The organism is Antiquaquibacter metalliresistens (assembly GCF_029211225.1).
Taxonomy (GTDB): Bacteria; Actinomycetota; Actinomycetes; order Actinomycetales; family Microbacteriaceae; genus Rhodoglobus; species Rhodoglobus metalliresistens.
This window is the reverse complement of record NZ_JARGEM010000008.1, coordinates 1-106,191: the sequence shown is the minus strand read 5'-3', so window position 1 is coordinate 106,191 and position 106,191 is coordinate 1. Positions and strand designations below refer to the sequence as shown.

The 106,191-nt window shown below is 68.7% G+C and carries 105 protein-coding genes; 45 read left to right on the top strand and 60 right to left on the bottom strand.

Annotated features, from left to right (window positions below; all coding sequences use genetic code 11):
• The 3 genes from PYV02_RS14055 to PYV02_RS14045 form a co-directional block, all read left to right on the top strand.
• Nucleotides 1-271 (top strand): hypothetical protein (locus PYV02_RS14055; protein WP_275759694.1); only part of this gene is annotated, 271 nt, incomplete at its 5' end.
• A 21-nt stretch (nucleotides 272-292) separates the two neighbouring features.
• Nucleotides 293-850 (top strand): putative immunity protein, encoded by a 558-nt coding sequence (locus tag PYV02_RS14050; protein ID WP_275759693.1) that lies wholly within the window; start codon nucleotides 293-295, stop codon nucleotides 848-850.
• 242 nt (nucleotides 851-1,092) lie between these two features.
• Nucleotides 1,093-1,338 (top strand): hypothetical protein, encoded by a 246-nt coding sequence (locus tag PYV02_RS14045; protein WP_275759692.1) that lies wholly within the window; start codon nucleotides 1,093-1,095, stop codon nucleotides 1,336-1,338.
• Between the two features lie 34 nt (nucleotides 1,339-1,372).
• Here PYV02_RS14045 and PYV02_RS14040 read toward each other — a convergent pair whose 3' ends face one another.
• From PYV02_RS14040 to PYV02_RS14030, 3 genes are read right to left on the bottom strand one after another with little or no spacing between them, the layout of a single operon-like run.
• Entirely contained in the window at nucleotides 1,373-2,014 is a 642-nt protein-coding gene (locus PYV02_RS14040; RefSeq protein ID WP_275759691.1) for a dihydrofolate reductase family protein, read from the bottom strand.
• A 58-nt stretch (nucleotides 2,015-2,072) separates the two neighbouring features.
• The gene (locus PYV02_RS14035) at nucleotides 2,073-3,038 is read right to left on the bottom strand and encodes a hypothetical protein (RefSeq protein ID WP_275759690.1); all 966 of its coding nucleotides are present in this window, start codon (nucleotides 3,036-3,038) and stop codon (nucleotides 2,073-2,075) included.
• On the bottom strand, nucleotides 3,038-3,376 hold the full coding sequence (locus PYV02_RS14030; RefSeq protein WP_275759689.1) for a PadR family transcriptional regulator: 339 nt from the start codon (nucleotides 3,374-3,376) through the stop codon (nucleotides 3,038-3,040). The genes PYV02_RS14035 and PYV02_RS14030 overlap by 1 nt, the downstream gene beginning before the upstream one ends.
• An 84-nt stretch (nucleotides 3,377-3,460) precedes the next feature.
• On the opposite strand from PYV02_RS14030, the gene PYV02_RS14025 reads away from it, so the two are divergent.
• The gene (locus PYV02_RS14025) at nucleotides 3,461-4,741 is read left to right on the top strand and encodes a lactate 2-monooxygenase (RefSeq protein WP_275759688.1); all 1,281 of its coding nucleotides are present in this window, start codon (nucleotides 3,461-3,463) and stop codon (nucleotides 4,739-4,741) included.
• Here the strand turns inward: PYV02_RS14025 and PYV02_RS14020 are convergent.
• Both PYV02_RS14020 and PYV02_RS14015 read right to left on the bottom strand, forming a co-directional pair.
• Entirely contained in the window at nucleotides 4,710-4,982 is a 273-nt protein-coding gene (locus PYV02_RS14020; protein WP_275759687.1) for a hypothetical protein, read from the bottom strand. The genes PYV02_RS14025 and PYV02_RS14020 overlap by 32 nt on opposite strands.
• Nucleotides 4,979-6,412, bottom strand: a complete 1,434-nt coding sequence (locus PYV02_RS14015; RefSeq protein ID WP_275759686.1) for a glycosyltransferase family 2 protein — start codon at nucleotides 6,410-6,412, stop codon at nucleotides 4,979-4,981. The genes PYV02_RS14020 and PYV02_RS14015 overlap by 4 nt, the downstream gene beginning before the upstream one ends.
• Before the next feature lie 118 nt (nucleotides 6,413-6,530).
• Here PYV02_RS14015 and PYV02_RS14010 point away from each other — a divergent pair, with 118 nt between their 5' ends.
• Nucleotides 6,531-7,769, top strand: a complete 1,239-nt coding sequence (locus tag PYV02_RS14010) for a sensor domain-containing diguanylate cyclase (protein ID WP_275759685.1) — start codon at nucleotides 6,531-6,533, stop codon at nucleotides 7,767-7,769.
• Between the two features lie 62 nt (nucleotides 7,770-7,831).
• Here PYV02_RS14010 and trpD read toward each other — a convergent pair whose 3' ends face one another.
• Nucleotides 7,832-8,887: an anthranilate phosphoribosyltransferase gene (gene trpD / locus PYV02_RS14005; RefSeq protein WP_275759684.1), complete on the bottom strand. Its 1,056-nt coding sequence runs from the start codon at nucleotides 8,885-8,887 to the stop codon at nucleotides 7,832-7,834.
• Nucleotides 8,888-8,968: 81 nt separating this feature from the next.
• Here trpD and ctaE point away from each other — a divergent pair, with 81 nt between their 5' ends.
• The 5 genes from ctaE to PYV02_RS13980 are packed head-to-tail and all read left to right on the top strand — an operon-like array spanning nucleotide 8,969 to nucleotide 14,450.
• Nucleotides 8,969-9,604 (top strand): aa3-type cytochrome oxidase subunit III, encoded by a 636-nt coding sequence (gene ctaE / locus PYV02_RS14000; RefSeq protein ID WP_420833640.1) that lies wholly within the window; start codon nucleotides 8,969-8,971, stop codon nucleotides 9,602-9,604.
• A gap of 19 nt (nucleotides 9,605-9,623) precedes the next feature.
• The gene (qcrC, locus tag PYV02_RS13995; RefSeq protein WP_275759683.1) at nucleotides 9,624-10,427 is read left to right on the top strand and encodes a cytochrome bc1 complex diheme cytochrome c subunit; all 804 of its coding nucleotides are present in this window, start codon (nucleotides 9,624-9,626) and stop codon (nucleotides 10,425-10,427) included.
• A gap of 13 nt (nucleotides 10,428-10,440) precedes the next feature.
• Entirely contained in the window at nucleotides 10,441-11,490 is a 1,050-nt protein-coding gene (gene qcrA / locus PYV02_RS13990) for a cytochrome bc1 complex Rieske iron-sulfur subunit (RefSeq protein WP_275759682.1), read from the top strand.
• Between the two features lie 50 nt (nucleotides 11,491-11,540).
• Nucleotides 11,541-13,112, top strand: a complete 1,572-nt coding sequence (gene qcrB, locus PYV02_RS13985) for a cytochrome bc1 complex cytochrome b subunit (RefSeq protein WP_275759696.1) — start codon at nucleotides 11,541-11,543, stop codon at nucleotides 13,110-13,112.
• 3 nt (nucleotides 13,113-13,115) lie between these two features.
• Nucleotides 13,116-14,450, top strand: coding sequence for an MFS transporter (locus PYV02_RS13980; RefSeq protein WP_275759681.1), 1,335 nt, complete (start codon nucleotides 13,116-13,118; stop codon nucleotides 14,448-14,450).
• A 22-nt stretch (nucleotides 14,451-14,472) separates the two neighbouring features.
• On the opposite strand, the gene PYV02_RS13975 is transcribed toward PYV02_RS13980, so the two are convergent.
• From PYV02_RS13975 to PYV02_RS13955, 5 genes are all read right to left on the bottom strand, one after another.
• Nucleotides 14,473-14,913, bottom strand: coding sequence for a cytochrome c oxidase subunit 4 (locus PYV02_RS13975; RefSeq protein WP_275759680.1), 441 nt, complete (start codon nucleotides 14,911-14,913; stop codon nucleotides 14,473-14,475).
• Between the two features lie 4 nt (nucleotides 14,914-14,917).
• On the bottom strand, nucleotides 14,918-16,663 hold the full coding sequence (ctaD, locus tag PYV02_RS13970; protein WP_275759679.1) for an aa3-type cytochrome oxidase subunit I: 1,746 nt from the start codon (nucleotides 16,661-16,663) through the stop codon (nucleotides 14,918-14,920).
• A gap of 3 nt (nucleotides 16,664-16,666) precedes the next feature.
• Entirely contained in the window at nucleotides 16,667-17,539 is an 873-nt protein-coding gene (ctaC, locus tag PYV02_RS13965; protein WP_275759678.1) for an aa3-type cytochrome oxidase subunit II, read from the bottom strand.
• A gap of 118 nt (nucleotides 17,540-17,657) precedes the next feature.
• Entirely contained in the window at nucleotides 17,658-18,041 is a 384-nt protein-coding gene (locus tag PYV02_RS13960) for a HesB/IscA family protein (protein WP_275759677.1), read from the bottom strand.
• 9 nt (nucleotides 18,042-18,050) lie between these two features.
• Nucleotides 18,051-19,445, bottom strand: a complete 1,395-nt coding sequence (locus PYV02_RS13955; protein ID WP_275759676.1) for a dipeptidase — start codon at nucleotides 19,443-19,445, stop codon at nucleotides 18,051-18,053.
• Between the two features lie 36 nt (nucleotides 19,446-19,481).
• Here PYV02_RS13955 and PYV02_RS13950 point away from each other — a divergent pair, with 36 nt between their 5' ends.
• From PYV02_RS13950 to PYV02_RS13940, 3 genes are all read left to right on the top strand, one after another.
• Nucleotides 19,482-20,048 (top strand): DUF3043 domain-containing protein, encoded by a 567-nt coding sequence (locus tag PYV02_RS13950; protein ID WP_275759675.1) that lies wholly within the window; start codon nucleotides 19,482-19,484, stop codon nucleotides 20,046-20,048.
• A 76-nt stretch (nucleotides 20,049-20,124) separates the two neighbouring features.
• A complete protein-coding gene (locus PYV02_RS13945; protein WP_275759674.1) occupies nucleotides 20,125-20,829 on the top strand; it encodes an ABC transporter ATP-binding protein in 705 nt (234 codons plus the stop codon).
• Nucleotides 20,826-22,121: an ABC transporter permease gene (locus PYV02_RS13940; RefSeq protein ID WP_275759673.1), complete on the top strand. Its 1,296-nt coding sequence runs from the start codon at nucleotides 20,826-20,828 to the stop codon at nucleotides 22,119-22,121. The genes PYV02_RS13945 and PYV02_RS13940 overlap by 4 nt, the downstream gene beginning before the upstream one ends.
• Here PYV02_RS13940 and PYV02_RS13935 read toward each other — a convergent pair.
• Genes PYV02_RS13935 through hisD form a run of 3 tightly spaced genes read right to left on the bottom strand, consistent with a single transcriptional unit; the run spans nucleotide 22,096 to nucleotide 24,927 of the window.
• A complete protein-coding gene (locus PYV02_RS13935) occupies nucleotides 22,096-23,112 on the bottom strand; it encodes a quinone-dependent dihydroorotate dehydrogenase (RefSeq protein WP_275759672.1) in 1,017 nt (338 codons plus the stop codon). The two genes, PYV02_RS13940 and PYV02_RS13935, sit on opposite strands and share 26 nt — an antisense overlap.
• A gap of 13 nt (nucleotides 23,113-23,125) precedes the next feature.
• Nucleotides 23,126-23,599, bottom strand: coding sequence for a transcriptional regulator NrdR (gene nrdR, locus PYV02_RS13930; protein ID WP_275759671.1), 474 nt, complete (start codon nucleotides 23,597-23,599; stop codon nucleotides 23,126-23,128).
• Between the two features lie 20 nt (nucleotides 23,600-23,619).
• Entirely contained in the window at nucleotides 23,620-24,927 is a 1,308-nt protein-coding gene (hisD, locus tag PYV02_RS13925; protein WP_275759670.1) for a histidinol dehydrogenase, read from the bottom strand.
• Nucleotides 24,928-24,986: 59 nt separating this feature from the next.
• On the opposite strand from hisD, the gene PYV02_RS13920 reads away from it, so the two are divergent.
• On the top strand, nucleotides 24,987-25,499 hold the full coding sequence (locus PYV02_RS13920; protein ID WP_275759669.1) for a flavin reductase family protein: 513 nt from the start codon (nucleotides 24,987-24,989) through the stop codon (nucleotides 25,497-25,499).
• Here PYV02_RS13920 and PYV02_RS13915 read toward each other — a convergent pair.
• Nucleotides 25,489-26,244 (bottom strand): FadR/GntR family transcriptional regulator, encoded by a 756-nt coding sequence (locus PYV02_RS13915; protein WP_275759668.1) that lies wholly within the window; start codon nucleotides 26,242-26,244, stop codon nucleotides 25,489-25,491. The genes PYV02_RS13920 and PYV02_RS13915 overlap by 11 nt on opposite strands.
• A gap of 165 nt (nucleotides 26,245-26,409) precedes the next feature.
• Between PYV02_RS13915 and PYV02_RS13910 the strand changes: the two genes are divergently transcribed.
• From PYV02_RS13910 to PYV02_RS13865, 10 genes are all read left to right on the top strand, one after another.
• The gene (locus PYV02_RS13910) at nucleotides 26,410-27,354 is read left to right on the top strand and encodes an isoaspartyl peptidase/L-asparaginase (RefSeq protein WP_275759667.1); all 945 of its coding nucleotides are present in this window, start codon (nucleotides 26,410-26,412) and stop codon (nucleotides 27,352-27,354) included.
• Nucleotides 27,355-27,359: 5 nt separating this feature from the next.
• The gene (locus tag PYV02_RS13905) at nucleotides 27,360-28,316 is read left to right on the top strand and encodes an ABC transporter permease (RefSeq protein WP_275759666.1); all 957 of its coding nucleotides are present in this window, start codon (nucleotides 27,360-27,362) and stop codon (nucleotides 28,314-28,316) included.
• A gap of 106 nt (nucleotides 28,317-28,422) precedes the next feature.
• Entirely contained in the window at nucleotides 28,423-29,589 is a 1,167-nt protein-coding gene (locus PYV02_RS13900) for a substrate-binding domain-containing protein (protein WP_275759665.1), read from the top strand.
• A 58-nt stretch (nucleotides 29,590-29,647) separates the two neighbouring features.
• Nucleotides 29,648-31,174, top strand: a complete 1,527-nt coding sequence (locus PYV02_RS13895; protein ID WP_275759664.1) for a sugar ABC transporter ATP-binding protein — start codon at nucleotides 29,648-29,650, stop codon at nucleotides 31,172-31,174.
• Nucleotides 31,171-32,208 carry an ABC transporter permease gene (locus tag PYV02_RS13890; protein WP_275759663.1) on the top strand — a complete coding sequence of 346 codons (1,038 nt, stop codon included), beginning with the start codon at nucleotides 31,171-31,173 and terminating at the stop codon, nucleotides 32,206-32,208. Before PYV02_RS13895 ends, PYV02_RS13890 begins: the two co-directional genes overlap by 4 nt.
• A gap of 32 nt (nucleotides 32,209-32,240) precedes the next feature.
• Nucleotides 32,241-32,693: a pyridoxamine 5'-phosphate oxidase family protein gene (locus PYV02_RS13885; protein ID WP_275759662.1), complete on the top strand. Its 453-nt coding sequence runs from the start codon at nucleotides 32,241-32,243 to the stop codon at nucleotides 32,691-32,693.
• 2 nt (nucleotides 32,694-32,695) lie between these two features.
• Nucleotides 32,696-33,448 carry an SDR family NAD(P)-dependent oxidoreductase gene (locus PYV02_RS13880; RefSeq protein WP_275759661.1) on the top strand — a complete coding sequence of 251 codons (753 nt, stop codon included), beginning with the start codon at nucleotides 32,696-32,698 and terminating at the stop codon, nucleotides 33,446-33,448.
• On the top strand, nucleotides 33,445-34,611 hold the full coding sequence (locus PYV02_RS13875; protein WP_275759659.1) for a M20 family metallopeptidase: 1,167 nt from the start codon (nucleotides 33,445-33,447) through the stop codon (nucleotides 34,609-34,611). Before PYV02_RS13880 ends, PYV02_RS13875 begins: the two co-directional genes overlap by 4 nt.
• Nucleotides 34,608-35,348 carry an amidohydrolase family protein gene (locus PYV02_RS13870; RefSeq protein ID WP_275759658.1) on the top strand — a complete coding sequence of 247 codons (741 nt, stop codon included), beginning with the start codon at nucleotides 34,608-34,610 and terminating at the stop codon, nucleotides 35,346-35,348. Before PYV02_RS13875 ends, PYV02_RS13870 begins: the two co-directional genes overlap by 4 nt.
• Complete coding sequence (locus PYV02_RS13865) at nucleotides 35,345-36,076, top strand: amidohydrolase family protein (protein ID WP_275759656.1); 732 nt, start codon at nucleotides 35,345-35,347, stop codon at nucleotides 36,074-36,076. The genes PYV02_RS13870 and PYV02_RS13865 overlap by 4 nt, the downstream gene beginning before the upstream one ends.
• Before the next feature lie 9 nt (nucleotides 36,077-36,085).
• Here the strand turns inward: PYV02_RS13865 and dnaE are convergent, their stop codons facing one another.
• From dnaE to PYV02_RS13770, 19 genes are all read right to left on the bottom strand, one after another.
• Complete coding sequence (gene dnaE / locus PYV02_RS13860) at nucleotides 36,086-39,604, bottom strand: DNA polymerase III subunit alpha (RefSeq protein ID WP_275759655.1); 3,519 nt, start codon at nucleotides 39,602-39,604, stop codon at nucleotides 36,086-36,088.
• Between the two features lie 72 nt (nucleotides 39,605-39,676).
• Nucleotides 39,677-40,597, bottom strand: a complete 921-nt coding sequence (locus tag PYV02_RS13855; RefSeq protein ID WP_275759654.1) for an RluA family pseudouridine synthase — start codon at nucleotides 40,595-40,597, stop codon at nucleotides 39,677-39,679.
• A gap of 80 nt (nucleotides 40,598-40,677) precedes the next feature.
• Nucleotides 40,678-41,415: a DivIVA domain-containing protein gene (locus PYV02_RS13850; protein WP_275759653.1), complete on the bottom strand. Its 738-nt coding sequence runs from the start codon at nucleotides 41,413-41,415 to the stop codon at nucleotides 40,678-40,680.
• Between the two features lie 111 nt (nucleotides 41,416-41,526).
• Nucleotides 41,527-41,829, bottom strand: coding sequence for a YggT family protein (locus tag PYV02_RS13845; RefSeq protein ID WP_275759652.1), 303 nt, complete (start codon nucleotides 41,827-41,829; stop codon nucleotides 41,527-41,529).
• A gap of 28 nt (nucleotides 41,830-41,857) precedes the next feature.
• The gene (locus PYV02_RS13840; RefSeq protein ID WP_275759651.1) at nucleotides 41,858-42,313 is read right to left on the bottom strand and encodes a cell division protein SepF; all 456 of its coding nucleotides are present in this window, start codon (nucleotides 42,311-42,313) and stop codon (nucleotides 41,858-41,860) included.
• A 37-nt stretch (nucleotides 42,314-42,350) separates the two neighbouring features.
• The gene (locus PYV02_RS13835; protein ID WP_275759650.1) at nucleotides 42,351-43,016 is read right to left on the bottom strand and encodes a YggS family pyridoxal phosphate-dependent enzyme; all 666 of its coding nucleotides are present in this window, start codon (nucleotides 43,014-43,016) and stop codon (nucleotides 42,351-42,353) included.
• A complete protein-coding gene (ftsZ, locus tag PYV02_RS13830; protein WP_275759649.1) occupies nucleotides 43,016-44,149 on the bottom strand; it encodes a cell division protein FtsZ in 1,134 nt (377 codons plus the stop codon). The genes PYV02_RS13835 and ftsZ overlap by 1 nt, the downstream gene beginning before the upstream one ends.
• 157 nt (nucleotides 44,150-44,306) lie before the next feature.
• Nucleotides 44,307-45,311, bottom strand: a complete 1,005-nt coding sequence (locus PYV02_RS13825; protein WP_275759648.1) for a cell division protein FtsQ/DivIB — start codon at nucleotides 45,309-45,311, stop codon at nucleotides 44,307-44,309.
• Nucleotides 45,312-45,321: 10 nt separating this feature from the next.
• Nucleotides 45,322-46,725, bottom strand: coding sequence for a UDP-N-acetylmuramate--L-alanine ligase (murC, locus tag PYV02_RS13820; protein ID WP_275759647.1), 1,404 nt, complete (start codon nucleotides 46,723-46,725; stop codon nucleotides 45,322-45,324).
• Nucleotides 46,722-47,819, bottom strand: coding sequence for a UDP-N-acetylglucosamine--N-acetylmuramyl-(pentapeptide) pyrophosphoryl-undecaprenol N-acetylglucosamine transferase (locus PYV02_RS13815; RefSeq protein ID WP_275759646.1), 1,098 nt, complete (start codon nucleotides 47,817-47,819; stop codon nucleotides 46,722-46,724). The genes murC and PYV02_RS13815 overlap by 4 nt, the downstream gene beginning before the upstream one ends.
• On the bottom strand, nucleotides 47,816-49,078 hold the full coding sequence (gene ftsW / locus PYV02_RS13810; protein WP_275759645.1) for a putative lipid II flippase FtsW: 1,263 nt from the start codon (nucleotides 49,076-49,078) through the stop codon (nucleotides 47,816-47,818). The genes PYV02_RS13815 and ftsW overlap by 4 nt, the downstream gene beginning before the upstream one ends.
• Nucleotides 49,020-50,576 (bottom strand): UDP-N-acetylmuramoyl-L-alanine--D-glutamate ligase, encoded by a 1,557-nt coding sequence (gene murD / locus PYV02_RS13805; protein ID WP_275759644.1) that lies wholly within the window; start codon nucleotides 50,574-50,576, stop codon nucleotides 49,020-49,022. The genes ftsW and murD overlap by 59 nt, the downstream gene beginning before the upstream one ends.
• Nucleotides 50,561-51,676: a phospho-N-acetylmuramoyl-pentapeptide-transferase gene (gene mraY, locus PYV02_RS13800; RefSeq protein ID WP_275759643.1), complete on the bottom strand. Its 1,116-nt coding sequence runs from the start codon at nucleotides 51,674-51,676 to the stop codon at nucleotides 50,561-50,563. Before mraY ends, murD begins: the two co-directional genes overlap by 16 nt.
• On the bottom strand, nucleotides 51,673-53,070 hold the full coding sequence (locus tag PYV02_RS13795; RefSeq protein WP_275759642.1) for a UDP-N-acetylmuramoyl-tripeptide--D-alanyl-D-alanine ligase: 1,398 nt from the start codon (nucleotides 53,068-53,070) through the stop codon (nucleotides 51,673-51,675). Before PYV02_RS13795 ends, mraY begins: the two co-directional genes overlap by 4 nt.
• Nucleotides 53,071-53,116: 46 nt before the next feature.
• Nucleotides 53,117-54,874: a peptidoglycan D,D-transpeptidase FtsI family protein gene (locus PYV02_RS13790; RefSeq protein ID WP_275759641.1), complete on the bottom strand. Its 1,758-nt coding sequence runs from the start codon at nucleotides 54,872-54,874 to the stop codon at nucleotides 53,117-53,119.
• 7 nt (nucleotides 54,875-54,881) lie between these two features.
• A complete protein-coding gene (gene ftsL, locus PYV02_RS13785; RefSeq protein ID WP_275759640.1) occupies nucleotides 54,882-55,442 on the bottom strand; it encodes a cell division protein FtsL in 561 nt (186 codons plus the stop codon).
• Nucleotides 55,439-56,389: a 16S rRNA (cytosine(1402)-N(4))-methyltransferase RsmH gene (gene rsmH / locus PYV02_RS13780; RefSeq protein WP_275759639.1), complete on the bottom strand. Its 951-nt coding sequence runs from the start codon at nucleotides 56,387-56,389 to the stop codon at nucleotides 55,439-55,441. Before rsmH ends, ftsL begins: the two co-directional genes overlap by 4 nt.
• A gap of 102 nt (nucleotides 56,390-56,491) precedes the next feature.
• Entirely contained in the window at nucleotides 56,492-56,923 is a 432-nt protein-coding gene (mraZ, locus tag PYV02_RS13775) for a division/cell wall cluster transcriptional repressor MraZ (RefSeq protein ID WP_275759638.1), read from the bottom strand.
• Between the two features lie 390 nt (nucleotides 56,924-57,313).
• Nucleotides 57,314-57,688, bottom strand: a complete 375-nt coding sequence (locus tag PYV02_RS13770; RefSeq protein ID WP_275759637.1) for a DUF3040 domain-containing protein — start codon at nucleotides 57,686-57,688, stop codon at nucleotides 57,314-57,316.
• Nucleotides 57,689-57,762: 74 nt separating this feature from the next.
• On the opposite strand from PYV02_RS13770, the gene PYV02_RS13765 reads away from it, so the two are divergent.
• Nucleotides 57,763-58,884: a polyprenyl synthetase family protein gene (locus PYV02_RS13765; protein WP_275759636.1), complete on the top strand. Its 1,122-nt coding sequence runs from the start codon at nucleotides 57,763-57,765 to the stop codon at nucleotides 58,882-58,884.
• Between the two features lie 23 nt (nucleotides 58,885-58,907).
• On the opposite strand, the gene PYV02_RS13760 is transcribed toward PYV02_RS13765, so the two are convergent.
• Nucleotides 58,908-59,249 (bottom strand): Rv2175c family DNA-binding protein, encoded by a 342-nt coding sequence (locus PYV02_RS13760; protein ID WP_275759635.1) that lies wholly within the window; start codon nucleotides 59,247-59,249, stop codon nucleotides 58,908-58,910.
• 508 nt (nucleotides 59,250-59,757) lie between these two features.
• Here PYV02_RS13760 and PYV02_RS13755 point away from each other — a divergent pair.
• A complete protein-coding gene (locus PYV02_RS13755) occupies nucleotides 59,758-60,885 on the top strand; it encodes a LysM peptidoglycan-binding domain-containing protein (protein WP_476693114.1) in 1,128 nt (375 codons plus the stop codon).
• Nucleotides 60,886-60,961: 76 nt separating this feature from the next.
• Entirely contained in the window at nucleotides 60,962-62,890 is a 1,929-nt protein-coding gene (pknB, locus tag PYV02_RS13750) for a Stk1 family PASTA domain-containing Ser/Thr kinase (protein ID WP_275759633.1), read from the top strand.
• A gap of 24 nt (nucleotides 62,891-62,914) precedes the next feature.
• Here pknB and PYV02_RS13745 read toward each other — a convergent pair whose 3' ends face one another.
• The 4 genes from PYV02_RS13745 to PYV02_RS13730 form a co-directional block, all read right to left on the bottom strand.
• Nucleotides 62,915-63,367 (bottom strand): hypothetical protein, encoded by a 453-nt coding sequence (locus tag PYV02_RS13745; protein WP_275759632.1) that lies wholly within the window; start codon nucleotides 63,365-63,367, stop codon nucleotides 62,915-62,917.
• Between the two features lie 28 nt (nucleotides 63,368-63,395).
• A complete protein-coding gene (locus tag PYV02_RS13740; protein ID WP_420833639.1) occupies nucleotides 63,396-64,766 on the bottom strand; it encodes a class II 3-deoxy-7-phosphoheptulonate synthase in 1,371 nt (456 codons plus the stop codon).
• A 67-nt stretch (nucleotides 64,767-64,833) separates the two neighbouring features.
• Nucleotides 64,834-65,520: a lysophospholipid acyltransferase family protein gene (locus PYV02_RS13735; RefSeq protein WP_275759631.1), complete on the bottom strand. Its 687-nt coding sequence runs from the start codon at nucleotides 65,518-65,520 to the stop codon at nucleotides 64,834-64,836.
• A 30-nt stretch (nucleotides 65,521-65,550) separates the two neighbouring features.
• Nucleotides 65,551-66,498, bottom strand: a complete 948-nt coding sequence (locus tag PYV02_RS13730; protein WP_275759630.1) for an ROK family glucokinase — start codon at nucleotides 66,496-66,498, stop codon at nucleotides 65,551-65,553.
• A gap of 107 nt (nucleotides 66,499-66,605) precedes the next feature.
• On the opposite strand from PYV02_RS13730, the gene PYV02_RS13725 reads away from it, so the two are divergent.
• Nucleotides 66,606-68,432, top strand: a complete 1,827-nt coding sequence (locus tag PYV02_RS13725) for an AMP-dependent synthetase/ligase (protein WP_275759629.1) — start codon at nucleotides 66,606-66,608, stop codon at nucleotides 68,430-68,432.
• Between the two features lie 15 nt (nucleotides 68,433-68,447).
• On the opposite strand, the gene PYV02_RS13720 is transcribed toward PYV02_RS13725, so the two are convergent.
• Genes PYV02_RS13720 through PYV02_RS13710 form a run of 3 tightly spaced genes read right to left on the bottom strand, consistent with a single transcriptional unit; the run spans nucleotide 68,448 to nucleotide 73,706 of the window.
• The gene (locus PYV02_RS13720; RefSeq protein ID WP_275759628.1) at nucleotides 68,448-68,939 is read right to left on the bottom strand and encodes a peptide deformylase; all 492 of its coding nucleotides are present in this window, start codon (nucleotides 68,937-68,939) and stop codon (nucleotides 68,448-68,450) included.
• A gap of 5 nt (nucleotides 68,940-68,944) precedes the next feature.
• Nucleotides 68,945-70,249, bottom strand: a complete 1,305-nt coding sequence (locus tag PYV02_RS13715) for a MinD/ParA family ATP-binding protein (protein ID WP_275759627.1) — start codon at nucleotides 70,247-70,249, stop codon at nucleotides 68,945-68,947.
• A 52-nt stretch (nucleotides 70,250-70,301) separates the two neighbouring features.
• On the bottom strand, nucleotides 70,302-73,706 hold the full coding sequence (locus tag PYV02_RS13710) for a pyruvate carboxylase (RefSeq protein ID WP_275759626.1): 3,405 nt from the start codon (nucleotides 73,704-73,706) through the stop codon (nucleotides 70,302-70,304).
• A 119-nt stretch (nucleotides 73,707-73,825) separates the two neighbouring features.
• Here PYV02_RS13710 and PYV02_RS13705 point away from each other — a divergent pair, with 119 nt between their 5' ends.
• Nucleotides 73,826-74,635 carry a ParA family protein gene (locus PYV02_RS13705; RefSeq protein WP_275759625.1) on the top strand — a complete coding sequence of 270 codons (810 nt, stop codon included), beginning with the start codon at nucleotides 73,826-73,828 and terminating at the stop codon, nucleotides 74,633-74,635.
• A gap of 93 nt (nucleotides 74,636-74,728) precedes the next feature.
• Here PYV02_RS13705 and PYV02_RS13700 read toward each other — a convergent pair whose 3' ends face one another.
• The 4 genes from PYV02_RS13700 to PYV02_RS13685 all read right to left on the bottom strand — a co-directional run bounded on the left by PYV02_RS13700 (nucleotide 74,729) and on the right by PYV02_RS13685 (nucleotide 77,254).
• A complete protein-coding gene (locus PYV02_RS13700; protein WP_275759624.1) occupies nucleotides 74,729-75,277 on the bottom strand; it encodes a MerR family transcriptional regulator in 549 nt (182 codons plus the stop codon).
• Nucleotides 75,278-75,428: 151 nt separating this feature from the next.
• Nucleotides 75,429-76,091 (bottom strand): transcriptional regulator FtsR, encoded by a 663-nt coding sequence (gene ftsR, locus PYV02_RS13695; RefSeq protein ID WP_275759623.1) that lies wholly within the window; start codon nucleotides 76,089-76,091, stop codon nucleotides 75,429-75,431.
• Nucleotides 76,092-76,129: 38 nt separating this feature from the next.
• On the bottom strand, nucleotides 76,130-76,627 hold the full coding sequence (locus PYV02_RS13690) for an FHA domain-containing protein (RefSeq protein WP_275759622.1): 498 nt from the start codon (nucleotides 76,625-76,627) through the stop codon (nucleotides 76,130-76,132).
• Nucleotides 76,628-76,639: 12 nt separating this feature from the next.
• Nucleotides 76,640-77,254 (bottom strand): CDP-alcohol phosphatidyltransferase family protein, encoded by a 615-nt coding sequence (locus tag PYV02_RS13685; RefSeq protein WP_275759621.1) that lies wholly within the window; start codon nucleotides 77,252-77,254, stop codon nucleotides 76,640-76,642.
• Nucleotides 77,255-77,297: 43 nt separating this feature from the next.
• On the opposite strand from PYV02_RS13685, the gene PYV02_RS13680 reads away from it, so the two are divergent.
• From PYV02_RS13680 to PYV02_RS13665, 4 genes are all read left to right on the top strand, one after another.
• Nucleotides 77,298-78,110, top strand: a complete 813-nt coding sequence (locus tag PYV02_RS13680) for a DUF1295 domain-containing protein (RefSeq protein ID WP_275759620.1) — start codon at nucleotides 77,298-77,300, stop codon at nucleotides 78,108-78,110.
• 18 nt (nucleotides 78,111-78,128) lie between these two features.
• Nucleotides 78,129-78,572: a hypothetical protein gene (locus tag PYV02_RS13675; protein WP_275759619.1), complete on the top strand. Its 444-nt coding sequence runs from the start codon at nucleotides 78,129-78,131 to the stop codon at nucleotides 78,570-78,572.
• A 2-nt stretch (nucleotides 78,573-78,574) separates the two neighbouring features.
• Nucleotides 78,575-78,952 carry an RNA-binding S4 domain-containing protein gene (locus tag PYV02_RS13670; RefSeq protein ID WP_275759618.1) on the top strand — a complete coding sequence of 126 codons (378 nt, stop codon included), beginning with the start codon at nucleotides 78,575-78,577 and terminating at the stop codon, nucleotides 78,950-78,952.
• Nucleotides 78,953-79,124: 172 nt separating this feature from the next.
• Nucleotides 79,125-80,549 (top strand): NAD-dependent epimerase/dehydratase family protein, encoded by a 1,425-nt coding sequence (locus tag PYV02_RS13665; protein WP_275759616.1) that lies wholly within the window; start codon nucleotides 79,125-79,127, stop codon nucleotides 80,547-80,549.
• A gap of 7 nt (nucleotides 80,550-80,556) precedes the next feature.
• On the opposite strand, the gene PYV02_RS13660 is transcribed toward PYV02_RS13665, so the two are convergent.
• From PYV02_RS13660 to PYV02_RS13640, 5 genes are read right to left on the bottom strand one after another with little or no spacing between them, the layout of a single operon-like run.
• Entirely contained in the window at nucleotides 80,557-82,083 is a 1,527-nt protein-coding gene (locus PYV02_RS13660) for an SPFH domain-containing protein (protein WP_275759615.1), read from the bottom strand.
• A 22-nt stretch (nucleotides 82,084-82,105) separates the two neighbouring features.
• Nucleotides 82,106-82,783 (bottom strand): Pr6Pr family membrane protein, encoded by a 678-nt coding sequence (locus tag PYV02_RS13655; RefSeq protein ID WP_275759614.1) that lies wholly within the window; start codon nucleotides 82,781-82,783, stop codon nucleotides 82,106-82,108.
• 24 nt (nucleotides 82,784-82,807) lie between these two features.
• Nucleotides 82,808-83,302 carry a cupin domain-containing protein gene (locus tag PYV02_RS13650; RefSeq protein WP_275759613.1) on the bottom strand — a complete coding sequence of 165 codons (495 nt, stop codon included), beginning with the start codon at nucleotides 83,300-83,302 and terminating at the stop codon, nucleotides 82,808-82,810.
• Nucleotides 83,299-83,868: an HhH-GPD-type base excision DNA repair protein gene (locus tag PYV02_RS13645; protein ID WP_275759612.1), complete on the bottom strand. Its 570-nt coding sequence runs from the start codon at nucleotides 83,866-83,868 to the stop codon at nucleotides 83,299-83,301. Before PYV02_RS13645 ends, PYV02_RS13650 begins: the two co-directional genes overlap by 4 nt.
• On the bottom strand, nucleotides 83,865-86,669 hold the full coding sequence (locus PYV02_RS13640) for a cation-translocating P-type ATPase (RefSeq protein ID WP_275759611.1): 2,805 nt from the start codon (nucleotides 86,667-86,669) through the stop codon (nucleotides 83,865-83,867). The genes PYV02_RS13645 and PYV02_RS13640 overlap by 4 nt, the downstream gene beginning before the upstream one ends.
• A gap of 46 nt (nucleotides 86,670-86,715) precedes the next feature.
• Between PYV02_RS13640 and PYV02_RS13635 the strand changes: the two genes are divergently transcribed.
• On the top strand, nucleotides 86,716-87,258 hold the full coding sequence (locus PYV02_RS13635; protein ID WP_275759610.1) for a GIY-YIG nuclease family protein: 543 nt from the start codon (nucleotides 86,716-86,718) through the stop codon (nucleotides 87,256-87,258).
• Nucleotides 87,259-87,297: 39 nt separating this feature from the next.
• Nucleotides 87,298-88,275, top strand: a complete 978-nt coding sequence (locus PYV02_RS13630) for an LLM class flavin-dependent oxidoreductase (protein ID WP_275759609.1) — start codon at nucleotides 87,298-87,300, stop codon at nucleotides 88,273-88,275.
• A gap of 3 nt (nucleotides 88,276-88,278) precedes the next feature.
• On the opposite strand, the gene PYV02_RS13625 is transcribed toward PYV02_RS13630, so the two are convergent.
• The 3 genes from PYV02_RS13625 to PYV02_RS13615 are packed head-to-tail and all read right to left on the bottom strand — an operon-like array spanning nucleotide 88,279 to nucleotide 90,637.
• A complete protein-coding gene (locus PYV02_RS13625) occupies nucleotides 88,279-89,046 on the bottom strand; it encodes a lysophospholipid acyltransferase family protein (RefSeq protein WP_275759608.1) in 768 nt (255 codons plus the stop codon).
• 41 nt (nucleotides 89,047-89,087) lie between these two features.
• Nucleotides 89,088-89,951 carry a 3-hydroxyacyl-CoA dehydrogenase gene (locus tag PYV02_RS13620; protein ID WP_275759607.1) on the bottom strand — a complete coding sequence of 288 codons (864 nt, stop codon included), beginning with the start codon at nucleotides 89,949-89,951 and terminating at the stop codon, nucleotides 89,088-89,090.
• Entirely contained in the window at nucleotides 89,948-90,637 is a 690-nt protein-coding gene (locus tag PYV02_RS13615; protein WP_275759606.1) for a TetR/AcrR family transcriptional regulator, read from the bottom strand. The genes PYV02_RS13620 and PYV02_RS13615 overlap by 4 nt, the downstream gene beginning before the upstream one ends.
• A gap of 135 nt (nucleotides 90,638-90,772) precedes the next feature.
• Here PYV02_RS13615 and PYV02_RS13610 point away from each other — a divergent pair, with 135 nt between their 5' ends.
• Together PYV02_RS13610 and PYV02_RS13605 are read left to right on the top strand one after the other, a co-directional pair.
• The gene (locus PYV02_RS13610) at nucleotides 90,773-91,216 is read left to right on the top strand and encodes a hypothetical protein (RefSeq protein WP_275759605.1); all 444 of its coding nucleotides are present in this window, start codon (nucleotides 90,773-90,775) and stop codon (nucleotides 91,214-91,216) included.
• Between the two features lie 84 nt (nucleotides 91,217-91,300).
• Complete coding sequence (locus PYV02_RS13605; RefSeq protein ID WP_275759604.1) at nucleotides 91,301-91,726, top strand: Hsp20/alpha crystallin family protein; 426 nt, start codon at nucleotides 91,301-91,303, stop codon at nucleotides 91,724-91,726.
• Between the two features lie 224 nt (nucleotides 91,727-91,950).
• On the opposite strand, the gene PYV02_RS13600 is transcribed toward PYV02_RS13605, so the two are convergent.
• Both PYV02_RS13600 and PYV02_RS13595 read right to left on the bottom strand, forming a co-directional pair.
• A complete protein-coding gene (locus tag PYV02_RS13600; RefSeq protein ID WP_275759603.1) occupies nucleotides 91,951-93,327 on the bottom strand; it encodes an MFS transporter in 1,377 nt (458 codons plus the stop codon).
• A gap of 42 nt (nucleotides 93,328-93,369) precedes the next feature.
• Nucleotides 93,370-94,389, bottom strand: a complete 1,020-nt coding sequence (locus PYV02_RS13595) for a GTP-binding protein (protein ID WP_275759602.1) — start codon at nucleotides 94,387-94,389, stop codon at nucleotides 93,370-93,372.
• A 70-nt stretch (nucleotides 94,390-94,459) separates the two neighbouring features.
• Here PYV02_RS13595 and ykgO point away from each other — a divergent pair, with 70 nt between their 5' ends.
• Nucleotides 94,460-94,582, top strand: a complete 123-nt coding sequence (gene ykgO, locus PYV02_RS13590) for a type B 50S ribosomal protein L36 (RefSeq protein ID WP_275759601.1) — start codon at nucleotides 94,460-94,462, stop codon at nucleotides 94,580-94,582.
• An 18-nt stretch (nucleotides 94,583-94,600) separates the two neighbouring features.
• Here ykgO and nhaA read toward each other — a convergent pair whose 3' ends face one another.
• Nucleotides 94,601-96,520, bottom strand: a complete 1,920-nt coding sequence (gene nhaA, locus PYV02_RS13585; protein ID WP_275759600.1) for a Na+/H+ antiporter NhaA — start codon at nucleotides 96,518-96,520, stop codon at nucleotides 94,601-94,603.
• 57 nt (nucleotides 96,521-96,577) lie between these two features.
• Between nhaA and PYV02_RS13580 the strand changes: the two genes are divergently transcribed.
• Nucleotides 96,578-97,513, top strand: a complete 936-nt coding sequence (locus tag PYV02_RS13580; RefSeq protein WP_275759599.1) for a DMT family transporter — start codon at nucleotides 96,578-96,580, stop codon at nucleotides 97,511-97,513.
• 9 nt (nucleotides 97,514-97,522) lie between these two features.
• On the opposite strand, the gene PYV02_RS13575 is transcribed toward PYV02_RS13580, so the two are convergent.
• Nucleotides 97,523-99,235: a lipocalin-like domain-containing protein gene (locus PYV02_RS13575; RefSeq protein WP_275759598.1), complete on the bottom strand. Its 1,713-nt coding sequence runs from the start codon at nucleotides 99,233-99,235 to the stop codon at nucleotides 97,523-97,525.
• A gap of 156 nt (nucleotides 99,236-99,391) precedes the next feature.
• On the opposite strand from PYV02_RS13575, the gene PYV02_RS13570 reads away from it, so the two are divergent.
• Genes PYV02_RS13570 through PYV02_RS13560 form a run of 3 tightly spaced genes read left to right on the top strand, consistent with a single transcriptional unit; the run spans nucleotide 99,392 to nucleotide 101,873 of the window.
• On the top strand, nucleotides 99,392-100,015 hold the full coding sequence (locus PYV02_RS13570; RefSeq protein ID WP_275759597.1) for a TetR/AcrR family transcriptional regulator: 624 nt from the start codon (nucleotides 99,392-99,394) through the stop codon (nucleotides 100,013-100,015).
• Between the two features lie 32 nt (nucleotides 100,016-100,047).
• Nucleotides 100,048-101,064, top strand: a complete 1,017-nt coding sequence (locus PYV02_RS13565; protein ID WP_275759596.1) for an LLM class flavin-dependent oxidoreductase — start codon at nucleotides 100,048-100,050, stop codon at nucleotides 101,062-101,064.
• Nucleotides 101,065-101,102: 38 nt separating this feature from the next.
• Nucleotides 101,103-101,873, top strand: coding sequence for an NADPH-dependent F420 reductase (locus PYV02_RS13560; RefSeq protein ID WP_275759595.1), 771 nt, complete (start codon nucleotides 101,103-101,105; stop codon nucleotides 101,871-101,873).
• A 3-nt stretch (nucleotides 101,874-101,876) separates the two neighbouring features.
• Here PYV02_RS13560 and PYV02_RS13555 read toward each other — a convergent pair whose 3' ends face one another.
• The gene (locus PYV02_RS13555; protein ID WP_275759594.1) at nucleotides 101,877-102,857 is read right to left on the bottom strand and encodes an SRPBCC family protein; all 981 of its coding nucleotides are present in this window, start codon (nucleotides 102,855-102,857) and stop codon (nucleotides 101,877-101,879) included.
• Nucleotides 102,858-102,894: 37 nt separating this feature from the next.
• Nucleotides 102,895-103,239, bottom strand: a complete 345-nt coding sequence (locus tag PYV02_RS13550) for an ArsR/SmtB family transcription factor (protein ID WP_275759593.1) — start codon at nucleotides 103,237-103,239, stop codon at nucleotides 102,895-102,897.
• Between the two features lie 164 nt (nucleotides 103,240-103,403).
• Between PYV02_RS13550 and PYV02_RS13545 the strand changes: the two genes are divergently transcribed.
• The 3 genes from PYV02_RS13545 (at nucleotide 103,404) to PYV02_RS13535 (ending at nucleotide 106,104) form a co-directional block, all read left to right on the top strand.
• On the top strand, nucleotides 103,404-104,828 hold the full coding sequence (locus PYV02_RS13545) for a carboxylesterase/lipase family protein (protein WP_275759592.1): 1,425 nt from the start codon (nucleotides 103,404-103,406) through the stop codon (nucleotides 104,826-104,828).
• A gap of 58 nt (nucleotides 104,829-104,886) precedes the next feature.
• Nucleotides 104,887-105,432 carry a GNAT family N-acetyltransferase gene (locus PYV02_RS13540; RefSeq protein WP_275759591.1) on the top strand — a complete coding sequence of 182 codons (546 nt, stop codon included), beginning with the start codon at nucleotides 104,887-104,889 and terminating at the stop codon, nucleotides 105,430-105,432.
• 123 nt (nucleotides 105,433-105,555) lie between these two features.
• Nucleotides 105,556-106,104, top strand: coding sequence for a M15 family metallopeptidase (locus PYV02_RS13535; protein WP_275759590.1), 549 nt, complete (start codon nucleotides 105,556-105,558; stop codon nucleotides 106,102-106,104).
• The last annotated feature ends 87 nt before the right edge of the window (nucleotides 106,105-106,191 follow it).

Sequence of the window (106,191 nt, the reverse complement as noted above, 5' to 3'; positions counted from 1 at the left end):
CTTTTGTCGGTTCTCACCTGACCATCGCACGATGGCTCACCACGTCCACGACGTGACACTCGAGCCCGAGAACTACACCACCCCATGGGACGTCACCAACAGCAGGAGCGCGCCGGTCAGCAGACCCAGCAGCGCCGTGACCCCCGGCACCATGCACCAGGCGGCTCGTCCATGCCTTCAGCCTATGAGCCGCTCATTGCACAGAATCAGCGAAGTCCGCAGTAATGCAGTGAACGACAAGAGCAAACGACGACTGCAGGCCGCCACCTGAGGCCCCTGAGATGATGTTGGCGTGTCTTCGTCGCAGACTCTCAGTGAAGCCGATCGGCGCCTTGTCGCGATGTGGGCGGCGGACTGTGCCGAGCGAGTACTGGGCCTGTTCGAGCAGGAAGCTCCTGACGACGATCGCCCTCGAGACGCCATCGCGCGGACCCGTGCCTTCGGTCGCGGCGAACTCACTGCCGCCGGCGAGATCCGTCGACGGTTCGTGGCCGGCCGCGCCGCGCGGGATGTGGCCTCCCCCATCGCAGTGGCAGCTGCGCGAGCAGCCGCACAGGCCTCCGGTGTCGCCCATATGGGAGCACATGCCCTGGGTGCGGCCGCCTATTCCGCGAAAGCCGCCGGCCTGGCGGCGCCAGAAGAGGCCGAGGCGGTCGATGACGAGATCCGCTGGCAGCTCGAGCACATGAGCCCCGAAGTCAGTACTGCGCTCGCCCGTCTCCCCGCACTCGGCACAGATCCTGCGGGACCGCTGGGCACGGGGCTTCTCGCAATAGGCGCCCTCGGATCAATCATCCGCAGGCTCCAGGCTGGTATCGGCGCCGCCACAACGGCTTCCGACCGACGATAGTGAAGAAGCGGGTAACGCTCTTAACCAGCAGACGACTCCCACGCCGGCGATCGAGATCTCGCAGTGCCGTGGTGCGGTGAGTGCGGCCACCGCGAAGCGCCCGCAGCCCCACCGGCGGCTGCCCTCCATTCGGTTGTCAACCCAGTATTGACATATACTGCTCGTAAGAGAGAGCGCCGGCAGGAATCCACGAACGGTTCGTCCACGCAGGGCCTCAGGTCTACGAGGAGGATGGAATCGTCATGAGTTCTTCGACTGCGGGCGGCCAGGCCGAGCGCGGCATCGCCATTGCGTCGGCGGTCCTGCTCGGTCTCGGTCTCGCTGCCGTCATCGTGGGAGACCGCGTGGTGGTCGGCGACCCGACCTCACCGCTGAGCAGCATTCTCATAGGCGTCGGCGCCGCCGCATTCTTCATCGGGGTTCTGCTCCTGATGCTCTCGCTCGTCATCCGAGCAGTCAGATGGATCGCGCGGAGCATGGGTTCCTGACACGGAGCCGCATCGAAGACACGGCCCGGCGCGCTCAGCGCGCGAAGGTGACGTGGATGACGCCACTCTCCGCCACCTCGGAGGTGACGGCGTAGTCGCGCTCGAGTCCGCGCAGATCGTCCCAAAGCCGCACGCCCCGCTCGAGGATGATCGGGGTGATCGCGACATGCACGCGATCGACGAGCCCGGCCCGCAGGAAGTCACGCGCCACGCTCACTCCCCCGCCGACCCTGATGTCGCCGTCGCCCGCGTACTCGCGGGCGCGGGCGAGCGCGTCCTCGGGCGTGGCCGACAGAAACTCGAAGCGCGTGCCGTTTGCGAAGTCGATGGGCGCTCGCTCGCGGTGCGTCAGCACCAGCACCGTGTACCCGAACGGCGACTCCTCACCCCACCACCCGCGCCAGTCCGGGTCGTCGGGAAAGGCGTGCAGCCCGAACATCCCCGCCCCCATGATCTCGGCGCCCACACCCTCGAAGTACTCCGCCGCGTAGCGGTCGTCGATGCCGGTCGTCCCCTCCCCTGACGGGTCATGCAGCACGCGCTCACGCATGGTCCGGGTGCCGAGGTAGGTCTCGACGAGCCGCGACCAGTCTTCGCCCATCGGGTGCTCGGGCGTCTGATCAGCGGGTGCCGCGACGCCATCGAGTGAGAGGTTGAGGTCGATGCGTACCGCCATGAGGTCCCTTTCCCGAGAGGTGATGTTCACAGCGTACACACTGGATGCAGCGGCCCCGCTATATCGCAGGCGCCGCGATCGCCGCCGTCACGCGACGCACCGTCAGCACGAGGTCGAGCACGGTGATCGCGATGAGCACGATCAGGCACAGCTTGGTCGTGCTGTCCGCACTCTCGGTCACGAAGATCGGCCCGGCAGCCACCCACCAGACGAGCAAGGCTATCCACGCGGCATCCAACGCGATCGTGATCTGCCACGTGAGCCTGGTCCACCGGCCGGCGGCGAGCAACGCGATTCCGAGCCAGAGGCTCGCGGCCCACAGCAGCAGCACCCAGGGTGCTCGCCAGGCGAGGAACTCAGGATCGAACGCGAACGCCGCGAGCACCGGCTCGGGCAGGTTCGGCGCCAAGATCGCGAGCATCGGCAGCGCGATGACCACGCTCGCGCCGACGACGCCGAGGGCGATGTAGAGCACCATGACCGGCCGATGCACTCGGTCGCGGTCGATGTCGCTCGCGCGCCGCGGCCGCCACTCCCCCGAACCACCGCGAGCTTCACGCCTCGCCGTGATCGCACCCCCGATCAGGTACATCGTGACGAGGAATCCCGGCCACCAGAACGAACCGAGCCCCCAGGAGAGCCACCAGGTGCCGAGACGGCTGAGCCAGTCGCCGCCCGGCAGGCTCAGATCGACCGGCGCGGTGTATGTCGCGATCAACGTCAGCACCCACTGGAGCGCGACGCCGGTGAATGCGACTACGGCGAAGCGTCGCGCGTCCGCGGGGCGGATGATCGTGAAGCCGGCCGGACGGTACCGGTCGGCGACGTCGATCGGGCGTCCGAACGCGGTGAGCAGTTCGACCGTCATCTCGGCATCCGGGGCGCGGCCCGCGTCGGCCGCCCTCCCATGCAGTTCCTCCGTGAGCAGCGAGCGCAGCTCATAGCCGACATCCTTGCGCTGCTTGCGAGGCAGGTGAGCGACGACGTCGCCGACATAGGTCTCGATGATGGCATCCGGGTTCATCAGTTGCTTCCTTCCAGGAGTCGATTCATGACCGAGGCGAGCGCGCCCCAGGAGGTCGAGAGGTCGCGGTACAGGTCGGCGCCGCGCTCGCTGAGCAGGTAGTAGCGCCGCGGAGGGCCACCATCGACCTGCCACTGCGACGCGAGCAGCCCCTGCGCCTCGAGTCGGCGCAAGAGTGGATAGAGAGTGCCCTCCTCGATCGGCATGCCCTGCTCGGCAAGCGCTTGGCGCAACGAGTAACCGTATTGGGGGGCGCGCAACTGCGAGAGCACCGCGAGCACGAGCACACCCTTGCGCAGGTCCTGTTCGTGTTTCGCGAGATCGCTCGTCTGTACCATGTCGCACACATTACATAGCGTCACACAGTATTGCAAGAGGCGACCCGCATTGACACGCAGCGGCACCGCTTCGAGACTTGGGGCATGGCTCGAAGCAGCGCCGCGAATCCCGGCCGCGAGGCGCAGTCCGCCATCTATCGCGATGGCGCCACCGGCCGCCGTCCGAAGGTCCCGACCTCCTGGGCCGGGCTCGAACGTGCAGCGCAGCGCGCCATGTCGCGCGACGCCTGGGCCTACATCGCCGGCTCCAGCGGCTCCGAGACGACCGCGGCGAACAACCGCCGCGCCCTCGACGCCTGGCAGATCGTGCCCCGGATGCTGCGGGACGTCAGCCAACGCGACCTGAGCATCGACCTCTTCGGCCACCGCTACCCCGCTCCCCTGCTCGCGGCTCCCGTCGGCGTGCTCGAACTCGCGCACCCGGACGCCGACCTCGGCATCGCGCGAGCCGCGGCCGCGCTGGGCGTGCCATCCGTGCTCTCGAGCCAGGCCTCGGTGCCCATGGAACGGGTCGCCGAGGCGGTCGGCGACGCCCCGCGCTGGTTCCAGCTCTACTGGTCGAGCAACGACGACCTCGTCGCGAGCTTCGTGCGTCGGGCCGAAGCATCCGGCGCGCAGGCGATCGTGGTGACCCTCGACACCCACATGCTCGGCTGGCGCCCTCGCGACCTCGACGCCGCATTCCTCCCGTTCATCCACGGCCAGGGCATCGCGCAGTACACGAGCGACCCCGTGTTCCGCGAGCTCGTCGCCGTGCGGGTGGCCTCGCCCGCTCCCCCTGGTCCGCGACCGCGCGTCACCCCGGCAGCGATCCGAACGCTGCTCGACATGACCCGCAACTACCCGGGCGGCAGCCTGCGCTCCCCCGAGCCGCGCGCGGCCGTCGAGACGTTCCTCGACGTGTTCTCCCGCTCATCCCTGACTTGGGAGAACCTCACGTTTCTTCGGGAGCACACGAGCCTGCCGATCCTGCTCAAGGGCATCCAGCATCCGGATGACGCGGCCCTCGCCCTCGAGCACGGCGTCGACGGCATCATCGTCTCCAACCACGCCGGCCGCCAGATCGACGGTGCCATCGGATCGCTCGACGCCCTGCCCGCGATCGTCGAACGCGTCGCGGGCCGCGTGCCCGTGCTCTTCGACAGTGGCGTGCGCTCGGGCTCCGACGCGCTGAAGGCCCTCGCGCTCGGCGCGACCGCCGTGCTGGTGGGTCGCGCCTACGTGTACGGTCTCGCGATCGACGGGGCGCGGGGGGCCGAGGCGGTGCTGCGCAACCTGATCGCCGAGCTCGATCTCGTCCTCGGGCTCTCCGGGCACCGCAGCGTGGCCGAACTCACCCCGGCGAGCCTGGTTCGTCGGCGCTAGGCGCCTTCGAGTCGGCGGAGGCGCTGCCGCCGGCATCCGGGTAGATGCTGCGCGACTCGGCGCGTCGATTGGGTCCTGTGAACCAGTCGCTGACGTAGACGCGCGGGAGGATCTTCACGATCGAGAGCACGACGTAGGCGATCGTGTTGATCGCGACGAAGGTCGCGAGCACGAGAAAGAACTGCGACTGCAGGAAGGACTCGGGCAGCAGGATCCCGGTCATCACGCGATCCCCGGTCACGACTCCGCCCTCCAGGCGTGCTTCGGCTCGTGCGCATGCCCCCAGGCAGCCCGTCTGCCGAAGGTGATGTCGAAGTTGCCTTTGACGTGCACGACGTTGAGGAACATGTCATAGACCAGTTCCGGGACAAGCAACACCGCGAGCAAGCGGGCCCGCCACCCGCCTTTCCACACGGTGACGACCTTCTCCAGCACGAAGATCGCGCCGATCCCGAGCCAGAACGGAAACCACACCCAGGTGTCCACCGACACCAGCATGAGCACCGTCAGGAGCACGAACGCGCCGAGGGCGATCACGCCGTAGCCGAGCCCGAGCTGCTGCGCCCAGTAGCGGAACGTCGCCGGGGTCATGCCATAGGCGCCGATATTCTCCAGCGCCCCACGCTGCCACCGCAGCCGCTGCCGCCAGAGATCTCCGATCGTCGGCATCACCTCGGTGACGACCGTGCACTGCGCTGGGGAGATCATCAGCGCACCAAGCGACTTCAGCGCGATGGTGATCTCGTTGTCCTCGGTGAGCGCCTCGGTGTCGTACACGGCACCGGGTTCGCCGGGGATGGTCGTGCCCCGATGCTCCGCGACCGCCCTGAGCGCTTGCGGTCGGAAGATCGAAGCGGTTCCGGTGAGCACGAACACCTTGCCGCGGCGGCGCTTCATGTAGCGGGCATAGCGGAAGTACTCGTTGCGCTGGAACTGACCGAGCAGGCCGGAACCCTCTTCGCCGTAGAACAGGCCGCCGACGGCCATGAGTGCCCGGTCGTCCGTGAATCGGGTCAGTGCGGTCTCGAGGAAGCCGTCGTCGAGTGCCGTGTCGGCATCCATCACCATGACGAGGTCGTTGTCGCCCTGCGCCGGCAGCATCGCGGCGAGCACTTGATTGAGCGCACCCGCCTTCTTCTTGGTGTTACCGACCGATTCGATCACCTCGACACCGCACTCGAGCGCGAGCGCGGCGGTGCGGTCGGTGCAGTTGTCTGCGACGACGATGACCCGATCGGGCTTTCGCGACTGAGCCAGGAGTGCGCGAAGCGTGCTCGTGATGAGCGACGCCTCGTTGTGCGCCGGGATGAGCACGGTGAGCGTGATCGGACCCGCGAAGACGCCGCGCGTGCGTTCCATGACGAGTTTCGCCGCGAGCGGGCGAGCCTGCTCGTCCGTCGAACGACGTGAACGCGAGTACACGCGATGTTCGAGCGCGGCGACGGTGGTCGCGAGCAGGAGCGCCACGGCGACCGACGCGAGGATGGTGCGAAGCGGCGGCGCCTCGGTGTTGTAGAACACCGTCCAGACCCCGATCAGGAGGCCTTCGGTCGGCCGGGCCAAGGATGCCGGATCGTTGACCGCGATCGCGAACCAGAGCAGCAGCGCACCGCCGATCGCGCCCCCAGCGATCACCAGGCCCACCGTGCGCCTGAAGCCCCCCCGCCTCATGCCGCCACGCTAGCATCCTGACCGTCGGACGGTCGCGCGCACGGTAGAGTCTCGCGAAATCGACGATCGGCAAGGGGGCAGCGTCGTGGGTTCCGACCACCATGGCTTTTTCAAGGCAGTGTTCCGTCAGACCGCGTTCCCGCTCCTCCTCACGCGCGCGGAAGACTCGTCCGGCGCACACGGCATCGTCGCATGCAACCGAGCCTTCACGGCGGCCACGGGCTACACCGCGGCCGAGCTGCTCGACCGGGATCCGAGCGTTCTGCTGAGCGAGCGGGAGCAGTTCAGGGTGATCGAGCGCATTCGCCAACAGAATGAGGACGGCGAGGTCATTGTCGAGGTAACGATTCGCCGCAAGGACAGCAGCGAGTACCCCGCCGAATGGCACTTCTCCCCCGTGTTCGATGACGAGGGCAAGATCACACACCATCTGCACGCGCATCGCGACATCAGCGCCGAGATCCAAGACCGGCGCTTCCGCGACATCCTGACCTCGGCGCTCGACAAGTCGGCGGATGCGATCATCATCACCGACGAGAACGACGTGCTGCTGTTCGCGAACCGCGGGTTCGAACAGATCAGCGGCTACTCGCCGGAAGAGGCCGTCGGAACCTCGGTGATCGCGCTGCTGCATCCGCAGCACATCCGCTGGGAGACCCTGGAACCTGACCGCCGCATGCCGGAGTTCGATCAGGGTTCCGGTCTTCGTGCGCTCTTCAGGTTCAAACGAAAGGACGGTTCCTTCGCCTACGTCGATGCTTCGATCGTCGAGGTACACGACGAGAACGACGATGTCGTGCGGCGGGTCAGCGGATGGAAGGAGATGAGCGAGGTGGCCCAGCGCGGGCGACAGATCCTCGAGCAAGCCGCGACCGATGAGCTCACGGGGCTCCTCAACCGCCACGCGGGCCAGGCGCGGGCGGAGGCCGCGGTGAGCATCGCCTCGGCGCGCCATCCGTTCTCCGTCGTGATCGCCGATGTCGACGGATTCAAGCAGGTGAACGACCGGCACGGGCACCAGGTCGGCGACCGCGTACTCGCCGCCGTCGCCCGGCAGCTCCAGGCCGCCACGCGGTCCAGCGACTCAGCGGTGCGCTGGGGCGGCGACGAGTTCGTGCTGCTCCTGCCCGGTGCGCGAGCCGACCCGGCAGCATGGCTCGCGGAACGCGCCCGCATGCTCGTCGCCGAAAGCCACGATCCGGACGCCGGCGCGATCAGCATGTCGTTCGGCGTCGCACAGTGGGCCCCGGGCGAGAGCTTCGACTCGCTGCTCGAACGAGCCGACGCCGCACTGTACACGGCGAAGGCGAATGGAGGCGATCGAGTGCAGCTCGCGGCGATACGGGTGCACCACTGAACCCCATCGGACTCGTCGGCCGAGTTCGACCTCGCCGCCATCCTGCCCACCAACGGACCGGATCACCGCCTGGTCGCGGCCACCCACTCCTGAAGCTTCGCCGTGGCCGCGCCGGAGTCGACGACTTCGGCGACGCGGGTCATGGCTACCGCGAGACGATCGACGATCGGCTGCTGCAGCAGATCCGGATCCTGGGCCAGTGAATACGCCGTCAGCCCCGCGGCGGCGTTGAGCAGGATGATGTCGCGCACCGGCCCCTGCTCCCCGGCGAGCATGCGCCGAGCGACGTCGGCGTTGTACTCCGGGCCCTTGCCCAGCAGGTCATGGATGTCGGCTCGCTCGATCCCGAGATCGCGCGGGTCGAGATCGTGCTCGGTGACGAACCCACGGGAGACCTCCCAGATGTGGGAGTGCCCGGTGGTGGTGAGCTTGTCGATACCGTCGTCGCCTCGATAGACCAGGGCCGTCGCCCCGCGCGTACGGAACACGCCGACCATGAGCGGCACGCGCTCGAGCGAGGCGACCCCGACCGCCGAGGCCTCCGGACGCGCCGGGTTGCACAGGGGTCCGAGAATGTTGAACAGCGTCGAGATGCCCAGTTCTTTGCGCGTGGGCCCGGCGTGGCGGAAACCCGGGTGGAAGAGCGCGGCATGAGCGAAGGTGATGCCCGCCTCGACGAGCACCTCGGCCACCCGCAGCGGCGGGATGTCGAGGTCCAGCCCCAGCGCCTGCAGCACATCCGAGGCGCCAGAGGCCGAGCTCGCGCCCCGATTGCCGTGCTTGACCACCGGCACACCGGCGGCGGCGCAGATCACGGAGGCGATCGAGGAGATGTTCAGCACCGCCCCGTAGGGGTCCCCACCGGTGCCGACGATGTCGAGCACCATGGGATCCACCGCGAGGGGCTGCGCATTCTCGAGCACCGCATCGCGGAAGCCGACGATCTCGTCGACGGTCTCGCCCTTGATCCGCATGGCCACGAGCATCCCCGCGATCTGGGCGGATGTCGCCTCCCCCGCCATCACCGATCGCATCGCCCAGGACGCCTCGTCGATCGACAGGTTCTGCCCCTCGACGAGGGAGCCGAGGATACCGGCCCAGTTGTGCTCAAGCGCCATGGTTCGAAATCCTAGCGATCAGACCACGACGGGCCGCGCGAATGCGAAAACCGGCACCGGGATATCGGCCATAATGGGTAGGTGACCACTGCCTCGCTCTCAAGTTCGCTCAGAACTCCGTCGGTCAGCCGTCCGAATGTCGTGGCCGTGGGCACGATCGTTTGGCTCGGCAGCGAAGTCATGTTCTTCGCGGGCCTGTTCGCCATCTACTTCACGCTCAAGGCGATGTCGCCAGAGCTGTGGTCGGAGCAGACCGCCAAGCTCAACGTGACGTTCGCGGCCATCAACACCACGGTGCTCGTGCTCTCCTCCTTCACGTGCCAGGCCGGCGTCTTCGCGGCCGAGCGCATGCAGCCGCGACGCACCGGCAACCTCGCCCAGTTCTGGAAATGGGGCATGGTCGAGTGGTTCTTCCTCACCTACGCGATGGGCGCGACGTTCGTCGCCGGCCAGATCTATGAGTACGCGATCCTGGTCAGCGAGCACGTGAGCCTCTCGAGCGACGCATACGGCTCCGCCTTCTACATCACGACCGGATTCCACGGCCTGCACGTCACCGGTGGTCTCATCGCCTTCCTGCTCGTGATCGGGCGCGCCTTCGCGGTCAAGAACTTCGGCCACAAGGAGGCAACGACCGCGATCGTCGTCTCCTACTACTGGCACTTCGTGGACGTCGTGTGGATCGGCCTGTTCGCGGTCATCTACCTGCTGAAATAAGAAACGGAATCCCGCGCACATGGCTCAGGCATCCCTGACCCGCAGGACGCGTCCTGCCGGTCGCCGTCATCCGCTCGCCACAGTCGCCCTCATCACGGTGGGGCTGTTGGCGACGGGCGGCGCATACGCACTGTTCACGACGAGCGCCACGGCCGAGACATCCGCCGCGGCGGAGGCTCAGGTCGAGGACGGCCAGAAGCTGTTCGCGGCCAACTGCGCCACGTGTCACGGCATGAACCTCGAGGGCACGTCCCAGGGGCCGTCGCTGATCGGCGTCGGCGCCGCATCCGTCGACTTCCAGGTGGGCACCGGCCGCATGCCGCTGGCCGCCACCGGCCCCCAGGCCGAGAAGAAGCCGCCGCAGTTCAACGACGAGCAGGTGAAGGCACTCGCGGCCTACGTCGCGTCGCTGGCTCCGGGCCCGGCCATCCCCGACGAGAAGTACCTCACCGGTGGCGGCGACGTCGCCGAGGGCGCCGAGCTGTTCCGCATCAACTGCGCGATGTGCCACAACGTCGCCGGCGCCGGTGGCGCACTGACGGAGGGCAAGTTCGCCCCGCCGCTCGGTGGCGTGGATGCCGCGCACATCTACGAGGCGATGGTCACCGGTCCGCAGAACATGCCCGTGTTCAACGACGCGAACATCACGCCGGAGCAGAAGGCCGCGATCATCACGTACCTCAAGTACCTGGATGAGACCCCGTCGGTCGGTGGTTTCGGGCTCGGCAATCTCGGCCCGGTCTCCGAGGGACTGTTCATCTGGATCTTCGGCCTCGGTGCGATCGTGGGCATCACGATCTGGCTCACGGCGAAGTCGAATTAGGCAAGGGAAACCCATGGCGAACGATCAGGAGACCACCGGCACGGCGGTTGAGCACCACGCTCCGTCGGCGGGCATCGCCGTCGTCACCGATGACGCGGTGCAGAACCCCGGCTTCCCCCCCTACCGCCCGCGCGTCGCGGACCTCGACCCCAAGAAGGAGCGTCAGCAGGAGCGCCGCGTCGGCGGCTTGTTCCTGCTCTCGATCGTCGGCACGGTCGCCGCGATCACGTCGTACATCGTCTTCCCGATCATTCCGGGCGACATGCTCTCGGTGCGGCTCAACAACCTCTTCCTGGGTGCCTCGATCGCACTCGCGCTGCTGACCATCGGCATCGGTGCCGTGCACTGGTCGAAGGCGCTCATGGACGGCCACGACATGGTCGAGCAGCGTCACCCGACGCGCGGCACCGATGAGACCCGTGCGAAGGCCGTCGAGGTGTTCACGCTCGGCAACAAGGAGTCCGGCTTCACGCGCCGCAAGCTCATCCGCAACAGCCTGATCGGAGCACTCGTCGTCTCCCCGCTGCCCGCGGTGGTGCTGTTCCGCGACCTGGCACCGGCCGCCGACCCGGTGCCGCTGCTGAAGCACACGATGTGGGACAAGGGTGTGCGTCTGACCAAGGACCCGTCCGGCATCCCGATCAAGGCGTCGGATGTCACCCTGGGCTCGGCGTTCCACGTCATTCCCGAGGGGCTCAACGAGTCCGAGCACAAGCTCGAGGAGAAGGCCAAGGCCGCCGTGCTCCTGATGCGTCTGAACCCGGAGGACCTCGAGGTCTCCCCCGGCCGTGAGAACTGGAGCTACGACGGCATCGTCGCGTACTCAAAGATCTGCACCCACGTCGGATGCCCGGTCGCGCTCTACGAGCAGCAGACGCACCACCTGCTCTGCCCGTGCCACCAGTCCCAGTTCGACATCAAGAAGGAGGCCGCGGTGATCTTCGGACCCGCCAAGCGCCCCCTGCCGCAGCTGCCGATCACCGTCGACGACGAGGGCTACCTCGTGGCGCGCAGCGACTTCACCGAGCCCGTCGGGCCGAGCTTCTGGGAGCGCGAACTGTGACCACCACGCAACAGACCCGACCGGCCACGCAGCCCGCACCGGGTAAGGGGATGCGGTTCACCGGCTGGGCCGCGAACTACCTCGACGAGCGCACCAGCATCTCCGGTCTCACCAAGGAGCTCGGGCGCAAGATCTTCCCCGACCACTGGTCGTTCATGCTCGGCGAGGTGGCGCTCTACAGCTTCATCGTCATCCTGCTCTCCGGCACGTTCCTGACGTTCTTCTTCCAGGCGTCGATGGTCGAGGTGCACTACGAGGGCTCCTACATGCCGCTGCGCGGCATCGAGATGTCCGCGGCGATGGCCTCGACGCTCGACATCTCGTTCGACATCCGCGGCGGCCTGCTCATGCGCCAGGTGCACCACTGGGCGGCACTGCTGTTCGTGGCATCCATCGGCCTGCACATGCTCCGCGTGTTCTTCACGGGCGCGTTCCGCAAGCCGCGCGAGATCAACTGGGTGATCGGCTTCGTGCTCTTCATCCTCGCGATGGCCGAGGGATTCACCGGCTACTCGCTGCCCGATGACCTGCTCTCCGGCAACGGCCTGCGCATCATCGACGGCATGCTCAAGGGCATCCCGATCGTCGGAACCTGGATCTCGTACCTGCTGTTCGGAGGCGAGTTCCCCGGCACCGACATCGTCGGGCGGCTCTACGTGCTGCACATCCTGCTGCTGCCGGCGATCCTGGTCGCCGCGCTCGGCGTGCACATGCTGCTGCTGATCATCAACAAGCACACGCAGTTCGCCGGCCCCGGCCGCACCAACGACAACGTCGTCGGTGTGCCGATCATGCCGGTGTTCGCGGCGAAGGCCGGCGGCTTCTTCTTCATCATCTTCGGCATGATCGTGCTCATCGCGTCGTTCTTCCAGATCAACCCGGTGTGGACATACGGCCCGTACGACCCCTCGCCCGTCTCGGCCGGTACGCAGCCCGACTGGTACATCGGCTTCGCCGACGGTGTGCTGCGCCTCGCCCCTCCGGGCTGGGAGGTCGTGATCTGGGGCTTCACGCTCTCGCTGAACATCCTCATCCCGCTGATCGTCGTCGGGGTCTTCCTGCTGCTGGTGTTCATCTACCCCTTCGTCGAGGCGTGGATCACCGGCGACAAGCGCGAGCACCATATCGCCGACCGTCCGCGTAACGCTCCGATGCGCACCGCGATCGGGGCTGCCGGCGTCACCTTCTACGCAGTGCTGTGGTCGGCGGCGAGCTCGGACCTCATCGCCACCCACTTCAAGCTCTCCATCGAATGGGTGACGCACTCCATCCAGATCCTGCTCATCGTCGGGCCGATCATCGCCGGATTCGTGGCTCATCGAATCTGCATCGGTCTGCAGAAGAAGGACCGCGAGATCGCCCTGCACGGGTTCGAGTCGGGTCGGATCGTTCGTCTGCCGGGCGGAGAGTACATCGAGGTGCACGAGCAGCTCGATGACTACGAGCGGTGGAAGCTCGTCAGCTTCGAGGACTACAAGCCGCTGATGGTGCGCCCCGACGCGAAGGGTCGCATCACGGTCGCCCAGCGCTTCCGCGCGGCGCTGTCGAGAGTCTTCTTCGAGGACCGCATCGCCCCCGTCACACGAGGCGAGATCGAGGCATCCAAGCACGACGCTCACTAGGTCGTGAGCACCGAAGGACCGGATCCCGAGGTCGAGCAGGAGCGAACGCCGCATCGCGGCATCCTGCTCGACCTCGCTCCGTTGCGGGTCAGTTCCGCGTTCCGCTGGTTGTACTTCGGCAACATCGTCGGCGGTATCGGCGCCCAGATGACCGTAGTGGCGGTCGGCCTCGAGGTCTACGCGATCACCGGCTCGACCTTGGCCGTGGCGCTCGTCGGTGTCGTCGCCCTCGTACCGATGATCCTGGCGGGGCTCTACGGGGGCATGCTCGTGGATGCCTTCGACCGTCGCACCGTGCTGCTCGCCTCCTCCCTGCTCGCCTGGTTCGCCACCATCGGCATCGCCTCACTGTCCTGGCTCGGCCTGGAGGCCGTGTGGGCCCTCTACCTGCTCACCATGCTGAACTCGGTCGCCGCGACGGTTGCCGGCGCGGCACGACAGGCGATCCTGCCGAGACTCGTCGGCACCAAGCTGGTGCCGGCCGCGTCCGCGCTCACCGGCATCACCTACGGCGTCATGATCACCGCGGGACCAGCCCTGGCGGGGGTGCTCGTGGCGACCGTCGGCTTCGCCTGGACCTACACCGTCGACGTGGTGCTGTTCCTCGCCGCCCTCGCCGGCATCCTGCATCTGCCTGCCGTGACGCCGATCGGCGAGCGGCACGCACCTGGCCTGCAGTCGATCCGCTCGGGCCTGGCCTTCCTGCGCCGCGCACCGAACATCCGCATGTCGTTCCTCGTGGACATCCTCGCGATGACGTTCGGGCGGCCGCACGCCCTGTTCCCCGCTGTCGGGGCGTTGCTGCTCGGCGGCGGCGCGGTCACCGTCGGTCTGCTCACCGCGGCCCAGGCGCTCGGCACCCTGCTCTCCTCCGTGTTCAGCGGACGCGTGGCCGAGGTGCGGCGACAGGGTGTCGCGATCGGCTGGGCGATCGCGGGCTACGGGCTCTCGATCCTGGCCTTCGGGATGGTGCTCGGCTGGGTCAGCTGGTTCGGCGAGACCGGGGATGCCGCGAACCCGAACCCCCTGGCGATCCTGCTCGCACTCGTCTGCATGGCCGCGTCGGGCGCAACCGACAACGTGAGCGCGATCTTCCGTCAGACCATCCTCATGACGGCGGCGCCGGACAACATGCGCGGACGGCTTCAGGGCATCTTCGTGGTCGTCGTTACCGGCGGTCCGCGACTGGGCGATCTCTACGTCGGTCTCGTCGCCCTCGCCGGTGTGCTGTGGCTACCGCCCCTGATCGGCGGGGCGCTCATCGTGGCGTTGATCGCGCTGATGCTGCGGGTGCAGTCCACATTCCGGCACTACGATTCACGCCATCCCATGCCGTAAGTGCCGACAGGCGAGACCGTCGTCAGTGGCCGAAGTTGCCGCGGTAGTACTCGAAGACCCAGCCGACCAGGGCGACGATCACGAAGCCCGCCCCGATGAACGCGATCCAGGCCCCGATGGCGATACCGAGGAACAACAGCGCCGAGCTCGCGGCGAGCACGAGCGGCCACCAGCTCCAGGGGCTGAAGTGTCCCTGCTCGGCATCCCCGTCGTCGACGTTCGCGTCGAGACGGTCCTCCGGCAGCTCGGCGCCCTGGGAGCGGTAGATGCGCTGCAAATAGAAGGCGACGAGCACCGCAAGCGCACCGGACAGGCCGATCGCGATGGTGCCAGCCCACTCGATCGTCGGCGCGGTGCCACCCGCCGGGTTCGACGACGCCAGCAGCGACCAGGTGATGTAGATCGCGTCGGCGAGGAAGAAGAAGCCGGCGAGGATCCAGAAGAGCTTCGCATTGGTACCCATCGTGCTACTTCACCTTCTCGTCGCTGAGGTCGCGCACCGGAGCATCGGGGGCGTCCTTGACATTCTCGATTCCACCGATTCCCACGGGCAAGCCCGCCTCCGGGTGATTGATGTCGAAGGCCGGGGACTCCGAGCGGATGCGCGGGATGGACGTGAAGTTGTGCCGAGGCGGCGGGCAGCTCGTGGCCCACTCGAGGGAGCGACCGTAGCCCCACGGGTCGTCAACGGTCACCTTGGGCGCCCGACGCGCGGTGATGAACACGTTGTAGAAGAACGGGATCATCGAGATCGCGAGCACGGCGGCGCCGATCGTGGAGAGCTGGTTCATCCACGTCACGCCGTCCTCCTCGAGGTACGTGCGGTACCGCCGAGGCAGCCCCACGACACCGATCCAGTGCTGGATCAGGAAGGTCATGTGGAAGCCGATGAACAGCAGCCAGAAGTGGATCTTGCCGAGCCGCTCATTGAGCATCTTGCCGGTGAGCTTCGGCCACCAGAAGTAGAAGCCGGCGAACATCGCGAACACCACCGTGCCGAAGACGACGTAGTGGAAGTGCGCCACCACGAAGTAGGTGTCGGAAACGTGGAAGTCCAGCGGCGGGGAGGCGAGGATCACGCCGGTGAGTCCGCCGAACGTGAAGGTGATCAAGAAGCCGATCGTCCACAGCATCGGCGTCTCGAAGGTCACCGAGCCGCGCCACATGGTGCCGACCCAGTTGAAGATCTTCACCCCCGTGGGCACCGCGATCAACATCGTGAAGAACGCGAAGAACGGAAGGAGCACCGAACCCGTGACATACATGTGGTGCGCCCACACGGTGATCGAGAGGGCCGCGATCGCGATCGTCGCGAAAATCAGCGTGCGGTATCCGAAGATCGGCTTGCGGCTGAAGACCGGCAGGATCTCCGACACGATGCCGAAGAACGGCAGCGCGATGATGTAGACCTCGGGATGTCCGAAGAACCAGAACAGGTGCTGCCACAGAATGGCACCGCCGTTGTTCGGGTCGTAGATGTGCGCACCGACGATGCGGTCGGCCGCCAGACCGAACATCGCCGCGGCGAGCACCGGGAAGGCCATCAGGATCAGCAGCGAGGTGACGAGCGTGTTCCACGTGAAGATCGGCATGCGCCACATCGTCATGCCGGGCGCGCGCATCGTGATGATCGTCGTGATGAAATTCACGCCACCGAGGATGGTGCCGAAACCGCTCATCGCGAGGCCGAGCACCCAGAGGTTGCCACCCAGGCCCGGCGAGAACGTCGTGTTCGACAGCGGCGCGTACGCGAACCAGCCGAAGGATGCCGCACCCTGCGGGGTGAGGAATCCGGAGACCGCGATGAGCGATCCGAAGCTGAACAGCCAGTACGAGAACATGTTCAGACGCGGGAACGCGACATCCGGTGCACCGATCTGCAACGGCATGAGGGCGTTGGCGAACCCGAAGAACAGTGGGGTCGCGAACATCAGCAGCATGATCGTGCCGTGCATCGTGAAGAGCTGGTTGTACTGCTCCCCCGTGGGCACCACCGACGCGCCCGGCACGAACAGCTGCGCACGGATGACGAGCGCCATCACGCCGCCGAGCAGGAAGTACAGGAACGAGGTGATGAGGTAGAGGTTGCCGATCACCTTGTGATCGGTCGAGGTGAGCCACTTGACGAGCACATTGCCCTTGCGCTCGACACTCGTGGTGCCGAACGTGCTCGGCGCCGTGGGCGCCGCCGGTCGCGCGACGGTGGTCGTCATGGCTTATTCCTCGCCTTCGGTGCCGTTGCGCGGCTCGCTCTGATTCGTGTTGAAGTCCGCACCGATCTGACCCTCGCCCCCGTATGGGGCCTCCGCGCCGGACTTCAGTGCGTCGATGTACGCGTCGTAGTCCTCTTGCGAGACGACCTCGACGGTGAAGAGCATGAGCGAGTGGTACTCGCCGCACAGCTCCGCGCACTTGCCCTGGTAGGTGCCGATCTTCGTCGGCGTGAAGTACATGTGGTTCGTCTTGCCGGGAACCATGTCCTTCTTGTAGAGGAAGTCCACGACCCAGAACGAGTGGATGACGTCGCGCGACTCGATCGAGATCTCGACCGACTTGTCGACGGGCAGCACGAGCACCGGCAGGTTGTCGGTGTTGATGGTGCCGTCGGCGTTGAAGTCCGCCTGCACGCCCGAGTAGTAAGCGTTGTCGGTGACATAGTTGAAGTCCCAGGCCCAGCGCTTGCCGAACACCTCGATCTGCACGTCGGGGTCGGGATCCGGCGTCTCGATGACGGCCTGGTCGCGCGCCGTGAAGGCGAAGAACCCGACGACGAGGATGAGCGGCACGATCGTGTAGAACACCTCGATCGGCAGGTTGTAGCGCAGCTGCACCGGCAGTCCGGACTGTCCCTTGCGGCGGCGGTACACGACCGCGGCCCAGATGATCAGACCCCACGTGATGACACCCACTACAAGCAGGACGATCCAGGAGGTGACCCACAGGCCGATGGTGCGGCTGGTGTGATTCGTGGTCTCGGGATCCCCAGGAAGCCAGCCCTGAAGCTGCTCCTGCGTGCAACCCGCGAGCACGATCGCCACAGCGATGCCGATCGGGATTGCGGCCCATCGAAGACGGCGGTTAGAGCGCACCTGTGACCTCTCGCGAACATGGAACTGGTTCCTGGCCAGTCTATAGCCAGCCGAGAACGACGAAGGCGCGCCCCACGGGGCGCGCCTTCGTTTCGTGTGCGGCTGTGCCGCGACGAACTCAGTGGAACGAGTCGCCGCACGCGCAACTGCCCTGCGCGTTGGGGTTGTCGATGGTGAAGCCCTGCTTCTGGATGGTGTCCTCGAAGTCGATCTTCGCGCCCTCGAGGTACGGCACGCTCATCTTGTCGACGACGACCTCGACGCCATCGCCGAACTCCGCGATCGCGTCGCCCTCGAGGGCGCGCTCGTCGAAGTAGAGCTGGTAGATCAGGCCGGAGCATCCACCCGGCTGAACGGCCAGACGCAGTCGCAGGTCGTCGCGGCCCTCCTGGCTGAGCAGGCTCTTGACCTTGGCGGCCGCGGCATCCGTGAGGCCCACACCGTGAGTGGGGATGGCGGTGTCGGTGCGCGTCTGAGTCGCGTCCACAGCGGTATCGGTCATGTCGACAGTTTACGCTCGGTCGTTCAACTGTGCGAGCAACACGGCCTCGGTGAGAATCGCGCGCTGGAACACGCCCAGGTGCAACGACTCGTTCGGGCTGTGCGCGCGCGAATCGGGGTCCTCGACGCCGGTGACCAGGATCTGGGCCTCGGGGAACACCTCGACCAGATCAGAGATGAACGGGATGGAACCGCCGATCCCCGTCTCGTAGGGCGCGGTCCCCCAGGCCTGATCCATGGCATCCTTGGCCATCGCGACGGCCCAGCCCGAGGTGTCGACGAGGAACGGGTTGCCGCGATCCACGTCGGAGATCTCGATTCGTGCGCCGAATGGAGCGTGCGCCCGCAGGTGGTGCTCCAGCGCAGCGAACGCCTCGTCGGCGCTCTGCCCGGGTGCGATGCGTGCGCTCACCTTGATAGTGACCTTGGGAATGAGGGTGTTGGATGCGTTGACCACGGTCGGCGCGTCGATGCCGGTGATGGTGATCGCCGGCTGGTCCCACATGCGGGAGAGCACGGGGCCGTGCCCGATCGGCTGCACGCCGTCGATCAGCGCCGCCTCCTCCGCGAGGCGCTCTTCGGTGTAGTCGGGCGTCGGCGCTTCGCGGCTGGTCAGGCCCGCGACGGCGACGGACCCGTCCTCGGCCCAGAGGGTGTCGAGCAGACGGATCGCGGCGAGCATGGCGTCCGGTGCCGCGCCGCCGAACATCCCCGAGTGGGAGGCGTGCTCGAGCGTGGAGACCGTGAGCTTGAAGGCGACGTTGCCGCGCAGTGCCACCGTGAGCGACGGCGTGTGCGCGTCCCAGTTGTCCGAGTCGGCGACGACGATGACGTCCGACGCCAGACGCTCGCGGTACTTCGTGATGAAGTTCTTGAACGAGCGGGAGCCGAACTCCTCCTCCCCCTCGAAGAACGCGACCAGCCCCAGATCGAAATCGGGCCCGGCGGTCTCGACGAAGGCGCGGATGGCGGCGACGTGCGCCATGACGCCGGCCTTGTCATCCGCCGCTCCCCTGCCGTAGAGGCGATCGCCGCGAACGGTCGGTTCGAAGGGGGCCGAGTCCCAGTCGTCGGTCTGTCCGGGCGGCTGAACGTCGTGGTGCGCATAGAGCAGGATCGTCGGCCGGCCGTTGCGGGCGGCACGGGTGGCCAGCAGGGCCGGCTGACCGGTGCGCTCGGCGTCGATCGGGGCCGTCGCGATCTCGACCGAATCGAACACGCCGAGGTCATCGAGGAGCGCCTTGATGGCCTCCGCGCTCGCGACGACCTGGGCGGGGTCGAAGCCATCCCAGGACACCGACGGGATGCGCACGAGCGCCCCCAGATCGGCGATCGCTGCCGGGAGCCCGCCCTGCACCGCCTCGCGGAGGGCATCGAGACGGGAGGACTGCATGCGTTCGGTCATGCGGGTAATCTTAAGACCCGACAGAACGAGGAACCTGTGGCCAAGACAACTCCGAGCCCCGCCGCGGCAGAGACGCCCGAGCAGCCCGTCGCGGGCAAGGGCCACCCGACTCCCACGCGCAAGGAGAAGGAGGAGGCGCGCAAGCGCCCGCTCGTCTCCAACGATCGCGCCGCCGCGCGCAAGGCCGATCGTGCCGCGATGCAGGCGCAGCGCGATCGGGCACGCATCGGATTGGCCAACGGCGAGGAGAAGTTCCTCCCGATGCGCGACCGCGGCCCGCAGAAGCGCTACGTGCGCGACTATGTGGACGCACGCTTCTCGGTGGGCGAGTTGCTCATCCCGCTCATGCTGGGTGTGATCGTGCTGACGTTCTTCCCGCAGCCCGAGGTGCAGCTGATCGGCATCATCGCCCTGTGGTCGTTCTTCATCATCGCGGTGATCGACGTCGTCATTCTCGGCTTCATCCTCACCCGGCGACTGTCCGCCAAGTTCGGGGCGGACAAGGTCGAGAAGGTGCGCTTCTACGCGGCGATGCGCGCACTGCAGTTGCGCGCGATGCGCCTGCCGAAGCCGCAAGTCAAGCGCGGTCAGTACCCGGCATAGCGATACGCCCCAGGGAGTAGCCCGCTCGCTCTCCGCGGAGGCTGTGCGCGCGGCCTATGGCGCGCAGACTGGCAGCATGACGACGAGCGTGCTCTCCGCGAGAGAGCTGACCAAGCGGTACGGGAGCGGTTCGAGCGCATTCGACGCGCTCAAGGGCGTGACGATCGACATTGGCGAAGGCGAGTCCGTCGCGATCGTGGGCAAGAGCGGATCGGGCAAGTCGACGCTCATGCACATCCTGGCCCTCCTCGATTCCCCCACCACCGGCACGGTGCAGGTGGACGGCGTCGACGCGGCATCGCTGCGCGGGGCAAGGCTGAACACGCTGCGCAATCGCACGTTCGGCTTCGTGTTCCAACAGTTCTTCCTCAACGCCTCCACGAGCGTGCTCGACAACGTCATGCTCCCCCTGAAGATCGGACGTGTGCACGCAGCCGAACGGCGTCGTCGAGCGCATGCAGCGCTCGAGCGGCTCGAACTGGACGACAAGTCACGCAATCGCGCTACCGACCTCTCGGGCGGCCAGAAGCAGCGGGTCGTCATCGCGCGCGCGATCGTGAACGAGCCGAGGATCATCTTCGCGGACGAGCCGACGGGCAACCTCGACTCCGCGACCGGCGCGATCGTCGAGGACCTGCTGTTCTCGCTCAATCGCGAGCAGGGCATCACGCTCGTGCTCGTCACCCATGACGAGGAACTCGCCTCGCGAGCGGACCGCAGGATCTATCTCCGGGACGGCCTCATCGTCGACACTCTGGCCGAGACGACGGTCGAAGCATGAGGGCGATCGACATCGTCGCGACCACGATCGGCAACTCGTTCCGCAGTCGGTTGCGCACCACGCTGACGGTCATCGCGATCTTCATCGGCGCGTTCACGCTCACCATCACCAACGGGCTGGGCACGGGCATCAACGACTACATCGACAGCCAGGTCGCGTCGATCGGTGCGCCGGATGTGATGACCGTGACGAAGCCGGTCGAGGCTCGCGACGACACCGAAGGCCCCGCGCCCTACCAGGAGGGCGGCGCATCCGAGATACCGAGCAACACCGGCGCGCCCGGCGCGACGGTGCTCGCGCTGACCGACGCCGACCTCGACCGGATCGCCGAGGTCGACGGCATCGAGTCCGTCGAACCCCGTGTCGCGGTGCGCCCCGACTACATTCAGGCGGCGAACGGCGACAAGTTCGTGCTCACCGTCAGCCCGCTCGGCGACGGCGCGCGCATCGAACTCGCCGCCGGGGCGCTGTTCGACGACGCGCCGGACGACCGGCAGATCATCGTGCCGACGACCTACGTCGAATCGCTCGGCTTCGATTCGAACGACGACGTAATCGGAGCGCCGGTCACGATCGGCGTCACGAACGCGCTGCGGGAACAGAGCACGATCGAGGCCACGATCGTGGGCGTGCAGGAACCGACGCTGCTCGGGGCGAACCCGAGTCTCAACGAGGCGCTCAGGTCGGCGATCGTCGATGCGCAGAACGTCGGGGCGCCGGTTGACACGGTCTCCGAGTACGCCAGTGCGACGGCACGGTTCGATCCGGACTCGACCGACGCGCAGATCGCGGCGATCAAGGCCGCGCTCGTGGATGCGGGCTACTCGGGCACGACGGTCGCCGATCAGATCGGCACGTTCCAGTCCGTCATCGACGGCATCATCCTGGTGCTCAACGCCTTCGCTGTGATCGCGCTGCTGGCGGCCGGGTTCGGCATCATCAACACGCTGCTCATGAGCGTGCAGGAACGCACCCGCGAGATCGGGCTCATGAAGGCGATGGGCATGAGCGGGCCACGGATCTTCGCGCTCTTCAGCACCGAGGCCGTGTTCATCGGATTCCTGGGCAGCGCGATCGGTGCCGGCGTGGCCATGCTCGTCGGCGGCGTGATCAGCGGCGTGCTCGCCCGGGGTCTGCTGCAGGACCTCGCTGGTCTGCAGCTCCTGGCCTTCTCCCCCGCGGCGATCGCCTCGGTGCTGCTGCTGGTGATGGGGATCGCGTTCCTCGCCGCGGTGCTGCCGGCCTCACGCGCGGCGCGTCAAAGCCCTATCGATTCGCTGCGATACGAGTGAGTCCGCGGTTGATCTGCCGAGCCCAGAGGGGCCCGCGGTAGAGGAACGCCGTGTATCCCTGCACGAGTGTCGCGCCGGCATCCAACCGTTCCTGCACGTCGGCAGCGGTCTCCACACCACCCACCGAGATGACGCAGAACCCGCTCGGCACGACGGAGCGGATAAGGCTCAGCAGTTCGAGGGACCGCGCCGCGAGGGGCGGCCCCGAGAGGCCGCCCGCACCCGCCGCCTCGACCACCTCCGTCGGCGTGGCGAGACCCTCACGGGAGAGGGTCGTGTTCGTGGCGATGATGCCGTCGAGCTGCGCGGCCGCGAGTTGCGCGATGCGCCTGGCCTGGTCATCCGTGAGATCGGGCGCGATCTTGACGAGCACGGGTGTCGTGCCGGCGGCGGCCTTGACCGCGGCCAGCAGCGGCGCGAGTCGATCCAGTTCCTGCAGTCCGCGCAGACCGGGGGTGTTCGGGGAGCTGACGTTGACCACGAGATAGTCGGCGAGCGGTGCCAACAGCCTGGTGCTGGCGAGGTAGTCGGCGGTCGCGTCATCCACCTCGACGGCGCGGGACTTGCCGATGTTGACGCCGACGACCGGACGCCTGCGCCTCGTGATCGCCTTCGCGATGACGCGGGCGGCGGCCTGCGCACCGTGGTTGTTGAAGCCCATGCGGTTGATGACCGCCCGGTCCGGGATCAGCCGGAACAGCCGAGGGCGCGGATTGCCGGGCTGGGCGAGCGCCGTGATCGTGCCCACCTCGACGTGCCCGAAGCCGAGCACACCGAGTCCGCGGATGGCGGCGCCCTCCTTGTCGAAACCCGCGGCGACGCCGAAGGGCGAGTCGAACGTGCGGCCCAGCGCGGTGACCCGCAGCGCGGCATCCGGTCGTGTGAAGGGCCGGAGGATGCCGGGGAGCACCCGGATCACGGCGTACCCGAGGCGGTGCGCCCGCTCGGCATCGAGGCGTGCGAGGACGAGGCGGAAGATGAGCGGATACATGCCGCAACCCAGGCTAGCGGTCCGCGGGCTCCTCGGCCGCCTGATGGTCGACGCGCAGCAGCGTGATCGCGGTCTCGAAGTCCTCGAGGGAGTCGAACGCCTGGTAGACACTCGCGAACCGCAGATAGGCGACCTCGTCGAGTTCGCGCAGCGGCCCGAGGATGGCCAGGCCGATCTCGTTCGCCTCCACCTGGGCGGCGCCGGTGGCCCGGATGGTCTCCTCGACCTTCTGGGCCAGGATCGCCAGATCGGTGTCGGTGACCGGTCGGCCCTGGCAGGCCTTGCGCACGCCGGTGACGATCTTCTCCCGGCTGAACGGCTCGACGACGCCGTTGCGCTTGATGACGCTCAGGCTCGCGGTCTCGGTCGTGGAGAAACGCCGCCCGCATTCCGGGCACTGGCGGCGACGGCGAATGGACAGGCCGTCGTCGCTCGTCCTCGAGTCGATGACGCGGCTGTCAGGGTGCCGGCAGAAGGGGCAGAACATGGTGCACCCAGGATACGCGGCTAACCCTCGAAGCGTGCGGTGACGGCCGCCCCGTGCGCGGGCAGGTCTTCGGCGGCGCTGAGGGCCACGATGCGCGCCTCGACCGCCTCGAGCGCCTCGTGGGTGTAGTTGATCACCTGCTGCGGCCTCAGGAACGTGTACGCGCCGAGTCCCGGGGCGAACCGTGACTGACCGCCGGTCGGCAGCACGTGGTTCGATCCGGCGAGATAGTCGCCGAGGCTCACGGGTGAATCCGCTCCGAGGAAGATCGCACCGGCGTTGTCGATCAGATCGAGCACCGCACCGGGTTCGGCGGTCTGGATCTCGAGGTGCTCCGGTCCGTAGGCGTTGCTGAACGCCGCGGCGGCGACGATATCGTTCACGATCACCACGGCGGACTGCTCCCCCTCGAGCGCGGCGCGAACCCGGTCCGCGTGGCGGGCGGTCGGGGCGATGCGCGCGACCTCGGCGACGACGGCCTCCGCGAGTTCTGCGGAGTCCGTGACGAGCACCGCGGCGGCGAGCTCGTCGTGCTCGGCCTGGCTGATGAGGTCGACGGCGACGAGGTGCGGGGATGCCGCGGCATCCGCGATCACGAGGATCTCGGTCGGCCCCGCCTCCGCATCGATGCCCGCAGCACCACGCACGAGCCGCTTCGCCGCGGCGACGTAGACGTTGCCGGGACCGGTGATGACGTCGACGGCGTCGAGGCCCATCGACGGCACGCCGTACGCGAAGGCGCCGATGGCGCCCGCGCCACCCATCGCGTAGACCTCGTCGACGCCGAGCAGTCCGGCCGCGGCGAGGATCGTCGGGTGCACGGAGCCGTCGAAGGCGCGCTGCGCGGGCGAGGCGAGCGCCACCGAGGCGACGCCCGCGACCTGCGCCGGCACGACGTTCATCACGACGCTCGACGGGTAGACGGCCTTGCCGCCGGGCACGTAGAAGCCGACCCGGCCGACGGGCTGCCAGCGCTGGATCACCTGCGCTCCCCCGGCGAGCTGCGTGACGCCCCCCGTCGGCACCTGCGCCTGGGACGCGGTGCGAACCCGCGAGATCGCCTCCTCGAGCGCGTCGCGCACCGCGGGGTCGAGGGTGCGCACGGCCGCGGAGACCGCGTCGGCATGAATGCGCACGTGCGTCGGTCGCACGCCGTCGAGGCGCTCGGCCTGGTCGAGCAGGGCGAGTTCGCCGCGGGCGCGCACATCGTCGATGAGGTCGCGAGCGGCCTCGGATGCCGCGGCGACATCCATCGCCGCCCGCGGCACCAGGGTGGCGAGTTCGCTGCGCGTGGGCTGCGCTCCGCGCAGATCGATCGTCTTCATCATCGCTCGACCATGCTACGGGGGGAATACCGCGGCCATGCTCCACACTTGAAGCCAGAGCCATGCCTGAACAACCGAACATCCCGATCGACGGCCTCGACGCCTTCAAACGCACCTTCCGCCGCCACGCCGCCGGGGTCGCGATCGTCACGAGCCTGCTGCCGGATGGCACACCCGCGGGCTTCACCGCGACCTCGCTCGCCTCGCTCGCGGCCGTGCCCCCGCTGGCCACCTTCAACATGGCTCGCGTCTCCAGCGCATGGCCGGCCATGACGATCGGCAACCATGTGGCCATCCACACGCTCGGGCCGAACACGCGGCACCTGGCCGAACGCATGGCAGCGGACCACGCCGAGCGGTTCGCGGGCGACCACTGGCATCCTGGGCCGTTCGGCGTTCCGGTGCTCGAGGGCGTCACGGCCTGGATGCTCGGTCGCATCGTCGACGTGCGCGAGGTGCACGACAACGCCGTCGTGATCGTCGAGATCGTCGACGGAGCCCTCGGACCCGAGGACGAGGCGCTGCTGTACCACGAGCGCACCTACATGCGGCCGACCGGGCTGCTCAGTCCATGAAGAGCACGCGGTTGTCGGCCCGATCCCGTCGGTCCCCTGCGGCTGCGCTGTTCGCGGCGCTGGTGACCGCGGCATAGAGCGGAAGCAGGTGGCGAACGGTCGCCCGTCTGCTCTGCACGGAATCCCCAGACGAGATCGCGGCGACGATGTCGAAGTGACTGACGCTGGACCGGTTCGCGGAGGCCGGGATGGCCAGCGACATCCGGCGGAACTCCCGAAGCCCCGGCACCAGTAGCGAGTAGAGCCGCGCGATCAGCGAGTTGTGGGAGCAGCTGACGAGCTCCTGATGGAAGGCCTCGTCGCTGGCGATGAGTTCCTCGATGTCGGTGGCGATCTGGTGCCGGGCGGCCGCCTGCTCCAGGCGCTGCAGGTCGTCGCGATCGGCACGTTGGGCGGCGAGACTCGCCGCGGTGGTTTCGAGCGACATCCTCGCCTCGAACAGCTCGGTGACCTCGAACTCGTTGTCCGCGCTCCACTTGACGAACGAATGCACCGGTTCCATGCGGGTGCTGTCGACGACGAACGTGCCCAGTCCCTTGCGCACCTCGACGACGCCCATGGCCCGCAACTTCTGGATCGCTTCGCGGAGCGACGTGCGGCCGACGCCCATCTGACGGGCCAGTTCGGTCTCGATCGGCAGCTGTTCGCCGGGCTGGAGGGTGCCGTCGCTCACGGCGGCGATCAGCCGTTCTGCGATCAGGTCCGGCAGGGCTCGGCGATCCCGGTCGTCCGTCAGCTCAGCCACGTGGGTCATCGTACACGCGCACCGTCGCGCGGCTCGGATGTAAATAACTTGTTACCGATCGGGCGTTTGGGCGCTTCCAGATTGCCTGATGTCTGACAACAGACATACTCTGTCGATCACGTGGTCCGACCCCCGAGCCGCGCGAGAGAAGGACCGAAGCATCCCATGAGCACAGCCACTGACTCGATCATCATCGAACAGCTCGCAGTGGCGCTCGACGACGAACTGGTCGTCGCCCACGGCGGCGTGGACATGGAGCCCTCCGAGACGACGTTCGCGACGCTGGACGCTTCGACGAAGGCCGCGTTCCAGGTGCTCGCACACGGCGACGGCGGCATCCTCGCCGCGCTCGGCTCCGTCGCCGTCATGGAAGACGATCCGGCGTTCAACGCTGGACTCGGCTCGGTGCTCACCCGCACCGGCGTCGTCGAGACCGATGGCGCCGTCTCGTCCGGATGGGATGGACGCGCCACCGGAGTCGGCGCGGTCCCCGGCATCCGGCGCCCCGCCGCCCTCGCCTACCGGCTCATGCAGGAGGAGCGCACCGTGCTGCTCGCCGGCTCCGGTGCAGCGGAGTACGCGGTCGCCAGAGGTTTCGAGATCGAAGACCTAGTCACCGACGAGCAGCGTCTCGCCCTCGATGCCTACGCCGCCGACCCCACACGCAGCATCTTCACCGGGCGCCCGGTGCCGACCGAGACGGTGGGATGCCTCGTGCTCGATGCCCTCGGCATCGCCAGCGCATCCAGCACCGGCGGCCTCCTGGGCAAGCTCCCGGGTCGCATCGGGGATTCCTGCGTGCCCGGTGGCGGGTTCTGGACCGACCGCCGCTTCGGGGTGCTGTGCTCGGGATCCGGCGAGGCGGCGATCACGGCGCATGTGGCGGGGACCGTCGCGCGGCGTGCCGCGGACCTCGGTCTCGCCGAGGCGATCCGCACCACCCTCGACGAACTGGTACTCACGACCGGAACGATCTGCGCGATCGTCGGGGTGGACACGAAAGAGGGACTCGTCGCCACCGGACACAACGGCGGCAGCTTTCCCGTCGCGGTGCGCCAATCGAACAGCGCGCATCGACTCGGTGCACAGCCGCGCCGGAACGGATGGTGAAGCCGATGACCACGTCAATCGAAGTCTCCCCGCTCGCTCGACTGCGCGTCTGGATCGAGCGCGTGTTCTCGGGCAAGGGCATCTTCGTCGTGCTCGCGGTGATCCTGCTCATCGCCGTATTCGTGGCACCGAATCTCTTCGCGCCGGTCAACGTGGGCAACACGTTGAGACGTGCCGCGATCCTCGGCCTGATCACGATCGGCCAGATGCTCGTGCTGATGGTCCGCAACGTCGACCTTTCCGTTGCCGCGATCGTCGGCATCACCGCCGTCGCAGCCACCACCGCGCCGGACCCGCTCGTCGGGCTTGGCATCGCCGTGGTGATCGCCGTGGCAACCGGGGCGGTGAACTCGTGGCTCGTGGTGTCGCGCGGCGTGCCGTCGTTCGTGGCCACCTTCGGCATGGTGATGGTGCTCGAAGGCGCCAAGCTGATCTGGACCAAGGGGGCGCTGAGTGCGCAGGCGCCCGAGTCCGTCATCTCCCTGGCACGCGGCTGGATCGGCCCGGTGCCGGTGCCCGTCGTCTTCTGGATCATCGTCACGGTGCTCGCAACACTGTGGGTGTCCCGCACGCGCAGCGGTCGCAACCTCGTGCTTACGGGCGCGAACCCGCGAATGGCGCGACTGTCCGGCATCTCGACCGGCACGATGCAGTGGATCGCCTTCACGGCGGCCGCCGTGCTCGCCGCGTTCGCCGGATTCCTGCAGACCGGGTACTCGGGGTACGTCGACCGCAGCATCGGCGCCGGCATGGAACTGGACTCGATCACGGCGGCGCTGCTCGGAGGGGCGCGGTTCCGCGGCGGCGAGGGATCCTTTGTGTCCGCGGTCGGCGGCGTTCTCGTGCTGAGCACGCTCTCCACGCTCATCGTCGTGCTGGGTCTGCCACCCGAGCTGCAGAACATCATCAAGGGCGCGGTGCTGGTGCTCGCGCTCATCCTCCACTGGCCGGCACGACGGTGACGGCCACCGAATCGTCAGGGCGACGGCGCAGGCCGCGTGGCCCTGATCGCGTGCACAGCACGTCGCACCACTCCACGCCCACCCTTTATCAGTCAGGAGCAGTCACATGAGTCACATGCCATCCCCGACGGCGAAACGAATCGCGGCGGTCTCAGTCGCTGCCGCCATCGCCCTCGGCGTCAGCGGTTGCACGACGTCCGAGCCGACGGAACCCCAGACCGGAGCGGCGATCGAGTTCGACGCGAACGGTCGGCCCATCCTCGACGACGACTACTCGATCCAGGTCGCCGCGGCCGCCGGCGTGACCGTCGACACCACCGCATTCGTCGCGGAGCCGCCCTACGACATCGCCGCGATCGTGCAGGGCCCGACCAACGGTTGGGGCACCACGTTCGATGCGGTGATGAACGACGCCTTCGAGCAGTCCGGCAAGGTCGGCAACCTCATGTACGTGCCCTGGGACTTCGCGACGGAGAACCAGACCAAGGGCATCGAGGATGCGATCGCTGCGGACGTCGACGCGATCCTGCTCACCTCGCTCTCCAGGGCAGGCCTGGTCTCCGCGGTCGAACGGGCCACCGAAGCCGGCATCCCGGTGATCACGTGTATGGCCGGCGTGCAGACCGACGCGTACACCGCCGAGGTGAGCCGCGACATCCCGCTCATGGGATTCTCGACCGCCGATGAGATCGCCACGAAGCTCGACGGCAAGGGCAAGGTCGTGATGCTGCACGGCATCGCCGGTGCCGACGCCGCCGAGTTCTGGAAGTCGGGAGCGCTCGCGGCGTTCTCGCAGTACCCGGGCATCGAGATCGTGAGCGAGCAGTACGCCAACTGGTCCGCCGCCGAGGCGATGGACGTCATGCGCACCGTGATCGCCCAGGAGCCGGATGTCGACGCCGTCTGGGTCGGCGGTCTCGAGATGGGGCCGTCGGTGATCGAGGCGTTCAAGGAGGCCGGCGCAGAGCTGCCGATCATCGGTGGCACGAACCCGACCAACGGATTCCTGCGTCTGGCGATCGAGAACGACCTCGAGTTCTCCGTCGCGCCGTTTCCCCCGGGAGCCGCTCAGGAGTGCGTGAACGTCGTGCTCGACACGCTCGAAGGCAAGCCCGTCGCGAAGTACACCGATGTCATCGACCTGATGGACGGCGTCGCGCCGTACAACGAGTCGGAGGCCGAGAAGTGGTACGAGCCGGACTTCAACGATGACTTCATCGGCCCGAAGGTCGTCTCGGACGAGGTCTACATCGCGGCCGGCTTCGGCCGCTGATCCCAGGGCGTCGGGGGCCCGCACCGGGCCCCCGACGTCGCAACCAGGAAGAGGAGTCATGGCGAGCAACCCCGCGATCGAGCTGGTCGGCATCCGCAAGTCGTTCGGAGCCGTCACCGCGCTCGACGATGTCTCGTTGCGCGTGTTCCCCGGCGAGATCCACGCGCTGATGGGCGAGAACGGCGCCGGCAAGTCGACACTGCTCAAGATCCTCAGTGGCGTGCTGCGCCCGGACGAGGGCGAGATGCGCCTCGACGGCGAGGCCATCGATGCCAGACGCTATTCGCCGAAGCTCGCCCGGCACCACGGCGTCGCGATCGTGCACCAGGAGTTCTCGCTGATTCCCTCCTTGACCGTGGCGCAGAACATCTTCCTCGGCATCGAACTGTCCCGGCTGGGGGTGCTGAGTACGGCGCAGATGAACGAGCGCGCCGCCGCGCTGCTGTCCCGGGTCGGATCACGGGTCTCCCCCGGCGACCTCGTGGAGGATCTCAGCGTCGCCCAGTCGCAGCTGGTGGAGATCGCCAAGGCGCTGGCGAGCAACGTGCGGATCATCGCGCTCGACGAGCCGTCGGCCGTGCTCTCGGGCGAAGAGCTGGAGTCGCTGTTCGCCGTGACCACGGCCCTCGCCGCCGAAGGTGTGGCCGTGCTGTATGTCAGCCACCGCATCGACGAGGTCTTCCGCCTCGCGAGCCGGTACACCGTGCTCAAGGACGGCGCGGTCAGCGGCAACGGCGACATCGCCGACACGAACCCCGACCAGCTCATCTCGCTCATGGTCGGTCGCAGCATCAGTCAGCTGTTTCCGACACCCTCCGGTGCGCCGCTCGGCGAGGAACTGCTCGTCGCTCGCGACCTCACGGTCGAGGGGCTGGCGAAGCCAGTGGATCTGACCCTGCGCGCCGGCGAGATCGTGGGGCTCGCGGGCCTGCAGGGATCCGGACGCACGCGGCTGGCCCGCGGGCTCTTCGGCGACCTGCCCACCCGCGGCTTCCTGCGCACCCCGCGCTCGCCGAGACGCCCCGGCTCGCCGGCGTCGGCGATGCGCTCCGGCGTCGCCTACCTGCCCGAGGACCGCAAGGATGCCGGACTCGCGCTGCAGAAGTCCGTCGGCATGAACCTGTCGATGCTCGCATGGCGACGGCTCAGCAACGCCGTCGGGCTCATCTCGCCGCGCGGCGAGGAGGCGCTGATCCGCAACGGCATCGCGGCGCTCAGCATCAAGACCGACCCGAGCGGGCGAGCGATCGTCGGCAACCTCTCGGGCGGCAACCAGCAGAAGGTCGTGATCGCCAAGTGGCTCGAACTGCTGCCGGAGGTGATCATCTTCGACGAGCCCACCCGCGGCATCGACGTCGGGGCCAAGCACCAGATCTATCAGGTGCTGCGCGACCTGGCGGACTCCGGCAAGGCTGTGCTGCTCATCTCGTCCGAGCTGATCGAAGTGCTCGGGCTCTCTGATCGCATCCTCGTGCTCGCCGACGGCGAGGTGATCGCGGAACTCCCCGCCCCCGACGCGACGGAGGAGCAGATCATGCGCCTCATCGCTTCGCACGGTTCCGCTGGAAAGGCCGGTGCAGCATGAGCACGTTCTCCACACAGCGACGATCGCTGGTCGTGCGCGCCGTCGGCAGCGGCGCGATCGTCTGGCTCGTCGTCATCGCGATGTTCATCGTCGCCGTCGTCTTCGCGAACGGGTTCGCGACGCCGGCCAACCTGAACAACGTCACGCGGCAGGGCGCCGCCCTCGCCCTCTTCGCGCTCGCCCAATACCTGGTGGTGCTCATCGGCCACGTGGATCTCGCCATCGCCGCGAACGCGAAGCTCTCGGCGATCATCGCCGCGATCGTCATGAACGGGTCGGACCAGAACCTGCTGCTCGGCCTCGGGGCCGCCCTGGTCGTCGGCCTGCTGGTGGGGGCGTTGAACACGGTGCTCGTCGTGAACTTCGGCGTGGAGTCCTTCATCGCGACGCTCGGTGTCGGCACGATCGTGCAGGGCATCGCCCTCTTCATCGCGCCCGTGCCGACCGGTCAGGCGTCACCTGCGCTCGGCGTCTTCTACAGCCTCCAGCTCCCCGGTGGCCTCTACGCGATCGTGCTCGCCGTCGCCGTCGTGTGGTTGCTCGCCTGGTTCGTGCTGCGCCGCACCGTCTGGGGCCGCCACACCTTCGCGGTCGGCGGCGATGTCGCGGTCGCCGCTCTCAGCGGCATCCGGGTGCGACCGGTGCAGGTGGGATCGTTCCTCGCGAGCGGTCTGCTCGGCAGCGTCGCGGGCGTGCTGCTGCTCGCAGGTTCCGGGGTCGGCGACCCCAACGCCGCGAACGGCATGGAGTTCACCGCGCTCGCCATCGTCGTGATCGGCGGCGCCAGCCTCGCCGGCGGACGCGGGCGACTCATCGGACTGCTCGGCGGCGTCGCGTTGTTCGCACTGCTCGGCAACGTGTTCAACCTGTTGCACATCGAGGTCTGGTACCAGCAGCTGCTCCGCGGCCTCATCATCCTGCTCGCCGCGGCCCTCTTCGTGAACAAGGTGGCGAGGCCGCGCCGGGCGCGGCTGCGCTCCGGTGCCGTCCCCGACTCCCCCACTACTCCCGTCCACACCAACGAAAGGCAATGAGCATGGCGATGACCAGCAACGACGGTCGCGGAATGACGACCGAAGAACGGGACGATTTCCTGACCACGGGGAGGATCTTCGCGAAGATCGCCACGGTCGGCGACGAGGGGATCCCCCAGATCAGCCCGGTCTGGTACACCTGGGACGGCGAGTCGTTCCTGATCATCAGCAAAGCCCGCACGGGGATGGTCAAGAACCTGCGGCGCGACCCGCGTTGCGGCATCCTCATCGACAACCCCACGCTGCCCTACAAGCGCGTCAGCGCCCTCGCGGACGTCGAGTTCCTTCCCGAGGACTTCGACTACATCGAGCCGATGCGCGAGATGATCCTGCGCTACCTCGGCCCCGAGGGCATGGAGTACGGCGAGAGCACCTTCCAGTTCCCCCGGGTGCCGTTCAAGGTGGTCCCACGCAAGATCACCTCGTGGAACGGCGGCGGATTCGATCGCACCTTCACGCAGGACACGGTCTGGAAAGACGCCTGAGCATGTCGCGTCGACTCGATGGCAAGCGCATCCTCGTCACCGGCGGCGGGTCGGGGATCGGTCTGGCGGTCGTCCAGCGCTTCACGGCGGAGGGTGCGATCGTCGCTGCCTGCGACATCAACCCGGATGCGCGGGGCGCGGTCGAGGCCGCAGGAGCGCGCTTCGCCGTCGTCGACGTGGCCGACCCGGCGGCCCTGACCGCCTGGATCGATGACGAGGCGCTCGCGCTCGGCGGACTCGACGTCGTGCTCGCCGGAGCGGGCTACGAACTGGTCGCCAAGGCCACCGAACTGACGGTCGAGCAGTGGGATCACCACATGGCCGTCATGCTGCGCGGTCCGTTCGTGACGTTCAAGGCGGCGCTGCCGCATCTCATCGCCGACGGCACGGGCGGATCGCTCATCGCGCTCGGCTCACAGCTCGCCTTCGTCGGGCTCACCGGTTTCACCTCCTACGTACCGGCGAAGCACGGCGTGATCGGTCTCGTCCGCGTGCTCGCGATCGATTACGCGGAACACGGCATCCGGGTCAACGCCCTCTGCCCCGGTCCCACCGACACGCCCCTGATCCGCCGCCAGCTGGTTGGCGTGCCGGACCCCGAAGCGCTGCTGGAGAGCTGGGAGGCCGACACCCTGGTCGGCCGGCTCGGCCGCCCCGAGGAGATCGCCGCGGGCGCGGTGTACCTCGCCAGCGACGAGGCCGGTTTCGTCACCGGTTCATCCCTGATGATCGACGGCGGGTACACCGTACGATGAGCACGCCGATCGAGGTCGAGGACCTGCTCGAACGCCTCCTGCGCACCGACTCGCGCAATCCCGCACTCGCCGCCGACAGTCCCGGCGAGGGCGCGATCGCGCGACAGGTCGCCACCGTCCTCGAAGCCATGGGTCTGGAGGTCACCCTGCAACCGGTCGACGGGGAACGGGCCAACGTGATCGCGGTGCTGCCGGGCATCGAGAGCGCGGCGACCGTGATCCTCGAAGCGCACCTGGACACCGTGCCCGCGGACGCGGCGACGATGGCCGTTCGGCGCGAAGGCCGTCGCCTCTACGGACGCGGTGCCTGCGACACGAAGGGCAGTCTCGCCGCGATGATCGGGGCGGTCGATCTGCTGCGCCGGATGCCCGGTCCGCGGCCCACGGTGCTGCTGGTCGGCGCGGTCGACGAGGAGTACATCATGCGGGGTGCGCGGCAGCTGGCCCGCACGCTCCCGAGTGCCGACGCCGTGGTCATCGGCGAACCGACCTCGCTGCTGCCGGCTCGGGCGCACAACGGATTCGTCCGCGTCAGCGTGGGCGTTCGCGGCACCGCGGCACACAGTTCGCGGGCCGAGATGGGTGTCAATGCGATCGTGCAGGCGGGGCGGCTGGTGACCGACATCGACGCCGGCCTCGGTCATCGTCTGCGTGCGGCCTCGGCGTCCATCGCCGGGCCGGCGCTGCTCTCGGCGACCATGATCTCCGGCGGGATCGCGCCCAACGTCATCCCTGATCGCTGCACGATCTGGTTCGATCGACGGGTGCCGCCGGGCATCGATCCGCTCGCTGCACTCGAGGAGCTGCGCGCCGAGGTCGATGCGATCTGCGCGCGAACGGGCATCGATGCCGCGGTCGACGAACCCCTCGTCGCGCTCGGCGGACTTGACACGCCACCCCAGAGCCTCGCGGTGCGCGCCGCGTGTCAGGCCGCGAGCACGGTGCTCGCCCGTGACATCGAGTCCGTCGGCGTCACCTATTCGACGGATGCATGCTGCTTCTACGATCGACCGGACCTCCCCTGCGTCGTGCTCGGCCCGGGTTCCATCGAGCAGGCCCATGGCGAGGTCGAGTGGATCGACCTCGACGAGGTGATCGCGGCACGCGACCTGTACGTGCAGCTCGCGCTCGACATCCACGCCCTGAAGGAGACTGCGGCATGATCATCGACTTCCACACCCACGTGGACGAGGCGGAGGCGTTCGGCTGGATCGACCCGCCCGAGAAGATCATCGGCCTGCTCGACGCCGCCGGCATCGACCAGGCGGTGATCATGACGTACACCGACCTGCCCGGGACGAACCCGTCGGCGCTCGAGTACATCGTGGACGCCGCAGCCCGCTACCCGGATCGCCTCATTCCCTTCGTGCGGCTCAATCCCAACTATCCTGCGGAACTCGTCGACATCGTGGCCCGGGCGGTCGAACTCGGGGTGCGCGGGATCAAGACCCACCCCACGACGACGATCGCCCATCCCGCCGGAGATGCCACCCTCGCCATGCTGCGTCTGGCCGCGGACGCCGGGCTGCCCGTGCTCTTCCACTGCGGCGACGACCCCTACACGACCCCGCAGGCCCTGGGCGTTGCGGCCGCCGCGGTGCCAGATTGCACGATCGTGCTCGCGCACATGGGCGGGTACTTCCACGTCGCGGATGCCATCGAGACGGCGCGCAGGCATCCCAACATCGTTCTGGAGACTTCGGCGATGCCCTATCCGGAACTGATCGCGCAGGCGATCGAGGTCGTCGGCGCCGACCGTGTCGTCTTCGGCTCCGACGGCCCCGGGTGCAACCCCCGGCTCGAATTGCAGAAGGTGCTCGGTCTGGGCCTCCCGCCCGAGATCGAGCGAGCCGTGCTGGGCGGGAACGCGCAACGACTGCTTGGAGGTACGGACCGTTGATCGACTCACTGGTCATCCTGGGCGACAACCTTCTCGGGCCCAGCCTCGAACTCGACGCGCTGCGCGGCTACCGGGAGCGCGCGAGCATCGAACACGTCATCGCGGCACCGGCGCGGGGCCGCGACTACACGCTCCCCGCGGCGAACACCCGACTCGCGGAGGCGACGGCGACCGAGACGTGGATCTCGCGCCTGGCTCGGGTCGATCCCAACCAGGGCATCGACGCCGTCGCGGAGCTTCGTCGCTGCGTCGACCTCGGATGCGTCGGGCTCTTCCTGAACCCCGACGAGGAGGTCTTCCGCATCCAGGATGCCGAGCCGATCATCCGCGCCGCCGCCGAGTTGGAGCTGCCGACCGTGATCGTCGCCGGCGTACCGCTACGCTCCGAGCCGCTCCAGGTGCTCGAGGTCGCCGACCGGGTGCCCGCGGCGAAGCTCGTGCTCACCTCCGGCGGACAGGTGAACATCACCGGGCTCGGCATGGCGGACGCCTGGATCGCGCTGACCAGCAACGCGAACATCGCGGTGCTCTCGAACGGCGAGTATCGCCAGGACTTTCTCGAGCGCATCCCCCGGGAACTCGGAGACGACCGGCTGCTGTACGCCTCGATGGCGCCCTACTACGACGCGGACTTCGAAGCGGCGCGCATCCGCAATATCGACTACCCCGCGGCGGTTCGGGCCGCGGTGGAGGCCGGAACCGCGCGGGCGCTGTTCGACCTTCCCTGACGCGCGGAACTAGCCCAGGCAGTTCGGGCCGAGCAGCGTCTTGAGCTCCCCGTAGAGGTCCGCCGAGACCTTCACCTGATACGGCAGTTCGAAGACGCGCGCGCTGTCGCCCTTGATCAGCCGCAGGCGCACCTCGTTGTCCCCCGCGTGCCGGATCAGCACGTCGCCGAGCGCGCCGATCACCGCGGTCGTGGCCCGCTGCTCCGGCACCGAGATGACGATCGGCCCGGAGCCGAGCCCGGGGCCGACGTCCGGGGTGAACATGCTCACGGCGTGCAGGTTCATGCCATCGTCGCGCATGCTGACGCGACCACGCACGACGACGATGGAGTCGTTCGACAGCGCCGGGGAGAACTCCTGATAGGTCTTGCCGAGGAACATCACGCTCATCTCCCCCGCGAAGTCCTCGACGGTGACGATGCCGTACTGATTGCCGCTGTTGCGGGCCACGCGATGCTGCACGCTCGTGACCAGTCCCGCGATCGTGACGTGCTCGCCGTCGCCGACGACATCCCCACCGAGAATCTCCGTGATCGACGCGGTCATGTGCTTGGCGAGCTGGACCTCGAGACCTGCCAGCGGATGGTCGGAGACATAGAGCCCCAGCATCTCGCGCTCGAAGGCGAGCTTGTCGCGCTTGGCCCACTCGGGACGATCGGGAACCTGGTTCTCGGCCTGCGGCTCCTCCCAGAGGCTGTCGAAGTCGAACCCGACCTGGCCGTTGGCCTCGGCGCGCTTCTCGCTGACCGCCGCGTCGCAGGCCGACTCGTGGATCTCGATGAGGGCGCGCCGCGTCGCCCCGAGCGAATCGAACGCACCGGCCTTGATCAACGACTCCACGGTGCGCTTGTTCGCGACCTGGATCGGAACCTTGCGCAGGAAGTCGTGGAAGCTCGTGAACGCACCCTTCTCCTCGCGCGCCTTCACGATCAGCTCGACCACGGCGGAGCCGACGTTGCGGATCGCACCGAGACCGAAGCGGATGTCGCTGCCCACGGCGGAGAAGTCCCCGAGCGACTCGTTGACGTCGGGCGCCAGCACTCGGATGCCCATCCGCCGGCACTCCGACAGGTACATGCCGAGCTTGTCCTTCGAGTCCCCGACGCTCGTCAGCAGCGCCGCCATGTACTCGGCCGGATGATTCGCCTTGAGGTACGCCGTCCAGTAGCTCAGCACGCCGTAGCCGGCGCTGTGCGCCTTGTTGAAGGCGTAGTCGGCGAAGGGCATCAGCGTGTCCCAGAGCACCTTCACGGCGCCCTTGCTGTACCCATTGCCGAGCATGCCGGCCTCGAAGTCGGCGAACTGCTTGTCGAGCTCCGCCTTCTTCTTCTTGCCCATCGCGCGACGCAGCACGTCCGCCTGACCGAGCGTGAACCCCGCGACCTTCTGCGCGACGCTCATCACCTGCTCCTGGTAGACGATCAGTCCGAAGGTCGTGCCGAGGATGTCCTTGAGCGGCTCCTCCAGCTCGGGGTGGATGGCGTCGATCTGCTGCAGGCCGTTCTTGCGCAGCGCGTAGTTGGTGTGCGAGTTCATGCCCATGGGGCCCGGGCGATACAGTGCGATGACGGCCGAGATGTCCTCGAAGTTCGTCGGCTTGAGCTGCTTGAGCAGGGAGCGCATCGGCCCGCCGTCCAACTGGAACACCCCGAGCGTGTCGCCGCGCGCCAGCAGTGCATAGGTGGCCTCATCGGCGTCGAGATCGAGCTCCTCGATCTTCAACGGCGCGCCGGTGTTCGCCGCGATCATGCGCAGCGCGTCCTCGATCACGGTGAGGTTGCGCAGACCGAGGAAGTCCATCTTCAGCAGACCGAGGTCTTCCAGCGGCGGCTGGTCGAACTGGGTGATGATGGCGCCATCGTCTTCGCGCTTCATGATCGGCAGCACGTCGATCAGCGGCTCGGCGGACATCAGCACGCCCGCGGCGTGCACGCCCCATTGCCGCTTCAGGTTCTCCAGGCCCAGGGCGGTGTCGAAGACGCGCTTGGCCTCCGGGTCGGTCTCGACGATGCCGCGCAGATCCGCGGCCTCCTTGTAGCGCTCCGCGCTCTTGTTGAACACATCGCCGAGGCCGATGTCCTTGCCCATGATCGCGGGGGGCATCGCCTTGGTGAGCTTCTCGCCGACCGAGTACGGCATCCCGAGCACCCGCGCGGAGTCCTTGAGGGCCTGCTTGGCCTTGATGGTGCCGTAGGTGACGATCTGCGCCACGCGGTCGTCGCCGTACTTCTCGGTGACGTAGCGGATCACCTCGGGGCGGCGGCGGTCGTCGAAGTCGACGTCGACGTCGGGCATCGACACCCGCTCGGGGTTGAGGAAGCGCTCGAAGATGAGCCCGTGGGCCAGCGGGTCGAGCTCGGTGATGCCCATGGCGTAGGAGGCCATCGATCCGGCCGCCGAACCACGACCGGGCCCGACCCTGATGCCCTGCGACTTGGCCCAGGCGATGAAGTCCGCCACGACCAGGAAGTAGCCGGGGAAGCCCATCTGGGTGATGACGGAGACCTCGTAGTCGGCCTGTGCCTTGTGCGCGTCATCCACGCCGCCGGGGAAGCGGCGCTGCATGCCGGTGGCGACCTCCTTGGCAAACCAGGTCGCCTCGGTCTCCCCCTCCGGCACCGGGAACCTGGGCATGAGGTCGCGCTTCTCGAAGCCGATCTCGCAGCGCTCGGCGATGAGCAGCGTGTTGTCGCACGCCTCGGGATGGTCGCGGAAGATGCCGCGCATCTCGGCCGCCGACTTGAGGTAGTAGCCCTCGCCGTCGAACTTGAAGCGGTTCGGGTCGTCGAGTGTGGAACCGGACTGCACGCACAGCAGCGCCGCGTGCGCGCCGGCGTCGTGCTGGTGCGTGTAGTGCAGGTCGTTGGTGGCCAGAAGCGGCATGCCGAGCTCCTTGGCCAGCCGCAGCAGGTCGCCCATGGTGCGGCGCTCGATCTCGGTGCCGTGATCCATGACCTCGGCGAAGAAGTTCTCCTTGCCGAAGATGTCTTGGAACTCCGCCGCGGCCTTGCGTGCCTCGTCGTATTGCCCGAGGCGCAGGCGGGTCTGCACCTCACCGCCGACGCAGCCGGTCGTGGCGATCACGCCCTTGGAGAAGCGCTGCAGCAGGTCGCGGTCCATGCGCGGCTTGAAGTAGTAGCCCTCGATGGAGGCCAGCGACGACATGCGGAAGAGGTTGTGCATGCCCTCGTTGTTCTCCGCGAGCAGCGTCATGTGCGTGTAGGCGCCCGATCCCGAGACGTCGTCGCCGGACTGGCCGGAGTCCCCCCAGCGCACCCGCGTCTTGTCCGTGCGGTGCGTGCCGGGCGTCAGGTAGGCCTCGGTGCCGAGAATCGGCTTGATGCCTCGGGCGGATGCCTGCTTCCAGAAGTCGTAGGCCCCGAACATGTTGCCGTGGTCGGTCACCGCGATGGCGGGCATCCCCTGCTCGACCGCGGCGTCGAGCAACTCGCCGACGCGCGCCGCACCGTCGAGCATGGAGTACTCGGAGTGCACGTGCAGGTGCACGAAGGAGTCGCTCGATGCCACTGATTCTCCGCTTGCTCGATGGGGTTCAACAACACTAAGCCCGACCACCGCGCGACGATTCCCGCGGCACGCCTAGTCGCCGCGAAGCACCTCAAGCGCGTGTTGAAGGTCGGCCGGATACTCGCTGACGAACTCCACCGGTTGCCGCGTCGCCGGATGCTCGAACCCGAGCCGCTTGGCGTGCAGCCACTGCCGGGTGAGCCCCAGGCGAGCCGAGATCGAGGGGTCGGCGCCGTACATGGCGTCCCCGACGCAGGGATGCCGCTGCGCCGCCATGTGCACCCGGATCTGGTGCGTACGACCGGTCTCGAGCTCGATCTCCAGCAGCGATGCCGAAGGGAAGGCTTCGAGCGTCTCGTAGTGGGTGACGCTGGGCTTGCCGTCCGCCGTGACGGCGAACTTCCAGCTCGCACCCGGATGGCGGCCGATCGGCGCGTCGATCGTTCCGGTGAGCGGGTCCGGATGTCCCTGCACGACCGCGTGGTAGATCTTGTGCACCTCGCGGTCGTGGAACGCCCGCTTCAGCGCCGTGTAGGCCGTCTCGGTCTTGGCCACCACCATGAGTCCGCTCGTGCCGACGTCGAGGCGGTGCACGATGCCGGCGCGCTCCGCCGCGCCGGAGGTCGCGATGCGGAAGCCGGCACCCGCGAGGGCGCCGAGCACCGTCGGACCCTCCCAGCCGATCGAGGGGTGGGCCGCGACCCCGGCGGGCTTGTCGATGACGACGATGTCGTCGTCGTCGTAGACGATGCCGAGGTCGGCCACGACCACGGGGATGATCGAGGGCTCGACCTTCGACTGCCAGGTGACCTCGAGCCACCCGCCTGCGACGAGCCGGTCGGACTTGCCGAGCACGCGGCCGTCGAGGCTCACTCCCCCGCCGCCCGCGACCTCCGCGGCGAAGGTGCGGGAGAAGCCGAGGAGCTTGGCGATCGCGGCATCCGCCCGCTCACCGGCGAGGCCATCGGGCACGATGAGGCTGCGCGATTCCATTCGGGGTCTTCCAGACGTGATTCAGGTCGATGAACGGCGAGAGGCCCCAGCGCAGCGCGCTGAGGCCTCGTCACGGTCGGTCAGTTGCCGCCGAAACCCTGGTAGTTCGCCGGCGGCTGCACGGGAGCCGACTGCGCGTACTGCTGCGGCGGCGGACCGGCGGTGACACCGGCGGGAACCGCACCAGCGGTCACGCCGGCGGGCACGGCGCCGCTGTTCGAAGCGGTGAGTGCGCTCGTCGAGTCGAGCTCGCGCAGCTGGCCCTCGATGTAGCCCTTGAGCTTCTGACGGTACTCGCGCTCGAAGTTGCGCAGCTCCTCGATGCGGTGCTCGAGCGACTGGCGCTCCTGGTCGAGCGAGCTCAGCTGCTGACGCTGCTTGTTCTCGGCCTCGGCGACGACGCGCGCTGCGGTCGCGTGCCCCTCGGCGATCAGTGCGTCGCGCTTCTCGACACCTTCGCGCACGTGCTCTTCGTGCAGTCGACGCGCCAACTGCAGCAGGTTGTTCGTGTTGCTCGGATCCATCGACGGATCCATGCCGGGTGCCGCGAAGGCCGGCGCGGGCACGGGGGCCGGCGCGACGATGGGCTCGGGCTGCGCGAACTGCGGTGCGGGCTGGGCGCCGCTGCGCTGCAACTCGTTGATGCGGGCGTCGCTCGCGACGAGACGCTGGCGAAGCTCCTCGTTCTCCTGGTTCAGGCGGCGGAGTTCGACGACGACCTCGTCGAGGAAGTCGTCCACCTCGTCCTGGTCGTAGCCCTCGCGGAACTTGGTCGGCTGAAACCGCTTGTTGACTACATCTTCAGGAGTCAGTGCCATTGAAGTCACCCCGTGAACTTTCTACGTCTACATGAACGTTTAACTCAACGTCATTATGAGCCATGGCCATCGGTCGGTCCAAGGCTGGACTTCCAGAGTACCCCGCCGACCTCAGTTCACGAATCCCAAGGTGATCGAGATCAGGATGATGACCGCCAGCATCACGATGGACCACGCGAAATCGAGCGCGGCATTGCCGATCCGCAGCGGTGGGATCACCCGGCGCACGACCTTGATCGGCGGGTCGGTGACCACATACACGCTCTCGGCCAGCACGAGCCCGACGCCGCGGGGGTGCCAGGTGCGAGCGAAGCTGCGCACGAGGTCGAGGATGAATCGGGCCCACATCAGCACGAAGAAGATCGTGAGCGCAATGTAGACGACCGTCGCGATGATCGAGCCGACGGAGTTCACGAAGCCAGACTACCGTCCGGCGGCCGGGCTACTGACCGAAGAACGAGGCGTCGACGTCGGACTCGACCTCGGCCTGATCGCCGCTCACGGCGACGTGCTCCGGCGAGAGCAGGAAGACCTTGCTCGTGACCCGCTCGATCTTGCCGTAGAGGCCCTGCGACAGACCGCTGGCGAAGTCGATGAGGCGACGGGCATCCGGCTCGCTCATCTGCGAGAGGTTGATGATCACCGGCACGCCGACGCGGAAGTTCTCGGCGATGATCTGCGCGTCCTTGTACTGGCGCGGGTGCACGGTGAGGATCTCGTTCATCTCGGGCGCCGCGCCGCGTGCGGCGTGCGGCCGACGCAGGGGCGTGACCGGGGCGCGACCGGCGCTCGCGGGGGCATGCGCCACGGGCGCCGCGGGTGCTGCGGGCTGCTCGTAGTCGTAGTCCTCGTCGGCCAGGCCGAGATAGACCATCGTCTTGCGCAGTGGGTTCGCCATGGTGTCCTCCGATACCGCTGAAGCTTCTAGCACGAGATTAACCTTGTGCGGGTCGGTTTCCCGTGATTGCGCTGCCGATGCGAAGGTGTGTCGCGCCCTCGAGGATCGCCTCGCGGTAGTCGCCAGACATCCCCATCGACAGGGCGGATGCCTCCGGCGCCAGAGCACGCACGCGCTGCGAGTGCTCACGCACCGTCGCGAATGCGCGCCGGGGGTCGGCCTCGAGGGGCGCGACCGCCATGAGCCCGCGCAGCCGCAGCCCAGGTGTGGCGAGCACGTGCTCGGTCAGCGCCTCGATCGTCTCCGGTTGAGCGCCGCCGCGGCCGGGATCGTCGGTGAGGTTGAGCTGGATGAACACGTCGAGCTCGCCCTCGCCGCCGAGCGCGGTCGCCAGGGATGCCCGATCCACCGAATGCACCGCGTGCGCGTACTGGCGCACCTGTCGCGCCTTGTTGGTCTGCAGCTGGCCCACGAAGTGCCACCGCAGGTCGAGGTCGGACAGTTCGGCCACCTTCGCCTGCGCCTCCTGGTGACGGTTCTCGCCGAAATCGCGCACACCGAGCGCGACGAGCTCACGCACGAGGGATGCCGGGTGGAACTTCGTGACCACGATCGTGGTGATCTCGGCGGGGTCGCGGCCCGCCTCCACCGCTGCGGCGGAGACGCCGGCGCGCACGGCGTCGAGGCGGTCGGAGAGCTCCACTACTTCAGGAAGTCGGGAACGTCCAGGTCGCCGTCGTCCTCGTCGAAGCCGCGGTCGATCGGTGCGGTGTGCACGAGGCTCGGCTCGGCGCTGGGCCACGCGGCATCCACCTCGCCGACGACGGGCGCATCGGCGGGCGGCACCACGTAGTTCGTGCGGCGGCCCTCGCGCGTCTTCACCGCCGGCTCGCCGCCGTCGAAGCCCGCCGCGATCACAGTGACGCGCACCTCGTCGCCGAGGGTGTCGTCGATCACCGCGCCGAAGATGATGTTCGCCTCCGGGTGCACCGCCTCCTGCACCAGTCGGGCAGCGTCGTTGATCTCGAAGATGCCGAGGTTCGAGCCGCCCTGGATGGAGAGCAGCACGCCGTGCGCGCCGTCGATGGAGGCCTCGAGCAGCGGGGATGCCACGGCGAGCTCCGCCGCCTTGATCGCCCGATCGGCTCCCCTCGCCGACCCGATGCCCATGAGCGCGGAGCCCGCGCCCTGCATCACCGACTTGACGTCGGCGAAGTCGAGGTTGATGAGTCCCGGCGTCGTGATGAGGTCGGTGATGCCCTGCACACCGGCGAGCAGCACCTGGTCCGCCGTCGCGAAGGCCTCGAGCATCGAGATGCCGCGGTCGCTGATCTCCAGCAGCCGGTCGTTGGGCACGACGATGAGGGTGTCGACCTCGCTCTTGAGACTCGCGACGCCGATCTCCGCCTGGGCGGAGCGGCGCTTGCCCTCGAATCCGAAGGGCTTCGTGACGACACCGATGGTGAGCGCGCCGATGGACTTCGCGATGCGGGCCACGACCGGGGCGCCCCCGGTGCCGGTTCCGCCGCCCTCCCCCGCGGTGACGAAGACCATGTCCGCGCCGGCGAGGGCCTCTTCGATCTCTTCGGCGTGGTCCTCGGCGGCGCGACGGCCGACCTCGGGGTCCGCGCCGGCTCCGAGGCCGCGGGTGAGTTCGCGGCCGACGTCGAGCTTGACGTCCGCGTCGCTCATGAGCAGTGCCTGGGCGTCGGTGTTGATCGCGATGAACTCGACTCCGCGAAGGCCGAGCTCGATCATCCGGTTGACGGCGTTCACGCCGCCGCCGCCGATGCCGACGACCTTGATCACGGCAAGGTAGTTCTGGTTCGACGTCATGTCCCGGCCTCCACTGCGATGCACGTCTGACTTTCAACCTCTACTTGAGATTTAAAGTTATGCTCAGTATGCATTTCCTGCCATGAGGGTAGGTCGGCTGGCGCCGTGTGCCTCGAAGCCGTGCCGCGTGTCGGCAAACCTGGCAATCGGCTGGCGATCACGACGGGTGGAAGATGCCGTTGCTCGGTGCCGAGACGTCGAAGGTGCCGGGACGCGAGGGGTCGATCGCGGCGATGAGCCTCTCCAGCAACGCGGCCTTGCGCGCCGAGTTGTCGGCGCTGCCCCACTCGACGCCCTGGCCGACGCCCACGAGCACGAGTGAGACGTCGTCCTGCGTGCGGGCCGACGCTCGGTCCACGCGCGCGAGCAGGTCAGGCGGCAGCGCGAGCAGCACCTCGACGACCGCGTCGAACTGCGGGCCGGGAACCGTGCTGCCCGGCAGCTCGATCACGGGAATGCCGGGAACGCGCTCCGCCGAATCCTGCACGGACACCCCAGCGGGGTCGACCATGCGGAACACGCCGTCCACCGCGAACTGGCCGACGGGCTGCCGCTCGGTCACGTGGATGAGCAGGGTGTCGGGCGGCACGACCTCGGTGACATAGCTGCGAATCAGCGGGAACGCCGCGAGGTCCCGCGTGATGCGGTCGTAGTCCACGAGCGCGAGCGGAGTGCCCAGCTGCGCGTCCACCGCATCCTGCACGAGTGCCGCATCCACCCTGGAGGTGCCGTCGACGACGACGGTCCGCAGCGCCAGCAGCGGCGAGTAGACCGCGAGCAGCACCATCCCGATCAGCGTGACGACGAGACCGCCGATCGCCGCGATGCCGATCCGACGGTTGCGCGCGCGGCGTGTGAAGCGTCGCACTTCGGCGCGTTCGAAGCGTCGCCGCTCACGAGCGGCCCTGCGCAGTTCGGCCCTGGCCGCGGCATCCGGTCGCGGTTCGCGCGATGCGGGGATGCCGCGCCCGGTCGTCGGCGTGCGCCGCGGCTGCGGGGCGGCGGGCTGCGCGCGCGGCTGCGGCGCCACCGGCTGCGACCGGGCCGGCTGGGACCTCGCCGGCTTCGGCGCACCCGCCGGTCTCGGCGACCGCGCCGGCTTGCGGCCGGGCGGCTGCGGCTGCGGTCGGCCGGGCGGGTCGAAGCCCTCGGGTCGTTTCATGCGGCCCGCTTCATCCGCCCGCCGGCACCTTCTCGAGTGACGCGAGCAACTGCGGCACGATGCGGTACACATCGCCACAGCTCAGGGTCATGATGATGTCGCCCTCGCGCGCGATCGCCGCCGCGCGATCGGCCGCCTGCTGCCAGTCGGGTAGGTAGTCCACGTTCGCCTGGTCGGCGAAACGCTCGGAGACCAGGGCGCCGGTCACCCCCGGCACCGGATCCTCCCGCGCACCGAAGACGTCGAGCACGATCGTGTGATCCGCGAGAGCCTCATAGGTCTCGGCGAACTCGCCGGCCATCGCCTGGGTGCGACTGTACAGATGCGGCTGATGCACCGCGATGATGCGCCCGGAACCGACGACGGTGCGCGCCGCGCTGAGCGCCGCGGCGACCTCGGTCGGGTGATGGGCGTAGTCGTCGTAGACGCTCACGCCGCGCACCGTGCCGTGCAGCTCGAAGCGTCGCTCGGTGCCCCGGAATGCGGCGATGCCCTCGAGCGCGGCACGGGGCTCGAACCCGAGCCCGACGAGCACGGCGAACGCGCCGGCGGCGTTGATCGCGTTGTGCCGGCCTGGGACGGCCAGCCGACTCGAGTAGTCCTCGCCCTGCCACGAGACGGTGAACGCGACCGGCCCGTCGGTGACGATGGAGTGCACGCGCACGTCGGCGGCGGCATCCTCACCGAAGGTGAGCACCCGTCGATGGGAGAGTCGGCGTGCCACGCGCAGCGCGCCGGGATCGTCGCTGGAGATCACGACGAGCTCCGAGGCCTTCGCGGCGAACTCGACGAAGGCGGCGTCGAAGGCGTCATGGTCGCCGTAGTGGTCCAGGTGGTCGGCATCGACGTTGGTGATGAGCGCGACGGCCGCGTCGTAGAGCAGGAACGAGCCGTCGGACTCGTCGGCCTCGACGACGAAGAGCTCCCCCGCACCGAATGCCGAGCTCACCCCGAGCGACTGGATCACGCCGCCGTTGACGAAGCTGGGATCGGCGCCGAGCTCCAGCAGCGCCGTGATCAGCATGCCGGTCGAGGTCGTCTTGCCGTGGGCGCCGGCGACCGCGACGAGACGGGCGCGGTTGATGAGCCAGGCCAGCGCCTGCGAGCGGTGGAGCACGGGGATGCTCCGCCGCACCGCCTCGAGATACTCCGGGTTGTCCGGCCACAGCGCGCCCGTGTACACGAGCGCCTCGGCATCGCCGAGATTCGCCGCGTCGTGGCCGATGGACACCGTGGCGCCGAGCGCGCGCAGATCTTCGGTGTTGTGGTTCTCGGAGCGGTCGGAGCCGCTCACGCGGTGCCCCGAGGCCAGGAAGAGGCGCGCGATGCCGCTCATGCCCGAACCGCCGATGCCGACGAAGTGCACCGAGCCGAGCTCGTCGGGCAGGGGCATCGAGAGGTCGGGCTTGATCATCGGGAGTCGATTCTACGCGGCCCGGCTTCGAGCGCCCGGTCGATGAGCGCGACCATGCGATCGGTGCCGTCGAGGGTGCCGACCGTGACGATGCGGGCGGCCATCTCCGCGATCCGCGCACGGTTGCGCAGCAGCGGCACGAGGTCGGACGAGACCCACTCCGGCGTGAACGCGGCATCGGCCACGAGCAGCGCTCCCCCGGCCTGCACCGCCTCTCGCGCGTTGAACCGCTGCTCGCCATTGCCCACGGGATAGGGCACGAACACGCTCGCGATCCCCAGCCCGGAGACCTCGGCGACGGTGGAGGTGCCGGCGCGCCCGAGCGAGAGATCGGCGATGGCGAGGGCGAGATCCATGCGGTCGCAGTACTTGAGCGCGTGATAGCCGGGCAGGCTCGCGTCGATCGTGTCGCGGTATTCGCCGGTCACGTGCAGCACCTGCCAGCCCGCGCCGAGGATCGTGGCGGCGGCCTGCGCGATCGTGTCGTTGATGCGCTTGGCGCCGGACGACCCACCGGTCACGAGCAGAGTCGGCTTCGCCTCGTCGAGGCCGAAGAACGCGACCGCTTCGCGCCGGGCCGCGAACCGGTCCAACTGCTCGATCTCCGGTCGCAGCGGCATACCGACGAACTCGCCGCCGCGGATGCGGGTGCCGTGGAACGCCACCCCGACGAATGGGGTGATCCTCGCGCCCAGGCGGTTGGCGATGCCCGGTTTGGCGTTCGCCTCGTGGATCGCCAGCGGCGTGCCCTCCGCGCGGGCGGCCAGGTAGGCCGGGGCGCTCGCGTAGCCGCCGAAGCCGACCACGACGTCCACGCCGTGCTCGCGGATCATCGCGCGCACCTCGTCGACCGCACCGCGCAGGGCGGCCGGGAAGCGCAGCGCGGCCCGGTTCGGGCGACGCGGGAAGGGCAGTCGCGCGATCGTGAGCAGTTCGTACCCGCGCTCGGGCACGAGACGGGCCTCGAGGCCCTCCCTGGTGCCCAGCACGAGGATGTTCGCCCCGGGGTCGCGCTCGCGCAGCCGATCGGCGACGGCGAGCAGGGGGTTCACATGGCCGGCGGTTCCACCACCGGCCAGCAGGTAGGTGGTCATGCGCGCGAGCGTACCCGCTGCGGCACACGGGCGGGCGCCGGGACGACCAGCTCGTCTCGTCCCTTGCGTGCGAACGACAGCACGATGCCGATGCCGAGCAGCGTGGCGATCAGCGCCGAGCCACCGGAGGAGATCAGCGGCAGCGGCACGCCAAGCACGGGCAGCACCCCCAGCACCACCGCGATGTTGACGAACGCCTGCCCGATCACCCAGACCATGACGCCGCCGACCGTGATGCGCGCGAAGGGGTCTCGCGTCGACCGGATGATGCGCACGAACGCGATGGCGAGCACCACGAACAGCGTCAGCACGACGAGCGCGCCGATCAGCCCGAGCTCTTCGCCGATGATCGCGAAGATGAAGTCGTTGGATGCCTCGGGCAACCAGTTCCACTTGCTGTCCGAGTTGCCCAACCCCCGCCCGAAGAGCCCGCCGGCCGCGAGGGCCCAGAGGCCGTGCTCCACCTGCCAGCAGTAGTTCTGGTAGTCCTCCGGGGTGCAGCCGTTGAGCCAGACCTGGATGCGCGAGGCGCGCGAGTCGCTCGTGAAGGCGAACAGCATCCCGAGCACGGCGAGTCCGACGGCGGCGACACCGATGAAACGCAGCCGCACGCCGGCGAAGTAGAGGCAGCCGAGCACGATCAGGATCATGATCGTCGCGGTGCCGAGGTCACGGCCGATGAGCACGAAGCCCACCGCGGCGCCGGCGACGGGAGCGATCGGCAGCGCGACGTGCTTCCAGTCGTCGAGCAGATCCTGTTTGGTGGAGAGCACCCAGGCGACCCACACGATGAGGGCGATCTTGACGAACTCCGAGGGCTGCGCGGTGAACCCGCCGATCTGCAGCCAGTTCTGATTGCCGCCGTAGCCGTAGCCGAAGCCCGGGATGAACACCAGCAGCTGCAGCGCACCGCCCACGAGCAGGGCCGGCCATGCCCAGCGCTTCCAGAACTGCGGAGGCATGCGCGAGGCGAGCAGCATGAGCGGCAGGCCGATGATCGCATAGAGTCCCTGCCGTGCGAACTGGCCGAAGAAGCCCTCGCCCGCGGTGAACGACTCGATCGACGACGACGAGAGCACCATGACGAGGCCGAAGATCACCAGGAAGACCGTCACGCCGAGCAGCAGGAAGTAGTTGGCGCCCTCCGCCGCGAACAGGCGACGCACGGGCACCACCGCGACGGCAGGACGCGACGGCGGCTCAGTGACCGGTCGGCGGCCCGGCTGGCCCGGCCGCGGGGGGTGTCGCGTCGTGGTCATCGACTGCGCCTCCCGTGTGCTCGATCACGGCCCCGGCGAATCTCTCGCCGCGGTCCGCATAGTCCGTGAACTGGTCCATGGATGCCGCAGCCGGGGCGAGCAGCACGACGTCGCCGGGCTGCGCGACCGCGGCGGCAAGACGCACCGCCTGCGGCATCACAGCTTCATCCTGCGTGGGGACGACGACGAACACCGGCACGTCGGGCGCGTGTCGCCCGAATGTCTCAACCACCGGTTCAGGGTTCGCCCCGATGATCACCGCGGCACGCAGCCGCCCGGCGTGCGCCGTGACGAGCGGCGCGAGGTCCACGCCCTTCAGCAGACCGCCGACGAGCCAGACGACGTGCTCGAACGAGCGCAGGGCGGCATCCGCCGCGTGCGGGTTGGTGGCCTTCGAGTCGTCGACCCACAGCACCCCTTGCGTCGAGGCCACGGGCTCGGTGCGGTGATGGTCGACGCGGAAACTCGCGAGACCGGTGCGCACCGTGCTCGGCGACACGTCCAGCGCGCGAACGAGCGCGCATGCCGCGAGCACGTTGGCGACCATGTGCGGCGTCGCCAGGCCCGCCTCCGCGAGTTCGCCGTGCGTCGTCAGCTCGAGGGCGGAGCTGTGCCGCTCGGCCAGGAATGCCCGATCGACCACGATGCCGTCGACGAGACCGAAGTCGCTGGGGCCGGGGGTGCCGAGATCGAAGCCGATCGCGCGGCATCCCTCCTGCACCTCGGCGTCCTCGACCATGCGGCGGGTGGCCTCATCGGCCTTGTTGTAGACGCAGGCGATGCGGGTGTTGGCGTACACGGTGGCCTTCGCCTCCGCGTAGGCGGCACGGGAGCCATGCCAGTCGAGATGATCGTCGGCGACGTTCAGGCAGACGCTCGCGGCGGGCGCGAGTGCGCCGGGACCGGTGCGCGGCATCCAGTGCAGTTGGAAGCTCGACAGCTCGACGACGAGCACGTCGAGCGGGTCCGGCAGCCGAATGGCGTCAAGCACCGGGATGCCGATGTTGCCGGCGGCCATCGCCCGGCGGCCGTCCTCGAGCAGCAAGTGGGTCGCCAGCTGCACCGTGGTCGTCTTGCCGTTCGTTCCGGTGACCGTGATCCAGTCCGCGGGCGCGCCCGCCTTGTCGCGCAGCCGCCAGGCCAGTTCGATGTCGCCCCACACCGGGATGCCGCGCTCCGTCGCCCAGGCGAGGGTCGGATGATCCGGGCGGTAGCCGGGCGAGACGACCACGAGTTCGGGGTCGAAGGCCTCGACCTCACCGGGCACGGCGTCGTCGGGATGCACCACCACGGTGGCGGCGATCACCGCGAACAGCTCCGCGTAGCGGTCGGAGACCTCCGCGGTCGCGACGACCACCTCGGCGCCGAGCTCCGCGAGCGTGTCGGCCGCGGCGAAACCGGTGACGCCGGCTCCGAGCACCAGCGTGCGCAGGCCACGCCAGTCGGCGTGCCAGCTCGTCAGGACATCGAGATCTCGCACCGCTACTGGTTGACCCATTCGAGATAGAACAGGCCCACGCCGACCGCGACGAAGAGTGCCGAGATGAGCCAGAACCGCACGACGACGGTGATCTCGGCCCAGCCCTTGAGCTCGAAGTGGTGGTGCAGGGGGCTCATCAGGAAAAGACGGCGGCCCTGACCGTATCGCCACTTCGTCACCTTGAACCAGAATCGCTGCACGATCACCGAGCCGGTGACGACGAGGAAGAGGCCGCCGATGATCACGAGCAGCAACTCCGTGCGGCTGAGGATGGCGAGGGCGGCGAGGGCGCCGCCGATGCCGAGAGAGCCGGTGTCGCCCATGAAGATCTGGGCGGGCGAGGTGTTCCACCACAGGAAGCCGATGAGGGCGCCGACGATCGCCGCCGCGATGATCGCGAGGTCGAGCGGGTCGCGCACCTCGTAGCACTTGTAGAGGTTGTCGCCGAGCACGTCCACGCCGTTCGCGCAGGACTGGTTGAACTGCCAGAACCCGATGAAGATGTAGGCCGAGATGGCGAAGATCGCGGCCCCCGAAGCGAGACCGTCGAGGCCGTCGGCGACGTTGACGCCGTTCGAGGCGGACACGATGATCGCCGTGGCCCAGAGCGCGAACAGGATGAACCCCGCCACCGCACCGAACGCGGCGAGGTCGAGCCAGTGGATGTCGCGCACCGCCGAGATCATCGACGAGGCCGGAGTCAGCCCGTGCCGGTCGGGGAAGTTCAGCGCCAGGGCCGCGAAACCGCCGGCGACGATCACCTGACCGGCGATCTTCGACCATCCGCCCAGGCCCAGGCTGCGCTGGTTGCGGGTCTTGAGGAAGTCGTCGATGAAGCCGACGATGCCCAGGCCCACCATGAGGTAGATCACGAGCAGACCGGAGAGCGTGATCGGCTCCTGCGCGACCCAGTGTCCGACGAGATAGCCGATCACGGATCCGAGGATGAAGACGATGCCACCCATGGTCGGCGTGCCGTGCTTCGCGTGGTGCGACTGCGGTCCGTCATCCCGGATGAACTGGCCCCAGTGCAGCCTCGTGAACAGGCGCACGAACAGCGGGGTGAGGAACAGCGTGAACGCGAGCCCGACGGCCCCGGCGATGAGCAGGGCGATCATTCGGACAGTCCCGCCAGGCGGTCGCCGAGCGATCCGAGGCCAACGGAGTTGGAGGCCTTCACTAGCACGACATCCCCGGGGCGCAACTGATCACGAAGCACATCGTATGCCGCGTCGGCATCGGTCACGAGCACCGACTCCCCGTCCCACGACCCCTCGAGGCCCGCGGCGTTGTGGATGTGGCGCGCATCGTGACCGACGATCACGAGCTGGCTGACGTTCAGCCTCACCGCCAGTCGCCCGATGCGATCGTGCTCCTCGTCGGAATAGTCGCCGAGTTCCGCCATCGCCCCGAGCACCGCGAACGAGCGTCCATCGCCGCGCACCTGGGCGAGGGTCTTGAGCGCCGCGGCCATCGAATCCGGGCTCGCGTTGTACGCGTCGTTGATCACCGTGTAGCCCTCGGGCGCGATCAGCACCTCCATGCGTCGGCGTTCGGCCCGCACCATGGACTCCAGCGCCGCCACCGACCGGCCGACCGGAACCCCGAGGGCGCGAGCCGCGGTGATCGCCGCGAGGGCGTTCGACACGTGATGCTCCCCCAGGATCCGCAGGGTCACCGGGGTGCGCTCGCCATCGGCGACGACGACGAACGAGGTGCCGGATGCCGTGACCTCCACCTCGTCGGCCCGCACCTGTGCCGACGCCGACAGCCCGAACCACAGCACGCTCGCGACCGTCAGCGCGGCCATCGCCGCCACCCGGGAGTCGTCGGCGTTCAGCACCGCGACCGCGCTCTCCGGCAGTTCGGTCACGATCTCCGCCTTCGCGCGCTCGATCGTCTCGATGTCGCCGAACTTGCCGATGTGGGCCAGCCCGACCTTGAGCACGACCGCGACGTCGGGCACCACGATCGAGACGAGACGGGCGATGTCGCCGACGGCATCCGCGCCCATCTCGACCACGAGATAGCGGGTGCGCTCGTCGATGCCGAGCATCGTGAACGGCGCGCCGACGTCATTGTTGAACGACCCCGGCGGCGCGACCGTGGGGCCTTCGGCTGCGAGGATCGCGGCGAGCATGTTCTTCGTCGAGGTCTTGCCGTTGGACCCGGTGATACCCACGACACGCAACTCGCCGAGCGACCTCACGCGGGCGACAACCTCGCGGGCGAGATCGGCGAGCGCTCGCACGCCGTTCGCCACGATCACCTGCGGCACATCGACGTCGAGCTCGCGCTCGGCGACCACGAGCGCGGCGCCGTTCGCGACGGCAGCCTCGGCGAAGAGGTGGCCGTCGGTGACCTCTCCCGGCAGTGCGAAGAAGATCGAGCCGGACTCGATGCGGCGCGAGTCGGTGTGCACCGACCCGGAGACGGTGAGTGCGGCATCCGTCGGTCGCACGATCGTGCCCGACACGGCCGCCGCGATCTCCCCGATGCTGAGCTCGATCACGCTGCTTGGCTCGTTTCTTGGCTCGGGGACCGCGCCCCGCACGAGGTCACCAGGTCAGCGGCAACTGGTTCGCGGGGGTGGTCGAGGGCGGGACCCGGTAGGTCGTCAGCACGTGGGCCATGACGTCGCGGAAGGTCGGTGCGATCTTACCGGAGATGTCCATGCGGGGCAGGCCCGCGCTGACCAGCACGACGTACTGCGGATCGTCCGCGGGAGCGAGGCCCACGTAGGAGATCACCGACTGATTGCCGTAGACGCCGTTCTCGGCGACCTCCGCCGTGCCACTCTTGGCGGCCACGCGGTAGCCCGGGATGGTGAGATCGTCGGCCGAGTAGCTGTGCTGCGCGACCATCTCCATCATGTTCACGGTCTGCTCGGCCGCCGATGCCGAGACGACCTGCCGACTCTCGCCGCCGGGCACATCGGTCATGGTGCCGTCGGGGCGCTCGCACCCGGTGGTGAGCTTGACGGGCACCCGAAGCCCGTCGTTGCCGAGCGTCTGGAACACGCTCGCCATCTGGATCGCGGTCGCGGTCATGCCCTGGCCGAACTGCACCGTGTAGTTCGTGCGCACGTCCCACTCGTCGGCGGGGTGCACGGTGCCCGCCGCCTCACCGAGGAAGCCGGCCTCGGTGTAGTCGCCGAGCCCGAAGTCGATCATGTAGTCGTGCCGGCTCTGCGCGTCCAGCAGGTCGGAGAACTGCGAGACGGCGGTGTTGGACGACTCGACGATGGCGCCCGCGAGGGTGAGGCGCTCGTCCGGGTGCGGCACGGCATCCTTGATGTTGCCGCCGTCGGAGAGGTACAGACGATACGGCGCGACCACCTGGGATGCCACGGTCGCGGCCCCGGAGTCCAGCAGCGACGCCGCCGTGAGCGGCTTCATGATCGAGCCCGGCTCGTAGGGCAGCGTGAACGCTCGCGAGCCGAGGATGAGCTCGCCGTCCGCGTTACGGGGAGCGTTGTCGACATCGTTGGGATCCAGGCTCGGGTAGTCGGCGACGGCCATGAGCGCGCCGTCGGAGACTCGCATGACGACGCCGATCGTCCAGAGCGCGCCGAGGTCGTTGAAGGTCTGCACCATGCGCTGCTGCACGTAGTACTGCAGGTCTCGGTCGATCGTAAGATGCAGCGTTCCGCCGTCCTTGGGCTCCTCGACCGTGACGACACTGCCGGGCAGTTGCACGCCGTCTTCGCCGCGCTCGAACGTCGCCTCGCCATCGCTCGAGGCGAGGCACTCGTTCTCGCTGTACTCGAGCCCGCCGCTGCCCTCGCCGGTCGCACCGTTCGTGCCCAGGTAGCCGACCAGGTTGCCCGCGATCGCGCCGTTCGGGTAGGTGCGGGCGGGCCGCAACTCGAAGTAGACCCACGGGATGTCGAGGTCGCGCACCGCGTGGAACACGTCGAGCGTGACGCCCTTCGCCAGGTACGCGAAGTCGGACTCCGGATCGGCGGTGAGCGCCGCCATCAGCTCGTCCGGCTTCTGTCCGGTGATCGCGGCGATGTCGGCGAGCGATTGGGCCACGGAGCCGTTCAGCTCCGTGCGCCCGAGCGCGCTGCGCGGCGAGGCCGTGATGTCATAGCGCTCCACCGATTGCGCCAGCACCTCGCCGTTGGCGTCCACGATGTTGCCGCGGACTCCGTACAGCGTGAGCGACTGGGCGCGCTTGTCGAGCGACTCCGCGTTCAACTCGTCGGCCTGCACCAGCTGGATGTCGATGAGGCGCACCGCGAACACCGCGACGATCGCGAAGACCGCCATCACCGCGAGGGAGATGCGTGCTCGGCTGCGTCGTGTTCTCATGAGGGCCTCAGTGCGTCACGGGTGTCGGGATCTCGTCGACGGTGGTCGACGGGGCCGTCGGCGGGGGCACAACCACGGTGCCCGCTGCGCCCTGCGGCGCTTCGGGGTTCACCAGCGCGACACCGCTGAGCATCGCGTTGGGCACGAGATTGCACGTGCCGCCGCACGGCACGGCGCTGCCTGGCACCTCGAAGATGGCACCCGTCGACAGGTCGAGCGAGTAGGGGCGCCCCGGGTTCGGCACCATGCCCAGGTGCGCGGCCTGCGCCGCGAGGTTCTGGGTGGAGGCGAGCACGGCGAGCTGCTCCTGCAGCGACTGCTCGCTGCGCAGCAACTCCTTCTGCTGCGTCTGCAGCGACTGGATCTGGTACGCCCCGTCGGAGACGACGATGCTCAGCAGCAGTTGCGCCGCGAAGATCAGGAACAGGCTCGCGACCGTGACGACCGCGTAGGCGACCTTCGGTCGTGCCCTGCGCTGCGCTCGGGTCGTGACGACCTGCAGCGGCGGACGCTCCGCCGGGCGGGTGGTGGGGCGCGTGGCCGGACGCGCGTAGGCGAGGTTGCTCATGCCGCACGCACCCGTTCCACGGCGCGCAACCGCACCGGCGTCGCCCGCGGGTTGCTGGCGCGCTCCTCGTCACCGGCGAGCTCCGCACCGCGCACGAGCAGCTTCAGCTCCGGTCGGTGCTCGGGCAGCTCGACCGGCAGGCCGGCCGGCGCGGTGGAGGTCGAACGCGCCTGGAGGGCGCGCTTGACGATGCGATCCTCGAGCGACTGGTACGAGAGCACGACCATGCGACCGCCGAGCGCGAGGGCGTCGATGGCGGCGGGGATGGCACGCTCGAGCACCGCGAGTTCCTGGTTGACCTCGATGCGCAGCGCCTGGAACACGCGCTTGGCCGGATGACCGGCCCGCTGGGCGGCGGCCGGCGTGGCGGCGATGATCAGCTCCACGAGTTGGGCCGAGGTCTCCAGCGGCCGCTCCGTCCGCTGCTGCACGATGCGGCTCGCGTATCGGGGCGCGAGCTTCTCGTCGCCGTAGTCGTAGAAGATGCGCCGCAGCTCGGACTCGGAGTAGGTGGCGAGGATGAGGGCCGCGGTGCGCTCGTTCGTGGCATCCATGCGCATGTCGAGCGGGGCATCCTGCGAGTAGGAGAATCCGCGCTCGGTGCGATCGAGCTGCAGCGACGAGACGCCGAGATCGAAGAGGATGCCCTCGACCGCCGTGATGCCGAGGTCGCGCAGCACGCCCGGCAGCTCGTCGTACACGGCATGCACGAGGTGGATGCGGTCGGCGAACGGCGCGAGGCGCTCCCCCGCGATGGCCAGGGCGTCGGTGTCCCGGTCGATGCCCACGAGCGTCAGGCGCGGGAAGCGCTGCAGGAACGCCTCGGCGTGCCCGCCCATGCCCAGGGTCGCGTCGACGAGCACCGCGCCGTCGCGCTCGAGGGCGGGCGCGAGCAGCTCGACGGTGCGCTCGAGCAGCACGGGAGTGTGGATGTCGTTGGTCGCCATGATCGTGTGGGTCCGGTCCCCGGATGCTGATCCCCATCCGTTGCGACCTGGCTCCGGGGAAGTGGAGTCAGGGCGTACGGCTGAGGGTCGGCATCAGGGGGCCTAGAACAGGCCCGGGAACACCTCCTCCGACGTGTTGACGAACTCGGATTCGGTGGATTCGTAGTACGCGTCCCAGGTGGCGGTGTCCCAGATCTCGGCGCGACCGCCCGCACCGATCACGGTGAGGTCGCGTTCGAGCCCCGCGTACTCGCGCAGCGAGACCGGCAAGGTGATGCGGTTCTGCTTGTCCGGGATCTCCTGGCTGGCCCCCGAGAGGAACAGCCGCTGGAAGTCGCGGCTCTGCTTGCTCGAGACCGGAGCCTGCCGCATCTTCTCGACGACCGACTCGAACTCGCGCTGACTGAACACGTAGAGGCAGCGATCCTGACCGCGGGTGACGACCATGCCGCCGGAGAGCTCATCCCGGAATTTGGCCGGCAGGATGACGCGCCCCTTTTCGTCGAGCTTCGGGGCGTAGGTGCCAAGGAACACAGCACACACTCCCCTCGTTCTCCGGCCAGGATTCAGGTTTGCCCCACTTTACTCCACTTTCAACCACGAAACCTATGATTTCGTGCGAATTGTGCCCCGGTTCGCCTCAACATCCCAGTAAGTACGCGGAGAAACCTAGTGGAGGAAAGTGGATGACCATCCCACTCCAAGACCCCTCCCACGCCGCCTCCGCCTCCCGGCAGCGCCCGACTGTGCAGTTTCTGCGGGTCCGCGCGCGCTGCACCGGCAGAAACCGCACACTCGCGGCGCCGGAGCGGAGGCGGAGTCGGAGCGGAGGCGGAGGCGGAGGCGGAGGCAGCGGGATGCGGGGCGGGCGCACGAAAAAGGGGGCCGATCCGAAGATCGACCCCCTTTCGGGAAGACGTGGTGCTAGTCGCGGCCCTCCTGGCGGCGGTCCCAGCGGTCGTTCAGCGTGTCCATGAAGCGGCTGCCGCCTCCGGAACGGGTCGTGGTGCGCGAGGAGGCAGCGGGCTCGCCGGCTTCCCGACGAGGCGGGGCCACCGCGAGCAGCACGCCGACGAACATCACGGCGAAGCCGAGCACGCCGACGAGCGGCTGCTGGATGATGACCCCGGTGACCAGCAGGCCGATGCCCAGCACGGCAACGAGCACGCCCACGACGACGATCGTGTAGTTCGGGCGGCCTCTGCGAGGGCTGACGGTCGCGACGAAGTCGGCGTCGTTCTGATAGAGGCTGCGCTCCATTTCTTCCAGGAGGCGCTGCTCCTGCTCGGAAAGTGGCATCCTGTTCCCCTCAAGGCTCGGGCTGGTGCGTACTCGCTCATAGTACGCCTCGCTCACCTGGCTAGGCTAGGCAAGTGGCTGAGAGTACCCGGTTAGTCGATCTCGTACAACAGTCCGTCGATTCGTTCCTCGCGGCGCGTGCCGCCGAGTTCGGTGAGATCGCTCCCGAACTCCTGCAGTTCACGGATGCCGCCGCTGCGTTCCTCGCCGGAGGCAAGCGTTTCCGGGCGCTGTTCTGCTACTGGGGCTGGCAGTCCGTGCGTGCCGCCGGCGACGGCTTCGACCCCCTGCCGGACGAGGACGTCTCGGCCGACCTCCCGGGCATCGTGGATGCCGCGGCGGCACTCGAGCTGTTCCACGCAGCCGCGCTCGTGCACGACGACATCATGGACCGCTCGGACACCCGGCGCGGCGCCCTCTCCACGCACCGCCAGTTCGAGGAGCACCATCGCCGCGCCGGCTGGGCCGGGAGCGCGTCGCAGTTCGGCGAATCCGCGGCACTGCTGCTGGGCGATCTGCTGCTGGGCTGGAGCGACGAGCTCTTCGACCGCGGCACGGCCTCCCTCGGCAGCGGGGATGCCGCACGCGCCGGCCGCGCGGAGTTCGCTCGCATGCGCACCGAGGTCATGGCCGGGCAGTATCTCGACATCCTCGAGGAGCACGCCTGGGTGACCCAGCCGGAATCGGAGGCGATCCCGCGGGCACAGCGGGTGATCGTCTACAAATCCGCGAAGTACAGCATCGAAGCGCCGCTGGCGATCGGCGGGGCACTCGGCGGGGCGAGTCTGGCCCAGCTCGCGGCGCTGCGCGCGTTCGGGCTTCCCCTCGGCATCGCCTACCAGCTGCGCGACGACCTGCTCGGCGTGTTCGGGGATCCCTCGGTCACCGGAAAGCCGGCCGGAGACGATCTGCGCGAGGGCAAGCGCACCGTGCTGATCGCGCTGGCCAGACAGGCCCTGCCGACGGCAGCCCGCAACCTGATCGATGAGCTGCTGGGCGATCCCGAGCTCGACGCGCAGCAGGTGGAGATGATCCGCACCGCCCTGCGCGACTGCGGTGCGGTGGCCCAGGTCGAGCGGGTCATCGAGGCGAACGTGCGTCAGGCCCGCGAAGCGCTCGCCGGGGCGCCGTTGACGGCCTCCGCCAGGGCGCACCTCGCCGAACTCGCCGAGACGGTCACGCGTCGGGTGGCCTGACCGCTCTCAGCACCTGACCGCCCTCAGAATCCGAGGGCCTGCGCGACCCGACGCACCTCGGCCTTGCGTCCGGCGCGCAGGGCGTCGATCGGCGAGACCCCGAGGCTCTCCTCCGGGCTCAGCAGCCAGTGCATCGCCTCGTCGTCGTTGTAGCCGGCGTCGCCGAGCACCATCAGGGTGCCTTTGAGCTCGTGGACGACCTCCCCGTTCGCGATGAACTGCTCGGGAACCTTCCAGATGCCGTCGACCCTGGTCGCGAGCAGTGCGCGGTCCTCGATGAGACGGCGCACCTGGCTCACCTTGAGGCCGAGCAGTTCGGTCAGGTCGGGAATCGTCAGCCAGGTGACGGCTGGAAGTTCTGTCACCCCTCAAGACTTTCATGTCCGAGCGCTCTCGCACCGCAAGAGCGCGGAGGTGCGAATGTTTCGAACAAGTAAATTCAAATCACACCAATAACATTGGTTGACTCCTTAATGGTTCTGTGACACGTTGGTAGTTCGGTGCCGTCAACTCGAAGGCACCTACCTCTCGGGCCGGGGAGCTGGAGACATGAACGAGGATCGAAGCCAGGGGGATTCGGCACGGACGGTGTTCGCCGGACTCGTGCCCAACATCCCCGCCGAGGACGGTCAGCATCAGCGCAGCCGCGAGCACGCACGCATCGCGCGCGGTGTGCGACACACCGTGCCGATCCTGCTCGTGGGGTCGATGGCCGCGACGATGCTCAACGTCGGCGGTGCCGTCGAGTCCGCCGAGGCGAAGCGTCCGCCGAAGCCGAAGGCCGCGGCATCCGGCCTCGGCGCCACGGTCAAGCAGGCCATCGCGGCTGCGAACGCGACCGTCGCCAGCACCGCCAGCGCGATCGCCAAGACCATGACCGTCACCGCCCCGCCCACCACCTACCGCGTGGTCGCGGGCGACACCGTCAGCGACATCGCGGGCCGGTTCGGGCTGTCCACGGCCTCCGTGCTCGCGCTCAACGGCCTGGGCTGGTCGTCGCTGATCTTCCCCGGCCAGGAACTGAAGCTCTCCGCCTCCGGGCCCGTCACGCCGGTCGCGGCCGTTGCGGACACCGCCTCGAACGGCCGCTACACGATCGTCGCGGGCGACACGATCTCGGGCATCGCCGCCCGGTTCGGTGTCTCCACCCTCTCGGTGCTCACCGCGAACGGACTGGGGTGGAGCAGCATCATCTATCCCGGGCAGACCATCGCGATCCCGGGCGTCGTGCATCCCGACGACATCGCCCAGCAGGCGACGGCGCCCGAGGGCGACGCCCCGGAGCAGACCGCGGATGACACGCCCGCCGTCGATGCGGCGCCGGTCGTCACCGAACCCGTCGTCGAGGTCGCACCCCCGGTCGAAGCCCCGCCCGCTCCCGCGCCGCCCGCGCCCGCCGCACCGGCCGACGGCAGCTACACCATCGTCGCCGGAGACACCGTCTCCGGCATCGCCGCCGCATTCGGCATCACCACGCAGGCGCTGCTCGACGCGAACGGTCTGGACTGGTCCAGCGTCATCCACCCGGGCGGCACCCTCGTGATCCCGGGTGCGACGACTCCCGTGCTCAACGCCGTCCCCACCTCGAGCGGCGGATCCATCACGTACCTGAACGATGAGATGCGCGCGAATGCGGCGATCATCGTGCAGGTGGGGCGCGAGCAGGGCGTGCCCGACTACGGCATCATCATCGCACTCGCGACGGCGATGCAGGAGTCGAGCCTGCGCAACCTCACCTGGGGCGACCGCGACTCCGTCGGGCTGTTCCAGCAGCGACCGAGCTCCGGTTGGGGCACGGTGGAAGAGCTCACGAACCCGCGCCACGCGGCCTACACGTTCTACCAGGGACGCGCCGGCTACACGCGCGGCCTGCTGGACATCGCCGGCTGGGAGACCATGCCGCTCACCGTTGCGGCCCAGCGCGTGCAGATCTCCGCCTACCCGGACGCGTACGCGAAATGGGAGGCCTCGGCGCGCGCCTGGTTCGCCGAACTCGGGTGAAGCCCGCGACCCACCGAACCGCCGGTGTGCCGTGTCCCGGGGCATCCACACATGCGGCGAACTTTAGACTCGACGCGTGAGTGTCAACAGCACCGATCCGATGATCGGCCGTCTCCTGGACGGTCGATACCAGATCCGCTCACGCATCGCCCGCGGCGGCATGGCCACCGTGTACCTCGCCACCGACCTCAGGCTCGAGCGCCGCGTGGCCATCAAGGTCATGCACGGGCACCTCGCCGACGACTCGAAGTTCAAGGAGCGCTTCATCCAGGAGGCGCGCTCGGCGGCGCGGCTCGCGCACCCCAACGTCGTCAACGTCTTCGACCAGGGCCAGGACAGCGACATGGCCTACCTGGTGATGGAATACCTACCCGGCATCACGCTGCGCGACCTGCTGCAAGAGCACAGGCTGCTGAACACCGAGCAGACCCTCGACATCATGGAAGCCGTGCTCTCCGGACTGGCCGCCGCGCACAAGGCGGGCATCGTGCACCGCGACCTCAAGCCCGAGAACGTGCTGCTGGCCGACGACGGTCGCATCAAGATCAGCGACTTCGGGCTTGCGCGCGCGGCATCCGCGCAGACGGCGACCGGCGCGCTGCTGGGCACGATCGCGTATCTCTCCCCCGAACTCGTCACCCGGGGCATCGCGGATGCGCGCAGCGACATCTACGCCGTCGGCATCATGATGTACGAGATGCTCACGGGCGAGCAGCCCTTCAAGGGCGAGCAGCCGATGCAGATCGCCTACCAGCACGCGAATGAGACGGTGCCGCGTCCGAGTGCGCGCAACGCCAAGGTGCCACCGGAGCTCGACGAGCTCGTGCTGTGGGCCACGGCGCGCGATCCGGAGGACCGGCCGAAGGATGCTCGCGCGCTGCTCGACCGTCTGTACGAGACCCATAGCCTGCTGATGACCGCGAACCCGACCACGGGCATGCAGCGCACCATGGTGATGCCGAGCGCCGGCAGCAGCGCGGCACCGGCCGTGCACGGACCCACGGCCGAGACGCAGGTGCTCGGATCGCGCGTGGGCCCCTCCGCGGTCGCGGTCGCGGATCGCACGGCCGCCGCTCCCGGTCGCCGTCGTCGGCGCCTGTGGTGGCTCATCGCCGCGGCGGCCCTGGTCGTTGCGATCGCCGCGACCGCGGGCTGGTACTTCGGCGCCGGGCCGGGGTCGCAGACGCAGATCCCCGCCTCCATCGAGAACCTGTCGGTGGATGAGGCCCGCGTCGCCCTCGAGGAGCTCGGTCTCACGGTCTCCGAGACGGTCGGCGAGATCGACTCCCCCACCGTGCCAGTCGGCTTCGTCGCGCAGACCGATCCGGCCCTCGGCAGCTACGTGCCGAGGGGGTCAGAAGTGCAGCTGCTGGCCTCGACGGGACCGAAACCGATCACCGTCCCGGCGTTCGCGGGCATGACCGAGGATGACGCGAAAGCCGCGATCGAGGCGGCACCCTTCACCTTCGACCGCAGCATCCAGCAGTTCGACGCGAGCGTCGCGGCCGGCATCGTGATCGATGCGCTCGCCGCCGACGGCACGAGCCTCACGGGCGTCGCGACCTACGGCGAACTGCAGAAGGTGACGCTCGTGGTGTCCGTTGGTCCCCTGCCGGACCTCGCCGGGCGCAGCGTCGACGAGGCGACCAACGCGCTGAAAGCGGTCGGGCTCGAGCTTGGGGCCGTGCGCGAGGAGGAGCACAGCGACACGATCCCGCAGGGCGCCGTGATCCGCGCGCAGCTCGGGGACGGCAGCCAGCCGGTGCGTGTCGGCGACACCGTGGACCTCATCACCTCCATGGGTGTGGAGCAGGTGACGATCCCGGACGTCGTGGGCCAGACCTGGGCGGAGGCGAAGCAGCAGCTGATCGACGCTGGCTTCGATCTGGACTACAACATCTTCGCGGACGTGCAGCCGACCCTCGTGATCGTGTCGGGCCTCGAACCCGGCGGCGGCGAGCTCGCCCCCAAAGGCAGCACGGTTCGCGTGAGCTTCAGTTTCTGAAACGCGGGCCCGACTGCCGAGCGGTCATCCGGTTCTGCTGAACTCCATCACCCAGTTTCGCTCCCAGGTCTGGCCGTCGTCGGCGGAGAACTCCTGCTCCCATCGCGCCGAAGTCGGGGTGATCTCGGACCAGATGAAATGCGCCCTGACCGGCGTACCCAGGTGGGTGTCATCGCCGTAGAAGTCACCGCGCCCGTTCGCGAACCTCCCGACCACGGGTGGGAAGAGTCGGCCCGTGGTGCTGTCGGCCCAGTAGATCGACCACTCCCCGGTCTGCTGGTCCTGCAGGCGGATGGTGGCACCGGCGAAGCCCTCACTGGGGCAATCCATCTCGTCGACGTTGCCGATCCCACCGAGGAGCGGACGCACCCACATCGTGGCTTCGAACCGGTACCAGTCGGCGCTGCCAGCGAACAGTTGGCGCAGCCGCGTATTGGTGACAACCCACTCGCCGTGCAGAAAGTCGAAATCGCTCATGCGGACAGCATGGCGTGCGGCACCGACCTCAGAACGCGACGAGCTCCTCGGCAACCAGGAACGCGAGCTCGAGCGACTGCATGTGATTGAGCCGCGGGTCGCACAGCGACTCGTAGCGCGTCGCGAGGGTGGCCTCGTCGATCTGCTCCGAACCGCCCAGACACTCCGTGACGTCGTCGCCGGTGAGCTCGATGTGGATGCCGCCCGGGTACGTGCCCGCAGCGCGATGCGACTCGAAGAAGCCCTTGACCTCGTCGACCACATCGTCGAAGCGGCGCGTCTTGTAGCCGGTCGGCGTGGTGAGCCCGTTGCCGTGCATGGGGTCGGCGACCCACAACGGCATCGCCTCCATGCCCTTGATCGCCTCGAGCAGCGGCGGCAGCGCGTCGCGCACCTTGCCGGCACCCATGCGAGTGATGAAGGTCAGGCGGCCGGGCTCCCGCTCGGGGTCGAGCTTGTCGATCAGGCGCTCCATGTCGTCGGCCGACGTGGTCGGACCGAGCTTGACGCCGATCGGATTGCGCACTCGCGAGAAGTAGTCGACGTGCGCGCCGTCGAGGTCGCGGGTGCGCTCACCGATCCACAGGAAGTGGGCGCTGGTGTTGTACGGCGTGCCGGTACGGGAGTCGATGCGCGTCATCGGCCGCTCGTAATCCATGAGCAGACCCTCGTGGCTCGAGTAGAACTCGACCCGCTTGAGCTCGTCGAAGTCGGCCCCTGCCGCCTCCATGAACTTGATGGCGCGGTCGATCTCGTTCGCGACCTTCTCGTAGCGGTGGTTCGCGGGGTTCTGCGCGAAGCCCTTGTTCCAGGAGTGCACCATGCGCAGATCCGCGAACCCGCCCTGGGTGAAGGCGCGCACGAGATTGAGGGTCGAGGCGGCCGTGTGGTAGCCCTCGACCAGACGGTCCGGATCGGCGCGCCGCGACTCGGGGGTGAAGTCGTAGCCGTTGACGATGTCGCCACGGTAGGCCGGCAGCGTGACATCCCCACGGGTCTCGGTGTCGCTCGATCGCGGCTTCGCGAACTGACCGGCCATGCGGCCCATCTTCACGATCGGCTTGGATGCGCCGTAGGTGAGCACGACCGCCATCTGCAGGATCGTCTTGACCCGGTTGCGGATGTTCTCGGCCGTCGCACCGGCGAAGGTCTCGGCGCAGTCGCCGCCCTGCAGCAGGAAGGCGTCACCGCGCGCGGCGCGCGCCAGCCGCTCGCGCAGGATATCCACCTCGCCGGCGAAGACCAGCGGGGGCAGGGTCGCGATCTTCGCGGATGCCGCGCCCACCGCATCCGCGTCAGGCCACTCCGGCTGCTGCTTGATCGGCAGAGTCCGCCAATAGTCGAGGCCGGCGATCACTTCCGGATCGGCGAGCACGACGGGTTCGGACGGGTCTACCACGAGCGGTTCCTTACAGACGGACGGATGCACAACAGCTTCCCAGCCTACCGTCCGGCAGAGGGTGCACTCAGCGGGCGGCGGTCAGGCGCTCCTTGACCGAACTGGCGTACACGTCCGAGTATTCCTGCCCGCTGATGCGGCTGATCTCGTACATGATCTCGTCGGTGATGGAGCGCAGGATGAAGCGGTCGCCCTCCATGCCCTCGAAGCGCGAGAAGTCGAGCGGCTCGCCCACGATGATGCCCACACGGTGCACCTTCGGCATCTTCGTGCCGGTGGCCATCACCTTCTCGGTGTCGATCATCGCGACCGGTACCACCGGCACGTGACCCTCGAGCACCATTCGCGCGACGCCGGTGCGGCCGCGGTAGAGCTTGCCGTCCGGGCTGCGCGTGCCCTCCGGGTAGATGCCGAGCACCTGGCCACCGGCCAGCACTCGGAGGCCGGTGTTCAGTGATGCCTCGGAGGCCTTGCCGCCCGAGCGATCGATCGGCAGCATCCCCGTGCTCTTGAAGAACAGGCGCACGAGCGCGCCCTTGACGCCCCGGCCGGTGAAGTAGTCGCTCTTGGCGAGGAACACGATCGGACGATCGATCATCAGCGGGAGGAACACCGAGTCGACGAACGACAGGTGGTTGCTCGCGAGGATCACCCCACCGGTGCGCGGGATGTTCTCGACACCCGAGATCCACGGGCGGAACACCGTCTTGACGATGGGCCCGACGATGAGGTTCTTGAAGAACCAGTAGATCACTGCCAACCTCCCGGCGAGGAAACCACCACTCTACCGCGACGCCGCGTGCACGCGGGCGAGATCTGCGGCGCCGACGACCCCGGCATCGTTCGCGAAACGCGCCACCACGAACTCCGGCTCGGGGTGGTACCCGCGCGCCGGCACGTGCTGGCGGTAGGCCTCGCGCACCGGATCGAGCAGCAGGTCGCCGGCGATCGCCACTCCCCCGCCGAAGACGAACAGCTGCGGATCGAGCACGGCGCCGAGGCTCGCGCACGCCTGACCGAGCCATTGTCCGAGCTGCTCGAGCGCATGCCTGGCTCCGGGATCACCGTCGGCGATGAGTCCGCCGACGATCGTGCCGTCGAGAGTGCCGTGCTGCTCGCGAGCCGCAGCCAGCGCGAGCCCGATGCCGCCGACGTCGGCGATCTCGTTGGCCATGCGCAGCAGCGCGCGCCCCGAACCGTATTGCTCGACGCAACCATGCTCCCCGCAACCGCAGGGCAGGCCGTCGGGCACGAGCCGCAGATGCCCGAGCTCACCACCCGCACCGAACCCGCCGCGGAACAGGCGGCCCTCGCTGACGATGGCGCCACCGACCCCGGTGCCGATGGTCAGCATCGTCATGTCGCGCACGCCCTGCCCGGCACCGAACCGGTACTCGGCCCAGCCCGCGGCGTTCGCGTCGTTGTCGATCGTGATGTCGAGGTCGAGGCGCTCGCGCAGACGCTCGCGCAGCGGCTCGTTGCGCCAGTCGATGTTGGGGGCGTAGTAGACCGTCGACTGCTCAGCGTCGATGAACCCCGGTGCGGCCACCCCGGCCGCGGAGATCTCGCGGTCCACCGAGAGCCGCTCGATCATCCCGACCACCGCATCGATGATCGCCCGGGAATCGCCCGCATCGGTCGCGACCCGCTCCTCGGCGAGGATCACGCCCGAATCGTCGACCACGCCTCCCGCGATCTTCGTTCCGCCGATGTCGATTCCGATGGCATGCACGAGCATCGAGCCTACCGATCGCGCGGATCGGTGCAGAACCGACCATTCGCCAGCCTCGCGGCTAGACTGGATCGACGATGACCCGCACGGTACCGAAGGAGTTGCCGATGAAGCAGTTCGATGTTCCAGCGATGGCCAAGGCCGACCCGGACGCCAACACCACCGACCTTCTGATAGACCGGGTGGCGGCGACGCCGAACGGTGCGCTGTTCGCGCTGCCCACCGCCGACGGGGGTTGGCAGGATGTCACGGCCGCCGAATTCCTCGGTCAGGTGAAGGCGCTCGCCAAGGGCCTCGTCGCCGCCGGCATCCAGCCCGGCGACAAGATCGGGTTGATGTCCAAGACCAACTACGAGTGGACGCTCATCGACTTCGCCACCTGGTTCGCCGGTGCCGTGCTCGTGCCGATCTACGAGACCTCGGCCCCGAGCCAGATCCTCTGGAACCTCGCCGACTCGGGCGCCGTCGGCATCATCACCGAGACCGCGGAGCACTTCGCGCGATTCGACGAGATCCGCGCGGACGTGCCCGGCGTCATCCACAGCTGGAAGATCGACCTCGGTGACCTGGACAAGCTCGCCGCCGCCGGAACCGAGGTGCCCGACGAGGAGATCGAGCGGCGCCGCACGCTCGCCAAGGGCAGCGACATGGCCACCCTCATCTACACCTCGGGCACGACCGGTCGCCCCAAGGGTTGCATCATCACCCACTCGAACTTCGTGGAGCTTTCGCGCAATGCGCAGTTGCGCATCCCCGAGGTCGTCAACCCCGAGTCGAGCACGCTGCTGTTCATCACGCTCGCCCACATCTTCGCGCGCTTCATCTCGGTGCTCGCGGTGCACGGCGGAGTGAAGGTCGGCCACCAGGCGGACACCAAGCTGCTCGTGCCCTCGATGGGATCGTTCAAGCCGACGTTCCTGCTCGCCGTGCCACGCGTGTTCGAGAAGGTCTACAACGCCTCCGAGCAGAAGGCCGAGGCCGGCGGCAAGGGCAAGATCTTCCGCAAGGCCGCGGATGTCGCGATCGCCCACTCGAAGGCGCTCGACGCCGGTCACGTGCCGCTCGGGCTCAAGCTGCAGTTCGCGCTCTTCGACCGCCTCGTGCTCAGCAAGGTCAAGGCCGCACTCGGCGGCCGCGCCCAGTATGCGGTCTCCGGCTCCGCCCCGCTCGGCCTGCGACTCGGTCACTTCTACCGCAGCCTCGGGCTGACCATCCTCGAGGGCTACGGACTCACCGAGACCACCGCGCCGGTGTCGGTCAACGTGCCCTCGAACTTCAAGATCGGCAAGGTCGGCCCGCCGCTGCCCGGCAACTCCGTGCGTCTGGCCGAAGACGGCGAGATCCAGGTCAAGGGCGTGTGCGTGTTCGCGGGCTACTGGAACAACGAGCAGGCGACGAAGGACACCTTCGACGGCGAGTGGTTCAAGACCGGCGACATCGGCACGATCGACGAGGACGGGTATCTCGAGATCACCGGTCGCAAGAAGGAGATCATCGTCACCGCCGGCGGCAAGAACGTGGCCCCCGCGGCGCTCGAAGACCCCATCCGCGCGAACCCGATCATCGGCCAGGTGGTCGTCGTCGGCGACCAGAAGCCGTTCATCTCGGCCCTGATCACCCTCGACGACGAGATGCTCCCGGTCTGGCTCAACAACAACGGGCTCGACGCGAGCATGCCGCTGACGGAGGCGGCGGTGCATCCTCAGGTCATCGCCGAGGTGCAGCGGGCGGTGGATGCCGCGAACTCGACGGTCTCGCGCGCCGAATCGATCCGCAAGTTCCAGATCATCGACAGCGTGCTGAGCGAGGCGAGCGGACACCTCACGCCGAAGCTGAGCATCAAGCGCGACGTCATCCTGAAGGACTTCGCGGATGTCGTGGAGGGGATGTACTCGGGCAGCCCGCAGACGCAGGGCGTCTCCGTCACCGGCTGACGACCCCGGTCGAAGCTAGTACCAGGGGGCCATGCGGATCGACCGCATGGCCTCCTTCTTCGTCTCCGGGTCGAGTCCCTCGATGTACAGGTGCCCATCGAGATGGTCCACCTCGTGCTGGAGCATCTGCGCGAAGACTCCTTCGCCGGCGAGTTCGACGGGCTCTCCCGCGAGATCGACGCCGGTGACCCGGGCGAACGGGTACCGCATCCGGGGGAAGTAGAAGCCCGGCACCGAGAGGCACCCCTCGTCGATGAGCTTCGGATCACCGGAGACCTCGACGAGCACCGGGTTGATCACGTAGCCGATCACGCCGTCGACGTTGTAGCTGAACGCACGCGACCCGACACCGATCTGGTTCGCCGCGAGCCCGGCGCGACCGGGCAGGGCCACCGTCTCGAGCAGATCCTCGACGAGCGCCTCGGCCCGCGGATCGCCCGGACGCACCGCATCGCACACCGAGCGCAGCACGGGGTCGCCGAAGAGACGGATGGGACGTTCGGCCATCGTGGTCAGGCGTCCCGCTGCGCGGGGATGCCGTCGACCACGAGCGCCGCCAGATCGCGTGCGGCCTCGCGCGTGTGCCGCTCGAGCCCGTCGTAGCGGATGACCGAGCCGGTGGCCAGCGAAGGATCGTAGGGGATCTTCACGATCGCCCGCACGCGGGAGGCGAAGTGCGCCTCGATCTCCTCCAGCTTGACCAGGTTGGTCGCCTGAGTCGCGGTGTTGAGGGCGACGACGGCCTGCTTCACCAGCTCCGGGTATCCGTTGGACTCGAGCCAAGTGAGCGTCTCGGAGGCGAGGCGTGCCTCGTCCACGCTGCCGCCGGAGACCACCACGATCGCATCCGCGCGCGCGAGGGTCGCGGTCATCGCGGAGTGCAGCATCCCGGTGCCGCAGTCGGTGACCACCACCGAGTAATACCGCTGAGCGATGTCGGCGACCGCGTTGTAGTCGTCCTCGTCGAACGCCTCGACCACGGTGGGGTCGGTGTCGGAGGCGAGCACGTCGAGCCGGGTCGCGTCGCGCGAGACGAGCGTCTGGAACTCGCTGAAGGTGCCGAGTCCATCACCGCGGGTGATGACGTCCCGCACGGTCGCGCGCGTGTTCTTCGTCACGCGCTCGGCGAGGGTGCCGCGGTCGGGGTTCGCGTCGATCCCGATGACGCGATCGTCACGCACGTCCGCGAGCGCCATGCCGAGCAGGGCCGTGAGGGTGGTCTTGCCGACCCCGCCCTTGCGGGTGAGCACCGCGATGAACCGGGTGCCGCCCTCGAAGTGCTTGCCGATGCGGGCATCGAGCGCCTTGCGAGCGCGCACGCGGTAGGAGTCCCCGACGTTGACCAGACCGAAGGTGACGTCGTAGAGCAGGCGCTGAAGGAACCCTTCCGGCGCCGGGGTGTGCTTGCGCTTGGGCACGACGAGGCGCTCGGCGGTGAGCATCGACGCGGACTCCGGCAGTGCGGAGATCTCGGGCTGGCGACTACGACGGCTGTAGACGACGTCGGGCTCCGGCAGCGGCGGGATCGTCGATGCGGGCTCCACCTCGGGCACCGTCAGCACCGTCTCGGGCACGAGCGTGATCGTCGTCGTCGAGGTTCCGGTCGCGTCGAGGAGCGGGTCGATCGCGCCGCTGTCGTCGATCGCGACGGCCGCCTCGTGCTCCGGCACTTCGTGCACCTGCACGGGCAGCGACACCGTGAACGTCATGACTTCGCCCTCGCCGGGCGCCTGCTCCTGGAGTTCCGTCGCCGTCTCGAGCACTTCGGACTCAGGCTTCTTGCGCTTCACCACCACGATGGTTCCTCCTCTTGACAAACACCCGAGTCTACCGCGAGCCCGGCCCGCTCGTGGAATCGCGGCGGACACGTCAAGCGGGGTCGATCTCCAGGATCAGGTCGCCGGCATCCACTTGCTGCGTCGCCGGGATCGCGGTGCGCTTGACGACACCCGCGACGGGCGCCGTGATCGCGGCCTCCATCTTCATCGCCTCGATCGAGGCGACTGGCTGCCCGGCGATCACGGAGGCACCCTCCTCGACCTGCAGCGTCACGACGCCGGAGAACGGCGCGGCGACCTGTCCCGGCTTCGACGCGTCGGCCTTCTCGGCGGAGTTGGTCACGACGGCGATCGAGGTGTCGCGCACGTAGACGGGCCGGAGCTGACCGTTGAGCGTGGCGAGCACGGTGCGGAAGCCCTTGTCGTCGGCCTCGCCGATCGCCTCCAGACCCACGAGCAGGCTCACGCCCTTCTCTATCTCGACGACGTGCTCCGTGCCGGGCCGCAGGCCGTAGAGGTAGTCCGTGGTCTCGAGCACCGACAGGTCGCCGTAGTTCTCCCGCGCCTGCTCGAAGGTCTTGGTGGGCCCGGCGAACAACAGCCGGTTCAGGGCGGAACGGCGCACCTCTCCCGCGGTCGCCAGCGCCTCTTCGTCTTCCGCACTGATCGGCTCGACACCGATCTTCACCGTGCGGCCCGCCAGCACCTTGCTGCGGAACGGTTCCGGCCAGCCGCCGGGCAGCTCACCGAGCTCCCCCGCCATGAATCCGATGACCGAGTCCGGGATGTCGTACTTCTCCGGGTGCTGTTCGAAGTCGTCCGGGTCCGCATCCACCGCCGCGAGGGCGAGGGCGAGGTCGCCGACCACCTTTGACGAGGGCGTCACCTTGGGCGGGCGGCCGAGGATGCGGTTGGCCGCCGCATACAGGTCCTCGATCTTCTCGAAGTGGTCCGCGAGGCCGAGCGCGATGGCCTGCTGGCGCAGGTTGGAGAGCTGCCCGCCGGGGATCTCGTGCTTGTACACGCGACCGGTCGGCCCGGGCAGGCCGGACTCGAACGGCTTGTAGACGTGCCGCACCGCCTCCCAGTACGGCTCGAGGTCGGAGACCGACTGGAGTGAGATTCCGGTGTCCCGTTCGGTGTGCGCGAGGTCGGCGACCAGTGCGGACATCGAGGGCTGGCTCGTGGTGCCGGACATCGGCGCGCTGGCCGCGTCCACGGCATCCGCACCCGCGGCGGAGGCCGCGAGCAGCGTCGCGAGCTGACCGCCGGCGGTGTCATGGGTGTGCACGTGCACGGGCTGGTCGAAGCGCTCGCGCAGCGCGGTGACCAACCGATGCGCGGCCTCGGCGCGCAGCAGGCCCGCCATGTCCTTGATCGCCAGGATGTGCGCACCGGACTCGACCATCTGCTCGGCCAGTCGCAGGTAGTAGTCGAGCGTGTAGAGCTTCTCGGACGGGTCGAGCAGGTCGCCGGTATAGCACAGCGCGACCTCCGCGACGGCGGTGCCGGTCTCGAGCACGGCCTCGATCGCCGGACGCATCTGCGACACGTCGTTGAGCGCGTCGAAGATGCGGAAGATGTCGATGCCGGTGGCGGCCGCCTCCTTGACGAACGCGTCCGTCACCTCCGTGGGGTACGGCGTGTAGCCCACGGTGTTACGACCGCGCAGCAGCATCTGGATCGCGATGTTCGGCAGTGCCTCGCGCATCGCGGCCAGGCGCTCCCATGGGTCCTCGCCGAGGAAGCGGAGCCCCACGTCGTAGGTCGCACCGCCCCAGGCCTCGACCGAGAGCAGCTGCGGGGTCAGTCGCGCCACGTGCGGCAGCACCGCGACGAGGTCGCGGGTGCGCACCCGGGTCGCCAGCAGCGACTGATGCGCGTCCCGGAAGGTGGTCTCCGTCACCGCGAGGGCCTTCTGCTCGCGCAGCGCCGCGGCGAACCCGGCCGGACCGAGCTGCAGCAGGCGCTGACGGGAACCCGCCGGCGCCGCCACGTCGAGATCGACGATCGGCAGCTTGTGGTCGGGGTTGGACAGCCCCGCACCCGAGCCGTTCGGCTGGTTGACGGTGACCTCGGCGAGCCAGGTCAGCACCTTCGTGCCCCGGTCCTTGGACTGGTGGCCGTGCACGAGCCACGGACGCTCTTCGATGAACGACGTGCTCACATCGCCGGCGATGAAGTCGGGGTCGTCGAGCACCGCCTGCAGGAACGGGATGTTCGTGGTCACGCCCCGCAGACGGAACTCGGCCAGGCCGCGCCGGGCCCGCAGCACCGCCGCGGGGAAGTCGCGCCCGCGACACGTCATCTTCACGAGCATCGAGTCGAAGTACGGCGAGACCTGCGCACCCGCGGCCACCGTACCGCCGTCGAGACGGATGCCCGCGCCGCCGGGCGAGCGGTAGGTCGTGATCTTGCCGGTGTCCGGTCGGAACCCCGCCGCCGGATCCTCCGTCGTGATGCGGCACTGCAGGGCCGCGCCGCGCAACTGCAGGTTCTCCTGCTGCAGGCCGAGTTCGCGCAGGCTCTCCCCGAACGCGATACGCATCTGCGACTGCACGAGGTCGACGTCGGTGACCTCCTCGGTCACCGTGTGCTCGACCTGGATGCGCGGGTTCATCTCGATGAACACGTGCTGTCCCTTGCGCTCGCCCGCGGTGTCGAGCAGAAACTCCACCGTGCCCGCGTTGACGTAGCCGATGGACTTCGCGAAGGCGATCGCATCCCGGTACATCGCCTGCCGGGTGTCCTCGTCCAGATTCGGGGCGGGCGCGATCTCGATCACCTTCTGGTGACGACGCTGCACCGAGCAGTCGCGCTCGAAGAGGTGCACCGTCTCCCCCGTGGCATCCGCCAGGATCTGCACCTCGATGTGCCGGGGACGCACAACAGCCTGCTCCACGAACATCGTCGGGTCACCGAACGCGCTGTCCGCCTCGCGCATCGCGGCCTCGAGCGCGTCCCGCAGATCCTCCGGCCGGTCGACGCGCCGCATGCCGCGCCCGCCACCGCCGGCGACCGCCTTGGCGAACACCGGGAAGCCGATCTCCTCGGCACCGGCGACTAGCGCATCGATGTCGGTCGTCGCTGGCGTCGACTTCAGCACCGGCACCCCGGCCGCGATCGCGTGCTCCTTGGCCGTCACCTTGTTCCCGGCCATCTCGAGCACCTTCGTCGGCGGACCGATGAAGGTGATGCCGGCCGCCGCAGCGGCCTGCGCGAGGTCGGGGTTCTCGGAGAGGAAGCCGTAGCCGGGGTAGACCGCATCCGCCCCGGACTCCTTGGCGACCCGGATGATCTCGGCGACATCCAGGTACGCGCGAACCGGATGACCGACCTCGCCGATCTGGTAGGCCTCATCGGCCTTCAACCGGTGCATGGAGTTGCGGTCTTCGTAGGGATACACGGCGACCGTGCGAGCACCCAGTTCGAACGCGGCGCGCATCGCGCGGATCGCGATCTCACCTCGGTTGGCGACGAGAATCTTCTTGAACATCCGGTCCTTCCGACTGCACCAAGCTTAGGGTGAGAGAAGACTGGCAATCGGCCCCGAGCCTTCCACTGCGGTGCCGGGTTTTAGGTTCTTTAACACCAGTGAAGGTATCGTCGTTACTCGTGCATGTACTCAGCGTCAGCTCCCTCAAGGGAGGCGTGGGCAAGACCACGGTGACGCTCGGGCTCGCCTCCGCAGCGTTCGCTCGCGGCCTTCGCACCCTCGTGGTCGACCTCGATCCGCAGTCCGACGTCTCGACCGGCATGGACATCGATGTCGGCGGCCACCTCAACATCGCGGACGTGCTCGCCTCGCCCAAGGAGAAGATCGTGCGCTCCGCGATCGCGCCCTCCGGCTGGACGAAGGGTCGTCCCGGCAAGGTGGACGTGCTGATCGGCTCGCCGTCCGCGATCAATTTCGACGGGCCGCACCCCAGCATCCGGGACATCTGGAAGCTCGAGGAGGCGCTCGCCAACGTCGAGGCGGACTACGACCTCGTGCTGATCGACTGCGCACCTTCGCTCAACGCGCTCACCCGCACGGCGTGGGCTGCGAGCGATCGCGTGACGATCGTCACCGAGCCGGGCCTGTTCTCCGTCGCCGCCGCCGACCGTGCGCTGCGGGCGATCGAGGAGATCCGCCGCGGCCTCTCCCCCCGGCTTCAGCCGCTCGGCATCATCGTCAACCGGCTGCGTTCGCAGTCGCTGGAGCACCAGTTCCGCATCAAGGAACTGCGCGACATGTTCGGGCCGCTCGTGCTCTCGCCGCAGCTGCCGGAGCGCACCTCGCTGCAGCAGGCGCAGGGCGCGGCGAAGCCGCTGCACGTGTGGCCGGGCGAGTCCGCGCAGGAGATGGCGCGCAACTTCGACCAGCTGCTCGAGCGCGTGATGCGCACGGCGCGCATCGGCGACTTCGCGAACGAAGACGCGTAGCTCAAGCCATCGGCCTCGGCGCGCCGCACGCCACGTCAGACGAGCCCGCGTAGAGCGGGATGCCAGACGGTGCCGTGACCGGGTCGGTCGCGGTTAGGAGGCGCGAGTGGCGCGGCGGGCCGCGAGCTCGTCCATCGGGTCGGCGGCCTTGACGGAATCGAGCTCGACGAGATCGTGCTCCACCTCGCGAAGCACCTTGCCGACCGCGATGCCGAAGACGCCCTGTCCGCGACTGACCAGGTCGATGACCTCGTCGTTCGAGGTGCACAGGTACACGCTCGCGCCATCGCTCATCAGCGTCGTCTGGGCGAGGTCGTTGATACCGGCCTCGCGAAGCTGGTTGACCGCCACCCGAATCTGCTGCAGCGAGATGCCGGTGTCGAGCAGGCGCTTGACGAGCTTGAGCACGAGGATGTCCCGGAAGCCGTAGAGCCGCTGCGAACCCGAGCCGGCCGCGCCGCGCACCGTCGGCTCGACGAGCTGCGTGCGAGCCCAGTAGTCCAGTTGGCGGTAGCTGATGCCCGCCGCGCGCGCCGCGACGGCGCCGCGGTAGCCGGCATCGTCATCCAGCTCGGGAAGACCGTCGGTGAAGAGCAATCCGAGGTCGTAGCGAGACTCCTCGTTGCGGCTGAGTTCGCTCATCGCTGCCCCTTGGATCGTGAACCCGGGCCCGGACGATCCGAACCCTCAAGTTGAAGTTGACACTGAGTGTTTCGCGTCACACCCACGGTACCCACCCCGGCGCCCGCATCCTCGGTAGCTCGCCGGGCGTGTCGGAACCTCCCGACCGACGCTACACCGAATCGAGACGGGTGAGGGCGGATCTGATGAGACTGCTGCGCACGATCTCGAGCTGACCGGCGATCTCCCGCGCCATCTCCGCCGCACGCGCGCGGCTGGAGGCATCCTTGCGACGTGACACGGGCATCAGCGCGTTCTCGATGAGCCCCAGCTCGCGCTCCGCGGCGGCGCGGAAGCCGCGAAGGTGACGTGGTTCGATGCCCGAGCGCTGCAGTTCCACGAGCGAGGTCAGCACCGCCAACACGTCCTCCCCGAACAGCTCGGACGGCACGATCAACGACGCCGAGATGGCGTCCGCGAGCAGCATGGGGGTCGCCCCGGCCTCGCGAACGAGCTCGTCGCGGGTGAACCTGCGCTCCGCGGAGAGCATCGATGTCGCCGCCGACGGGCCGCCGGGCAATTCGGGCGTTCGCCCGGCATCGAGCTCGGCGAGATAACCCCGGATCACCTTGAGCGGGAGGTAGTGATCGCGCTGCATCGTCAGCACGAACCGCAGTCGGTCCAGATCGGTCGGCGAGAACTTGCGATAGCCCGACTCGGTGCGCGCGGGCGAGACCAGCTGCCGCTCCTCGAGGAATCGCAGCTTCGATGGCGTGAGCTCGGGGAACTCGGGGCTCAGCTTCGCGAGCACCTGACCGATGCTGAGAAGATGCACCCCACCGGTGGTTCGCGGCTGGGGTTGTACCGAGGGCACTACCGGCCGGCCAGGTGGGCCAGATCGAGCCGCGAAGCATAGAAGGTGAGCCGGAACTTGCCGACCTGCACCTCTGCTCCATCGCTCAACAGCGCCGTCTCGATGCGCACCCCGTCGAAGTACGTGCCGTTGAGCGAACCCAGATCCCGCACCTCGAAAGCCGTGCCGTGGCGCAGGAACTCGGCATGCCTGCGCGAGACCGTCACGTCATCCAGGAAGATATCGGCCTCCGGATGCCGCCCCACCGTCGTCACGTCCGCGTCGAGCAGGAAACGGGCCCCCGTGTTCGGCCCGCGTCGCACCACGAGCAGCGCCGACCCGGACGGAAGCGCCGCGATCGCGTCGAGCTCCTCGGGCGAGACATCGCCGTCGAGCGCCGCCAGTTGCGCGCTGAAGTCCTGACCGAACGTGACAGTGGCGTCATCGCCGGCACCACCGGACAGTGCGCCCCCCTGGGGCGTTTCAGCGGGCTGACCCTGAGTCTCGGAATCATCCATCGTTGAACCTCCCTAGCTTTCCAGCGTATCCGATCCGGGCGCCTGCGAGGCCCGCGGAATTCTCGTCAGCCGCGCGACTTCGCGCGCGTACACGAAGCCGGCCCACCAGTAGAGGAACGCACCCCACAGCGCGAAGGCCCAGCCGATCGGGTCGGCCCACCATGCGACGTGCGGGAAGGCCTGGCCGAGCGTGAGCAGCGGCAGCGCATAGAACAGGAAGAGCGTGGCCGCCTTGCCGAGGTGATGCACTTGAAGCGGGCCGTAGCCATGGTTGGCCAGCACGATGCCGAGCACCACGAGCATCGCATCGCGTGCGACGATGACCACGAACAGCCACCACGGAATGACGCCACGCGTGGCGAGACCGATGAGCGCGGCGAAGATGAACAGCCGGTCCGCCGCCGGGTCGAGCAACTGACCGAGCCGCGAGATCTGCCCGAAGCGGCGGGCGATCACCCCGTCGACGTAGTCGCTGATGCTCGAGAAGATCAGCACGATGAGCGCCCATGCGTCCTCGCCCACGACGATGAGCACGAGGAACACCGGCACCAGGAGCAGGCGGATGAAGCTCAGCACGTTGGGGACGGTGAAGATCCGGTTGCTCACCTCGCCAGCCGTCGCTCCCACGCGCCCGAGTCTATCGGCGCGCCCGACGCAATAGGATTCCCGCATGGCACCTCTGATCGTCGCGGCCGGCATCGCCGCCGCCGTCTTCCTGTTCGTCTGGGTCGCATCGCTCATCACGCGCGATCACTCCTGGGTGGACCGCCTGTGGTCGATCGTCCCCGCGGTGTACGTATGGGTGTTCGCGATCTACGCCGGACTCGCCGACCCGAGACTCAACGTCATGGCCGTGCTCGTGACGCTGTGGGGCGCACGGCTCACCTTCAACTTCGCGCGCAAGGGCGGCTACTCGGGCGTCGAGGACTACCGTTGGCCGATCCTGCGGGAGCGCATGAGTCCGCTCGCGTTCCAGGTGTTCAATCTGCTGTTCATCGCGTTCTACCAGAACGTGATCCTGCTGCTGATCGCCCTGCCCGCCTTCACCGCCTACGAGCACCGGTCGACCCCGTTCGGCGTGCTCGACGTTGTGGTGACCGTCGTGTTCCTCGGCCTGCTGGTCGGAGAGACGATCGCCGACCAGCAGCAGTGGAATTTCCAGCAGGCCAAGCGTGCCGGTGGCGAGTCGTTCAGGCCGCGATTCGTGCAGACCGGCCTGTGGAAGTACTCGCGGCATCCCAACTTCTTCTTCGAGCAGGCGCAGTGGTGGGTGCTGTTCCTGTTCGGCGCGATCGCCGCCGGCTCGCTGCTGCAGTGGACCGTGATCGGCGCCGTGCTGCTCACCGCCCTGTTCATCGGCTCCACGGTGTTCACCGAATCGATCACCAGGTCGCGCTACCCCGAGTACGCGCAGTACCAGGCGACCACCTCGCCGATCATCCCGCTGCCGCCTCGGCGTGCCAAGGAGACCGCCACCGCGTGATCGACTAGCGTGTCGCGCATGTCCTGCATCCGCTTCAACACCCCCGCACAACGGCGGCAGATGGCGGCGATGGCACCCGCGATGCTCACGGCCGAACAAGCCGCGGCGCTGCATCCGGCACCGGAGTTCACCCCGAGCAAGCTCGCCCGCCTGCGGCTGCTGGCCACGGACCCGAACCCCCGGATCCGGGAGCGCGTCGCGCTGGACTCACACACGCCCGACGACGTGATGGCCGAGCTCGCCCGGGACCCCGACGAGGGCGTGCGCGCGTGCGTCGCTCGCAACGAGTCGACACCGTGCGACATCCTGCGCGAGCTGGTCGACGATCCCGCCGAACGCGTGCGCGGCTTTCTCGCCCTGAACTTCTTCGTGCCGCAGGATGCGATGGCCAGGCTCGCCCAGGATCGCAGCGAGACGGTGCGCGGCCTCGTCGGCTGGAAGACCGAACTCGCCACGGCCTGACGATGGCGGTGCGGATCGATAGCTGGCTGTGGGCGGTGCGGGTCTACAAGACGCGCTCCGCGGCGACGGCGGGATGCCGCGCCGGTCACGTGCGCGTCAACGGCGAGCGAGCCAAGGCGGCTCAGTCCGTGGCGATCGGCGACGAGGTGCGCATCCGCATCGCGGGCTTCGACCGCGTGCTGCGCGTGCGCCAGGAGATCGTCAAGCGGGTCTCGGCGCCGGTGGCGGCAACCGCCTACGTCGACGAGAGTCCGCCCAAGCCCGAACCCGAGACGGTCGGCATCGCCCCGCGCCGCGATCGTGGCGCCGGGCGGCCGACCAAGCGCGAGCGCCGCGACCTGGAGCGACTGCGCGGTCGCGATCTGCCGCCCGGGGCGTAGGCTCGGCAGTCAGAGCCGTCGGCTCCGGGAGGACGCACCATGGCTGATAAGTCGCAGAAGAAGACACCGTCGAACAAGACCGCGGCGAGCAAGTCCCTGAAGGAGAAGCGCGCCGACAAGAAGGTCAAGGCCGCGGGCAAGCGCAAGGACACCTAGGACTCCAGGAGGCGGATTGGTCGCTGCGAAGAAGAGGGTCTTCCTCACCGGGGCCACGGGGAACATGGGCATCGAGGTGCTGCGCGAGTTCGTGCGGCGCAGCGACCGTTTCGAGGTCACCGCCCTGGTGATGCCGGGCGACCGGGAGCGCGTCATCATCGAGGAGTTCGCGCACGAGCCGTCGGTGACGGTGCAGTACGGAGACGTCACCTCGTATCAGACCGTCGAGTCGTGCGTGGCTCGCAGCGACATCGTCGCCCACCTGGGCGCCCTCGTCTCGCCGTACGCCGACGAGCATCCGCAGCGCACGACGGAGGTGAACGTCGGCGGCGCGCTGAACATCATCGCCGCGGTGCGGGCGCAGCCCGACCCCGCGAGCGTCGCCGTCATCATGATCGGCTCGGTCGCGGAGTTCGGCGATCGCAACCCTCCGTTGCACTGGGGCCGGATCGGCGACCCGCTGGCGCCGTCGGAGTACGACAACTACGCCCAGTCCAAGATCAGCGCCGAACGCGCGCTCGTGGACTCTGGACTCCCGCGCTGGGCATGGCTGCGCCAGACCGGTATCTTCCATCCCGGCATGCTCGCGATCAGGGATGCCATCATGCTCCACGTGCCGCTCGGCGGCGTGCTCGAGTGGGTTTCGGCGGTGGACTCCGCGCGGCTGATCGCCAACGCCTGCGAAGACGACGCGCCCGAGGAGTTCTGGGGCGGTATCTACAACATCGGCGGCGGCGCGGGCTGGCGCCTGACCAACTGGGAACTGCAGCTGCGCATCGGACAGGCGCTCGGCGTGCGCGACATCCGCCGGTGGTATGACCGCAACTGGTTCGCGACCGAGAACTTCCACGGGCTGTGGTTCACGGACTCGGACGCGCTGGAAGACCTGCTGCACTTCCGCTCCGGCGGCTTCGAACAGGCCCTCGAGGATGCCGTTGCGAAGCAGAGCGCGCTCACGCGGCTGGCTCGGTTCATCCCGACCTGGTTGGTGAAGCGCTCGGTCATCGCCCCGCTCTGCCGCGGCGAACGCGGCCCGATGTCCTGGATCAACGAGAACGACGAGGCCCGCATTCGCGCCTACTTCGGTTCACGACAGGCGTGGGAGTCGATCGGCGACTGGTCCACGTTCTCGCCGCCGACGCCGTCGAGGGTGCCCGTGCTGCTCGATCACGGGTACGACGAGAGCCAACGCCGTTCGACGTGGAAGCGGTCGACGCTGCGCGAGGCCGCGCGTTTCCGCGGCGGCGAACTCGGCGACGCACCCGCACGCGTGGACGACGCGACCCCACTGCCGTGGACCTGCGCCGACGGCCACGCGTTCATGGGGTCACCGCGTCTCGTGCTCCGCGCCGGACACTGGTGCCCGGTGTGCGTCACCGACACGGCCGGCTTCGAGCGTCAGGCCGAACGCAACCCGTTCCTCGCGCAGCTGTTCGGCTGAGCGCAGCTCAGGCGCCCGGCTCGGCCTTCGCCCTGGACGCGCGCTTCGGTGCCGACTCGGCGATCCCCTCACCGACCGCGCGGCCGGTCGCCCGACCGGTGACGATCTCCGAGATGTCGATGCCGACGAGATCCTTCAGGATCTGGTTGACCGTGGTGAGCTGTCCCGCCACGTTCTGGCCGACCTGATCCGTGCCGCTGCCGTCGGAGGAGATCACGGTCATGCTGCCGATCGAAGACAGCGGTTCGGATGCCGCGCGCACGATCTCGGGCAGCTGGCCGATCACCTGCTGACGCAGCAGATCGGCGGCCCCCGCAGCCAGCGCATCGGCCTTCGCCTTGGTGGAGTCCGCCTCCGCGGCGCCGCGAGCGCGAATCGCCGCGGCCTCGGCATCACCTTCCGCGGCGAGTGCGTCTGCGGCCGCGATGCGGCGGTTCTTCTCCGCGACACCCTCGGCCTCGAGGGCTTCGGCGGCGCTGCGTCGGCGGTTGCGCTCGGCGAGACCCTCCGCTTCGATCGCCTCAGCGGCGGAGCGACGTGCGTCGCGATCGGCGTTCGCCGCAGCGACGGCCGCGGCGGCATCCGCCTGGGCGCGCTTCTCCATGGCATACGCCTCAGCGTCGGCGACCGCGCGGATCTCGGCGTCGAGCTCCTGCTTGCGCAGGCCGACGCGCTTGCCCGCCGTGAGCTCCTGCTGGGCGACGACCTCCTGCTGGGCGATCGCCTCGGCGAGCGGAGCCGCTGCGGCGGCCTCGGCGCGCGCCTTGTCGGTCTCCTTCTGGATCTCCGCGTTGCGCAGGTCGAGCTTGCGCTGCGATTCGGCGACGGCCTGGTCGGCGGCGATGCGAGCCTCCTCGGATGCCTGCCGCGCCACCGACTCGGCGATCTCCGCGACCTGCTTCACGCGCGCCGCTTCGGCACGCCCGAGATCCTTGATGTAGCCGTTGTCGTCGTCGATCTCCTTGATCTGCAGGGTGTCGATCGTCAGTCCCTGCACGTCGAGCGACTCGCGCACCGCCTCGAGCACCTGGCCCTGCAACGCGGAACGATTGGTGATGATCTCGGTGACCGTCAGCTGGCCGACGATCGAGCGCACCGATCCGCTCAGCACCTCCTCGGTGGAGGTCTCGATCTGGTCCTGCTGATTGAGGAAGCGCTGGGCGGCGGCACGCACCATCGACTCCGAGCCGCCGACCTTGACGACGGCGACGGCGTTCACGCGAATCGTGATCGCGTCACGCGTCTGCGCGGTGGCCTGCACGTTGAGCTGACGGCTGCGCAGGCTCAGCTTGAAATACGCCTCGACGATCGGCTTGACGAAGACGCGCGAGCCGAAGACGACGCGCTGACCCGCGTTCTCCGTCTCCACCTGACCCTGCTTGAGGGCGCGCTGGCGCGAGGTGACGATGATCGCCTCGTCGGGCTTGGCCACCTTGATGCTGCGCAGGATCACCACGAGCACGATGATCGCGACGAGGATCACCGCGCCCCAGACGACGAGATTGGTCAGGGGGTCGAGCAGGAACTGAGGCATGCCCAAGAGACTATCGGGCGGTTCAGCCCTTGAGGATGGCTTTGCGCTTCGAGACCCAGATCACACCCGCGGCCGCGAGCCCGATGATCGCCGCGATCATGATCACGTAGAACGCCACCGAGAGATAGCCGTTGGGCGAGAGGTGCGGGTTCAGGAAGGGGTAGGGATACCAGTACGGCTCCCCCTTGAGCTCGTTCGGGGTGAACGGGCCACGCACCAGCGTGTAGATCACCCAGACGATCGGGAACACGAGGTAGCCCCAGAGCGCGCGCCACGAGATCGGACTGCGCCCGGGAGCGAGGACCCAGTCCAGCAGCATCCAGATCGGTGCCACGACGTGCAGGATCTCGTTGGACCACGGCACGGTGGCACCCTGCGGCAGCTCGACGTTGCGAAGCAACAGGTTGTAGACGACCCCGGTGACGACCATGTAGGTCACGATCGCGCCGTGCAGCACCGTGAACCAGTGCGGGTCCGCGCCCTTGCGGGTGACCAGCAGCGCGGCGCCGATGAGCAGTATCACCACGGTCGCGACGTTCGATTCGATGGTGAAGAAGCTGAAGAAGTTCACGATCGCCAGCGGCATGTTCTTCACCCCGGCGGCGGTCCAGTTCTCGATGCTTCGGATCAGTTGGGCGACGATGGCGGCGACGACGGCGCCAGCGACGAGCACGCGCAGAATGGCGAAGAGAATTCTCACGCTCGAATGCTAGTGGTCCCGCGTTCAGGCGAGCGCGTTCTGCCGGATCGTGTCGGCGACGTCCGGATGCCGCGCCGCCAGCATCTCGACGTCGCCGAGTTCGACATCCGCCGGCACCACCCCGGGCCACTCCGTGCTGCCGCCCAGGAACCACCCACCGCCGACCCGGGCGGTGTGGAACGTGCCGCCGGGGATGAAGAACTGCACGTGCTGGCCTGCGGCGAGGTCGGGGCCCATGGTGACGCGTTCGGTGCGACCGTGACCGTGCAGCAGCAGGAGCTCGAGCGGCTCCCCGCGGTAGTAGTGGTAGAGCTGATCGTTGCGGATCCGGTGCGGCCGCACGGGTGCCTCCGGGGTGACGAGAAAGTACAGGGCGGTGCCGATCGGGCGGGGTGCGGCGAACGGCGCAGGCAGGGCATCCGTCTCGATCTCGGTGGCAAAGCTCACGCGGGTGAAGCCGCAGGTCTGCGCCGGGGCGAGCCCGAGCGCAGCGATGATCTGCTCGGCCGTCTCGTTCATGCCTTCGCGGCCGCCTTCATGGCCTTCTTGTGCTCGCGCACCTTCGCCAAGGATGCCGCATCGACGATGTCCGCGACCGAGCGGTAGCCCTCGCTGCCGTAGTCCCCCGCCGCCTCCCGCCAGCCGGGGGCCTCGAGCCCGACCTGCTTGCCGAGCAGCGCCAGGAAGATGCGCGCCTTCTGGTCGCCGAAGCCCGGCAGGGCCTTGAGGCGCTTGAGGATCTCGGCGCCGTCCGGGTCGCCGCGGGTCCAGATCGCGGAGGCATCGCCGCCCCACTCGGAGACCACCGCGGCGCACAGGGCCTGCACCCGCTCCCCCATCGACCCCGGGAAGCGGTGCACGGACGGCGACTGCTTCATCACCTCGCCGAAGGCGACCGGATCCATGGCGGCGATGGTCGCGGCATCCAGGGATCCGAGCCGATCGCGGAGCTTCGCGGGACCGGCGAACGCGGTCTCCATCGGCACCTGCTGGTCCAGCAGCATGCCGATGAGCAGGGCGAGCGGGTCGTCGGTGAGCAACTCGTCGGCCGCGGCGTCACCGGTGATGTGGAGTGCGTGGCTCATGCAGCCATCGTGCCACGCGGCTTCGCGAGGCGCGAGGCTCGCCGATGCCGCAGGCGTGACACGGCCTTGCGCGCCTCCTCGTACCAGAGCACCACCGAGGCGAGCGCGAGGCACACGGCCCAATGGATCGGGTTGAGCGGCGCGGTGCCGAAGGCCACCTGCAGCGCCGGCACGTGCACCACGGCGACCTGCAGCCCGACCGCCAACAGGATCGCGCCCCACAGCCACCGATTCGCGAACACGCCGCGGAAGGCGGTCAGCGTGCCCGATCGCGCGTTCAACGCGTTGAACAGCTGCGCGAAGACCAGCGTGGTGAACGCGGCCGTACGCGCGACGTCGATGGTCTCGCCGCCGTCGACCAGACCGCCGGGCAGCCAGAGGTCGAGCGAGAACAGGGTGACGAGCGCCATGACCACGCCCATCGCGACGATGCCCGCCCACATCGCGGCGCCGATCGCCCGCTCACCCGCGGCGCGCGGTGGCCGCGCCATCACGTCGTCCACCTCGGGATCGACCCCCATCGCGAGCGCCGGACCGGAGTCGGTCACCAGGTTGATCCAGAGGATCTGGGTCGCCAGCAGCGGCAGCGCGATCGCATCGGCGCTCGCGCCCGTGAGACCGAGCACGCCAGCGAACACGACGCCGAGGAAGACGGTCAGCACCTCGCCCATGTTCGACGAGAGCAGGTAGCGCAGGAACTTGCGGATGTTGTCGAAGATCACCCGGCCCTGACGCACCGCGGCGACGATCGTCGCGAAGTCGTCGTCGGCGAGGATCATGCGCGCCGCCTGCTTGGTGACCTCCGTGCCGGTGATGCCCATGGCGATCCCGATGTCGGCGGCCTTCAGCGCCGGGGCGTCGTTGACGCCGTCGCCGGTCATCGCCACCACCTCGCCGGCGGCGTGCAGCGCGTCGACGAGTCGCAGCTTGTGCTCCGGATCCACGCGCGCGTACACCGAGACGCTCTGCACCGCGGCAGCGAGCGCGGCTTCGTCGAACGCGGAGAGCTCGGCACCGGTCAGCACCGGAGCATGCTCGCGGACGATGCCGAGGTCGGCGGCGATACGACTCGCCGTGGCCGGGTGGTCGCCGGTGATCATGACGACCCGGATGCCCGCCCGCTGCGCCTCGGCGATCGCCGCACGCACCTCGGCGCGTGGCGGGTCGATGATGCCGACGACGCCCACGTAGACCAGGTCGTGCTCGGGGTCGCTGCCGTCGACCTCGGTGAGCGGCCGGTAGGCGATTCCGAGGGTGCGGTAGGCCAGGCCGGAGAGGTGCTCGATGTCCCGATGCGCGCGGGCGCGGTCCGTCGGCGAAAGCGGCACCGACTCGCGACCGACCTGCAGGCGCGTGCAGTGCATGAGCAGCACATCCGGTGCGCCCTTCGTGAAGACGAGCATGCTGCCGTCGTCGCGTCGCCGATTGAGGGTGGACATCATCTTGCGCTGCGAGTCGAAGGGGAACTCGGCCTGCCGCTCCCAGAGCGCGATGTGCTCGCCGGTGCCGTCGAGCTTGCCCGCGGCGACCAGGAACGCGGCCTCCGTGGGGTCGCCGTGCACGGTCCACTGCCCCTCGTGCTCGGTCAGCCGCGCATTGCCGGCGATGCTGCCTGCACCCAGCACCAGTTGCGCTTCCGCGAGTTCGTCGTCGGTGAGGGGCTGCCCATCCCGCGTCACCGCGCCCTCCGGGCGGTAGCCGGTGCCGCTGACGACGAACTCGCCGCTGTGCGTTCGGATGCGCTCGATCGTCATCTCGTTGCGGGTGAGGGTTCCGGTCTTGTCGGAGCAGATCACCGAGGCCGAACCGAGCGTCTCGACCGAGTCGAGCTGCTTCACGATCGCGTTGCGGCGCGCGAGCCGTTGCACGCCGATCGCGAGCACGAGCGAGAGGATCGCCGGCAGTCCCTCCGGCACCGCCGCGACGGCGAGCGAAACCCCGAGCAGCAGGATGATCACCAGATCGTCGAGCGAATCGACGCCGTTCACGAGGCCGATCGTGATCATCACGACGAGGGCGATCGCCGTCACCGCAACCCCGAGGGTGCGACCGATCCGACCGACTTCGCGCTGCAGCGGCGTTGGCTGCTCGACGGTCGCCTCCAGCAGGCCGGCGATCCTGCCCATCTCGGTGGCCATCCCGGTGCCCGTGACGATGGCCCGCGCCGAACCCTGCACCACGGCGGTGCCCTTGAACACCATGTCGATGCGGTCGCCGAGCGACGCCACGGCGGCGAGTGCGGCGGTGTGCTTGCTCGTCGGCTGGCTCTCCCCCGTGAGCGATGCCTCGCCCACGCGGAGCGCGTTCGCCACGAACAGGCGCGCGTCCGCCCCCACCGCATCCCCCTCGCCGAGCACGAGCACGTCGCCGACCACGAGCTGGGCGGATGGCACCGTCACCAGTCGACCGTCGCGCAGCACCGTCGACACCGCCGCCGTCATCGCGCTGAGCGCCCGGACCGCGTCGGCCGCGCGAGCCTCCTGCACGAAACCGATCACCGCGTTCACCAGCACGATCACCGCGATCACGATCGCGTCGATCGGAACGCCCTCGGCGCCTTCGACGATCCAGGCGGTGACCGACACGGCGACCGCCGCGAGCAGCAGAAACACGAGCGGATCGTTGAACTGCGACAGCAGGCGGCGCCACGCGGGCACCGGCCGCTGTGCGCGCAACTCGTTGGGACCATCGGCCTCGAGCCGACGGTCCGCCTCCGCCTGGGTGAGTCCGACGGCCGGGTCGACGCCCAGCGCCACTGCGATCTCCGACGGCTCGCGAAGTGAGGGATCCGTGGGAGTCATGGCTTCACGCTAACCGGGGGTCGGCGGTGCTGCCTAGGCTGCGGGCATGACGACCGGCTGCGCGATCGCGGGATGCCCCCTCCCCCGCGCCGGGGGCGCGCCGATCGAGCTCTGCACCGAGCACCTCCTCGCCGCCCACGACTGGGTGGCGGGCCGCGTCGGTATCACCGACGTGCTGCCATCGCCGTGCCTCGCCTGCGGCTCGCGGCTCGGCGTGCGCTATCCGAGCGGCTGGCTGTGCGCGCACTGCGAGTGGCGGGTCGGTGCGATGCCGGCACCGGAGATGCCTCCGCCCCGCGTCGACGTGGTCTACTACCTGCGCTTTCGCGGGCGCATCAAGATCGGCACCTCCGCGAACCCCCGACGGCGGATCGCGGCGCTGCCCCACGACGAGGTGGTCGGGTTCGAGCGCGGCGGGCGCGAGCTGGAGCACCGCCGTCACCAGCAGTTCGCCGCGTCGCGGATGCCGCGTTCCGAGTGGTTCCGCGCCACCGACGAGCTCGAGGCGCACCTCGCCGTGATCGGCGCGGATGAGCCGTGGACGAGGTACGAGCGCTGGCTGAGCCAGGAGCTTGCGCTGAGGGCGTAACCCCCGGCGAGGTGTGCATCGCGGGTTACGATTCGGAGCGTGACCTCAGTGCCCCTGTCCATTCTCGATCTCGCCTCGATCGGTGAGGGCGAAACCGCCGCGGAGAGCTTCGCCGGCAGTGTCGCGCTCGCGCAACTGGCCGAACGCACCGGCTACCGACGCGTCTGGTATGCCGAGCATCACGGCATGCCGACCATCGCGTCCTCGGCGACCGCGGTGCTCATCGCCCACATCGCCGCCAACACGAGCACGATCCGGCTCGGCGCCGGCGGCGTCATGCTGCCGAACCACTCCCCGCTCGTGATCGCCGAGCAGTTCGGCACCCTCGCGGAACTGCATCCGGGTCGCATCGACCTCGGACTGGGCCGGGCACCCGGCAGCGACCAGCGCACGACGCACGCGCTGCGGCGCGATCCGGCCGGAGCCGAGCAGTTCCCCCAGGACGTCGTGGAGCTGCGCGGTCTGCTGAGTGACGAGAGCCCGATCCCCGGCGTGCGCGCGGTGCCGGGGCAGGGCACGCACGTTCCCCTGTACATCCTCGGTTCCTCCACCTTCGGAGCACAGCTCGCCGCGGTGCTCGGGCTGCCCTACGCCTTCGCCTCGCACTTCGCTCCGCAGGCGCTGCACGAGGCGATCCGGATCTACCGTGAGCGCTTCACCCCCTCGGCACAACTCGATCGTCCCTACGTGATCGCGGGCGTCAACGTCATCGCAGCCGACACTGATGAGGCCGCGCGCGCGAATCTCGAGATCGTGCGCCGCGCGCGGGTGCGCGGCTTCTTCGGCCGCGACGGCGACCTCACCGATGAGCAGGTGGAGGCCATCCTGCGCTCCCCGCAGGCGGCGGCGATCGAGCAGATGCTCACCTACAGCGCCGTCGGCACGCCGCAGGCCGTGGCCGCATACCTCGACGAGTTCGTGGCGCAGACGGGTGCGGACGAGCTGATGACCGTGCACCATGCGCCCGGTGTCGCGGAACGCCTGCGCTCGGTGGAGCTGCTCGCCTCGACGCGCTGACGGCTAGTCGGGGTGCGCGAGCTCGCGTCGTCGATCGCGCTCGGCATCCGCCTTCGCCGCCTCAGCGGGCGTCGGAGCGGTGCCGCCCAGGTGCCTCGGCTGCCACCACTGCCCGGTGCCGTCGTGCGGGTACTCCCGCTGCAGACCGGCGAGAAGCTGCGTCATGCTCTGCCGCAGGCGCGCGGTCGCGACCGCGACGTCGTCCTGCGCGGTGACCGTGATCGGCTCGCCGAACGCGAAGTGCACGGGGATGCCGAACCGCTGGCGCAGCGGGATCTTGCGGTTCTTCGTCATCAGCCGCTGCCCGCCCCACACCGCGACGGGGATCACCGGCACGCCGGCCTCCGCGGCGAGCCGCACCGCTCCGGTCTTGAAGTCGCGGATCTCGAACGAGGCGCTCACGCCCGCCTCCGGAAACACGCCGATCAGTTCCCCCGCACGCAGTGCGCTCACGGCGGCGGCGTACGCATCGGCACCGGCCTTCATGTCGACCGGAATGTGCCGCATGCTGCGCATGAGCGATCCGACGACGGGCTTCTCGAAGACGCTCTTCTTCGCCATGAACCGAATGCGTCGCCGATTGTGCGACCACGTCGCCCACTCGACGAGCGCGAACTCGAGATACCCGAAGTGCGTCATTGCGATGACGGCACCGCCGACATCCGGGATGTTCTGTGCCCCGCGGATGACACGGCGAACGCGCAGCGCCCCGAACAGCCCAAGGCCTGCGCCAATCGCGGCCGAGTACGCCGGTTCACGCTGGAACTTCACGACACCAGCGTACGGCTCACGAGTGTGAAACCGCCCGGAACTCAGGTCGCTGCGGGATAGCGGTAGAAGCCCTCCCCCGAGGCCATTCCGAGCTTGCCCTTGTCGATGTAGTTCTCCTTGAGCCAGGCGGCGAGCTTCTGAGCGTCGGCATCCCCGTGGGAGAGGATGTTGTACGGCGTGGTCATGCCGATGACGTCGTAGATCTGGAACGGCCCCATCGGCGCACCGGTCGCGATCCGCCACACCTTGTCGACGTCGTGCGGGTCCGCGTAGCCACCGGCGGCGAGCCCCGCCGCGGCGTTGAGGAACGGCACGAGCAGAGAGTTCAGCACATAGCCCGCCTTCTCCTTGTGGATCGGAATCGGCACCATCCCGATCTCGGCCGCGAACTCGACGACGGTCTGGAACACCGCCGGATCCGTCTCGATGGTGCCCATCACCTCGGCGGTGTTGAACTGCCACACACGGTTCGCGAAGTGCAACGCGAGGAACTTCGCCGGACGCCCGGTGAAGGCCATCATGTCGCTGGGGAGCAGGGTCGAGGAGTTCGTGGCGAAGATCGTCTTCTCGGGAGCGAGCGCGCCCAGCCGCTCGTAGGTCTCCTGCTTCAGGGCGAGCACCTCGGGAATCGCCTCGATGACGAGGTCGGCGTCGCTCACGGCCGCTCCGAGATCGGAGAAGTACGAGATTCGCGTGAGCGCCTCATCGGCCTTGCCGTCCGCGGCACCGGGGACTTCCTTCGCGTACGTCGCGGCGAGCCCCGCGAATCGCTCCTTCGCCTTCGCGAGCACGTCGTCGTTGATGTCATAGGCCGAGACCTCGAAGCCGCGGTACGCGGTCTGATACGCGATCTGGGAGCCCAAGACGCCGGTGCCGAGCACCGTCACCTTCGTGATGCCGGTCATGGTGTATCTCCTTTGTGTTGTGGTGTGGACTTCGATGGGTCATCGACCGCACCGCGGTAGCCCGCGATGACGTGTGCTATTTGCTGACGCAGATCGGTATCGCGTGCGCCAAGCCGAAGGTGCCCCCGGTTGGACGCGCTCACCGCGGCCAGGTGCACGATCGCGAAGATGGTGCGTCCCGCGAGCACGGCATCCTCGCTCGGCTCGACCGCATCCTGGTCGGCGGATTCGGCGCGAGCGAGCTCGGTGGCGATCGCGGTCTCGAGCCGCTCGACAAGCGCGAGCCCCTCCGCTCGGTACTGCTCGCTTGGTGGTCCGAACATGAGCTCGCGCTGGTACCAGACCCCGTCGTCGGCCGTGCGCTGGGCGAGCTCGATGACGGGCAGCACGAGTGCGACGACCGCGTCGACAACGTTGACGTGTGCGCGCGCGGCCAGCTGACCCTCATCGATGGCCGCGCGGAACCGCTCGTTGTAGACCATGAGCAGCAGTTCGCCCTTGGACGCGGCGTAACGAAACAGCGTGCCAGCGGCCACATCGGCCCGCTCGGCGACCTCGGAGGTGGTGACGGCCTGGAACCCGCGTTCGGCGAACAGCGCGGAGGCCGCCTCGAAGATACGGTCCCGCTTCTCCTGCATGTTTCGATCGCGTCGCCCACCACGGGGCTGGCGTGCCGTCTCGGCCATAGCAAACAGTCTACCCACATTACTGACTGCACTCAGTATTGAGGGCAGTCAGCGAGCGACAAGGGACGTTCGACCCTGAGCCCGGCCCAAGATCTGGGCTGGACTGGGTGCTCAACCACTTTTGAGGAGCCCAGGATGCCCACCAGATCCCTCCGATTGCTCGCCTTCTGGAGCCTCGTGGTCGTCACGATCTTCAACGCCCTCTCCGCTCTCGTCGGCGGCATCGCCGTCGCCGCGACGGACGGCATCGGGATGCCCTACTCGATGCTCACGACCGGCCCGTTCACCTCGTTCCTCGTGCCAGGCCTCGTGCTGTTGGTCGTCGTCGGCGGAACGCAGACGCTCGCGGCGGTACTGCTCCTGGCCCGCCGCGAGTCGTCACTGGTGTGGACGGCGGTGGCGGGCTTCGGCATGATCATCTGGATCTTCGTGGAGACGGGCATCATCCGCGGCCTCTCGTGGCTCCAGGTGCTCTACTTCGCGACCGGCACCGCACAACTGATCCTCGTGCTCGCCCTGCTCGGCGCCGTGGCCTGGCTTCCGCGGGCACCGCTGCGTGCCGAGCCGAAAGTTCGCTGAGAGGCGCTGGCACTCTCTGCATCAGAGTGCTAAAACAGGAATGGGTCGTGCGACCCTTCATTCGATGACGAAAGGAGATTGATCATGTCCTATCCGTTCGATGCGCTGAGCCAGTTCGATCGCCTCGCATCCAGTGTGTTCGATACCGCTCGAGCTCCTCGGCTGATGCCCGTCGACCTGTTCCGCGACGGGGATCAGTACGTCCTCAGCGCCGACCTGCCGGGCATCGACCCGGCGAGCGTCGACCTCGACGTCGACGGACAACTGCTCACGATCCGCGCGGAGCGGCACATGCCCGCGAACGAGAACGTGAAGTGGCTGACCAACGAGCGGCCGCACGGCAGCTACATGCGCCAGTTCACCCTCGGCGACGGCGTCGATGTCGAACGCATCACCGCGAACTACGAGCACGGTGTGCTCTCGGTGATCATCCCGGTGGCCGAACGAGCCAAGCCGCGCAAGATCCAGGTCGCGTCGAAGGCGGGTGAGCGCGCGGAGGTGAGCGCGTGAGCGCCGTGCTCGCACCGCGGCCGCGCGACGGCGGAAGGGCTCCCGATCACTCGGGCATCCGGCTGCCGAATCTGAAGCCGCGGCTGACACCGGGCCCGCCGCGAGAGAACGCTCCACGGCTGCCGTTCGGCACGACGCCGGGAGCGGGACGCCGCACCGGATGACTCAGCGCGGCCCGGTCGCGAACGGCGACCGGGCCGCGCTGCGGTCACCAGGGGCGGTGCTCAGGCCACGGCGGCATCCTGCGACACCGCCGTCGGGGGAATCTCCGCATACGTCGCCGAGATTCGCCGGTACGACCTGGTGAGGAAGGCCAGTAGCGCGAAGACCACCATCGCGAGCCCGGCTACCAGGAAGACGAGGGCGATGCCGCGGGCATCCCCCTCCCCCAGCAGCCAGCTCCACGTGGTCTTGCCGGCATCCGTCGCCATGTACGGGATGATGATGAACTCGGCGATCGGCGCGATCAGGAACGCGGTGATCGGCGCCGCCGCCGACTCGAAGGCCTGCGCGAAGCCGAAGACGCGGCCCTGCGTGCGGAAGTCCACGACCTTCTGGATCACGGTCTGCTCGGCCGCCTCCACACCGGGGATCAGCACCATGTAGGCCCAGATGCCGGCGGCATACAGCCACCAGAACTCGCGGATCGTGAACAGCGCGCCGAGCAGCCCCATGATGATCACCAGGATCAGCATGGTGCGGATCGGGTTGCGCCCCAGTCCGAACTTGGCGATGAGCAGACCGCCGACGATGAATCCCGTCGAGGCGACACCGAACACGACGCCCCACCACTCGACGGGGAAGAGCTCCAGGCCGTACGGGTCCATGAGGGCCATGTAGACGCCGCCGATGAGGTTGTTGAAGGTCGAGAAGATGATGAGGGCGAACAGGCCGGGCACGAGCCGCACCGCGGCGACCGCGCCACGGATGTCGATCATGGGGCGGTGCTCCTCGATCACCGGTTTCGCCTCGGGGATCCGCAGGAACAACAGGTGCGCGAACGCCAGCGCGGTGAACACGATGGCGATCAGCAGCGTCCACCCCATGCCGAGGAGCCCGATCGAGAGCCCGGAGAACACGCTCGTGACGATGAAGGCGAGACCGGTGACGGTGCCGACGAGACCGTTCGCGTTCGCGTGGCGCTCCTGCGGGATCAGCAGCGTCACGGTGGTGGACAGCGCGATGTTGCGCATGTTCTCGATCACCCCACCGAAGAGGATGATGCCGGCGAACAACCAGAACCAGGGTCCGCCGAGATCCACGAGCGCGGACTCCGGGAACAGCAGATAGAGCACCCCGGCGACGATGAAGGCCGCGAGCGTCGTGCCGCTGGCGAACATCATCGCCTGATGCTTGCGATGGCGGTCGACGATCGAGCCGAACACCATGCCGAACAACGCGACGAACAGCATGTACGCGCCGCCGATGATGCCCGTCGCGAGCACCGACCGGGTCTCGAGATAGACCCAGAAGGTGAGCCCGAACCATAGGTAGCTCGTCGTGACGTTCGCGATCGCGGTGTTGACGAGCACCTGCAGAAAGGTGCGCATGCCGCCCGGGGGCGGGGCGTGATCGGTGGATGCCGCGGTGCTCTCCGTCATGCTGGGAGCGTACGACACTCCGACGACAGTGGCGCGCTGTGATCACTCAGTGGGATCCGCGACCATGTGCCACCTCGGGAAGGGGTCGGCGAAGCCGCGCCACGCCGACGGCCCTGCGGCGAGCTCGTCGTCGGTGAGCGCTGCGGCATCGAACGCGGCGGTGATCCCGTCGTGGTCGAGGTCCAACCCGATCAGAGCGAGTTCCTGCCCGAGCGAGGCGAGTTCGTCGTCATCGTCGCCCACGAGGGGACTCAGGGAGAACATGCTGGCGACGTGCTCCCACTGGGCGACGACGTGCGGACGGGTTGCCAGGCGGCTGAAGCCCGCCGATCGCACCAGCCTGCCGAACTCGCCCGGCTCGATGCGCTCATCCAGCAGGTGCTTGAGTCGCGCCGGATGGAAGGGCCGCAGCTGCTCGTAGCGCAGCGCGGACACGCGCGGACTGGTCATGTGCGGGTCGAACTCGCCGTTGAGCACACACACCCACCCCGCGCGTTCCTGGGACGACGAGTAGGGCTCGACCGCTTCGGCGATGTCCACCGTCGAGTGCTGGAGCCGCAGTCGAGCCATGGGGCTCAGGTGGTTGACCAGCGCCATCACCGTCGAGAGGGCGTCGGTGGACAACGATCCCCAGTTCACCATCACGACGGCGGAGGCGTACTCGATCTGCAGCACGGTCAATTGGGCGCGCGCCAGGAAGTCGACGGGAAGTCCGCCGGGCGCACGACGGTACGCGACAGTGTCGTCACGCCCGAGGTCGTCGAGGAGGTGCGCCGCATCCAGCACGCACACGACCGCACGCAGGCGAGCGCGTGCGTCATCCTGCACCAGGGCGCCGATGATCTCGGTGGTCGGCGCCTCGATCGGGAACTCGACGACCACACCCGTCGGGCTCTCGGACCACGAAGCGAGCGCCGCGGCCTCGAGCGCCGGATCCGGCGATCCCGCCAGCCGCGATGACGGAATCAACTCGCGCCGCGTGGCGGCGGCGAGCCTCCTCGCGTAGCGCAGGCGTTCCGGCGCACAGGCCCCGACGACCGCGATCACATCCACTGCGCTCATCCGATTGTCGCTCCGCTCCCTGATGACGATATCGTGCTTAATGATAATGGTTCTCAGAAAGGACGATGACATGAAGGTTCGTGCCTCGATCAAGTCGCTCAAGCGGCAACCCGGCGCGCAGGTGGTGCGACGGCGCGGCAAGATCTACGTGATCAACAAGCTCAACCCCCGATTCAAGGGCCGTCAGCGATGATGCGCCCCGGCCGGCCGGTCAGGATCGCGGTGCGGTCTCCAGCAGTGCGCGGATGAGCGTCTGCGCGTCGTAGGGCCCGACGTGCCGCCGACCGTTCACGAAGAAGGTCGGCACCGCCGTGATGTCCATCGCCTCGGCGTCGAGCATGTCGTCGCGCACGCGGGTGGCGACCTCCGCGGAACTGAGATCGGCTTCGAACCGCTCGACGTCGAGGCCCAGTTCCTGCGCGCGGCGGATCATGTCGGACGGCATCTGATTCGCCTGGTCGCGGAACAGGCTCTTCTCGAACGGGAAGAACTGTCCCTGACGAGCGGCCGCCTCGGATGCCTCCGCCGCCGCGAGCGCATTCGGATGGAACCGGCTCAACGGCGCATGCCGCCAGACGTAGCGCACTCGCTCCCCCAGTTCGCGCTGCACCTCGTCCGTCGACCCGGACGCCTTGAGACAGAACTCGCACTGGAAGTCCCCGTACTCGACGAGGGTGAGTGGGGCATCCGGGTCACCCCATATGTGGTCGCGTTCCGGATCGACCGGCCGGATCAGGGTGCGACCGCTCTCCTGCGCCGGTCGCACGGCGTCAGAGATGCGGAACGCGACCGTGGCCAGCACGAACGCGATCACGGATGCCGCCAGCACCCCGACACGCGCCTCGTTCTGGGCGGCGGGGTCGACGATGGCGAGATCGACGATGAAGAGGGAGATGGTGAATCCGATGCCCGACAGCAGCGCACCACCCGCGATGCGATCCGGGGTGAGTCCGGGGCCGAACTCGCCGATGCGTAGCAGCCGCAGCAGGGTGGTCGATCCGAAGATGCCGATGAACTTGCCTGCGACCAGTCCGACGACGATGCCCCAGGTGATCGGCGACTGCAGGGCCGCGATCAGGATGTCACCGCTCAACTGCACACCGGCGTTCGCCAGCGCGAACAGCGGGAGCACGACGTAGGCGACGTACGGCGCATACGCCGACTGCAGCCGCTCGTTGATCGAGATCGACTCCCGCAGGCTGTTGGCCGCCGCCCGCGCGTACTCGGAGTTCGGCGACTGCCGGAAGGTGCGGGCGAGATCGAGCGCGTGCTCGACATCCCGACGGCTGGGCCGGTAGACCGGCACGAGCAGCGCGATCGCGACACCCGCCAGGGTCGGGTGCACCCCGGAGGCCAGGAACGCGAGCCAGACGATGATCGCGAGGGTGACGTAGACCGGGCCGCGCCCGCCGCGGAGATAACGGGTGAAGTACACCGCGACCAGCCCGACGGCGGCGATGATCAGCGGGAACGGAGTGAAGTCCTCGGTGTAGACCAGCGCGATGATGCTGAGCGCACCGATGTCGTCGACCACGGCGAGCGCCAGCAGGAACACCCGAAGCCTGCCCGGGGCTCGCGGCCCGATGAGGGCGAGCGCGCCGACCAGGAAGGCCGTGTCGGTGGAGATCACGATGCCCCACGCGTGCTCCTGTCCGCTGCCCGCGCTGATCATCAGGTACAGCACCGCCGGCACGACCAGACCCAGCACCGCGGCGACGACCGGCACGACGGCCCTTCGCCAGCTGGTCAGCTCGCCGATCGCGAACTCGCGGCGCACCTCGAGGCCGACCAGGAAGAAGAAGATCGCCATCATGGCGTCGTTGACGAGTGCGTGCAGCGTGAAGTCGAGCCGCAGGTCGCCGACGCCCAGTGTGAGATGGGTCTCCCAGAAGCCCTCGTACGAGCCATGGGCGACGTTGGCCCAGACGATCGCGACGAGTGTGCCCACGAGCAGCAGCAGTGCGCCGACCCGTGCCTGACCGATGGATCGGATGCGCTCGGCGATCGAGCGGTGCCGGTGACCCTGCGCGTCGGGGTGGTCGGGGTCGGGTGAGTGCTGGATCACCGTCAGCCCAAGGAACGGTCCGGTCTCGGCGCGCACGCCCGGGGAGTCGCTCGAACGGGGATTCATGCAACGAGGGTAATCGGAACGCGGACGGTGTCGCTGCCGAGCGGCAGAATGGGGAGCATGACGCGACGCGGCCTGCTCCTGTTCGCCGCATTGGGGATCGCCTGGGGCATCCCCTACCTGTTCATCAAGATCGCGGTCGCGGAGCTCGAGCCCGGCATGGTGGTGCTGGCGCGCGCCGGGCTGGCCGCGATCCTGCTGCTGCCGCTGGCGCTCGTCCGTCGCGAGGTCGGCCCGGTGATGCGCCGCTGGAAGCCGATGCTCGCCTACACGGTGGTGGAGATCATCCTGCCCTGGTACTTCCTCAGCTCGGCCGAGCAGCGCCTGCCGAGCTCCACCGCCGGCCTCCTGCTCGCGGCCGTGCCGCTCGCCGGGGTCGCCGTCGCGTTCGCGATGGGCCGGCCGGCGAAGCTGTCGGGCCTGAACTGGCTGGGCATCGCCGCGGGGATGCTGGGGGTGGCGGCCCTCGTCGGTTTCGACGTCGCCGGCTCCGATCTGATCGGGGTCGCCGAGATGGCGGTGGTCGTCGTCGGTTACGCGCTCGGACCGGCGATCCTCTCGCGGTGGATGTCGGACCTGCCTGGTGTCGGCGTGGTCGCGGTCTCACTGGCCTGGACCGCGATCGCGTACGTACCGTTCGTGGTGCTCACCGGCGGGGTGCCAACGGCCTGGCCGTCGACGCCCGTGATCGTCGCGATCGTCGTGCTCGCCGTGGTATGCAGCGCCTTCGCATTCCTGGCGATGGTCGCGCTGGTCGCCGAGATCGGCCCGGTGAAGGCCACCACGATCACCTACGTCAACCCTGCCGTCGCGATCGTCGCCGGGGCGCTGATCCTCGGGGAACGGGTGACGGTCTGGACGATCGTGGGCTTCGCCCTCGTGCTCGCCGGCTCCTACCTGGTCACGCGGCGGCGCGCGCCGGGCATCGTCGCGGCCGGGCCCGAAGAGTCGATCGCGGAGGCCACGGCTGCAGACGGTTCCAGCGAGACTGCGTAGCCCGTCGGGTCAGAACGCCTGCTCGATCCACGCATCGCCGGAGACCGGTTCGCCGAGGATCTCCCCCGACACGTCCGCAGTGCCCTCGTAGATCGGAGCGCCGGGGATCGAGAACTCTTGGTCGAGAAGGCGCGTGGTGACCGTGAACGATGCGTCGAACGATGGAATCTCCACGAGGAACTGCTGGGCGTAGCCCTGGCCCGTGGTTGGACTCACCCAGAGCTCGCCGACGGGCGTGATGGTGCTCGCGACGTAGTAGAGCTCGCCCGCGTCATCCTGGATCGTCGCGTACGCCTTGACGCTGACCCCGATCTCGGGCTTGAAGCCCTCGCCGATGATGCCGGCGTTGGAGATGGTGTAGCCGTTGTCGAGTTGCAGGTCCTGCAGGAGCCACCGAACCCGGGCATCGGCGCTGCTGCCACCGAAGTAGCCGTACTCGTGGTCCATCCAGGTGGTGCCCGAGACCTCGAAGGTCTCGCCATCGAGGGTGATCGTGCCGGATGCCTCGAGCCGCGTGTACGAGAAGTAGTAGTTGTCCTCGGTCAAGGACTGCGTGGTCGCGCTCGGCTCGATACCCGTGCCGAACACGTAGAACGGCCTGCCCTGTTGCGACAGCGTCAGGTCGAACGTCACCTCGCTGCCGGTGTCGGCATCGGTGAACACCGACGTCACCGCGATGTTCTGCGAAGGGTCGGCCTGCGGTGCCGTCATCGAGATGGCGTTGCGCACAGCGACGGCGGTCGCGCCGGAGCCACCACCCCCGGTCAACGTCACCGTCGGGGTCTCGGTGTACCCGGAGCCCGGCTGCAGCAGCACGAGCTGTCCGACACCACCATCGGCGTCGAGCACCGCCAACCCGGATGCACCAGAACCGTCGCCCTCGATCGTGACCGTCGGGGCGGAGGTGTAGCCCGATCCCCCGTCGGTGATGTTGAAGCCACCGACCGGCCAACTGGCGTCACCGAGACGGGCATACCAGTCCTTGCTGGGATCGCCTTCGGCCCAGTTGGCGACATCGAAGTTGCCGATCGGCTTCGGTACATAGATCTGTGTGTGCTCGTAGTGCTGTCCACCCTCGACATCGCTCAGCGACACCTGCGTCATCGCGAAGCTCTGGCCGACGAAGGATGCGGCGTTGATCTCGAAACCGAACACCCGGTCGCCTGCGCGCAGGGTGCCGATGTGCCACCACCACTCGGTGGGGGCGTTCTTGTGGCGGTACATGTCCGTGGGCAGGCTCAGCACCACGTTGGCGGCGGGAACCGGGTCGGGTTTCGTGTCCTGGCTCCACAACGGGTTCGCCGGAACCGGCACGGACGGCGCAAGCACCCCGCCGGGCCAGGCCGACGCGAGCAGCGTCGCGATCACGACGGTGGCGGCCGCGAGCGCGCCCCGCACGGCCGGTGTCACCGGCGCCTGGCGACGACGCAGGCGCACGATCACCGCAATGATCATCCCGAGGGTCAGCGCGAGGGATGCCGCCGCGACGAGCCACCACGCCAGCGGCCCGTACTGATCCTGTGCGAGGAGGCCGACCACGATGCCGAGCGCACCGAGTACCTCGAGCGCGCCGATGATCTTCACCCAGACCGTGGGCACGTTCTCCACCCATCGCAGCCCCCGGCCGACCAGCCAGCGTTTCGGCGCGAACACCTTCACGCCGCCGGCGATCACGAACAGCAGCGAGACCAGCCCGCCAATGAGCCACAGCGCGATCGTCATCAGGACGTCCCCCCAGACTCCCCGCGTCCCCCGCGGTGTGAGTCCCGACCAGTCTGGCGGCCTTCCGCACCCGGCGATACTTCCCAGAATGAGGGGTCAGCACGCCACCCGTACGTCAACGCATGGAGAAGATAAGCTGTCGCAGGGAGGATCGCAGTGCCGAAGCAGGTTGACCACGAGCAGCGCCGCATCGAGATCGTCGAGGCGACGTGGCGCATCATCGCCCGCGGCGGGTTCGCCGCAGCGACGATGCGCGAGATCGCGGCCGAAGCCGGTTTCGCCAACGGTGGCCTCAAGCACTACTTCGTCAACAAGGACGAGCTGCTGGTCGCCGCGTTCCAGCGCACGTTCTACCGGATCAACGAGCGTGCGGCGCTCGCCACCGGGGACAAGACCGGGCTCGCGGCGATCCGTGCGCTGTGCACCGAGATGCTCCCCCTCGACCGCGAGCGGCAGGTGGAATCGAGGGTGACCGTCGCGTTCTGGGATCGGGCGGCATCCAATCCGGTGCTCATGAAGGTGCACGCCGACTCGCACGCGATCTGGCGGCGCTTCTTCGAGCAGCACCTCGACCTGGCGCGCACCAGCGGCGAGATCCAGGAGGATGTCGCGACCGCCCTCGTCGTCGACGAGCTGCTCTGGCTGACCACCGGGCTGCAAGTGGTGCCCCTGCTCGACCCCAAGACGACGCCCGCGATCAGCCAGGTGCGCATCATCGACACCGTGCTCGATCGCATCCGCAATCTCAACTGGCAGCCGGCCACGGTCTCGGTCAGCTGAGTCGGCGACCTCAGCGGTACGCTGCCAGTGACATGACCAAACGCATCGGATTCCTCTCCTTCGGGCACTGGCAGGCGGTGCCGGGCTCGCTCGTGCGCACCGGTCGGGACGCGCTCGTGCAGACCATCGAGCTCGCCGTGGCCGCCGAGGAACTGGGGGTGCATGGAGCGTACGTGCGCGTGCACCACTTCGCTCGGCAGCTCGCCTCGCCGTTCCCGCTGCTCGCCGCGATCGCCGCCCGCACCTCGACCATCGAGATCGGCACGGGCGTGATCGACATGCGCTACGAGAACCCGCTCTACATGGCCGAGGAGGCCGCGGCGGCCGACCTGATCAGCGACGGGCGCCTGCAGTTGGGCATCTCGCGCGGTTCACCCGAGACGGCACTGCGCGGCGCCGAGTCCTTCGGCTACGTGCCGGCGCAGGGCGAGGACGATGGCGCGATGGCGCGCGCCCACACCGAGCTGTTCCGCGCGGCGATCGCCGGCGCGACCGTCGCCCAGGCGAATCCGCAGATGACCGGGATGGCGGGCGGCCTCGCGATCCAGCCCCAGTCACCCGGGCTGCCCGACCGCATCTGGTGGGGTTCGGGCACGCGAGCGACGGCGGAGTGGACGGCACAGCAGGGCATGAACCTGATGAGCTCCACGCTGCTCACCGAGGACACGGGCGTGCCGTTCGATCAGTTGCAGACCGAGCAGATCGCCCGGTACCGCGCGGTGTGGGTGGAGGCGGGCTGGGAGCGGCAGCCGCGGGTGTCGGTGAGCCGCAGCATCCTGCCGATCATCGACGACGAGAGTCGCCACTACTTCGGGGCCCGCGCACAGGCCGACGCGAAGGACCAGGTGGGGATGCTCGACGGCGCCCTCTCGCGCTTCGGGCGCAGTTACATCGGTGAGCCTGACGTGATCGCCGCCGAACTCGGGCAGGATGCCGCCGTGGCTGCCGTCGACACCGTGCTTGTCACGGTGCCGAACCAGCTCGGCGTCGACTTCAACGCGCGCGTGCTGGGCAGCATCATGCGCGACATCCTGCCCGCGCTCGGGTGAGTGCGCCGTGAGACGCCCGTCGGCCGTTCCCGATCGCGATGGCGTCGGCTCGCACCACGCGGAGCACGCGGCGCACGCGGCGCGACCAGAACAGGAGACCATGCATGCGTGAGACCACCGTCGGCATCCTCGGCGCCGGCAAGGTCGGCACCGTGCTGGCCAGACTGCTGATCGCCGCCGGGTATCGGGTGATGATCGCGGCATCCGGGCATCCGTCTCGCATCGCGCTCATCGTCGATGTGCTGGCCCCCGGTGCCGTCGCCGCGTCCGCGGAGGAGGTGGCACGCGAGTCGGACATCGTGATCCTCGCGCTGCCGCTCGGCAAGTACCGCACCGTGCCGGTCGAGCCGCTCGAGGGCAAGCTCGTGATCGATGCCATGAACTATTGGTGGGAGGTCGACGGCATCCGCGACGACCTCGACGACCCGCGCGTCTCCACGAGCGAGCTGGTGCAGGCGTTTCTGCCGCGCTCTCGCGTGATCAAGGCCTTCAACCACATGGGCTACCACGACCTCGATGAGGGCCCCACTCCCCCGGGCACGACGGGCCGCAAGGCCATCGGCATCGCCGGCGACGACGATCGCGACCTCGCCGCCGTGGCCGCGATCGTCGACGCCGTGGGCTTCGACCCGGTGCCGGTGGGCACGTTGCACGACAGCATCTCGCTGCAGCCCGGCAGCGAGCTCTTCGGCGCGAACTTCACTGCCGAGGCGGTGCGGGATGCCGCCGCCCGCTTTCCCGCCACCGAGCGCGGGCGAGCGGTCGCGGCGGCCCGCGCAGAGGCCGGCGACCCCACCCTCACCGAGTGAGCGTCACACCGAGGCGGGCTCCAACAGGCGCTCCAGGCGGGCGTAGCTGGTCTCCATGCCGACGGTCATGCCGGTGGCGAGCACCGCGTCGCGCTGCTCGGCGTTCGCGTAGGTGATCAGCAGCGTCAGCAACGTGCCGCCCTCCACCGGGGTGAGCGTCAGCTCGTTCAGGGTGGCGGGGAAGTCCATGCCGATCATCGCCTCGGTGGTGACAGCGCGGTACGGCTCGCTGGACTCGAGCAGTTCCCCCGTGAATCCGAAGCGCTCGCCGCCGCCGTCCTGCTCCCACTCGTAGCGGTAGCTGTCGCCGACCTTCGTCGCGATCTCGCACACCGGCATCGACCAGCCGTCCGGGCCGAGCAGCCACTGCCGCATCAGGTCGGCATCGTTGTGGGCTCGCCACACCTGCTGCACGGTGCCGCGGATGACGCGTGCCACCCGCACCTGCGTGTCGCTGAGCACCTGCGCCTCGACCGCCCGCCCGGCGGCGAAGTCCGCGAGGTCGGCGAGCACCGCGTCGATCTGGGCCATCGCCAGGCGGCTGCCCTCCTCCAGGCCCATCTCGATGAGCTGCTGCATCTGCTCGAGGGAACCGAAGTGGGCGGTGGTGGTCAAGTGCGAGCCCTCGTCCGTCTCCGTGAACGCGAAGGCCATGCGGGTGACCGGCAGATCGGTGTTCGGCGTGCCCTCGGCATCCGCAAACGCGTCGAGCACCTCGAAGGCGTGCGGGGCATCCACGCTCGTCCAGTCCCAGCAGCCGTAGTGCTCGTCGCCCTCGGGGCCGGTCATCTTGTAGATGCTGCGACCGCCGACGGCGGCATCGTGGCGCAGAAAGGTGGCCGGGTAGGTGGGCGGGCCCCAGAAGCGCTCGATCTGCCGGGCGTCGGTGTAGGCATCCCAGAGGCGGCGCAGCGGCACGGCGAAGTCGGCATCGATCGTGATGGTGAGCTGGTCGAGATCCTTCTCGACGGAAGTAACGGGCATGAGCGGCCTTTCGTTCGGTTCGGTCGGTGGTTCGTGTTCAGGCGGACGCGTCGTCTTCGGCGAGCATCGCGTCCAGGCGGTCGACCCGTGCACGCCACAGTTGCTCGAACTGGTCGAGCAGCCGTTGCGCCTGTCGGATGCGATCGGGATTGCCGCGCACCATCCGCTCACGACCTCGCGGGATCTTGGTCACCAGCCTCGCCTCCTCGAGCACGGCGACGTGCTTCTGCACGGCCGCGAACGACATCTCGTACGCGTGCGCCAGGTGCGAGACGGAGACCTCGGCGACCAGCGTGCGGCGCACGATGTCCCGTCGTGTCGCGTCGGCGAGCGCGCGGAACATGCGGTTCACGTCCTCGTCGGACAACTCTCTTACAACCATTTGGTTGTAGGTTACGGGATGCCACGTGGTGGCGCAAGGGTTCGGCATCTCGCAATCCGGTAGCCAGATGAGACGGCTCGGCGCGGGCAATTGAGCCGATGCGAACCGGCCCCGCCGCCCGTAAGATCGCGGAGACGGAGTCCACCCCGACCGGAGCGAGGCGCGTGAGCACTGCAGCCAATCAACCCGAGGTTCAGCTTTCGACCGGGCGGGTGCGCGGCCTCGAGTCGGACGGCATTCGGCGGTTTCTGGGCATCCCCTATGCCCTGCCGCCCTTCGGGGAGCGGCGCTTCCGCGCGCCCGAGCCAGTGACCGCCTGGCCGGGAGTGCGCGAGGCGGTCGCGTTCGGACCGACCGCGCCGCAGACGCCCTACCCCGGTGCCATCGGCGAACTGCTGCCGAGCATCGCGATCGATGGCGACGACATCCTCACCGTCAACGTGTGGGCCGCCGACGGTGCGAAGGACGCGCCCGTGGTGCTGTGGCTGCACGGCGGCGCACTCGAGCGCGGGGCGAGCGCCCTCGACGGCTACGACGGCACGCCCTTCGCCGTCGACGGCATCGTGACCGTCACCGCCAACTACCGGCTCGGCAGCGAGGGGTTCGGTGTGCTCGACGGCGCCCCGCTCAACCTGGGTCTCAGGGATGCCGCGCTCGCCCTCCACTGGGTGCACCGAGAGATCGCGGCCTTCGGTGGCGATCCCGCCCGCATCACCGTCATGGGCGAATCCGCCGGCGGCGCGCTCGTCGCGGCACTGCTGTCGCGGGGCGAGACGCGGGCGCTCATCGCGGGCGCGATCATCCAGTCGGGGCCGCTGACGGCATCCACGCCCGAGACCGCTGGCCGCGCCACCAAGGCGATCGCCGCGCGACTCGGGGTGCCGGCGACCCGCGACGCGTTCCTCGCACTCGACCCGCACGAGCTGCTGAGGGCGCGCGCGGAGATCACCGCGGGCAAGACCCTGCTCTCGGGCACGCCCGGCTTCGCGCTCGCCATCGACGACGAGACGCTGCCGGTCTCCCCGCATCTGGCGCTGCGCGAGACGACCGTGCCGCTGCTGATCGGCACCAACACCGACGAGTACCGGCTGTGGCTCACCCCGGATGATCTCGCCGGCGTCGGCCGGGTCAAGTCGTGGGTGTTTCGGCGCGCCCTGCGCGTGCCCGAGCGGGCCGCGGCGGCCGTGCGGGCCGCACTGCCCGCCGCCACCCCGGGCGAGGTGCTCGGGCAGCTCGTCACCGACCGAGTGCTGCGCGGCCCCGCCTCGGCAGTCGCCGCCGCGCGCACCAGCCCAACGCACCTCTACGAGTTCGCGTGGCAGAGCCCCGTGCGTGACCTGCGCGCCGCGCACGCCGTGGAGATCGCCTTCGTCTTTGGCCGCGTCGACGCCCCAGACGCCCTCCCCCTGTCCGGCCCGGACGCGCCGGCCGCGCTCGCCCGCGAGATGCACGCGGCGTGGGTCGAGTTCATCCGCACCGGCGCGCCGGGCTGGGAGCCCTACGCGCCCGGCCGGATGACGCGGGTGTTCGACGAGCGGTCGCAGACGGTAGCCCAGCGGCGGGCGGGCGTGCTCGACGCGTTGGGGTAGCGCCCGCGCGCCGCGTCTGCGCGAACCGCGGAGGACCACCGCCCACGATGATTGACCCATGGACGACCTCGCCATCAGGCCGGTGCGCGCCGACGAGTGGCGCGAGGTCCGGGCCCTGCGCCTCAGCGCCCTGCAGGACGCCGACGCCGCCATCGCATTCCTCGACAGCTACGACGACGCCGCGTCCCGGCCCGATGAGTTCTGGCAGCAGCGCACCGCCGCCGCGTCAATCGAGGCGGGAGCGGATGCCGTCGCCCGCCAGTTCGTGGCCGTCACCGCCGACGGCGCCTGGGTCGGCACCCTCGCCGTGCTCGTCGAGCACGCGGGCGAGCGGGACTTCGAGGGCATGGAGATCCGACGTTCGGCGGGCGGCATCGTGGGGGTCTACGTCGACCCCGAATTCCGGGGGCGGGGCGTCATCCAGCCCCTGTTCGACGCCGCGCTCGACTGGGTGCGCGAGCGCGGCCTGGACTATGCGCGGCTGTACGTGCACACCGACAACTCGCGCGCGCGGCGGGCCTACGAGCGGGCGGGGTTCCGGCCGACCGGCGTGACCGTGGCGGGCTCGATCGGCCTCGAGCTGGAGCTGGCCCGAGAGGTCTGAGGCGGGCATCCCCTCCGCCCTGAGGATGACACGGCCGGCACCTGCGGACGGTGAACCGCACCCCGCGGCCGATTCGCCGAGCATCGCGTGGCATGAGGCTGGAGGCCCGACGAAAGGTTCCGCGTGTCGCCTCGCCCCCACCGCGCCATCCTCGCCGCCCTGACGCTGCTTGCAGTGATCTCGGGATGCGCCCCCACCGCCATGCCGCCGCGCCCGCCGACGGCGGAGACGGGTGCGCAGACGCTCGGCCCGGCGGACGGATACCTGGCGCTCGGCGAGAGCGTCGCCCTCGGCGACGACGTGCCGGCGATGACGAACCTGGCGCCGGACCTGCGAGACGCGCTCGAACGCGCGGCCGCCGCAGCCGCGTTCGACCGCGACGTGGAGTTCACGTTCACGAGCGGTTGGCGCAGCGCCCGCTATCAGCAGTCACTGTTCGACGACGCGGTCGCCACCTACGGCAGCGAAGTGGAGGCACGCCGCTGGGTGCTGCCGCCGGACCAGTCGCAGCACGTGCTCGGCAACGCGGTCGACGTCGCGACCGCCGATGCCATGGATTGGCTCAACCGGTTCGGTGCGCAGTTCGGGCTGTGCCAGACCTACGTCAACGAGCTCTGGCACTTCGAACTGGTCGCCGGGGTCACCGAGACCTGCCCCGAGCAGGGGGCTTGACCCCTGATCTTGGACACGCTGATTCCAGCACGGCGCTGGGGAAGCGAGAATCCAAGGGATGGCAAGGAAGAACTACACGGACGAGTT

Bases quoted from the DNA above. Each gene is read 5' to 3' on its own strand.
- PYV02_RS13720 (WP_275759628.1), bottom strand. From the start codon at position 68,939: ATGGCCGAACGTCCCATCCGTCTCTTCGGCGACCCCGTGCTGCGCTCG.
- PYV02_RS13635 (WP_275759610.1), top strand. From the start codon at position 86,716: ATGACGACCGGCTGCGCGATCGCGGGATGCCCCCTCCCCCGCGCCGGG.
- PYV02_RS13890 (WP_275759663.1), top strand. From the start codon at position 31,171: ATGAGCACGTTCTCCACACAGCGACGATCGCTGGTCGTGCGCGCCGTC.
- PYV02_RS13670 (WP_275759618.1), top strand. From the start codon at position 78,575: ATGGCGGTGCGGATCGATAGCTGGCTGTGGGCGGTGCGGGTCTACAAG.
- PYV02_RS13675 (WP_275759619.1), top strand. From the start codon at position 78,129: ATGTCCTGCATCCGCTTCAACACCCCCGCACAACGGCGGCAGATGGCG.
- qcrB (WP_275759696.1), top strand. From the start codon at position 11,541: ATGCGGTTCACCGGCTGGGCCGCGAACTACCTCGACGAGCGCACCAGC.
- PYV02_RS13940 (WP_275759673.1), top strand. From the start codon at position 20,826: ATGAGGGCGATCGACATCGTCGCGACCACGATCGGCAACTCGTTCCGC.
- PYV02_RS13555 (WP_275759594.1), bottom strand. From the start codon at position 102,857: ATGCCCGTTACTTCCGTCGAGAAGGATCTCGACCAGCTCACCATCACG.
- ftsL (WP_275759640.1), bottom strand. From the start codon at position 55,442: ATGAGCAACCTCGCCTACGCGCGTCCGGCCACGCGCCCCACCACCCGC.
- PYV02_RS13725 (WP_275759629.1), top strand. From the start codon at position 66,606: ATGAAGCAGTTCGATGTTCCAGCGATGGCCAAGGCCGACCCGGACGCC.
- qcrA (WP_275759682.1), top strand. From the start codon at position 10,441: ATGGCGAACGATCAGGAGACCACCGGCACGGCGGTTGAGCACCACGCT.
- PYV02_RS13935 (WP_275759672.1), bottom strand. From the start codon at position 23,112: ATGTATCCGCTCATCTTCCGCCTCGTCCTCGCACGCCTCGATGCCGAG.
- ctaD (WP_275759679.1), bottom strand. From the start codon at position 16,663: ATGACGACCACCGTCGCGCGACCGGCGGCGCCCACGGCGCCGAGCACG.
- nrdR (WP_275759671.1), bottom strand. From the start codon at position 23,599: ATGTTCTGCCCCTTCTGCCGGCACCCTGACAGCCGCGTCATCGACTCG.
- PYV02_RS13825 (WP_275759648.1), bottom strand. From the start codon at position 45,311: ATGAAACGACCCGAGGGCTTCGACCCGCCCGGCCGACCGCAGCCGCAG.
- PYV02_RS13640 (WP_275759611.1), bottom strand. From the start codon at position 86,669: ATGACTCCCACGGATCCCTCACTTCGCGAGCCGTCGGAGATCGCAGTG.
- PYV02_RS13595 (WP_275759602.1), bottom strand. From the start codon at position 94,389: ATGAGCGCAGTGGATGTGATCGCGGTCGTCGGGGCCTGTGCGCCGGAA.
- hisD (WP_275759670.1), bottom strand. From the start codon at position 24,927: ATGATGAAGACGATCGATCTGCGCGGAGCGCAGCCCACGCGCAGCGAA.
- PYV02_RS13565 (WP_275759596.1), top strand. From the start codon at position 100,048: ATGACCAAACGCATCGGATTCCTCTCCTTCGGGCACTGGCAGGCGGTG.
- PYV02_RS13945 (WP_275759674.1), top strand. From the start codon at position 20,125: ATGACGACGAGCGTGCTCTCCGCGAGAGAGCTGACCAAGCGGTACGGG.
- PYV02_RS13900 (WP_275759665.1), top strand. From the start codon at position 28,423: ATGAGTCACATGCCATCCCCGACGGCGAAACGAATCGCGGCGGTCTCA.
- PYV02_RS13540 (WP_275759591.1), top strand. From the start codon at position 104,887: ATGGACGACCTCGCCATCAGGCCGGTGCGCGCCGACGAGTGGCGCGAG.
- PYV02_RS13905 (WP_275759666.1), top strand. From the start codon at position 27,360: ATGACCACGTCAATCGAAGTCTCCCCGCTCGCTCGACTGCGCGTCTGG.
- PYV02_RS13605 (WP_275759604.1), top strand. From the start codon at position 91,301: ATGTCCTATCCGTTCGATGCGCTGAGCCAGTTCGATCGCCTCGCATCC.
- PYV02_RS13870 (WP_275759658.1), top strand. From the start codon at position 34,608: ATGATCATCGACTTCCACACCCACGTGGACGAGGCGGAGGCGTTCGGC.
- PYV02_RS13920 (WP_275759669.1), top strand. From the start codon at position 24,987: ATGCCTGAACAACCGAACATCCCGATCGACGGCCTCGACGCCTTCAAA.
- ftsW (WP_275759645.1), bottom strand. From the start codon at position 49,078: ATGACCACGACGCGACACCCCCCGCGGCCGGGCCAGCCGGGCCGCCGA.
- qcrC (WP_275759683.1), top strand. From the start codon at position 9,624: ATGGCTCAGGCATCCCTGACCCGCAGGACGCGTCCTGCCGGTCGCCGT.
- PYV02_RS13660 (WP_275759615.1), bottom strand. From the start codon at position 82,083: ATGCCTCAGTTCCTGCTCGACCCCCTGACCAATCTCGTCGTCTGGGGC.
- PYV02_RS13645 (WP_275759612.1), bottom strand. From the start codon at position 83,868: ATGAGCCACGCACTCCACATCACCGGTGACGCCGCGGCCGACGAGTTG.
- PYV02_RS13815 (WP_275759646.1), bottom strand. From the start codon at position 47,819: ATGACCACCTACCTGCTGGCCGGTGGTGGAACCGCCGGCCATGTGAAC.
- PYV02_RS13700 (WP_275759624.1), bottom strand. From the start codon at position 75,277: ATGAGCGAACTCAGCCGCAACGAGGAGTCTCGCTACGACCTCGGATTG.
- PYV02_RS14040 (WP_275759691.1), bottom strand. From the start codon at position 2,014: ATGGCGGTACGCATCGACCTCAACCTCTCACTCGATGGCGTCGCGGCA.
- rsmH (WP_275759639.1), bottom strand. From the start codon at position 56,389: ATGGCGACCAACGACATCCACACTCCCGTGCTGCTCGAGCGCACCGTC.
- PYV02_RS13955 (WP_275759676.1), bottom strand. From the start codon at position 19,445: ATGACCGAACGCATGCAGTCCTCCCGTCTCGATGCCCTCCGCGAGGCG.
- ftsZ (WP_275759649.1), bottom strand. From the start codon at position 44,149: ATGACGTCGAACCAGAACTACCTTGCCGTGATCAAGGTCGTCGGCATC.
- PYV02_RS13690 (WP_275759622.1), bottom strand. From the start codon at position 76,627: ATGGATGATTCCGAGACTCAGGGTCAGCCCGCTGAAACGCCCCAGGGG.
- PYV02_RS13895 (WP_275759664.1), top strand. From the start codon at position 29,648: ATGGCGAGCAACCCCGCGATCGAGCTGGTCGGCATCCGCAAGTCGTTC.
- PYV02_RS13615 (WP_275759606.1), bottom strand. From the start codon at position 90,637: ATGGCCGAGACGGCACGCCAGCCCCGTGGTGGGCGACGCGATCGAAAC.
- murC (WP_275759647.1), bottom strand. From the start codon at position 46,725: ATGATCAAGCCCGACCTCTCGATGCCCCTGCCCGACGAGCTCGGCTCG.
- PYV02_RS13875 (WP_275759659.1), top strand. From the start codon at position 33,445: ATGAGCACGCCGATCGAGGTCGAGGACCTGCTCGAACGCCTCCTGCGC.
- PYV02_RS14035 (WP_275759690.1), bottom strand. From the start codon at position 3,038: ATGAACCCGGATGCCATCATCGAGACCTATGTCGGCGACGTCGTCGCT.
- PYV02_RS13550 (WP_275759593.1), bottom strand. From the start codon at position 103,239: ATGGTTGTAAGAGAGTTGTCCGACGAGGACGTGAACCGCATGTTCCGC.
- PYV02_RS13600 (WP_275759603.1), bottom strand. From the start codon at position 93,327: ATGACGGAGAGCACCGCGGCATCCACCGATCACGCCCCGCCCCCGGGC.
- PYV02_RS13620 (WP_275759607.1), bottom strand. From the start codon at position 89,951: ATGACCGGCATCACGAAGGTGACGGTGCTCGGCACCGGCGTCTTGGGC.
- trpD (WP_275759684.1), bottom strand. From the start codon at position 8,887: ATGGCGCTTGAGCACAACTGGGCCGGTATCCTCGGCTCCCTCGTCGAG.
- PYV02_RS14030 (WP_275759689.1), bottom strand. From the start codon at position 3,376: ATGGTACAGACGAGCGATCTCGCGAAACACGAACAGGACCTGCGCAAG.
- PYV02_RS13745 (WP_275759632.1), bottom strand. From the start codon at position 63,367: ATGAGCGATTTCGACTTTCTGCACGGCGAGTGGGTTGTCACCAATACG.
- PYV02_RS13770 (WP_275759637.1), bottom strand. From the start codon at position 57,688: ATGCCACTTTCCGAGCAGGAGCAGCGCCTCCTGGAAGAAATGGAGCGC.
- PYV02_RS13755 (WP_476693114.1), top strand. From the start codon at position 59,758: ATGACCGTCACCGCCCCGCCCACCACCTACCGCGTGGTCGCGGGCGAC.
- mraY (WP_275759643.1), bottom strand. From the start codon at position 51,676: ATGATCGCCCTGCTCATCGCCGGGGCCGTCGGGCTCGCGTTCACGCTG.
- PYV02_RS13580 (WP_275759599.1), top strand. From the start codon at position 96,578: ATGACGCGACGCGGCCTGCTCCTGTTCGCCGCATTGGGGATCGCCTGG.
- PYV02_RS13790 (WP_275759641.1), bottom strand. From the start codon at position 54,874: ATGAGAACACGACGCAGCCGAGCACGCATCTCCCTCGCGGTGATGGCG.
- PYV02_RS13650 (WP_275759613.1), bottom strand. From the start codon at position 83,302: ATGAACGAGACGGCCGAGCAGATCATCGCTGCGCTCGGGCTCGCCCCG.
- PYV02_RS13840 (WP_275759651.1), bottom strand. From the start codon at position 42,313: ATGGCGAACCCACTGCGCAAGACGATGGTCTATCTCGGCCTGGCCGAC.
- PYV02_RS14025 (WP_275759688.1), top strand. From the start codon at position 3,461: ATGGCTCGAAGCAGCGCCGCGAATCCCGGCCGCGAGGCGCAGTCCGCC.
- PYV02_RS14015 (WP_275759686.1), bottom strand. From the start codon at position 6,412: ATGAGGCGGGGGGGCTTCAGGCGCACGGTGGGCCTGGTGATCGCTGGG.
- PYV02_RS13850 (WP_275759653.1), bottom strand. From the start codon at position 41,415: ATGGCACTGACTCCTGAAGATGTAGTCAACAAGCGGTTTCAGCCGACC.
- PYV02_RS13610 (WP_275759605.1), top strand. From the start codon at position 90,773: ATGCCCACCAGATCCCTCCGATTGCTCGCCTTCTGGAGCCTCGTGGTC.
- PYV02_RS13680 (WP_275759620.1), top strand. From the start codon at position 77,298: ATGGCACCTCTGATCGTCGCGGCCGGCATCGCCGCCGCCGTCTTCCTG.
- murD (WP_275759644.1), bottom strand. From the start codon at position 50,576: ATGGGTCAACCAGTAGCGGTGCGAGATCTCGATGTCCTGACGAGCTGG.
- PYV02_RS14045 (WP_275759692.1), top strand. From the start codon at position 1,093: ATGAGTTCTTCGACTGCGGGCGGCCAGGCCGAGCGCGGCATCGCCATT.
- PYV02_RS13885 (WP_275759662.1), top strand. From the start codon at position 32,241: ATGACGACCGAAGAACGGGACGATTTCCTGACCACGGGGAGGATCTTC.
- PYV02_RS13880 (WP_275759661.1), top strand. From the start codon at position 32,696: ATGTCGCGTCGACTCGATGGCAAGCGCATCCTCGTCACCGGCGGCGGG.
- PYV02_RS13910 (WP_275759667.1), top strand. From the start codon at position 26,410: ATGAGCACAGCCACTGACTCGATCATCATCGAACAGCTCGCAGTGGCG.
- ykgO (WP_275759601.1), top strand. From the start codon at position 94,460: ATGAAGGTTCGTGCCTCGATCAAGTCGCTCAAGCGGCAACCCGGCGCG.
- PYV02_RS13560 (WP_275759595.1), top strand. From the start codon at position 101,103: ATGGCGTCGGCTCGCACCACGCGGAGCACGCGGCGCACGCGGCGCGAC.
- PYV02_RS13855 (WP_275759654.1), bottom strand. From the start codon at position 40,597: ATGGAATCGCGCAGCCTCATCGTGCCCGATGGCCTCGCCGGTGAGCGG.
- nhaA (WP_275759600.1), bottom strand. From the start codon at position 96,520: ATGAATCCCCGTTCGAGCGACTCCCCGGGCGTGCGCGCCGAGACCGGA.
- PYV02_RS13975 (WP_275759680.1), bottom strand. From the start codon at position 14,913: ATGGGTACCAATGCGAAGCTCTTCTGGATCCTCGCCGGCTTCTTCTTC.
- PYV02_RS13710 (WP_275759626.1), bottom strand. From the start codon at position 73,706: ATGTTCAAGAAGATTCTCGTCGCCAACCGAGGTGAGATCGCGATCCGC.
- PYV02_RS13960 (WP_275759677.1), bottom strand. From the start codon at position 18,041: ATGACCGATACCGCTGTGGACGCGACTCAGACGCGCACCGACACCGCC.
- PYV02_RS13575 (WP_275759598.1), bottom strand. From the start codon at position 99,235: ATGACGATCGCGCTGTGGCTCATTGGCGGGCTGGTCTCGCTGCTGTTC.